Here is a 111055-nt window from a genome sequence, read left to right as displayed (position 1 = left end):
CTGAGCCGTGTGTTGCGCGTGTGCCCGTACGGTATACGGGTTCGCGGCGGCGGGAGTGCCGCCGGTAGGCTCTGTTCCAGCCGGGCCCCCGCCGGGGGCCGCCCGCTGATCCGCCGCTGGTATTCGTGCTGGTCGACATTTAAGGACGAACGTGCTCATTGCCGGGTTCCCCGCCGGGGCCTGGGGGACCAATTGCTATCTGGTCGCCCCCGCCGCAGGCGAGGAGTGCGTGATCATCGACCCGGGCCACCAGGCCGCCCAGGGCGTCGAGGACGCGCTCAAGAAGCATCGGCTCAAGCCCGTCGCCGTCGTCCTCACCCACGGGCACATCGACCACGTCGCCTCGGTCGTCCCGGTGTGCGGGGCCCACGACGTCCCCGCCTGGATCCACCCCGCCGACCGCTACATGATGAGCGACCCGGAGAAGGCCCTCGGCCGCTCCATCGGGCAGCAGCTCATGGGCGAGCTGACCGTGGGCGAGCCGGACGACGTCAAGGAGCTGTCCGACGGCTCCCGGCTGGACCTCGCCGGGATGCAGTTCACCGTCGCGCACGCGCCCGGCCATACCAAGGGGTCGGTGACCTTCCGGCTGCCCGAGTCCTCCGACGTCCCGTCGGTGTTCTTCTCGGGTGACCTGCTGTTCGCCGGCTCCATCGGACGCACCGACCTGCCCGGCGGTGACCACGCCGAGATGCTCCAGTCGCTGGCCCGAGTGTGCCTGCCCCTGGACGATTCGACGGTGGTGCTGTCCGGCCACGGCCCCCAGACCAGCATCGGCCGAGAGCGCGCCGCCAACCCGTACCTGCGGGAAGTGGCCCAGGCGCAGCACGGCCTCGGAGGCGGCGCTACCGCCGCTCCGCGACGAGGAATGTGACGATCTTTTCCGTGAGCACCTTCAAGGCCCCCAAGGGCACCTACGACCTGACCCCGCCCGACTCCGCGGTCTACCTCGCCGTGCGCGAGGCCATCGCCGCGCCGCTCAAGCGCTCCGGGTACGGCTACATCGAGACCCCGGGCTTCGAGCAGGTCGAACTGTTCTCCCGCGGCGTCGGCGAGTCCACCGACATCGTGACCAAGGAGATGTACACCCTCACCACGCGCGGCGGCGACGAGCTCGCGCTGCGCCCCGAGGGCACCGCCTCCGTGCTGCGCGCGGCGCTGGAGGCCAACCTGCACAAGGCCGGCAACCTCCCGGTCAAGCTCTGGTACTCCGGCTCGTACTACCGCTACGAGCGCCCGCAGGCCGGCCGCTACCGCCACTTCTCGCAGGTCGGCGCGGAGGCCATCGGCGCGGAGGACCCGGCGCTGGACGCCGAGCTGATCATCCTGGCCGTCGACGCCTACACGTCGCTCGGCCTGAAGAACTTCCGGCTGCTGCTGAACTCGCTCGGCGACAAGGAGTGCCGCCCCGCCTACCGCGACGCGCTCCAGGAGTTCCTGCGCGGCCTCGACCTCGACGACGACACCCGCCGCCGGATCGAGATCAACCCGCTGCGGGTCCTGGACGACAAGCGCGAGGCCGTCCAGAAGCAGCTGGTCGGCGCCCCCATGCTCCGCGACCACCTGTGCGAGGCCTGCAAGGCCTACCACGAGGAGGTCCGTGCGCTGCTGACCGCGGCGGGCGTCGCGTTCGAGGACGACGAGAAGCTGGTGCGCGGCCTGGACTACTACACCCGCACCACCTTCGAGTTCGTCCACGGCGGCCTGGGCTCGCAGTCCGCAGTCGGCGGCGGCGGCCGCTACGACGGCCTGTCCGAGATGATCGGCGGCCCGGCGCTGCCGTCCGTCGGCTGGGCGCTCGGCGTCGACCGCACCGTCCTGGCACTGAAGGCCGAGGGCGTCGAGCTCGATCTGCCGGCCGTCACCCAGGTCTTCGCGGTGCCCCTGGGCGAGGAGGCCCGCCGGGTGCTGTTCGGGGTCGTCACCGAGCTGCGGCGGGCCGGGGTCGCGACCGACTTCGCGTTCGGCGGCAAGGGCCTGAAGAACGCCATGAAATCGGCCAACCGTTCCGGTGCCCGCTTCGCGCTCGTCGCCGGCGAGCGCGACCTGGCCGAGGGAGTGGTGCAGCTCAAGGACCTGGAGAGCGGCGAGCAGACCGCGGTCGCCCTCGATGCCGTCGTGGGTGAACTCCTGGCCAGGCAGGGCTGATCGCCGGAGCCCTGGTGCAGAATGGGCGGCATCGACCGACTGATGGGATCAACGGCGCTATGACCACTTCGGCACTTGACCGTTCGGACACCGACGGCTCGGAGCGGGACGGGCCCGGATCGGGCGCGGTGGGCGGCAGCCGGGCCTTCGCCCTGCTGCTGGTGATCACCGGTGCCATGGGTGTGCTCGCGTCCTGGGTCATCACGCTCGACAAGTTCGAGCTGCTCAAGGACCCGGACTTCGTGCCGGGCTGCAGCCTGAACCCGATCGTCTCCTGCGGCAACATCATGAAGAGCGAGCAGGCCGAGGTCTTCGGGTTCCCCAACCCGATGCTGGGCCTGGTCTGCTACGGCGCGATCATCGCGATCGGCCTGGCCCTGCTCTCCGGGGCCCGCCTGCCGCGCTGGTACTGGCTGGGCATGCAGGCCGGCACGCTCTTCGGCGTCGGCTTCGTGACGTGGCTGCAGTACCAGTCGCTGTACGTCATCGGCTCGCTGTGCCTGTGGTGCTGCCTGGCCTGGGTCGCCACCATCGTCATGTTCTGCTACGTGACCGTGCAGAACCTCCGCAGCGGCTTCATCCCCGCGCCGGAGGGCCTGCGGCGCGGGCTGCTGGAGTTCCACTGGGTGCCGCCGGTGCTGTGGATCGGCGTCATCGGGATGCTGATCCTCACCAAGTGGTGGTGGTTCTGGACCGGCGGCACCCCGTGACCGCCCCCTCCCGCTGATCTGATCAACGCCGCCGGACGCCCTCGTCCGGCGGCGTTGTCAGTGCCGTGGCATAGGGTTTCGCACGTGGAACCCGACCTGTTCACCGCAGCCGCAGAGGACCGCCAGGAGAAAGACCCGGCGAGCAGTCCGCTGGCCGTCCGGATGCGCCCGCGCACGCTCGACGAAGTCGTCGGCCAGGGCCATCTCCTCAAGCAGGGCTCCCCGCTGCGCCGGCTGGTGGGCGAGGCGAGCGGCGGCCCCGCCGGGCCGTCCTCGGTGATCCTCTGGGGCCCGCCCGGCATCGGCAAGACGACGCTCGCCTACGTCGTCAGCCAGGCCACCAACAAGCGCTTCGTGGAGCTGTCCGCGATCACCGCCGGGGTGAAGGAGGTGCGCGCCGTCATCGACGGCGCCCGCCGCGCCTCCGGCGGCTACGGCAAGGACACCGTCCTCTTCCTCGACGAGATCCACCGCTTCAGCAAGGCCCAGCAGGACTCCCTGCTGCCCGCCGTGGAGAACCGCTGGGTCACCCTCATCGCGGCCACGACGGAGAACCCCTACTTCTCGATCATCTCCCCGCTGCTCTCCCGCTCCCTGCTGCTGACGCTCCAGGCCCTCACCGACGACGACCTGCGCGGCCTGCTGCGCCGGGCGCTCACCGACGAGCGGGGCCTCGGCGGCGCGGTGACCCTGCCCGAGGACGCCGAGGCGCACCTGCTGCGCATCGCCGGCGGTGACGCGCGCCGGGCGCTGACGGCCCTGGAGGCGGGGGCGGGTTCGGCCATCGCCAAGGGCGAGGGTGAGATCACCCTGGAGACGCTGGAGGGGGCCGTCGACCGGGCGGCGGTGAAATACGACCGCGACGGCGACCAGCACTACGACGTCGCCAGCGCGCTCATCAAGTCGATCCGCGGGTCGGACGTCGACGCCACGCTGCACTACCTGGCCCGGATGATCGAGGCGGGCGAGGACCCGCGGTTCATCGCGCGCCGGCTGATGATCTCGGCGAGCGAGGACATCGGCCTCGCCGACCCCACGGCCCTGCAGACGGCGGTCGCCGGTGCCCAGGCGGTGGCGCTGATCGGCTTCCCCGAGGCCCGGATCGTGCTGGGCCAGGTGGCCGTGGCGCTCGCCCTCGCCCCGAAGTCCAACGCCGCGTACCTCGCGATCGACGCGGCCCTCGCGGACGTCCGGGCGGGCCTCGCCGGTCCCGTGCCCCCGCACCTGCGCGACGGCCACTACAAGGGCGCCGAGAAGCTCGGTCACGCGCAGGGCTACCTCTACCCCCACGACCTGCCCGGCGGGATCGCCGCCCAGCAGTACGCCCCGGACGCGATCCACGGCAAGCGGTACTACGAGCCCACGCGCTACGGCGCGGAGGCCCGGTACGCGGATGTGGTGGAGCGGGTGCGGGCCCGCCTGCGCGGCGAGCAGCCTCCCTCGGGGGAGTGACTTCCGGGCGGGTCCGGGGCGACGCCGGGGGAGCGGCAGCCGTTCAGCCCAGCGCCGCCTCGAAGAGGGTGTGCATGGCCTTGCGCAGCCCCGCGATGTCCCGCACGGGCTCGGGGAATTCGAAGCGGGCGTCGAAGGACCGGTCGGCGGCCGAACCGGCGCCGTGGCCCGGGGTGAAGCGCACCCGCAGGCCGAAGCGGTCCAGGGCCAGCGGCACGGCCCGGTCGCTCTCGCAGCGCAGCTCCCGCTCGCCGAGCAGGGCGGACAGCGCGCGCACCTGCTCGCCGTGCGCGGAGTGCAGGTGCTGCAGCAGCTCCGCCTCGTGCTCGACGAGCGGGTCGGGCCGGGCGTGCGCGAAGTCGTCGGCCTCGACGTTCTCGGCGCCCCACAGGTCGTCGACGCTGGTGTCGCCGACCTCCAGGCGCAGCATCATCCGGCCGGGCTCGGTCACCCCGGGGACGCAGGTCAGCCAGCCGGAGAGCCAGGCGCGGCCGCGGATGCGGTTGGGCACGGAGACCGGGGCGACGTCGGTGATCTCCAGTACGGCGGACAGCTCGTCGTCCTGGGCGTGTGTGGCGGCCCGCACGGCCGGGGAATCGGCGGGGAAGACGAGGAACACCTCGCCGTCGGGGCCCACGCTGCGGGCCTCCGGCATCAGCTGCTCGGGGCGGGCGGCGTCCAGGCCGGGAATGAGCAGTACCGACGAGCATGTACTCTGTACGAGAGTTCGTGTGCGTTCGGCTGCTGACGGCATCCGCGCGATTTCTGGCCCGCTGGGACGCGGCAGACCATGAGCTGATCGGACCTCCGTCGAGTCGATGCCGTGCTGAGCATCGACATTCTCGTCTGTGTTGTCTGTGACGCGCGTGGTTTTCCCAGGGCGAGACATGCGATCTCCTTGAGTAAGGTGAGCCTAACCTAACCTACAACGGAGGTCTGGAGAACGTGCCTAACCAGTCGCGTCCCAAGGTCAAGAAGTCCCGTGCGCTCGGTATCGCGCTGACCCCGAAGGCTGTCAAGTACTTCGAGGCCCGCCCCTACCCGCCGGGTGAGCACGGCCGCGGCCGCAAGCAGAACTCGGACTACAAGGTCCGTCTGCTCGAGAAGCAGCGTCTGCGCGCCCAGTACGACATCAGCGAGCGCCAGATGGCCCGCGCCTACGACCGCGCCAAGAAGGCCGAAGGCAAGACGGGCGAGGCCCTGGTCGTCGAGCTCGAGCGCCGCCTCGACGCGCTGGTCCTGCGTTCGGGCATCGCCCGCACCATCTACCAGGCCCGCCAGATGGTCGTCCACGGCCACATCGAGGTCAACGGCGGCAAGGTCGACAAGCCGTCCTTCCGCGTCCGTCCCGACGACGTCGTGATGGTCCGCGAGCGCAGCCGCACCAAGCCGCTGTTCGAGGTCGCCCGCGCCGGTGGCTTCGCCGCCGACGGTGAGACCCCGCGCTACCTCCAGGTCAACCTGGCGGCTCTGGCGTTCCGTCTGGACCGGGACCCGAACCGCAAGGAGATCCCGGTGATCTGCGACGAGCAGCTCGTCGTCGAGTACTACGCCCGCTGATCCAGCGGTACCGCAGCTCTCTTTCGAGCGCTTCGCTCAGCCCGTCGTCTCCCCGGCCCCCGCGGCCCGGGAGCCGGCGGGCTCGTGCGTTCTCGGGGCGCGCGGGGGCCCGCCCCGGGCGCCCGGCACCCCGGCCCGCGGAGCCGCGGGGCCGCGCAGCGCCCGCGCCGTCGCCGCGTCCAGATCCAGCCGGGCCCCCTCGCGCACGCACTCCTCGTACCGCGGCCCGCCCAGGCGCTCGCGCAGCCGCCGCTCGCACAGCGCGTGCGGCGCGTTGAAGTACCGCGAACCGAACAGCGGCTGCCCCACCGAGCGCCACAGCCGGCCGGCCGCCCCCTGCAGCACCGCGGCCTCCACCGCGTTCGCGTCCCCCTCCGGGCCGGCGCCCGCGCCCAGGGTCCGGACGCCGCTCCCCGGCCCGTCCTCCTCGCACGTGACCAGCGCCAGCAGCTCGATCGCCAGGACGGCGCCCACCAGGTCCCGGAAGGCGTGGTCGGCGGCCAGGCAGTCCTCCAGCAGCGCCCGGGCCCCCGCGGTGTCCCCGCCGGTCCAGGCCGCGAACGCCAGCACGTACTGCGCGTAGGCCAGCGTCCAGCGCTCGCCGTGCTCCTCACAGACCTCCCGGACCTCCTCGCACCGGGCCACCGCCCCCGCCAGATCGCCCTGGAACGCCACCGCCATGGCCAGCTCCACCTCGGCCATCAGCACATTGCCGTTCAGCTCGCCCACCCGGCGGTAGCGGGCCAGCGCCCCGCGCAGCAGCCGCTCGGCGCGCGGCATGTCGTCCGAGACCAGGGCCAGGCAGCCGGTGCGGTGCTCGGCGTAGGCCAGGGCCCGGTCGTTGCCCGTGCGCTCCGCGAGCTCCCGGCACTCGCCCAGGGCCTGCCCCGCGCCCGCCCGGTCGCCCTGGAGGACCGCCACGTACCCCAGGACCCACAGGCTCTTCAGCCGCGTCTCCTCGTTGACGTCGCCGGCCTCCCGGGCCCGCTCCAGCCAGTACCGGCCCTCCGCGAGCCGGCCGCACCCCACCCAGCAGAACCACAGCGTCCCCGCCAGGTACTGGCCGATGTGCGCCTCCCCGGCCGCCTCCAGGCTGTACTCCATGGCGAACCGCAGATTCGGCAGCTCCGCGTCGATCCGGGCCGCGACCTCCGACTGGCGGGGGCTGAACCAGTCCAGCTCGCACCAGGTGGCCAGCCCCATGTACCAGTCGCGGTGCCGGCGCCGCATCCGCTCGGTGTCGGCGAGCGCGTCCAGCCAGCCCGCCCCGTACATCCGCACGGTGTCCAGCAGCCGGTAGCGCGGCCCCAGCGGGGTGTCCTCGCGCACCACCACCGACTGCGCCACCAGCTCCGTCAGGACGTCGAGGAGGTCCTCGGCGGGCAGCTCCGGGCCCGAGCAGACGTATTCCGCCGCCTCCAGGTCGAAGAGCCCCGCGAAGACCGTCAGCCGCGCCCACAGCAGCCGCTCGGCCGGGGTGCACAGCTCATGGCTCCAGCCGATGGCCGTGCGCAGCGTCCGGTGGCGGGGCAGGGCGTCCCGCGACCGCCCCGCCAGCAGCCGGAACCGGTCGTCCAGCCGCTCCAGCACCTGGGTCACCGACAGGGTGCCCAGCCGCCCGGCCGCCAGCTCCAGGGCCAGCGGGATGCCGTCGAGCCTGCGGCACAGCTCCGCCGTGGCCCCCGCCTCCGCGCCGTTGTCCCGGAACCGGGGCCGCACCAGGGCGGCGCGGTCCTCGAAGAGGGCGGCCGCCTCGGGCCCGGGCAGCGGCGGCAGGGCGAAGACCTGCTCGCCCGCGATCTCCAGCGGCCGCCGCGCCGCCACCAGCACCCGCAGCCCCGGCGCCCGCCGCAGCAGGTCGCGCACGAGCAGGGCGCAGTCCTCGACGAGGTGCTCACAGCCGTCCAGGACGAGCAGCAGGTGCCGCTCCGCGAGCTGTTCGAGCAGGCACTCGCGCGGCGGCCGGACCGTGTGGTCGGTCAGCCGCAGCGCCTCGGCCACCACGTGGTCGAGCAGGGCCGGATCCGTGACCGCCCCGAGCTCGGCCAGCCACGCCCCGTCGCAGAAGCGATCCTGCACAGCGGCGGCGAGCTCGGTGACCGCCCGGGTCTTGCCGACCCCGCCGACGCCCGTGACGGTCACCAGCCGGGAGTGCTCCAGATGGTCCGCCAGCGCCCGCAGCTCCGCCGCGCGGCCGAAGAACCGGCTGAGAGCGGCGGGCAGATTGCCCGGCGGCGCGGACCGGTGACGGTCCGGTACGGCGGTGCCGTGCGGCGGGGGACCGGGGAGCGGTGAGCCGGAGAGCGGTGACATGGCACACAGAGCGTACTGATGAGAATGCGCAGCGTAAACTCCGGCTGTCCCCGGCAACAATGCGGTACGGGCCCCGAGGCCCGGCGCGATAAGGTCGTACCGGGCGCCCCCTGGGCGTCCGCAGACGTTCTTTTCGGCAAGCTTCCGACAGACCTCCGACAGGCTTTCGGGTGAGAAGCGGGCCAGCGACGACGACCAGCAGGGAGCGGTGCAGCGTGTCCGGTGGAGAGGTGGCCGGGATCCTCGTGGCCGTCTTCTGGGCGATCCTCGTGTCCTTCATCGCCCTGGTGCTGGTGCGGCTCGCGCAGACGCTCAAGGCCGCCACCAAGCTGGTGGCCGACGTCAGCGAACAGGCCGTGCCGCTCCTCGCGGACGCCTCCGCGACCGTGCGCTCCGCCAACACCCAGCTCGCCCGCGTGGACTCCATCGCCGCGGACGTCCAGGAGGTCACGGCCAACGCCTCCGCGCTCTCCTCGACGGTCTCCTCCGCGTTCGGCGGCCCGCTGGTCAAGGTCGCCGCGTTCGGCTACGGCGTGCGGCGCGCGATCGGCCGCAAGGCGGCGCCCGCGCCCGAGCGCCCCGTCTTCGCCGGCCGGACCGTCGACACGACACTGCCGTCCGCCCGGCGTGGCTACCGCCGCACCCGTGGGAAGGGTTGACCCCAGAAATGTTCCGCCGCACCTTTTGGTTCACCACCGGTGTCGCAGCCGGTGTCTGGGCCACCACCAAGGTCAACCGCAAGCTCGCCAAGCTCACCCCGGAGAGCCTGGCCCTGCAGGCCGCGGACCGCGCGGTCATCGCCGGCCGCAAGGTGAAGCTCTTCGCCCTGGACGTACGCGAGGGCATGGCGCACCGTGAAGAGGCGCTCAAGGACGCGCTCGGCCTCAGCGCCGCGCCGGACCCCGAGCACCGCGAACTTCCCGAGCAGCGCCGCCTGGCCGCGCTCGAACCGAACCACCCCTACCACTCGTTCACCCGGAAAGAGGACCACTGATGGAGTCGGCTGAAATCCGCCGCCGCTGGCTGCGCTTCTTCGAGGAGCGCGGGCACACCGTCGTGCCGTCGGCGTCGCTCATCGCGGACGACCCGACGCTGCTCCTGGTCCCCGCCGGCATGGTCCCCTTCAAGCCGTACTTCCTCGGCGAGGTCAAGCCGCCCTTCCCGCGCGCCACCAGCGTGCAGAAGTGCGTCCGCACCCCGGACATCGAAGAGGTCGGCAAGACCACCCGCCACGGCACGTTCTTCCAGATGTGCGGCAACTTCTCCTTCGGCGACTACTTCAAGGAAGGCGCCATCAAGTACGCCTGGGAGCTGCTCACCAGCTCCGTGGCGGACGGCGGCTACGGCCTGGAGCCCGAGAAGCTCTGGATCACCGTCTACCTGGAGGACGACGAGGCCGAGCGCATCTGGCGCGACGTCGTCGGCGTGCCCGCCGAGCGGATCCAGCGCCTGGGCAAGAAGGACAACTACTGGTCCATGGGCGTCCCCGGCCCGTGCGGCCCCTGCTCCGAGATCAACTACGACCGCGGCCCCGAGTTCGGCGCCGAGGGCGGCCCCGCCGTCAACGACGAGCGGTACGTGGAGATCTGGAACCTGGTCTTCATGCAGTACGAGCGCGGCGCCGGCGAGGACAAGGAGAACTTCCCGATCCTCGGCGACCTGCCCAGCCAGAACATCGACACCGGCCTCGGCCTCGAGCGCCTCGCGATGATCCTGCAGGGCGTGCAGAACATGTACGAGACCGACACGCTGCGCGTCGTCATGGACAAGGCCACCGAGCTGACCGGCGTCCGCTACGGCGCCGCCCACGGCACCGACGTGTCGCTGCGCGTGGTCGCCGACCACATGCGCACCTCCGTCATGCTCATCGGCGACGGCGTCACCCCCGGCAACGAGGGCCGCGGCTACGTCCTGCGCCGCATCATGCGCCGCGCCGTGCGCAACATGCGCCTCCTCGGCGCCACCGGCCCGGTCGTCGCCGAGCTCGTCGACGTCGTCCTGAAGACGATGGGCGAGCAGTACCCCGAGCTGCTCACCGACCGCAAGCGCATCGAGACCGTCGCGCTCGCCGAGGAGGCCGCCTTCCTCAAGGCCCTCAAGGGCGGCACGAACATCCTCGACTCCGCCGTCACCGAGACCAAGGCCGCCGGCGGCTCGGTCCTCGGCGGCGACAAGGCGTTCCTGCTCCACGACACCTGGGGCTTCCCGATCGACCTCACCCTGGAGATGGCCGCCGAGCAGGGCCTGTCCGTGGACGAGGACGGCTTCCGCCGCCTGATGAAGGAGCAGCGGGACCGCGCCAAGGCCGACGCCAAGGCCAAGAAGACCGGCCACGCCGACCTGTCCGCCTACCGCGAGCTGGCCGACACCGCGGGCGAGACCGACTTCACCGGCTACACCCGCACCGAGAACGAGGCCACGGTCGTCGGCCTGCTCGTCGACGGCGTGCCCTCGCCCGCCGCCACCGAGGGCGACGAGGTCGAGGTCGTCCTCGACCGCACCCCCTTCTACGCCGAGGGCGGCGGCCAGCTCGCCGACCAGGGCCGGATCAAGCTCGACACCGGCGCCGTCATCGAGATCCGCGACGTGCAGAAGCCCGTCCCGGGCGTCAGCGTCCACAAGGGCGTCGTCCAGGTCGGCGAGGTGACCGTCGGCGCCGCCGTGCAGGCCACCATCGACGTCACGCGCCGCCGTGCCATCGCCCGTGCCCACAGCGCCACCCACCTCACCCACCAGGCGCTGCGCGACGCGCTGGGCCCGACGGCCGCCCAGGCCGGCTCGGAGAACTCGCCCGGCCGCTTCCGCTTCGACTTCGGCTCCCCGGCCGCCGTGCCCGGCACCGTCCTCACCGACGTCGAGCAGCGGATCAACGAGGTCCTCTCCCGGGAGCTCGACGTCCAGGCCGAGGTCATGAGCATCGACGAGGCCAAGAAGCAGGGCGCCATCGCCGAGTTCGGCGAGAAGTACGGCGAGCGCGTGCGCGTCGTGACCATCGGTGACTTCTCCAAGGAGCTGTGCGGCGGTACGCACGTCGCCAACACCGCCCAGCTGGGCCTGGTGAAGCTGCTCGGCGAGTCCTCGATCGGCTCCGGCGTGCGCCGTGTCGAGGCCCTCGTCGGCGCCGACGCCTACAACTTCCTGGCCAAGGAGCACACGGTCGTCGCCCAGCTCACCGAGCTGGTCAAGGGCCGCCCGGAGGAGCTCCCGGAGAAGATCTCCGGCATGCTCGCCAAGCTCCGGGACGCCGAGAAGGAGATCGAGCGCTACCGCGCCGAGAAGGTGCTCCAGGCCGCCGCGGGCCTCGCCGAGAGCGCCAAGGACGTCCACGGGGTGGCCCTGGCCATCGGCCGGGTGCCGGACGGCACCGGCGCCGACGACCTGCGCAAGCTCGTCCTCGACGTGCGGAGCCGGATCCAGGGCGGCCGCCCGGCCGTCGTGGCGCTGTTCACCGTCGTGAACAACCGTCCGCTGACTGTGATCGCCACCAACGAGGCCGCCCGCGAGCGTGGTCTCAAGGCCGGTGACCTGGTCCGCACCGCCGCCAAGACCCTCGGTGGCGGTGGCGGCGGCAAGCCGGACGTCGCCCAGGGCGGTGGCCAGAACGCGGACGCCCTCGACGAGGCCGTCGCCGCCGTCGAGCGCCTCGTCGCCGAAGCGGCCTGACGCCGTGCGACGCGGCAGGCGCATCGCCGTCGACGTCGGGGACGCCCGCATCGGGGTCGCCTCGTGCGACCCCGACGGGATCCTCGCCACCCCGGTGGAGACCGTGCCGGGGCGGGACATCCCGCAGGCCCACAAGCGGCTCGTGGCGATCGTCGCGGAGTACGAACCCATCGAGGTCGTCGTCGGCCTGCCCCGCTCCCTCAAGGGGGGAGAGGGGCCGGCCGCGGCCAAGGTGCGCACGTTCGCCAGGGAGATGGCCCGCCGGATGGCGCCCGTGCCGGTCCGGCTGGTCGACGAGCGGATGACGACGGTCACGGCCGCCCAGGGTCTGCGCGCCTCGGGCGTCAGCTCCAAGAAGGGCCGCTCGGTGGTGGATCAGGCCGCCGCGGTGGTCATTTTGCAGAACGCCCTGGAGATGGAGAAGGTCTCCGGCCGCCCCCCCGGCGAGCCCGTCGACGTGGTCATCTAATCGCAGTACGGTAACGTTCCGCGCTGACATGGCAGCCGTTCCCCGCCCCCCGGCCAGAACCGGAGGGCGGGGAGCCGCGCTCCCACCGAGCGCCCATCGGCTGCCGCTGTGCGGCTCTAGGGGATCGATGACTGAGTACGGCCGGGGACCCGGCTCCCAACCGTGGCATCCCGATGACCCCCTGTACGGGGACCAGGGGTACACCGGACACCAGCACCCGCAGCAGCCGCAACACCAGCAGCAGCCGCACCAGGATCAGCAGTACGGCCAGCAGGGGCAGTACGGCTGGGACTCCTCGCAGGGCACGGGAGACCCGTACGCCGGCACGCCGGGGGAGCAGTACGGGCAGCAGCCCGCCGACCCCTACTCCGGCGCCCGGCCGGACTACTACGGCACGCCGGACGCCTACCCGCCGCCGCAGCCGCCGCACCTGCGTCAACAGCAGGAGCAGCAGCAGGCGCACCAGGGCCAGCAGCAGCACGGCCAGCAGCAGCACGGGCAACAGCAGCAGCCGCCTCAGCAGGAGGAATGGCGCTCGGAGCCCACCGAGGAGAAGCTCTCCCTCTTCGACGACCGCCCCGAGCCCGCCGCGACCGACGCGGACGGCGCGGACGGCGGCGCCGACGAGGACGCCCCGCGCGAGGAGCGCTCGCGCAGCCGGCGCGGCGGCGCCAAGCCCAACAAGAAGAACAAGCGCCGCAGCGGCACGGCCTGCCTCGTCGTGGCCGTGGTGCTGCTCGGTGTCGTGGGCGGCGGCGGGTACCTCGCCTACGACTACTGGCAGACCCACTTCGGCGCGGCGCCCGACTACTCGGGCGAGGGGACGGGCGAGGTCCAGGTCGAGATCCCCAAGGGCTCCAGCCTCACCGGGATGGGCAAGGTCCTGGAGCAGGCCGGCGTGGTCAAGAGCGTCGGCGCCTTCACCGAGGCGGCCGGGAAGGCCCCCAAGGGCGCGGCGATCCAGGCGGGCACTTACACCCTGCGCAAGGAGATGTCGGGTTCGGCGGCCGTCGCGATGATGACCAACGCCGGGAACTTCCTCACCATCGGCGAAGGACGCCGGGCCGTGCAGATCTACGCCGCGATCGACCAGAAGCTCGGCCTCCAGCAGGGCACGACCGAGGGCGTCGCCAAGAGCCGGGTCAAGGAACTCGGCCTGCCCGCCTGGGCCAACAGCGACCCGAAGATCAAGAACCCGCTTGAAGGCTTCCTCTACCCGTCGCAGTACAGCGCGGCCAAGGGCACCAAGCCGGAGGCCATCCTCAAGCAGATGGTCGCGCGGGCCAACGAGAACTACGCCAAGGTGGATCTGGAGGGCAAGGCCAAGGAACTGGGCCTGAAGTCCCCGCTCCAGCTCATCACCGTGGCGAGCATGGTCAACGCGGAAGGCATGACGCACGACGACTTCCGCAAGATGGCGCGGGTGATATACAACCGCCTCAAGCCGACCAACACCGAGACGAACGGCAAGCTGGAGTTCGACTCGACGTACAACTACCTGAAGAACCAGAGCAAGCTGGATCTCAGCCCCAAGCAGCTCCGGTCCTTCGACGACCCGTACAACACGTACTTCTACAAGGGTCTGACGCCCGGCCCCATCGGCAACCCCGGCGCCGAGGCGCTGAAGGCCGCGATGGACCCCGAGCCGGGTGACTGGTACTACTTCGTCTCCATCGACGGCAAGACCAGGTTCACCAAGAACCTGCAGGAGCACCAGAAGCTCGTGCAGGAGTTCAACGACAGCCAGAAGGCGAAGAAGCAGGGATGAGTGACCCGAGGGAGCACCGCCACCGCGCGGCGGTGCTCGGTTCGCCGATCGCCCACTCGCTCTCCCCGGTCCTGCACCGCGCCGCCTACGCGGAGCTGGGCCTGGGGGAGTGGGCGTACGACCGCTTCGAGGTCGACGAGGCCGCGCTGCCCGGCTTCCTCGACGGGCTCGACGGCACCTGGGCGGGGCTCTCCCTGACCATGCCGCTCAAGCGGGCCGTCATCCCGCTGCTGGACGCGGTCAGTGACACCGCGGCCTCCGTCGAGGCCGTCAACACCGTCGTCCTCACCGACGACGGCCGCCGGTTCGGCGACAACACCGACATCCCCGGCATCGCGGCGGCCCTGCGCGAGCGCGGCGTCGAGCGGGTCGGCTCCGCCGCCGTGCTCGGCGCCGGCGCCACCGCCTCCTCCGCCCTGGCCGCCCTCGCCGGGATCTGCGCCGGTGAGGTCACCGTCTACGTGCGCAGCGCGGCGCGCGCCGCGGAGATGCGCGCGTGGGGGGAGCGCCTCGGCGTCGCCGTGACGACCGCCGACTTCTCCCGGGCGGCCGAGGCCCTCACCGCGCCGCTCGTCGTCGCCACGACCCCGGCGGGTGCCACCGACGGCCTCGCGGAGGCCGTCCCGAGCCGCCCCGGCACCCTCTTCGACGTGCTGTACGAGCCGTGGCCGACGCCGCTGGCCGCCGCCTGGTCGGCCCGCGGGGGCGCGGTGCTCGGCGGCCTGGACCTGCTGGTCCACCAGGCGGTGCTCCAGGTCGAGCGGATGACCGGCGCCCCCACGGCCCCGCTCGCCGCGATGCGGGCCGCGGGCGAGGCGGCGCTGGCTGCCCGGGCCGGGCACTGACCTGACCCGGTCCGTCCACAACCCGGACCTGCGGCCGGGAAAGCCCCCGGGCCATGGGAGGATCTGAGGTGGCGGGCCAGGGCCGCGCCGACCCGGCCGCGCGCCGGGAGGTTCCCCCGGGCCGCGCCGCCGCATGATCTTGAGGGCGCGAGCAGAGGAGTCCCGTTGAGCAGGTTGCGCTGGCTGACGGCCGGAGAGTCGCATGGTCCGGCACTGGTGGCCACGCTGGAGGGTCTCCCCGCCGGCGTGCCGATCACCACCGACATGGTGGCGGACCACCTGGCCCGGCGGCGCCTCGGCTACGGGCGCGGCGCCCGGATGAAGTTCGAGCGCGACGAGGTCACCTTCATCGGCGGCGTCCGCCACGGCCTGACGATGGGCTCCCCGGTCGCCGTCATGGTGGGCAACACCGAGTGGCCCAAGTGGGAGAAGGTCATGTCGGCCGACCCGGTCGACCCGGCCGAGCTCGCCGCGCTGGCCCGCAACGCCCCGCTGACCCGCCCCCGCCCCGGCCACGCCGACCTCGCGGGCATGCAGAAGTACGGTTTCGACGAGGCCCGGCCGGTCCTGGAGCGCGCCTCCGCGCGTGAGACCGCCGCCCGCGTCGCCCTCGGCGCCGTCGCCCGCTCCTACCTCAAGGAGACGGCCGGCATCGAGATCGTCTCCCACGTGGTGGAGCTCGCCGCGGCCAAGGCCCCCTACGGCGTGTACCCGAAGCCCTCCGACGTCGAGAAGCTCGACGCCGACCCGGTGCGCTGCCTGGACGGGGCGGCGAGCGAGGCGATGGTCGCCGAGATCGACCAGGCCCACAAGGACGGTGACACCCTCGGCGGCGTCGTCGAGGTCCTCGCCTACGGCGTGCCCGTCGGCCTCGGCTCGCACGTGCACTGGGACCGCCGGCTCGACGCCCGGCTCGCCGCCGCGCTGATGGGCATCCAGGCCATCAAGGGCGTCGAGGTCGGCGACGGCTTCGACCTGGCCCGGGTGCCCGGCTCGAAGGCCCACGACGAGATCGTCGCCACCGACGAGGGGCTGCGCCGCGCCTCCGGCCGCTCCGGCGGCACCGAGGGCGGTCTGACCACCGGCGAGCTGCTGCGCGTCCGGGCGGCGATGAAGCCGATCGCGACCGTGCCGCGCGCCCTGGCCACCGTCGACGTGGTCACCGGCGAGGCGACGCAGGCGCACCACCAGCGCTCCGACGTGTGCGCCGTGCCGGCCGCGGGCATCGTGGCCGAGGCCATGGTCGCCCTGGTGCTGGCCGACGCCGTCGCGGAGAAGTTCGGCGGCGACAGCGTGACCGAGACCCGCCGCAACGTCCGCGGCTACCTCGACAACCTGGCCATCAAGTGACCTCGCCCCTCGTCGTCCTGGTCGGCCCCCCCGGGGCCGGCAAGTCCACCATCGGCGCCCTGCTCGCCCAGCGGCTGGGCACCGGTTACCGCGACACCGACGCCGACATCGAGCGGACCGCCGGCAAGCCCATCCCGGAGATCTTCATCGACGAGGGCGAGCCGCACTTCCGCGCACTGGAGCGGCAGGCCGTGCGCGCCGCCGTCGGAGAGCACCCCGGGGTGCTCTCCCTCGGCGGCGGCGCCGTCATGGACGACGGCACCCGCGCCCTGCTCAAGGGGCTGCCGGTCGTCTTCCTCGACGTCGAACTGGCCGACGCCGTGCGCCGGGTGGGTCTGGACGCCCCCCGGCCGCTGCTCGCGGTCAACCCGCGGCAGCGCTGGCGCGAGCTGATGGAGGCGCGCCGCCCCCTGTACACCGAGGTGGCCCGCGCCACCGTCAGCACGGGCGGCCGGACCCCGGCCGAGGTCGCCGACGCCGTCCTTAAGGCACTGGCGCCGCCCCCCGCCCGCACCCCCGACACCCCGCAGTGAGGAACGCATGACCGACGCCCCCACCCGCATCCAGGTCGCCGGCAGCGCGGGCACCGAGCCGTACGAGGTCCTGATCGGGCGCCAGCTGCTGGACGAGCTGCCCGGCCTCATCGGCACCCGGGCCCGGCGCGTGGCCGTGCTGCACCCCGAGGCGCTCGCCGAGACCGGGGAGGTGCTGCGCGCGGACCTGGCCGCACAGGGCTACGAGGCCATCGCGATCCAGCTCCCCAACGCCGAGGAGGCCAAGACCGTCGAGGTCGCCGCCTACTGCTGGAAGGCGCTCGGACAGACCAGCTTCACCCGCACCGACGTCATCGTCGGCGTCGGCGGCGGTGCCACCACCGACGTGGCCGGCTTCGTCGCCGCGACGTGGCTGCGCGGGGTGCGCTGGATCGCTGTGCCCACCACCGTGCTGGGCATGGTCGACGCCGCGGTCGGCGGCAAGACCGGCATCAACACCGCCGAGGGCAAGAACCTCGTCGGCGCCTTCCACCCCCCGGCCGGTGTCCTGTGCGACCTGGCGGCCCTGGAGTCGCTGCCCGTCTACGACTACGTCAGCGGCCTCGCCGAGGTCATCAAGGCGGGCTTCATCTCCGACCCGGCCATCCTCGACCTCATCGAGGCGGACCCGGAGGCGGCCCGCTCGCCGCGGGGACCGCACACCGCGGAGCTGATCGAGCGCGCGATCCGGGTCAAGGCCGACGTCGTCTCCTCCGACCTCAAGGAGGCGGGGCTGCGCGAGATCCTCAACTACGGGCACACCCTCGCCCACGCCATCGAGAAGAACGAGCGCTACAACTGGCGCCACGGCGCGGCCGTCTCCGTCGGCATGGTCTTCGCCGCCGAGCTCGGCCGGATCGCCGGCCGCCTGGACGACGCGACCGCCGACCGCCACCGCGCGATCCTCGAATCCGTGGGCCTGCCCGTCACCTACCGCGGCGATCAGTGGCCCAAGCTGGTGGAGAACATGAAGGTCGACAAGAAGTCCCGCGGCGACCGGCTGCGCTTCATCGTCCTCGACGGGCTCGCCAAGCCCACCGTGCTGGAGAGCCCGGACCCCGCGATGCTGCTCGCCGCCCACGCGGAGATCGCTTCGTGAGCGGGCGCCGGGTGCTCGTCCTCAACGGGCCGAACCTCGGCCGCCTGGGCTCCCGCGAGCCCGACGTCTACGGCGCGACCTCCTACGCCGGCCTGGTGGCGGAGTGCACCCGGCTCGGTACGGAGCTCGGCCTCGCCGTCGAGGTCCGCGAGACCAACGACGAGGGCGAGCTGGTCCGCTGGCTGCACGAGGCCGCCGACGGCTCGGTCCCCGTGGTCATCAACCCCGGGGCCTTCACCCACTATTCGTACGCGATGCGCGACGCGGCCGCCCAGCGCACCGCGCCGCTGATCGAGGTGCACATCTCCAACCCGTACGCGCGGGAGGTGTTCCGCCACACGTCCGTGATCGCGGCGGTGGCCAGCGGGACGGTGGCCGGATTCGGCATCGGCTCGTACCGGCTGGCGCTGCGCGCCCTGGCGGAGGAACTGGCGGGCTGACGCGGGCGTTGGCCTTGCGTCGGGTACTCTCCCGTCTGGCCCGCCCGGGTGGCGGGCCGGTGGTCTTTCCCCCACCCCGCCCCTTCCCGTGACCGGGGGCAAGCCCCCGGACCCCCTGACCGTGCTGCGCGCGGTGTCCTCAAGCGCCGGACAGGCTGAAATCAGCCTGCCCGGCGCCGGGGCCCGGGGCGGAGCCCCCGGTCACGGGAAGGGGCGGGGTGGGGGAGACCTCTTCACCACGCGCCAGCCGCCCGTACGAGACGGAGTGCCACCGGATGCAGTACCCCGTGGGGCCGCCGCTGCCACCCACACCGCCCCCGGCGCCGCCCCTGCCCCCGCAGGGTCCCATGGCCACCGGGCACTTCCCGCTGCCCACGGACGCGGCCGCTTCCGCGCACGCCGCCGTCGCGCTGCTCCTCATCGGCCCGGCCGGGGCCGGGAAGACGACGGTGGCCCGGCACTGGGCGGACACCCGCCGGGTGCCCACGGCCCACATCAGCCTGGACGACGTGCGCGAATGGGTGCGGTCCGGCTTCGCCGACCCGCAGTCCGGGTGGAACGACCACTCCGAGGCGCAGTACCGCCTCGCCCGCCGCACCTGCGGCTTCGCCGCGCGCAACTTCCTCGCCAACGGCATCTCCTGCATCCTCGACGACGCCGTCTTCCCCGACCGGCCCGTCGTCGGCCTCGGCGGGTGGAAGCGCCACGTGGGCCCCGGGCTGCTCCCCGTCGTCCTCCTGCCCGGCCTGGAGGTCGTCCTGGAGCGCAACGCCGAGCGCACCGGCAACCGCCGCCTCGGCGACGAGGAAGTCGCCCGCATCCACGGCCGGATGGCCGGCTGGTACGGCTCCGGGCTGCCGATCATCGACAACTCCCAGCAGGACGTCGCCACCACCGCCCGCCTCCTGGACGACGTCGTCGCCCGTGCCCTCGCCGGCCCGCCCGGCCGGTAGGGCGTGTCTTAACGGATCAGCCCGGACCGGGCCGCGGCGCCCGGTGCCGGGGCACCTCCTGGGGGCACCCTCAGCGGTAGCCGGGGGAGGATCGCGAGGCGGAGCGTCTCCCGCGTACGGGCGTACTCGGGTGCTGCGACGACGCGGCGAGGTGCCGTGCCGGGCGGCCTCGCGGCCCAGGGCTGATCCGTAAGACCGGGCTGACCGTAAGACCCGGGCTGATCCGTAAGACACGCCCTCGCCGCCCCGCCCCCGGCCGGCTGCCCGGTCGGACGCGCTGGAACGGCCCGCCGCGGCCCCGCGCCGTACGCTCGGAAGCATGTCCGAGGTGTACGCGGCACGGCGCACGCGGCTGCGCGAGCGGTGCGAGGCCGCCGGGAGCGAGGCCGCCCTGGTGTCCGGTGGGGCCAATGTCCGGTACCTGGCCGGCGGGGCGCCGGCCGGGGCCGCTCTGCTCCTGGGCCCCGCCCAGGAGGACCTGCTGCTGTGCCCCGGCGACCCGTTCACCGGCACCCCCGGGGACCGGCCGGCCGAGGGGCTGCGGGTGCTCGTGCTGCCCGCCCCGGACGCCGACCCGGCCGTCGCGGGCGCCGAGCGGGCCGCCGAGGCCGGGGCGGGCTCGCTCGCCGTGGAGGAGCACCATCTGACCGTCGCCCGCCACCGGGCCCTGGGCTCGGTGGCGCCCAGGCTGCGCCTGGACGATCTGGGGACGGCCGTGGAGCAGCAGCGGGTGGTCAAGGACGACGAGGAGATCTCCTCGCTGCGGATCGCCGCGGAGATCGCCGACCAGGCCCTGGGCGAGCTCCTGGAGTCGATCCTCGTGGGCCGCACCGAGCGCCACCTCGCGCTGGAGCTGGAGCGCCGCCTGGTCGACCACGGCGCGGGCGGCGCGGCCTTCCCGACCTCCGTCGGCACGGGGCCGAACTCGGGTCTGGCCGGCCACGTGCCGTCCGACCGCCGGGTGGAGGAGGGCGATTTCCTCAGTGTCTGCCTGGGCGCCGACTACCGCGGCTACCGCAGCGAGGTGGCCCGCACCTTCGTCATCGGGACCACTCCGGCGGACTGGCAGATCGAGCTGTACGAGCAGGTCTTCGCAGCCCAGCGGGCCGGCCGGGAGGCCCTCGCACCGGGCACCGCGTACCGCGACGTGGACCGCGCGGCACGGGTCGTCCTGGAGGCCGCGGGCCACGGTGAACGCCTCGGACCGCGCATCGGACACGGCGTGGGACTCGAAAACGACGAGGACCCTCGGCTGACGCCTTCGGCAATGGGTAAACTGGACGCTTGCGTGCCGGTCACCGTAGATCCGGGGGTTCATCTCCCGGGGCGGGGCGGCGTCCGGATCGATGACACGCTCGTCGTCCGCCCCGAGGCGGACGGCGGACCCGAGCTACTCACCATCACGACCAAGGAGCTGCTCGCGCTCTAGCGCGAGCCTTCTGGTTCCACCAGCTTCAGCCCAGGAGATTCCGCAACCGTGGCTTCCACGAACGACCTCAAGAACGGCATGGTGCTCAAGCTCGACGGGGGCCAGCTCTGGTCCGTCGTCGAGTTCCAGCACGTCAAGCCCGGCAAGGGCCCCGCATTCGTCCGCACCAAGCTCAAGAACGTGCTGTCGGGCAAGGTCGTCGACAAGACCTTCAACGCCGGCGTCAAGGTCGAGACGGCCAACGTCGACAAGCGCGGTATGCAGTTCTCGTACATGGACGGCGAGTACTACGTGTTCATGGACATGGACACGTACGACCAGCTGCACGTCGACCGCAAGACCGTCGGTGACGCCGCCAACTTCCTGCTCGAGGGCTTCGAGGCCGTCGTCGCGAAGCACGGCGACGAGGTCCTCTACGTCGAGCTGCCGGCCGCGGTCGAGCTCGTCATCGAGCACACCGAGCCGGGTGTCCAGGGGGACCGCTCCACCGGTGGCTCCAAGCCCGCCAAGCTGGAGACCGGCTACGAGATCCAGGTCCCGCTCTTCATCACCACCGGTGAGAAGATCAAGGTCGACACGCGTACCGGTGATTACCTCGGTCGGGTGAACAGCTAACCGTGGCCGCCCGCAGCAAGGCCCGTAAGCGCGCCTTCCAGATCCTCTTCGAGGCCGATCAGCGCGGTACCACCGTGCAGACCGTCCTCGCCGACTGGATCCGGCACTCGCGCTCCGACGACCGGCAGCCGCCGGTCAACGAGTACACGATGCAGCTGGTCGAGGGATACGCGGAGCACGTGACGCGCATCGACGACCTGATCGCCGACTACGCGGTCGACTGGGACCTGGACCGCATGCCGGTCGCCGACCGGAACATCGTGCGCCTCGGCGCCTACGAGCTGATCTGGGAGGACGAAACCCCGGACGCCGTGGCGATCGACGAGGCGGTGCAGCTGGCCAAGGAGTTTTCCACCGACGACTCCCCGGCCTTCGTCAACGGCCTGCTCGGCCGCTTCAAGGAGCTCAAGCCGAGCCTGCGCCGCGACGAGCGCTGAAGAACGACAACCGCCGGGGGCGGGGAAAACCGAAAGGTTTTCCCCGCCCCCGGCGGTTGTGTTTCTTCTGGGACCCTTCTGGGACCCGGCGCTTAAGCGTCTTCGTGCTGCACGGCACGGCGGGCGTCGGCATCGAGAACGCCCCAGCTGATCAGCTGCTCGGTGAGCACCGAAGGCGACTGGTCATAGATCACCGCAAGGGTCCGCAGGTCGTCCTGGCGGATCGAGAGGACCTTGCCGTTGTAGTCGCCACGCTGGCTCTGAATGGTCGCCGCATAACGCTGGAGCGGACCCGCCTTCTCGGCCGGCACATGGGCCAGGCGCTCAAGGTCGAGGACCAGCTTCGGCGGCGGCTCAGCGGCCCCGCCCGGAGTGGTACCCGGCAGCAGCTCCTGCACCGGCACCCCGTAGAAATCGGCCAGCTCGGCCAGGCGCTGCACGGTCACGGCACGGTCGCCGCGTTCGTACGAGCCCACTACGACGGCCTTCCAGCGGCCCTGCGACTTCTCCTCTACGCCATGGAGGGAGAGGCCCTGCTGGGTGCGGATGGCGCGGAGCTTGGCCCCGAGCTGTTTGGCGTATTCGCTGGACATAAAGCTCCCCGGACACGTATAGACGAGCGGCTCCGCCGCGCGGCTGGTAACTCACTGTGAGGTTACGCAGCGTAATCTGACTTCGTCAAGCCGAATGGTCCACAGGGGCCTCCGGCAGGGGGCGGTGCGAAGGCCCGCGCCGGATGCTGGTACCGTCAATGACGTAAATCCGACGTCCTTTAAGATCCGTCCCGTGAGGCGGAGAAGGAGGTCCGTTTCGTATGGACGCAATGAGTGACGTGAACCCTTCGGGTTCCGCCCGTCCCGTGCTCGAAGCACCGGACATCGCCCGGGTCCTGACCCGTATCGCCCACGAGATCGTCGAACGCGCCAAGGGCGCCGACGACGTGGTGCTCCTCGGCATTCCGACCCGAGGCGTCTTCCTCGCCCGGCGGCTGGCCGCCAAGCTCGAGGAGATCACCGGCAACGCCGTACCGGTCGGCTCCCTCGACATCACCATGTACCGCGACGACCTGCGGCTGCGCCCGGCCCGGGCGCTGGCCCGCACCGAGATCCCCGGCGAGGGGGTCGACGGCCGTCTGGTGATCCTCGTCGACGACGTGCTCTTCTCCGGCCGGACGATCCGCGCCGCCCTCGACGCGCTCGGCGACATCGGCCGCCCGCGCGCCGTGCAGCTCGCGGTCCTCGTCGACCGGGGCCACCGCGAGCTCCCCATCCGCGCCGACTACGTCGGCAAGAACCTCCCCACGTCGCTGCGGGAGACGGTCAAGGTCCAGCTCACCGAGGAGGACGGCCGCGACAGCGTGCTCCTCGGCACGCGCGAGACCGCCCCGGCAGGCAAGTAGCGGCTTCCCCCGGACCCGGTGACCCCGGGCCCGCGCAGCCGTGCGCCCGGCCGCAGCCGAAAGTGCCGCGGCCCGCTTGTACCCCCGCATACCTCCTCGAACACGGAGTACCGGATGAAGCGCCACCTCATCTCGGCCGCCGACCTCTCGCGCGACGACGCCGTCCTGATCCTCGACACCGCCGAGGAGATGGCCCGGGTCGCCGACCGGCCGATCAAAAAACTTCCCACCCTGCGCGGCCGTACCGTCGTGAACCTCTTCTTCGAGGACTCCACGCGGACCCGCATCTCCTTCGAAGCGGCCGCCAAGCGGCTCTCCGCGGACGTCATCAACTTCTCCGCCAAGGGCTCCTCGGTCTCCAAGGGCGAGTCCCTCAAGGACACCGCCCTCACCCTGGAGGCGATGGGCGCCGACGCCGTCGTCATCCGCCACCACGCCTCCGGCGCCCCCTACCGGCTCGCCAACTCCGGCTGGATCGACGGAGCCGTCGTCAACGCCGGCGACGGCACCCACGAGCACCCCACCCAGGCCCTGCTGGACGCCTTCACCATGCGCCGCCGCCTGGTGGGCCGTGACGCCGGGCTGGGCGCCGACCTGGCCGGCCGCCGGATCACGGTCGTCGGCGACATCCTGCACAGCCGCGTGGCCCGCTCCAACGTCCACCTGCTGCACACCCTCGGCGCCCAGGTCACCCTGGTCGCCCCGCCCACCCTGGTGCCCATCGGCGTCGAGCGGTGGCCCTGCGAGGTCTCCTACGACCTGGACGCGGTCCTGCCCAAGTCCGACGCCGTGATGATGCTGCGCGTCCAGCGCGAGCGCATGAACGCCGCCTTCTTCCCCACCGAGCGCGAGTACGCCCGCCGGTACGGGCTGAACGCCGACCGGATGGCCCGGATGCCGGAACACGCCGTCGTCATGCACCCCGGCCCGATGAACCGGGGTATGGAGATCACCGCCGAGGTCGCCGACTCCGACCGCTGCACCGCGGTCGAGCAGGTCGCCAACGGCGTCAGCATCCGGATGGCCGTCCTGTACCTGCTGCTCGGCGGCGCCGAACCCGCCGTGTCCCCCGCCGCCCGCACCGAGGAGAACAACTGACCATGAGCAAGATCCTGATCCGCGGTGCGAAGGTCCTCGGCGGCGAGCCGCAGGACGTCCTGATCGACGGCGAGACCATCGAGGCGGTCGGCACCGGGCTCGACGCCGGTGGCGCCACCGTCATCGAGGCCGAGGGCAAGATCCTCCTGCCGGGCCTGGTGGACCTCCACACCCACCTGCGCGAGCCCGGCCGCGAGGACTCCGAGACGGTCCTGACCGGCACCCGCGCGGCGGCGAGCGGCGGCTACACGGCCGTCTTCGCCATGGCCAACACCTTCCCCGTCGCCGACACCGCCGGCGTCGTCGAGCAGGTCTGGCGCCTGGGCAAGGAGTCCGGCTACTGCGACGTGCAGCCCATCGGCGCCGTCACCGTCGGCCTGGAGGGCAAGCAGCTCGCCGAGCTCGGCGCCATGCACGAGTCGGCCGCCGGGGTGCGGGTCTTCTCCGACGACGGCAAGTGCGTCGACGACGCGGTGATCATGCGCCGCGCGCTGGAGTACGTGAAGGCGTTCGGCGGCGTCGTCGCCCAGCACGCCCAGGAGCCCCGGCTGACCGAGGGCGCCCAGATGAACGAGGGCGTCGTCTCCGCCGAGCTCGGCCTCGGCGGCTGGCCGGCCGTCGCCGAGGAGTCGATCATCGCCCGCGACGTGCTCCTCGCCGAGCACGTCGGCTCCCGGGTGCACATCTGCCACCTCTCCACCGCCGGCTCCGTCGAAATCGTCCGCTGGGCCAAGTCCCGCGGCATCGACGTGACCGCCGAGGTCACCCCGCACCACCTGCTCCTCACCGACGAGCTGGTGCGCTCCTACAACCCCGTCTACAAGGTCAACCCGCCGCTGCGCACGGAGGCCGACGTCATGGCCCTGCGCGAGGCCCTCGCCGACGGCACCATCGACATCGTCGCCACCGACCACGCCCCGCACCCGCACGAGGACAAGGACTGCGAGTGGGGCGCCGCGGCCATGGGCATGGTGGGGCTGGAGACCGCCCTGTCGGTCGTCCAGGCCACCATGGTCGAGACCGGCCTCCTGGACTGGGCGGGCGTCGCGGACCGCATGTCGCTGCGCCCGGCCGCCATCGGCCGCCTCGCCGGCCACGGCCGCCCCGTCGCCGCGGGGGAGCCCGCCAACCTCACCCTCCTCGATTCCGCTTACCGTGGAGTCGTGGACCCCGCGGGCTTCGCCTCCCGCAGCCGCAACACCCCCTACGAGGGCCGTGAGCTGCCGGGACGCGTCACCCACACCTTCCTGCGGGGCCGGGCGACGGTCGTGGACGGGAAACTCGCGTGACATCTGCACTGATCAATCTGGCGGCCGAGCAGAAGTCGGCGGACGTCACCGACTGGGCGGCCCGCATCGGCTGGGTCGTGGGGCTGCTGCTCTTCATCGCGCTCGTCTACTGGCTGATGCGCGAGGGCTGGAAGTGGCGCGGCACGCTCCAGGGCGACCTGCCCGAGCTGCCCGCCGTCCCCGCCGCCGCGGGCGAGGCGAAGCTGACGATGGCCGGGCGCTACCACGGCTCCACCACCGCCGGGCAGTGGCTCGACCGCATCGTCGCCCGCGGCCTGGGCACCCGCAGCCGCGCCGAGCTCACCCTGACGGACCAGGGCCTCGCCGTCCTGCGCCCCGGGGCCGAGGACTTCTTCATCCCCGCCGGGCAGCTGCGCGGCGCCCGGCTCGACAAGGGCATCGCCGGCAAGGTCCTCGCCGAGGGCGGCCTGCTGGTGATCACCTGGGAGCACGGCGGCAAGCAGCTCGACTCCGGCTTCCGCTCCGACCGGGCCGCCGAGCACACCGACTGGGTCGAAGCCCTGAACCACCAGCACCACCTGCACACCGAAACGGAAGGCGCACGATGACGACCTCCACCCAGGGGAATGCCTCGCAGAGGGAAAAGGCGCTTCCCGCCGTACTCGTCCTGGAGGACGGCCGGACCTTCCGCGGCCGCGCCTACGGGGCCGTGGGGGTGACCTTCGGCGAGGCGGTCTTCAACACCGGCATGTCCGGCTACCAGGAGACGCTGACCGACCCCTCGTACCACCGCCAGGTGGTCGTCATGACCGCTCCGCACGTCGGCAACACCGGCGTCAACGACGAGGACCCCGAGTCCGGCCGCATCTGGGTCGCCGGCTACGTGGTGCGCGACCCCGCCCGCCTCCCGTCCAACTGGCGCTCGCGCCGCTCCCTGGACGAGGAGCTCGTCGCTCAGGGCGTCGTGGGCATCAGCGGCATCGACACCCGCGCCCTGACCCGCCACCTGCGCGAGCGCGGCGCCATGCGCGTCGGAATCTTCTCCGGCAACAGCCTGCCCGACGAGGGCACGATGCTCGCCGAGGTCCGCCAGGCCCCCGAGATGACGGGCGCCGACCTGGCCGCCGAGGTCGCCACCAAGGAGACCTACGTCGTCCCCGCGATCGGCGCGAAGAAGTTCACCGTCGCCGCGGTGGACCTCGGCATCAAGGGCATGACCCCGCACCGGATGGCCGAGCGCGGCATCGAGGTGCACGTGCTGCCCGCCACCGCGACCGTCGAGGACATCTACGCCGTCAACCCCGACGGCGTGTTCTTCTCCAACGGCCCGGGCGACCCGGCCACCGCCGATCACCCCGTCTCGGTGATGCGCGGCGTCCTGGAGCGCAAGACCCCGCTCTTCGGCATCTGCTTCGGCAACCAGATCCTCGGCCGCGCCCTGGGCTTCGGCACCTACAAGCTGAAGTACGGCCACCGCGGCATCAACCAGCCCGTGCAGGACCGCACGACCGGCAAGGTCGAGGTCACCGCGCACAATCACGGTTTCGCCGTCGACGCCCCGCTCGACCGCGCCACCGACACGCCCTACGGCCGCGCGGAGGTCTCCCACGTCTGTCTCAATGACAACGTGGTCGAGGGCCTCCACCTGCTCGACCAGCCGGCGTTCAGCGTCCAGTACCACCCCGAAGCAGCAGCGGGCCCGCATGACGCCGCGTACCTCTTCGATCGCTTCGTCTCCCTGATGGAGGGCCAGCGTGCCTAAGCGCACCGACATCCAGTCCGTTCTGGTCATCGGCTCCGGCCCGATCGTCATCGGCCAGGCCGCCGAGTTCGACTACTCCGGCACCCAGGCATGCCGGGTCCTGAAGGCCGAGGGCCTGCGGGTCATCCTGGTCAACTCCAACCCGGCCACGATCATGACCGACCCGGAGATCGCCGACGCCACCTACGTCGAGCCGATCACCCCGGAGTTCGTCGAGAAGATCATCGCCAAGGAGCGCCCCGACGCGCTCCTGCCCACCCTCGGCGGCCAGACCGCGCTCAACACCGCGATCTCCATGCACGCGAACGGCGTCCTGGAGAAGTACGACGTCGAACTGATCGGCGCCAACGTCGAGGCCATCAACAAGGGCGAGGACCGCGACCTCTTCAAGGGCGTCGTCGAGGCCGTCAACGCCAAGATCGGCTACGGCGAGTCCGCCCGCTCGGTGATCTGCCACACGATGGACGAGGTCCTCGCGGGCGTCGACACCCTCGGCGGCTACCCCGTCGTCGTCCGCCCCTCCTTCACCATGGGCGGCGCCGGCTCCGGCTTCGCCCACGACGAGGCCGAGCTGCGCCGCATCGCCGGCCAGGGCCTGACGCTCTCCCCGACCACCGAGGTGCTCCTGGAGGAGTCCATCCTCGGCTGGAAGGAGTACGAGCTGGAGCTGATGCGCGACAAGAACGACAACGTCGTGGTCGTCTGCTCCATCGAGAACTTCGACCCCATGGGCGTCCACACCGGTGACTCCATCACCGTCGCCCCGGCGATGACGCTCACCGACCGCGAGTACCAGCGGCTGCGCGACATCGGCATCGCGATCATCCGCGAGGTCGGCGTCGACACCGGCGGCTGCAACATCCAGTTCGCGATCAACCCCGAAGACGGCCGGGTCATCGTCATCGAGATGAACCCCCGCGTCTCCCGGTCCTCGGCGCTCGCCTCCAAGGCCACCGGCTTCCCCATCGCGAAGATCGCCGCCCGGCTCGCCGTCGGCTACACCCTCGACGAGATCCCGAACGACATCACCGAGAAGACCCCGGCGTCCTTCGAGCCCACGCTCGACTACGTCGTCGTCAAGGTGCCCCGCTTCGCGTTCGAGAAGTTCCCGGCCGCCGACGCCACGCTGACCACCACCATGAAGTCGGTCGGCGAGGCCATGGCCATCGGCCGGAACTTCACCGAGGCGCTCCAGAAGGCGCTGCGCTCGCTGGAGAAGAAGGGCTCGCAGTTCGACTTCGTCACCGCGCCCGGCGACAAGGCGGAGCTGCTGGCCAAGGCGGGCGTGCCGACCGACGGCCGGATCAACACCGTGATGGACGCCATCCGGGCCGGCGCCACCCAGGGCGAGGTCTTCCGGGCCACCCGCATCGACCCCTGGTTCGTCGACCAGCTCTTCCTGATCCACGAGATCGCGGAGGAACTGCGCGACGCGCCCAAGCTGGAGCCGGAGATCCTCGCCGAGGCCAAGCGCCACGGCTTCTCCGACGCCCAGATCGCCGCGATCCGCGGCCTGCGCGAGGACGTCGTCCGCGAGGTCCGCCACGCGCTCGGCGTCCGCCCGGTCTACAAGACGGTCGACACCTGCGCCGCCGAGTTCGCCGCGAAGACCCCGTACTTCTACTCCTCCTACGACGAGGAGACCGAGGTCGCGCCGCGCGAGAAGCCCGCCGTGATCATCCTCGGCTCGGGCCCGAACCGCATCGGCCAGGGCATCGAGTTCGACTACTCCTGCGTCCACGCCTCCTTCGCGCTCAGCGACGCGGGCTACGAGACCGTGATGGTCAACTGCAACCCCGAGACCGTCTCCACCGACTACGACACCTCCGACCGGCTCTACTTCGAGCCGCTCACCCTGGAGGACGTCCTGGAGATCGTCCACGCCGAGACCCTCGCCGGTCCCGTCGCGGGCGTCATCGTCCAGCTCGGCGGCCAGACCCCCCTCGGCCTGGCCCAGGCCCTGAAGGACAACGGCGTGCCGATCGTCGGCACCTCGCCCGAGGCCATCGACCTCGCCGAGGAGCGCGGCGCCTTCGGCCGGGTGCTGACCGAGGCCGGCCTGCCCGCGCCGAAGTACGGCACCGCCTTCTCCTTCGAGGAGGCCAAGGGCATCGCCGCCGAGATCGGCTACCCCGTCATGGTCCGCCCGTCCTACGTGCTCGGCGGCCGCGGCATGGAGATCGTCTACGACGAGCCCTCCCTCGGCGGGTACCTGGAGCGGCACGCCGGCCTGATCTCCGAGCACCCGGTCCTCATCGACCGCTTCCTCGACGACGCCATCGAGATCGACGTCGACGCCCTCTACGACGGCCACGAGCTCTACCTCGGCGGCGTCATGGAGCACATCGAGGAAGCCGGCATCCACTCCGGCGACTCGGCCTGCGCGCTGCCCCCGATCACCCTCGGCGGCCACGACATCAAGCGGCTGCGCACCTCCACCGAGGCCATCGCCAAGGGCGTCGGCGTCCGCGGCCTGATCAACATCCAGTTCGCCATGGCCGGGGACATCCTCTACGTCCTGGAGGCCAACCCGCGCGCCTCCCGCACGGTCCCCTTCACCTCCAAGGCGACCGCGGTGCCGCTCGCCAAGGCGGCCGCCCGCATCTCGCTGGGCGCCACCGTGGCCCAGCTGCGCGCCGAGGGCATGCTGCCCAAGGAGGGCGACGGCGGCACCCTGCCGCTGGACGCGCCGATCTCCGTCAAGGAGGCCGTGATGCCCTGGAGCCGCTTCCGCGACGCCTCCGGCCGCGGCGTGGACACCGTCCTCGGCCCGGAGATGCGCTCCACCGGCGAGGTCATGGGCATCGACACGGTCTTCGGCACGGCGTACGCCAAGTCGCAGGCCGGCGCGTACGGCGCGCTGCCCACCAGCGGCCGCGCCTTCGTCTCCGTCGCCAACCGCGACAAGCGCTCGATGATCTTCCCGGCCCGGGAGCTCGTCGCCCACGGCTTCGAGCTGATGGCCACCTCCGGCACCGCCGAGGTCCTCAAGCGCAACGGCATCAACGCCACCGTGGTGCGCAAGCAGAGCGAGGGCGAGGGCCCGAACGGCGAGAAGACGATCGTCCAGCTCATCCACGACGGCCAGGTCGACCTGATCGTCAACACTCCCTACGGCACCGGCGGACGCCTCGACGGCTACGAGATCCGCACCGCCGCGGTCGCCCGCGCGGTGCCGTGCCTGACCACGGTCCAGGCCCTCGCGGCCGCCGTCCAGGGCATCGAGGCGCTCACCCGCGGCGATGTCGGCGTCCGTTCCCTCCAGGAACACGCCCGGCACCTGACCGCCGCCCGCGAGGCGTAGGGCACCCGGAGGGGGACACCGGAAGGTGTCCCCCTCTTCTTGAGCCCCCGCCACCCCTCCGTCGCCAAGAAGGCCAGAAATGTACCGTCTCTTCTTCGACCTGATCTTCAAGCGGATGGACCCCGAGAAGGCCCACCACCTCGCCTTCGCCTGGATCCGCGCCGCCGCCCGCGTGCCCGTCCTGCGGACCTTCGCCGCCGCCGTCCTCGCGCCCCGCCACCAGGCGCTGCGCACCGAGGCCCTCGGCCTGCGCATGCACGGCCCCTTCGGCCTCGCCGCCGGCTTCGACAAGAACGCCGCCGCGATCGACGGCATGGCGATGCTCGGCTTCGACCACGTCGAGATCGGCACCGTCACCGCCCAGCCGCAGCCCGGCAACCCCAAGAAGCGCCTCTTCCGCCTCGTGGCCGACCGCGCGCTCATCAACCGCATGGGCTTCAACAACGACGGCTCCGCGGCCGTCGCCGCCCGCCTGGCGGCCCGCAACCCCGTCTTCAAGGCGACCGTCGGCGTCAACATCGGCAAGACCAAGGTCGTGCCCGAGGAGGAGGCCGTCGCCGACTACGTCACCTCCACCGAGCGGCTCGCCGCCCACGCCGACTACCTCGTCGTCAACGTCTCGTCCCCCAACACGCCCGGGCTGCGCAACCTCCAGGCCGTCGACCACCTCCGCCCGCTGCTGACCGCGGTCCGCGAGGCCGCCGACCGCACCGTCACCTCGCGCCGGGTCCCGCTGCTGGTGAAGATCGCCCCCGACCTCGCCGACGAGGACGTGGACGCCGTCGCCGACCTCGCGCTCGAACTGGGCCTGGACGGCATCATCGCCACCAACACCACCATCGCCCGCGACGGCCTCGGCCTGAAGACCCCGCAGCGCACCGTCGAGGCCATCGGCGCCGGCGGATTGTCCGGCGCCCCCCTCAAGGCCCGCTCACTGGAGGTTCTGAGCCGCCTGTACGCCCGTGTGGGCGACCGGATCACCCTCGTGGGGGTCGGGGGCATCGAGACCGCCGACGACGCCTGGGAGCGGATCCTGGCGGGTGCCACCCTCGTGCAGGGCTACAGCGCCTTCGTCTACGAGGGCCCGTTCTGGTGCCGGAAGATCCACCGGGGCCTGGCCGAGAAGCTCGCGGCCAGCCCCTACGCCACCCTCGCCGAGGCCGTGGGCGCTGCCGCGCGGGAGACGACGGCGTGACCTCGCCGCCCGGGTTGCGGGCAATCGTTCCGCACGGCGGAACAGGTGGGCGCAACCCGACCACCGGCCCGCAGCCGACCCGCGCGCCCCGCCCTGCCCCGAACCTCGGAGGAACCCCGTGACCGAGATCACCACCCTCGACCCCTTCGGCGCCCGGCTGCGCCGTGCCATGGACGAGCGCGGCCCCCTGTGCGTCGGCATCGACCCGCACGCCTCGCTGCTCGCCGACTGGGGCCTGACCGACGACATCGCCGGCCTGGAGCGGTTCACCCGCACCGTCGTCGAGGCCCTGGCCGACCGCGTCGCCGTCCTCAAGCCGCAGTCCGCCTTCTTCGAGCGCTTCGGCTCGCGCGGCATCGCCGTGCTGGAGCGGGCCGTCGCCGAGTCCCGCGAGGCCGGCGCGCTGGTCCTCATGGACGCCAAGCGCGGCGACATCGGCTCGACCATGGCCGCGTACGCCGCCACCTACCTGGACCCGGCCTCGCCGCTGTTCTCCGACGCCGTCACCGTCAGCCCCTACCTGGGCTACGGCTCGCTGCGCCCGGCGCTGGACCTGGCCCGGGAGAGCGGCACCGGCGTCTTCGTCCTCGCGCTCACCTCCAACCCCGAGGGCGCCGAGGTGCAGCACGCGGTGCGCACCGGAGGAGCGAGTGTCGCGGCGACGATGCTGGACCACCTCCGGGCGGAGAACGCGGGCGCCGCGCCCATGGGCTCCTACGGCGCCGTCGTCGGGGCCACGCTGGGCGACACGCTCGCCGCGGCCGGGGCGGATCTCGCCATCAACGGCCCGCTGCTCGCCCCGGGCATCGGGGCGCAGGGCGCCACCGCCGCCGACCTGCCGAAGGTCTTCGGCGCGGCCGTCCGCGACGTGGTGCCGAACGTCAGCCGCGGGGTGCTGCGGCACGGGCCGGACGCGGCCGCGCTGCGGGAGGCCGCCCGGCGGTTCGCGGGGGAGGTGCGGGACGCCGTGGACGCCGCGCCCGCCGGCGGCTCCGCGGCGGTCTAGCGGCCGACTGGCCACGCCACCGTCGCGTTAACGCCAAAATTGTCGGTCGTTATGTCCGGAAAAGTGCTGGTCGAGCGAGTCTGACCAGGACTTTTCGTCTGTTCTCGCTGACTGGAGCGGGATCGGCCGCTAGTCTCCCCACGAGAGTGAACGTGCGAGCGCGTTGCTCGTTGCTCCGCAGGTGTGGGCCGACTAGGTTCCACACCGGTCCGTTATCCGACAGTTCGATATCCGAGGTGACGTAGGCGTGGCTCTTCCGCCCCTTACCCCTGAACAGCGCGCAGCCGCGCTCGAAAAGGCCGCCGCGGCTCGCCGGGAGCGCGCCGAGGTCAAGAATCGGCTCAAGCACTCCGGCGCCTCGCTGCACGATGTGATCAAGCAGGGCCAGGAGAATGAAGTCATCGGCAAGATGAAGGTGAGCGCACTCCTGGAAAGTCTTCCCGGTGTGGGCAAGGTCCGCGCCAAGCAGATCATGGAGCGGCTCGGCATCTCCGAGAGCCGCCGGGTGCGGGGGCTCGGCTCCAATCAGATCGCATCGCTGGAGCGAGAGTTCGGCGGCAAGGCCGCCTGACGTTCCCAGGCACTCCCGGGAACCGGGATAATCGCTGCATGAGTACTGCAGTCTCCCGGGGGACGTCCCCCGTTCCCCCGGCCGGACAACCGCGGCTGACCGTGCTCTCCGGCCCCTCCGGGGTCGGCAAGAGCACGGTCGTCGCCCATATGCGCAAGGCCCACCCCGAGGTCTGGCTCTCGGTCTCGGCCACCACCCGCAAGCCGCGCCCCGGCGAGCGGGACGGTGTCCATTACTTCTTCGTGGACGACGAGGAGTTCGACAAGCTCGTCGCCAACGGCGAGCTGCTCGAGTGGGCCGAGTTCGCCGGCAATCGTTACGGCACCCCGCGCCAGGCGGTCCTCGACCGCCTGGCGGCGGGTGAGCCGGTGCTGCTGGAGATCGATCTCCAGGGCGCCCGGCAGGTCCGCACCTCGATGCCGGAGGCCCTGCTGGTCTTCCTCGCGCCGCCGAGCTGGGAGGAGCTGGTCCGCCGGCTCACCGGCCGGGGCACGGAGTCGCCCGAGGTCATCGAGCGCCGGCTGGCCGCCGCGAAGGTGGAACTGGCCGCGGAGTCCGAGTTCGACGTCACCCTGGTCAACACCTCCGTCGAGGACGTGGCGCGCGAGCTGCTAGCCTTGCTCCGTTGAACCGGGGGCAGCCCCCATGCCCCAAAGTTCTTGATCTTCACCCCTTTCGGAAGGCAGACAGTGTCCTCTTCCATCACCGCGCCCGAGGGCATCATCAACCCGCCGATTGATGAGCTGCTCGAGGCAACCGACTCGAAGTACAGCCTGGTCATCTACGCCGCCAAGCGCGCGCGTCAGATCAACGCTTACTACTCGCAGCTCGGCGAGGGCCTGCTGGAGTACGTCGGCCCGCTGGTGGACACCCACGTCCACGAGAAGCCGCTCTCCATCGCGCTCCGCGAGATCAACGCGGGTCTGCTGACCTCCGAGGCCATCGAGGCCCCGGCCCAGTAAGCTCCAGGATTTCGCATCCACAGGCCCGGCAGCGCAGCTGCCGGGCCTGTGGTGTGTCATAGGGCATACGCACGCCCGGTGGACGGCGTGCGCACCACAGCGCGGGGAGAAGCGAAGCGATGGACAAGCCCAAGGTCGTCCTCGGGGTCAGCGGCGGGATCGCCGCCTACAAGGCGTGCGAGCTGCTGCGCCGCCTCACCGAGTCCGGTCACGACGTGCGGGTCGTGCCGACCGCCGCGTCGCTGCACTTCGTGGGCGAGGCCACCTGGTCGGCGCTGTCCGGGCACCCCGCCGCCACCCAGGTGTGGAACTCCGTGCACGAGGTGCCGCACGTGCGGATCGGTCAGGAGGCCGAGCTCGTCGTCGTCGCCCCGGCCACCGCCGACATGCTGGCCAAGGCCGCGCACGGCCTCGCCGACGACCTGCTGACCAACACGCTCCTGACCGCCCGCTGCCCGGTGGTCTTCGCGCCCGCCATGCACACCGAGATGTGGGAGAACGCGGCCACCCAGGAGAACGTGGCGACCCTGCGCCGCCGCGGCGCCGTCGTCATCGAGCCCGCCGTCGGCCGCCTCACCGGCGTCGACACCGGCAAAGGCCGGCTCCCGGACCCCGGGGAGATCTTCGAGGTCTGCCGCCGGGTGCTGGCCCGCGGCCCCCAGGCACCGGCCGCCGACCTGGCCGGCCGCCACGTGGTCATCAGCGCGGGCGGCACCCGCGAGCCGCTGGACCCGGTGCGCTTCCTCGGCAACCGCTCCTCGGGCAAGCAGGGGTACGCCCTGGCCCGTACCGCCGTCGCGCGCGGTGCCCGGGTGACGCTCGTCGCGGCCAACAGCGAGCTGCCCGACCCCGCCGGGGCCGACGTGGTGCGGGTCGGCACGGCGCTGCAACTGCGGGAGGCCGTCCTGAAGGCCGCCGCGGACGCCGATGTGGTCGTGATGGCCGCCGCCGTGGCCGATTTCCGGCCCGCCCGCTACGCCGAGGGCAAAATCAAGAAGCGGGACGGCGAGGGACCCGAGCCCGTCGAGCTCGTCCGGAATCCGGACGTCCTCGCCGAGCTGTCGGCCGCCCGGGCGCGCCCCGGACAGGTGGTCGTCGGCTTCGCCGCCGAGACCGACGACGTGCTGGCCAACGGGCGCGCCAAACTCGCCCGCAAGGGCTGTGACCTGCTGGTAGTCAATGAAGTGGGCGAGCGCAAGACCTTCGGCGCCGAGCAGAGCGAGGCCGTCGTGCTGGCTCCCGACGGCTCCGAGACCCCGGTCGCGTTCGGGCCGAAGGAGGTCCTCTCGGACACCGTCTGGGACCTCGTCGCCGACCGCCTGCGGTGACGTTCCGGGTGCGCCGGAGTGCAGGGTGTTGCAGGTCACGCGCCTACTGATGCGCCACGGGATGCCCCAAGCGCCGGATCGCCGGATAAACTGAACCCGGATCCGCGTCGAGCGCAGCTCTCGGCCGGGTCCATCAATGATCAGCCAGCAGCCGCTGCAACCCCAGGGAGCGATGTGTCCCGCCGCCTGTTCACCTCGGAATCTGTGACCGAGGGTCACCCCGACAAGATCGCTGACCAGATCAGCGACACCATTCTCGACGCGCTTCTGAAGGAAGATCCGACCTCCCGGGTCGCCGTCGAGACCCTGATCACCACCGGCCTGGTGCACGTGGCCGGCGAGGTGACGACCAAGGCGTACGCGCCGATCGCCACTCTGGTGCGCAACAAGATCCTTGAGATCGGTTACGACTCGTCCAAGAAGGGCTTCGACGGCGCCTCCTGCGGCGTGTCGGTGTCCATCGGCGCGCAGTCCCCCGACATCGCGCAGGGCGTCGACACCGCCTACGAGCAGCGCGTCGAGGGCGACGAGGACGAGCTCGACAAGCAGGGCGCCGGCGACCAGGGCCTGATGTTCGGCTACGCCTGCGACGAGACGCCCGAGCTGATGCCGCTGCCGATCCACCTGGCGCACCGGCTCTCGCGCCGCCTGTCGGAGGTCCGCAAGAACGGGACCATCCCCTACCTGCGCCCCGACGGCAAGACCCAGGTCACCATCGAGTACGACGGCAACAAGGCCGTGCGCCTGGACACCGTGGTCGTCTCCTCCCAGCACGCGTCCGACATCGACCTGGACTCGCTGCTGGCACCCGACATCCGCGAGTTCGTCGTCGAGCACGTGCTCAAGCAGCTCGTCGAGGACGGCATCAAGCTCGACACCGAGGGCTACCGCCTGCTGGTGAACCCGACCGGCCGCTTCGAGATCGGCGGCCCGATGGGCGACGCCGGCCTCACCGGCCGCAAGATCATCATCGACACCTACGGCGGCATGGCCCGCCACGGCGGCGGTGCCTTCTCGGGCAAGGACCCGTCCAAGGTCGACCGCTCGGCCGCCTACGCGATGCGCTGGGTCGCGAAGAACGTGGTCGCCGCCGGTCTCGCCACGCGCTGCGAGGTCCAGGTCGCGTACGCGATCGGCAAGGCCGAGCCGGTGGGCCTCTTCGTGGAGACCTTCGGCACCGCCACGGTCGACGTCGAGAAGATCGAGCACGCCATCGGCGAGGTCTTCGACCTCCGCCCGGCCGCGATCATCCGCGACCTCGACCTGCTCCGCCCGATCTACGCCCAGACCGCGGCGTACGGTCACTTCGGCCGCGAGCTGCCCGACTTCACGTGGGAGCGCACGGACCGCGTCGAGGCCCTGAAGAAGGCTGCGGGGCTCTAGCCTTACCGCTTCGCGCACGGCCCCGAACCGCAGAAACGGTTCGGGGCCGTTTCGCTGCGCTCGGGCAGGGCGGTGACGCTGTGCCGTTCCGCCGGGGCCTTGCCGGCGGGCTGTGGGGCGTGCACCACCGCTGCGCGGCGGTGTCCTCAAACGCCGGACGGGCTGATTCGGCTGAGCTCAGCCATAATCAGCCCGTCTGGGGGCACCTCCCAGCGTTAGCTGGGGGAGTTTGAGGACGCGCCCGCAGGGCGACCGCCGCCGCAGGCGGCAACCACTGCCCGCCGGGGGTTCGCTGTCAGTGCGGTCTGCTAAGACTTGGTGCTGTGAGCAGCGAGAACGGGCGGCAGGGACCGGGGGAGCCGGCTGTGGGGGAACCGCAGGGCGCCGAGCAGCTTGCGCTCATACGGGAAACGGTGCGGCAGGCCAAGGTGCCGCGCGCCAAGCCGCGCACCTGGCGGGGGGCCGCGCTCGCCGAGGAGTTCCCGGTGGCCCGGGTCCTGGTGGACAAGGGGCTCATCCACCTCGACCAGTTCTTCGACTACGCCGTCCCCGCCGCCATGGACGCCGAGGCCCGGCCCGGTGCCCGGGTGCGCGTCCGCTTCGGGGCCCGCGTCGCCAAGGGGCGCCGGGAAGGCGGGGAGCTGCACAACGGCTTCATCGTCGAGCGGCTCGCCGAGAGCGAGTACCGCGGCCCGCTGGCCCCCATCGCCCAGGTGCTGTCCCCGGAGCCGGTGCTCGGCCCCGGCCTCCTCGCCCTCTGCCGCGCCGTCGCCGACCGGTACGCGGGCACCCTCGCCGACGTCGTCCAGCTCGCCGTGCCCCCGCGCCGGGCCCGGGCCGAGGCCGCCGCCTCGCCGGAGCCGCTGCCGCCGCCCGCCCGGCCGGAGCCCGGCAGCTGGTCCCGCTATCCGACCGGCCCCGCCTACCTCGACGCCGTCGCCCGCGGTGACACCCCGCGCGCGGTGTGGACCGCGCTGCCCGGCCCGCACTGGGCGGAGGAGCTGGCCCGGGCCGCCGCCGCCGCCCTGGCCGCGGGCCGCGGTGCGCTCCTCGTCGTGCCGGACGGCCGCTGCGCCGCCCGCGTCGACGCCGCGCTGACGGAGCTGCTGGGCGCGGGCCGGCACGTGCTGCTCACCGCCGAAACGGGCCCGGAGGAGCGCTACCGGCGCTGGCTCGCGGTCAGCCGGGGGTCCGTGCGGGCCGTGGTCGGCACCCGCGCCGCGATGTTCGCCCCCGTACGGGATCTGGGCCTCGCCGCCATCTGGGACGACGGCGACTCCAGCCACAGCGAGCAGCACGCCCCCCAGCCCCACGCCCGCGAGGTGCTGCTGCTGCGGGCCGCGCACGAGAAGGCGGCGTTCCTGCTCGGCGGGTTCGGCTGCACGGTCGAGGCGGCCCAGCTCGTCGACACCGGCTGGGCCCTGCCGCTCACGGCGGCGCGCGAGCAGGTGCGGGCCGCGGCCCCCCTCATCCGTACCGTCGGCGACGCCGACCAGGCGCGTGACGAGGCCGCCCGGGCCGCCCGGCTGCCCTCGCTCGCCTGGCAGGCCGCCCGGGAGGGGCTCAAGCACGGCCCGGTGCTGGTGCAGGTGCCCCGCCGGGGTTACGTGCCGCGCCTGGCCTGCGAGCGGTGCCGCGAGCCGGCCCGGTGCGGGCACTGCGCCGGGCCGCTGGAGGCCCGTGACGGTGACGGCACCCTGCACTGCGGCTGGTGCGCCCGTGCGGCACGGGACTGGCACTGCGCCGAGTGCGGCGGGTTCCGGCTGCGCGCGCAGATCGTAGGGGCGGGCCGCACGGCGGAGGAGCTGGGCCGCGCCTTCCCGGCCGTCCCCGTACGGACCTCCGGGCGCGACCACATCCTCGACACCGTCCCCGGCCGGCCCGCGCTGATCGTCTCCACACCGGGCGCCGAGCCGGTCGCCGAGGGCGGCTACGCGGCGGCGCTGCTGCTGGACGGCTGGGCGATGCTCGGCCGCCCCGACCTGCGGGCGGGCGAGGAGGCGCTGCGCCGCTGGCTGGGCGCGGCGGCGCTGGTGCGCAGCCAGGAGGCGGGCGGGACGGTGGTCGTCGTCGCCGAGCCGACGCTGCGGCCGGTTCAGGCCCTCGTCCGCTGGGATCCGGCCGGGCACGCGGTGCGGGAGCTGGCCGACCGCGCGGAGCTGGGCTTCCCGCCCGTGTCCCGGATGGCGTCGGTGGCCGGCCCCCCGGAGGCCGTCGCGGATCTGATCGCCACGGCGGAGCTGCCGGCCGGCACCGAGGTGCTGGGCCCCGTGCCGCTGCCGGTCACGGCCCCCGGCCGCCCCCGGCGCCCCGGCGACGCGCCGCCGGGGGAGCGCTGGGAGCGGGCGCTGCTCCGGGTGCGCCCAGGCCAGGGCGGCGAGCTGGCGGCGGCGCTCAAGGCGGCCCGGGCGGCCCGGCTGGCCCGCCGCGACGGCGAGCCGGTGCGGCTGCGGATCGACCCACCGGACATCGGCTGAGCCGGCCGCCCCCGGGTACCGTGCCGCTCCGGCGGCGGTCGTCAGCCGTTGCGCGGGCCCGGGAAGGCCGGCGGCCTCGGCTCCTCGCGGTGGGCGAGCGCGGCGGGCTGGCCGGGTACGGAGCGGGCGGCGGGCACCACCGGGACGGACGGCACCGGCGCCGGCTCGGCGGCGCGCACCGCCTCCGCGCTCTCGGCTGCGGCCTGCCCGTTGGTGCGGCGCGCGCCGTAACGGCGGTGCACGGCCTGCTTGGTGACGCCGAGCGCCGACCCCACCGCGTCCCACGAGAAGCCCAGCGACCGGTCGAAGTCGACCGCGGCCGTCACCAGTGTCTCGACGCTGTCCCGCAGCTCCTGCGCCAGCCGGACGGTCGGCGCGGGGGCCCGCCCGTAGACGACGAAGCCGGCGGACGGGCCGGTGCGCCGCGGGCGGTAGACGTTGCCCAGCTGAGCGGTGAGCGTGCGCAGGGCGTCCACCTGCCTGCGCACCCGCTCGATGTCCCGGACCAGAAGATGCAGGCTGGCCCGTGCCTGGGCGTCGTGGGTTGCGTGGTCGGCCATGAAGAAGCCTCTCGGACCGGCGGGGTAAAAGGACTAAAAAAGGACGAGAGTTGACAAGTAACGGAATCGGGCCGCAGCAGCGGCCCGTTTCGGTCAATCTCTCTTGACCACAACGCGCCACGGCCCGCCGGGTCACGGTATGAGGGCGCACATCCGCTGGAAGGGGGCGCGCGACAGCCCGTACGCCCCCTGGTGGCGCGGCCCTCTAGACTGGTGCGCCGTTCCCCTCGGCGCCCGATGAGAGGTAGTTCGCCACCCATGAGGCTCGTCTTCGCCGGTACCCCCGAGGTCGCCGTCCCCGCCCTCGACGCCCTGATCGCCTCGGACCGGCACGAGGTCGTCGCCGTCGTCACCCGCCCCGACGCCCCCGCCGGGCGCGGCCGCCGACTGGTCGCCAGCCCCGTCGCCGAGCGCGCCGAGGAAGCGGGCATCGAGGTGCTCAAGCCGCAGCGGCCCCGCGACGCGGACTTCCTCGCCCGGCTCACCGAGATCGCCCCCGACTGCTGCCCGGTCGTCGCCTACGGCGCCCTGCTGCCCAAGCCCGCGCTGGACATCCCCGCGCGCGGCTGGGTCAACCTGCACTTCTCGCTGCTGCCCGCCTGGCGCGGCGCCGCCCCCGTGCAGCACGCGATCCTCGCCGGCGACGAGGTCACCGGGGCCTCCACCTTCCTCATCGAGGAGGGCCTGGACTCCGGGCCCGTCTACGGGGTGCTCACCGAGCACGTGCGGCCCACCGACACCAGCGGCGACCTGCTGACCCGCCTCGCCTTCGCGGGCGCCGGGCTGCTCTCCGCCACCATGGACGGCATCGAGGACGGCACCCTCCAGGCCGTGCCGCAGCCCGCCGAGGGCATCTCCCTCGCCCCGAAGATCAGCGTCGAGGACGCCCGGCTGGACTGGTCGGCCCCCGCCCTGCGCGTGGACCGCGTCGTGCGCGGCTGCGCCCCCGCGCCGGGTGCCTGGACGCTCTTCCGCGGCGAGCGGCTGAAGGTGATGGCGGTCGCCCTCGCCCCCGACCGCACGGACCTCGCCCCCGGCGCGATCGGCGCCGCCAAGAACTCCGTCCACCTCGGCACCGGCTCGCACGCCGTCGAGCTGCTGTGGGTCCAGCCGCAGGGCAAGAAGCCGATGAAGGCCGCCGACTGGGCCCGCGGCGTGCGGATCGGTGCCGACGAGCGGCTCGGCGGGGAGTGAGGGCGACAGCGTAGGCTGGACCCCTTCACCACTCAGCTCCGGAGCACCTTTCGTGAACGATCGCGCCCCCCGCCGCCCCGCAAAGCCCTACCGCCGGCCCAAGAAGGACCCGGTGCGGATCCTCGCCTTCGAGGCGCTGCGGGCCGTGGACGAGCGGGACGCGTACGCGAACCTCGTGCTGCCGCCGCTGCTGCGCAAGGCCCGCGAGCAGGAGGGCTTCGAGACCCGCGACGCCGCCCTCGCCACCGAGCTGGTCTACGGGACGCTGCGCCGCCAGGGCACGTACGACGCGATCATCGCCTCCTGCATCGACCGGCCGCTGCGCGAGGTGGACCCGCCGGTGCTGGACGTCCTGAGCCTGGGCGCCCACCAATTGCTCGGCACCCGCATCCCGCCGCACGCCGCGGTCTCGGCCAGCGTCGAGCTCGCCCGCGTGGTGCTGGGGGACGGCCGGGCCAAGTTCGTCAACGCCGTCCTGCGGAAGATCACGGCGCACGACCTCGAAAGCTGGCTGGAAAAGGTCGCCCCGCCCTACGAGGAGGACCCCGAGCAGCACCTCGCCGTCGTGCACTCCCACCCGCGCTGGATCGTCTCCGCGCTGTGGGACGCCCTCGGCGGCGGCCGGGCCGGCATCGAGGACCTGCTGGACGCCGACAACGAACGCCCCGAGGTCACCCTGGTGGCCCGCCCCGGCCGGGCCACCACCGAGGAACTGCTGGCGGCCGTCGGCGAGGACTCCGCGCTGCCCGGCCGCTGGTCGCCGCACGCCGTGCGGCTCGCCGAGGGCGGTGAGCCGGGCGCCCTGGACGCCGTCCGCGAGGGCCGGGCGGGCGTGCAGGACGAGGGCAGCCAGCTCGTGGCCCTCGCCCTGGCCAACGCGCCCCTGGACGGTCCGGACAGCCGCTGGCTCGACGGCTGCGCGGGCCCCGGCGGCAAGGCCGCCCTGCTCGGCGCGCTCGCCGCGCAGCGGGGGGCGGCGCTGCTGGCCTCCGAGAAGCAGCCGCACCGGGCCCGCCTCGTCGAGCGGGCCCTGGCCGGCAACCCCGGCCCGTACCAGGTCATCGCCGCCGACGGCACCCGCCCGCCGTGGCGGGAGGGCGTCTTCGACCGGGTCCTGGTCGACGTGCCCTGCACCGGCCTCGGCGCCCTGCGCCGCCGCCCCGAAGCCCGCTGGCGCCGCCGGCCCGAGGACCTGGCCGGCTTCGCGTCGCTCCAGCGCGACCTGCTGCGGGAGGCGCTGCGCGCCGTCCGCGTCGGCGGCGTCGTCGGTTACGCGACGTGCTCGCCGCACCCCGCCGAGACCGGGGCGGTCGTGAAGGACGTCCTCAAGCGGGAGGGCGTCCGCGCCGAGTGGATCGACGCCCGCCCCCTCATGCAGGGCGTCCCGGCACTGGGCGAGGGCCCCGACGTCCAGCTGTGGCCGCACCTGCACGGTACGGACGCGATGTATCTGGCGCTGCTGCGGCGGGTCTAGGGCCGGCCCGGTGGGGACTGCGGCCGCGGCCCGTCGTTGCCGCCTGCGGCGGCAAGCGCCTTGCGGGCGCGTCCTCAAACTCCCCCAGCAGTAGCCGGGGGAGTTTGAGGACACCGCCGCGCAGCGGCCGGCGGGGCCATGGGGGCGCAACCTCGTACCCGGCGTACCCCCGCAGCGGCCCCGGCGCCGGCCGGAGGGCACCCGTGTCACCCCCGCGGCAGCGGCATGGCAGTCTTGAGGCATGGCCGTGCAGATCAACCCCAGCATCCTCTCCGCCGACTTCGCCCGCCTCGCCGCCGAGGCGGAGGCGGTCAAGGGCGCCGACTGGCTCCATGTCGACGTCATGGACAACCATTTCGTCCCCAACCTCACGCTCGGCGTGCCGATCGTGGAGGCGCTCGGCCGGGCCACGGACACCCCGCTGGACTGCCACCTGATGATCGAGGACCCGGACCGCTGGGCGCCGCAGTACGTGGAGGCCGGGGCGGGTTCCGTCACCTTCCACGCGGAGGCCGCGGCCGCGCCCGTGAAGCTGGCGCGGGAGATCCGGGCCAAGGGGGCGCGGGCGTCCATGGCGCTCAAGCCGGCGACGCCGATCGAGCCGTACGAGGACCTGCTGCCCGAGCTGGACATGCTGCTGATCATGACGGTCGAGCCCGGCTTCGGCGGCCAGGCGTTCCTCGACATCATGCTGCCGAAGATCCGCCGCACCCGTGAGCTGATCTCCCGGCACGGCCTGGAGATGTGGCTGCAGGTCGACGGCGGGGTCTCCGCGGAGACCATCGAGCGCTGCGCCGAGGCGGGCGCGGACGTCTTCGTGGCCGGATCCGCCGTTTACGGTACGGATGACCCGGCGGCGGCCGTACGGTCCCTGCGCGCGCAGGCGGAGAGCGCCACGGCCGGGGCGCCCTGGGCCTGCGCCCACTGAACCGGCCCCCGTCCTCGCCCGAATTGCTGAGGGCGGCGGGCAGGGCCTGATCAAGGACCGCCGCATCTGACAGGATGACGGTCGAGTCCACAGCTGGAACACAGAAGTGAGGAGACCGCGGTGTCGACGGGCCGTTCAGCCACGCCGATGGGGCCCGCCGAGCTGGTGCAGGCGGCGGCCATGGCCCGCCGCTTCTATCTCGAGGGCAAGTCGAAGATCCAGATCGCCGAGGAGTTCGGCGTGAGCCGCTTCAAGGTCGCCCGGGTGCTGGAGACGGCGCTCGAGCGCGATCTGGTCCGGATCGAGATCCGGGTGCCCGCCGAGCTGGACGCGGAGCGCTCCGACGCCCTGCGCGCCCGCTACGGCCTGCGGCACGCGGTCGTCGTGGAGTCCCCGGCCGACGCCGCCGACGACGCGCCCGACCCCGAGAACCTCGGCGAGGTGGCCGCGGACCTGCTCGGCGAGCTGGTGAACGAGGGCGACGTGCTCGGCCTCGCCTGGGGCCGCTCCACGATCCACATGGCCGCGGCCCTGCACCGGCTGCCGCCCTGCACGGTCGTCCAGCTCACCGGCGTCTACGACGCGGGCACCGCCGAGCGCGGCTCGGTGGAGGCCGTGCGCCGCGCGGCGCAGGTGTCGGGCGGCGAGGCGCACCCGATCTACGCGCCGATGCTGCTGCCCGACTCCGCGACCGCCGCCGCGCTGCGCGGCCAGACGGGCATCGCCCGGGCCTTCGAGTACTTCGACAAGGTCACCGTCGCGGCCGTCTCCATCGGTTCCTGGGCGCCGGGCATCTCCACCGTCTACGACATGCTCTCCGAGGAGGAGCGCGCCCACTACGCCTCCCTGGGCGCGGCCGCCGAGATGTCCGCGCACCTCTTCGACGCCGACGGCCGCCGCATCGGCCGCGATCTGGGGGAGCGCTGCATCACGGTCGAGGCGGACCGGCTGCGTCGCATACCCGAGGTCGTCGCCATCGCCGGCGGGCTGCGCAAGGCGGCGGCGATCGGCGCGGTGCTGCGCTCCGGGCTGGTCACCAGCCTGGTGACGGACACCGCCGCTGCGGACTACCTGCTGCTGGAGACCGGCCCGGGCCCGCGGCCCGCGCTGGACCGGACCGACCCCGACGGCGCGTAGCACGCCTCTCCTTCCTCCACGACCCGTTCAGGCCGCCGAGAGCGGCCTGGGCGGGCCGTCGTGTTTCCGCCGTGCCCGCGCGGGCCGCCCGCACCAGCTGAGAGCTAAGCAATTCCTTGGCCCTTCCTGTCAATCTTCTAGGATTGACTAAGAGTTGAGACCGCTGGAACGATCTCCGTGCAGTGGCCACCGGTCCTTCCGGACAGGTGCCGGCCGGCCGCCAGGCCGTCCTCCTCATCTTCTGGAGCCGTTCATGTCCGCAGTACTCCCCACGCCCTCCGACGCCGAGCCGACCGCGCTGTACGGCGGGCGGAAGAAGGGCCGGGTCACCGTCCGCGACATCGCCGAGGCCAAGCGCCGCGGTGAGAAGTGGCCCATGCTCACCGCGTACGACTGCATGACCGCGAGCATCTTCGACCGGGCGGGGATCCCCGTCCTGCTCGTCGGGGACTCGGCGGGGATGGTGGTCTTCGGGCACGAGTCGACCCTCCCGGTGACCGTCGACGAGCTGATCCCCCTGACCTCGGCGGTGGTGCGCGCCACGGAGCACGCGATGATCGTCGCCGACCTCACCTTCGGCTCGTACCAGACCGGGGTCGCCGAGGCCCTCACCAGCGCCGCCCGGTTCCTGAAGGAGAGCGGCGCCCACGCGATCAAGCTGGAGGGCGGGCGCCGGGTGGAGGCCCAGGCCAGGGCGCTGGTCGAGGCCGGCATACCCGTGATGGGCCACCTCGGGCTGACCCCGCAGTCCGTGAACACCTTCGGCGGCTACCGGGTCCAGGGCCGCGGTGAGGCCGGGGAGGAGCTGATGGCCGACGCCAAGGCGCTGGAGGCGGCCGGCGCGTTCTCCGTCGTCCTCGAATGCGTGCCGGCCGAGCTGGCGCAGCGGATCACCGACGCGCTGTCCATCCCGACCATCGGCATCGGCGCCGGCGGCGGCTGCGACGCCCAGGTCCTCGTCTGGCAGGACATGGCCGGACTGACCGAACGGCCGGCCAAGTTCGTCAAGAAGTACGCGGACCTGGCGACCGTGCTCACCGACGCCACTCGGGCCTTCGCCGACGACGTCGTCTCCGGGGCCTTCCCCGCACCGGAGCACTCCTACCGCTGACCGGGCCCGTACGCGGCCGGGTGACGTCCCGCTCCCGGATGTCGCCCGGCCGTTGCCGTCCTGTCAGCCGCCCGTCCAGAGGTCCTCCGGGTCAGGTCGGTGACGGTGTGCTTGCCGAGCGCGCTGATCAGCAGGCGCATCTCCAGGGCCAGGCGGTCGGCGAGGTTGGCCGGGCCTTCCTCCGGGTCCTCGTCGGCCGCCGCGAGGGCGGCCCGGCCCAGGCTGGGCGCCTTGGGCCGTCGCGCTTCGGCGACTGCGGTGCCTGGTGTTTCACCGAGATGGCGTTGCCAAGCCGATTTCATAGGCGGTGATGACGAGTTGGACCCGGTCGCGGGCTTCGAGTTTGGTGAGTAGCCGTGCTACGTGTGCCTTTGCCGTGGCCACGCTGATGTGGAGATGGGCGGCGATCTCGCTGTTGGACATGCCGCGTCCGATGAGGGCCAGTACCTCGCGTTCCCGCTCGGTGATGTTCCCGACCGGTCGTGGACGCGGGGCCGGTTCGGGGCGGGCAGCGAACTCTGCGATCAGGCGGCGCGTGACGCTCGGGGCGATCAGGGCGTCTCCGGCGGCGACCACGCGGATCGCCCCGAGGATGTCGTCCAGTGCCATGTCCTTGACGAGGAACCCGCTCGCACCCGCTCGGAGCGCGCCGTAGACGTACTCGTCGTCGTCGAACGTGGTGAGGATGAGGACGCGCGTCGCTCCCGCGGCTGCCGTGATCAGCCCGGTGGCCTCGATGCCGTCCATGCCCGGCATGCGGATGTCCATCACCGCCACGTCGGGCTTGGTGTCCCGGACCAACTGGACCGCTTCGGCGCCGGTTCCGGCCTCTCCCACGACGTCGATGTCAGGGGCGTCGGCCATCAAGACGCGCAGACCGCTGCGGACCAATGGCTGGTCGTCGACGAGCACGACGCGGACCGTCATGAGATGTGCACTCCTTCGGAGAGGGGGAGCCGGGCTGCCACGCGAAAGCCGCCCTCGGGGCGCGGGCCGGCGGTGAACTGGCCGCGTAGCAGGCTGACGCGTTCCCGCATCCCGGTGATGCCGTATCCGGTGCCGGAGGTGAGGCCGCCGCGGCCGTCGTCGGCGACCTCGATGGTCAGTTCGCCGTCTTGGTTGCCGATGGTGACGCGGCAGTCGGGGGTGTCCGCGTGGCGTACGACGTTGGTGAGTGCTTCCTGGACGATCCGGAAGGCGGCCAGGTCGATGTCGGGGGGCAGGGGCCGTCGTTCTCCGAGCCACCGCACGTCGGCATGGACGCCCGCGTCCTTCGTCGACGCGGTCAGCCGGTCCAGGTCGGCCAGCCCCGGGGCAGGCTCGCGCGGCGCGGCCTCCGCCCCAGGGCCCGGTTCGGTGCGGCGCAGTGCGCCCAGGGTGCGCCGCAGCCCGGCGAGGGTTTCCCTGCTGGTGTCTTCGATGGTGGCCAGCGCGTTGCGCGCCTCGTCCGGCTGTGTGTCGATGACCCGGCGGCCCACGCCTGCCTGGATGGCGATGACGCCGATGCTGTGCGCGATCATGTCGTGCAGCTCACGGGCGATCCGGAGCCGTTCTGCGGCGACGGCCCGGGCGGCGGTCTGCGAGCGCAGCGCCGCGGCGTGCTCGCGGCGTTCGCGCACCGAATGGCCGGTCATCCAGGCGGCGGCGAGCGCCAGTACGAGGACCACGACCGTGCGGGCGAAGCCGTCCGTCCCGGTCCCGAGGCGTGCGGCGAAGGCGATCTGTACGCCGAGCGTCGGGACGGCAGCGGTGACCGCGATGCGGCGAGGCCGGGTGGCCACGATGTATCCGGCGGCGAGGTCGTTCGCCAGAACCAGCAGATACACGACCTGCCAGAACGGGGTTGTCGTCGCCGTGACGTACGTACCCAGGAGCATCAGTGCCAGGGCCGGCAGTGGGCGGCGGTGCAGCAGTCCGAGAGGCAGGACCGTGACCGCGGCCGCCGACACGAAGGGCAAGCCGGGGGAGTCGAAAGGCGTGCCGCGTGCTGCGAAGAACAGTGCGAACGGGTAGGCGATCGCCCCGCACCAGGCCAGGGCCGCCCGCGCGGCCGGCCGCAGGTGCCAGGACAGCAGGGGACGCGGCTTGGCGGACATGGGGCGATCGTAATCGCCTGACCAGCGGCGGAACATTGGCCCGTGGGCGTACGCCCACGGGATACAAGCTCGCCCGCGAGTGCAGCCGACGGACCGATGCCAAACGGGTGCTCTCCCCGGCACCGTTGGCCGGGTGATCGAAGTCAACGAACTGACCAAGCGATACGGCAAGACCATTGCCGTCGACGGCCTGACCTTCACCGTGCGCCCCGGGCACGTCACCGGGTTCCTCGGGCCCAACGGTGCCGGCAAAAGCACCACGCTGCGCATGCTCCTCGGCCTGACCGAACCCACCAGCGGCACCGCCACCATCGACGGTCACCTGTTCCGGAACCATCCGCGCGGCCTGCGCCATGCAGGCGCCCTGCTCGACGCCCATGACGTCCACGGCGGTCGCAGCGCAGTGGCGTATCTGTCCGCTCTGGCCCGCAGCAACGGTATCCCGCGGCGCCGGGTGGACGAGGTCCTTGAGGAGGTGGGACTGGCCCCTGCGGCCCGGCGCCGCATCGGCGGGTTCTCCCTGGGCATGAAGCAGCGGCTCGGCATCGCCACGGCTCTGCTCGGCGACCCTCCGGTGCTGCTGTTCGACGAGCCGGTCAACGGCCTGGACCCGGAGGGCGTGCGGTGGGTACGCGGCCTGTTCAGGCGGCTGGCCGCCGAGGGGCGCACCGTGTTCGTCTCCAGCCATCTGATGAGCGAGATGCAGAACACCGCCGAGCACCTGATCGTCATCGGCCGGGGCGAGCTGATCGCCGACGAGAGCGTGACGGAGTTCGCGGCCCGCGGCACCCGCCGGAGCGTGACCGTGCGGACACCCGACCTCACCGCGCTGGCAGTTGCGCTCGAAGCCGAGGGCGCTTCGGTACAGCCGGACGGCTCGGGCGCCGAGAAGTGGCTCACCGTGACCGGCCTGAGCGCGGCTCGCATCGGGGAACTCGCCTCCCACCACCGCATCGTGCTTCTTGAACTGGCCACCCGTGCCTCCTCACTGGAGGAGGCGTTCATGGAACTCACCGCGGACAGCGTCGAATACCTCGCAGGAGAATCCCGATGACCTCGACCACCACACAGCACACGGGAGTCTCGGCCGCCGTGCGCGCCGCCGAGCCCGGCGCCCGCTTCCGGGACCTCCTCGCCGCCGAGTGGATCAAACTCTGGTCGCTGCGGTCCCTTTCCTGGGCGTTCGGGGCCGGCGCGCTGGTCATCATCGCCATCAACGTCAGCGCGGCCGTCGCGGACTACACCAACTGGCCGACCTACGACGAAGGGATCCGGGCTCTCTTCGTTCCGATCTGGGCCATGCGGGACGCCTTCACCATCGGCGCCTGCATGGTCCTGATACTCGCCACCGGCAGCATCGGCGCCCTCACGGTCGTCGGCGAGTACAGCAGCGGACAGATCCGCACGACTTTCGCGGCAGTACCGGCCCGCCGATCGGTCGTAGCGGCCAAGATGGCCGTCGTCACGGGGGTCATGCTCGTCTACGGCACGGTCGTCGCGGGGACCTCGTTCGGCGTGACACAGGCCATCCTGTCCGGCCGGGGCATCGGCCTGCCCCTCGACTACCCCGGCGTGCTCCGCGCCGTCACGGCGTCCGCTCTGCTCGCTCCGCTGTGCGCACTGATCGGGATGGGCCTCGGCGCCCTCATCCGGCACACCGCAGCCACCCTCGTGACGTTCACCGGCATTCTCCTGCTGCTGCCGTTCCTCCTCAACGACCGCCACCGCTGGTCGTCCGCCGTCCTTCACGCGCTGCCCCGCAGTGCGTGGGAACGGCTGGTGCAGGTGGGCGACCCCTTCGGATCGGCCCCCTACCCGGCGACCATCAGCGGGTCGTGGATCGCGTACGCGGCTTGGCCCCTCGCCGCAGCAGTCGTCGCTGTGGTCGCCGTCCGCCGGCACGATCTGTGAGCCCGCAGGGCACCGGCGGCGTCCGTACCGTCCGCCCGAGTTCCTCAAGCGCGCGGTAAGCGGGGTGCTCGGGCCCGCCGCGGGTGAGGCGCCGCAGGACCTGCTCAGCCTTGGCCGTGCCCAGGCGAAGGGAGCTGCTCCGAGGAGCGGCCGACCACCGCCGAGCGGCGCGCGACGTCCCAAAAGTCCGTTTGGTAGAAGACACAGGCCCGGGCCGCGCCGGCTGGCCGAAATCACAGAATGTGATGCCCATTGGCCAGTACGCGGCAGCATCATGGATGATGGGTCCAGGAACCTCAGCCCGATCCGGCGCTGGTTCGGTGCTGACTCCCCACCCGCTTTGTACTCAAAACCGCAGGTGAGAGAGCCAGTATGCGATTCCTTAACGATCAGAAGCCGCCGTACGACCTGACGTACGACGACGTGTTCATGGTGCCGAGCCGCTCCGCGGTCGGCTCCCGGCAGGGCGTCGACCTGTCCGCACCCGACGGGACCGGCACCACCATCCCCCTCGTGGTCGCCAACATGACCGCGATCGCCGGCCGCCGCATGGCGGAGACGGTCGCCCGCCGCGGCGGCCTGGTGGTCATCCCGCAGGACATCCCCCTCGATGTCGTCACCGAGGTCATCTCCTGGGTCAAGAGCCGCCACCTGGTGCTCGACACCCCGATCGTCCTCGCCCCCACCCAGACCGTCGCCGACGCGCTGTCGCTGCTGCACAAGCGCGCGCACGGCGCGGGCGTCGTCGTCGACGACGGCCACCGCCCGATCGGCGTCGTCACCGAGTCCGACCTGACCGGTGTGGACCGCTTCACCCAGCTGTCCGAGGTCATGTCCAAGGAGCTGCTGCTCCTCGACGCCGACATCGACCCGCGCGAGGCGTTCAACCGCCTCGACGCCGGCCACCGCAAGGTCGCCCCCGCCGTCGACGCGGAGGGCAAGCTCGTCGGCATCCTCACCCGCAAGGCCGCGCTGCGCGCCACGCTCTACACCCCCGCCACCGACGCGGACGGCAAGCTGCGCATCGCCGCCGCCGTCGGCATCAACGGCGACGTGGCCGGCAAGGCCAAGGCCCTGCTGGCGGCCGGCGCCGACACGATCGTTGTGGACACCGCGCACGGCCACCAGGAGTCGATGATCAGCGCGGTCAAGGCCGTGCGGGCCCTCGACCCGCAGGTCCCGATCGTCGCGGGCAACATCGTCGCCGCCGAGGGCGTGCGCGACCTCATCGAGGCCGGCGCGGACATCATCAAGGTCGGTGTGGGCCCCGGCGCCATGTGCACCACCCGGATGATGACCGGCGTGGGCCGCCCGCAGTTCTCCGCGGTGCTGGAGTGCGCCGCCGAGGCGAAGAAGTTCGGCAAGCACGTGTGGGCCGACGGCGGCGTCCGCCACCCGCGCGACGTGGCCATGGCGCTCGCCGCCGGCGCGTCCAACGTCATGGTCGGCTCCTGGTTCGCGGGCACCTACGAGTCCCCGGGCGACCTCCAGCAGTCGGCCGACGGCCGGCTGTACAAGGAGAGCTTCGGCATGGCCTCCGCGCGCGCCGTGCGCAACCGCACCTCCGAGGAGTCGGCCTACGACCGGGCCCGCAAGGCCCTGTTCGAGGAGGGCATCTCCACCTCCCGCATGTTCCTCGACCCGGCCCGCCCGGGCGTCGAGGACCTGATCGACTCGATCATCGCGGGCGTCCGCTCCTCCTGCACCTACGCGGGCGCGGGCTCCCTGGAGGAGTTCGCCGAGCGCGCCGTCGTCGGGGTGCAGAGCGCCGCCGGCTACGCCGAGGGCAAGCCGCTGCACGCCAGCTGGCAGTAGATCTCCCGCAGGACCCCGCACGGCGGGGCGCGGCCTTTCGGGCCGCGCCCCGCCGTGTTGCGTTTCCAGCACTTTTCGGCCACTGCGCACCCCTCCCGGAGGGGCTCCGAGCTGTCCCGTTCCGACCCTCCGGACGCCGACATGTACCGATTCATGATGTGACGTGCAACGATCGCCCGTTCCGGACCCCCACGCGCAATGATCGGACGGGCATACGCAAGAATGGTGCATTACGAGCGCAGGTACCCACCTCGTAGGGTCTGCGCTGTACGTGGAGTGGCGGATACCGCTTGCTCGCGGTCCCCCTCATGCAACGGGTTCGCTCTGCCCTGCCGGCGCACCCCTCGGGCGGCCGTCGGGCCTGCCGGGGCCCCTCCGCCCTCGACAGGCAGCGACGAATGGAGCCCCCAGTGTTGGACCAGGGCACAGCGCCCCCCACCGCAGGCGACGAGAAGCCCTCGTCCCCGCGGCCGGCCGCCGCCTTCGCGGCCGGTCTGATGCGGCGCAAGCCGGTCGAACGCCTGGTGGCCGAGGGCGGCCAGGGCGAGGGCGGCTCGCTGCGCCGCTCGCTCGGCATGTGGCAGCTCACGATGATCAGCATCGGCGCCACCCTCGGCACCGGCATCTTCGTCGTGCTCGGCGAGGCCGTGCCCAAGGCCGGGCCGGCCGTCGTCGTCTCGTTCGTCATCGCCGGCCTCACGGCCCTCTTCTCGGCCCTGTCCTACGCGGAGCTGGCCGGCAGCATCCCGGTCTCCGGCTCCTCGTACTCCTACGCCTACGCGACCCTCGGCGAGATCGTCGCCTGGGTCTGCGGCTGGTGCCTGATCCTGGAGTACGGCGTCTCCGTCGCGGCCGTCGCCGTCGGCTGGGGCGAGTACCTCAACGAACTGCTCGACGGCACGATCGGCGTGACCATCCCCGCCGCGCTGGCCAACCCGCCCGGCGAGGACGGCGGCTACTTCAACCTGCCCGCGCTGCTCGTCGTCCTGCTCTGCATGGCCTTCCTGCTCGGCGGGGCCAAGGAGAGCGCCCGCGCCAACACCATCATGGTGGGCGTGAAGATCGCGGCCCTGCTGCTCTTCTGCGCCGTCGCCTTCCTGGGCGTCCGCGCCGGCAACTACGCGCCGTTCATGCCGCTCGGCCTCGGCGGCGTCAGCGCCGCGGGCGCCAGCCTCTTCTTCTCCTACATCGGCTTCGACGCCGCCTCCACGGCCGGCGAGGAGGCCAAGGACCCGAAGAAGGACCTGCCCAAGGCGATCATGCTCTCGCTGCTCATCGTCACCGCCCTCTACGTGCTCGTCGCGGCCGTCGCCGTCGGCGCCATGCCGTGGGGCGACTTCGAGGGCTCCGAGGCCGCGCTCGCCGGGATCATGAAGGACGTCACCGGCCAGAGCTTCTGGGCCGTGCTCCTCGCCGCCGGTGCCGTCATCGCCATCGCCAGCGTCGTCCTGACCGTGCTCTACGGCCAGACCCGCATCCTCTTCGCGATGTCGCGCGACGGGCTCGTGCCCAAGACCTTCTCCAAGGTCCACGCCAAGACCGGGGTGCCCCGCGCCAACACCGTGATCGTCTCCGTCTTCTGCGGCCTGCTCGCCGCGGCCGTGCCGCTCGGCGAGCTCGCCAACGCCACCAGCATCGGCACGCTCTTCGCGTTCGCCCTGGTCAACGTGGCCGTCATCGTGCTCTTCTTCACCCGCCCCGACATGAAGCGCAGCTTCCGGGCCCCGCTGGCCGGGGTGCGGGTGCCCTTCGGCTCGCACAGGCTGCCGCTCGCCCCGGTCTTCCCGGCCATCGGCTTCGGACTGTGCGTGTACATGATGTTCAGCCTGCCCGGCACCACCTGGCAGTACTTCGGAGGCTGGATGGCCGTGGGTCTTGTGATCTACTTCATGTACGGGAAGAGCCGCTCGCGGCTCGCCCGGGAAGCACAGGTACCTCTAGAGAAGTGATCCACCCGCAGTGCGACAGATGAACGATCTCGACCAACGCATCGTCCATGCCCTGGCCGAGGACGCCCGCCGCTCCTACGCCGACATCGGCACCGAGGTCGGCCTGTCCGCACCCGCCGTCAAGCGGCGGGTGGACAGGCTGCGGGCCGAGGGCGCCATCACCGGGTTCACCGTCCGCGTGGACCCGGCGGCGCTCGGCTGGGAGACCGAGGGCTTCATCGAGATCTACTGCCGCCGCAACACCTCGCCCGAGGCGATCCACCGCGGCCTGTCGCGCTACCCCGAGGTGGCGTCCGCCTCCACCGTCACCGGTGAGGCGGACGCCATCGTCCAGGTCTTCGCCTCCGACATGCGCCACTTCGAGCGCGTGCTGGAGCGCATCGCGGGAGAGCCGTTCGTCGAGCGCACCAAGTCGGTGCTGGTGCTCTCCCCGCTGCTGCGCCGCTTCAGCTCCGGCGCCCCCTCCTGAGCGGACCGCCACCGGCCGCTTCCCCGGGCCAGGCCTGCGGCCGATACTTGCGCCATGCGCGAAGAACCAGGTGGGGGCCGTGGAACCCGCGGTGAGGAAACCCCGCCCCGGCTCGACCTGAACCTGCTCACGGCCCTCGACGCGCTGCTCGCCGAGCAGTCCGTCACCGCGGCCGCCGACCGGCTGGGCCTCTCCGGCCCGGCCATGAGCCGCACCCTGGGCCGGATACGCCGCGCGCTCGGCGACCCCGTCCTCGTCCGCGCCGGACGGCACATGGTCCCCACCCCCCGGGCCCTGGCCATGCGCCCCCGGGTGCGCGCGCTCCTCGACGACGCCCGCTCCCTCTTCACGGCCGAGGAGCCTGCCGACCCCGCCGCCCTGGAGCGCTCCTTCACCCTCAGCGCCCACGACAGCCAGGTCCTGGCCTTCGCCGCCCCGCTCATCGACCGGGCCGCCCGCGAGGCCCCCAAGGTCACCCTGCGCTTCCTCGCCGAGGGCCCGGCCGGGCTGGCACCCCTGCGCGACGGCGGCATCGACCTGGAGATCGGCGTCATCGACCGCGACGAACCGGAGATCCGCGTCGAGGCGCTCCTGGAGGACCGCATGGTGGGCGTCGCCCGCCCCGGGCACCCGCTCCTCGACGGGCGGCCCGTCACCCCGCGCCGCTACGCCGCCGCGGGCCACCTCGCCGTCTCCCGGCGCGGCCGCCTCACCGGCCCCGTCGACGCCGCCCTCGCCGCGCACGGCCTGCGCCGGCGCGTGGTCGCCGCCGTCCCCACCTTCGCCTCCGCCCTTCACATCCTGAACGGCACCGACGCCGTCGGCCTGCTCCCCGAGCGGCTCGGCGGACCGGCCGCGGCGGCGCTCGGCCTGCGGACCTTCGAGGTGCCGCTGGACCTGCCGCCGCTGGAGATCCGCATGGCCTGGCACCCGCGCCACGAGGCGGACAGCGGCCACGGGTGGCTGCGCGCGCTGGTCCGCACGACGGTCACGGCCATCGGCCCGGGGCCCAGGCAACGTCCGTAACGCCGCGTCGCACCCGTGCGGTCCGGCCGCGCCCCGAAGGGGGGGCGGGGAACCGCGCGACCAGCCACAGCGCACCCTTGGATGACATGCCCGACTGCCGGCAGAGCGGCTAGTGCCGCAACTGCCACGGCACCACCGTGAAGTCGCCCTTCTCCAAGATCTCGATCGGCGCGGAGCTCACGCACTTGGGCAGGTCCTTGGTGGCGCTCGGGTCGTTGGTGGCCAGCCAGCTGTAGCCCACGCGGTCGCCGTGCCGGCCCCGGTCGTCGACGGTGAAGCCCACCCGGACGCCCTGGAACTTCGGCTCGTCGGTGCGGGTGATGACGCCCGTGACCATCGCGACCTTGCCGCCGGTGGCCAGGCAGTCGATCCGGCCCTCGGCGAAGGCGCTGCCGCCGCTCGCGAAGGCATGGCTGAAGCGGAACGTGCCGCGCGCCTCCTCCAGGACGCCGTGGGCGTCGAACGTGAAGTGGACCTTGTCCCCGGAGGAGCGGTACATCTTCGCGGAACCGGTCACACTCGGCTCCTGCGGCGCCGGGGAACCGCCCCCCGAACCATCGGCGAGAGCGGTCCCGGCGGCCGACACCACCAGCAGCGCACCCCCGACAGCGGCGGCACGGACGCGGGAGCGGATACGCGGGGCGCGGTGAGCAAACATGGCGACGGGCCTTTCGACGGCTGAAGCGGAATCCTCCGGCCGGTCTCCTCCGGCCTGGAACCAGCCTCCCGCCCCGGCCCCTCCTCCCACGTCCCGCCGCCGGACGATCACGCTCCACCGCACGGCCCGGCACCGGCGGGCCGTGCTCGGCCCCCGGGAGGAGGCCGCCTCCACCGTCCGGCGGAGGCACCCTCCCGCACGGGACCACGGCACCCCGCGCAACGAATCGCGGCGAACGGCCCGAAAGGCGCAACACATCACCTACCTGCGCGCAACGGAGGCGCCTTGTCGGGCGGAGTTACCGCCCCGTACCGTCAAGGCGACCTAAACGAACGCCCGCCCGACCAGGTGAAGAGAGGCCGCATGACGCCGCTGCGCATCGCGCTGTACCAGGGCCCCTCCGGCGTTCCCTCCGCCCCGTCCGCGAGCCTCGACGCCCTGGCCGCCGCCGCGCGCCGGGCCGCCGCCGCCGGCGCCCGGCTGCTGCTCACCAACGAGCTCTTCCTCACCGGCTACGCCCTCGGCGACGCCGTCCGCGACCTCGCCGAGCCCGCCGACGGGCCCGGCGCCCGCGCCGTCGCGCGCATCGCCGCCGAGCACGGCCTCGCCATCGGCTACGGCTACCCCGAGCGCGCCGCCGACGACAGCGACACGATCTTCAACTCCCTCCAGCTCGTCGGGCCGGACGGCACACGCCTCGCGAACTACCGCAAGACCCACCTCTTCGGTGCGTTCGAGACCACCTACTTCACGCCCGGCACCGACCCCCTCGTCCAGGCCGACCTCGACGGCGTCCGCCTGGGCCTGCTGATCTGCTACGACGTGGAGTTCCCCGAGCCCGTCCGGGCGCACGCCCTCGCCGGCACCGAGGTGCTGCTCGTGCCGACCGCCCTGATGCGCCCCTACGAGATCGTCCCGCAGACGATCGTCCCGGCCCGCGCGTGGGAGAGCCAGCTCTACATCGCCTACGCCAACCGCTGCGGCACCGAGGGGGACTTCTCCTTCGCCGGACTCAGCTGCCTCGCCGCCCCCGACGGGACCGTGCGGGCCCGCGCCGGCGCCGGTGAGGACCTGATCGTCGCCGACGCCGACCCGGCGCTGCTGAAGGCGTCCCGCGCCGAGAACACCTACCTGAGCGACCGCCGCCCCGCGCTGTACACCTCGCTCATCTGACATCCCCACCGCCCGGGCCCCGGCCCCCACCGCCCGAGCCCGCCCCCCATCCCGCAGGAGAGTTCAGCCGATGACGTCCATGGTGCCCAACGCCGCCCACGACGAGCAGTCGGAGCCGGCCCTGCCGCCGATCACCATGTTCGGCCCGGACTTCCCCTTCCCGTACGACGACTTCCTCGCCCACCCGGCGGGCCTCGGCCAGATACCGGCGACCGAGCACGGCACCGAGGTCGCGGTCATCGGCGGCGGCCTGTCCGGCATCATCACCGCCTACGAGCTGATGAAGATGGGCCTCAAGCCCGTCGTCTACGAGGCGGACCAGATCGGCGGGCGGCTGCGGACGGTCGGCTTCGAGGGCTGTGACGCCGAGGGCGACAGCGGGCCGCTGACCGCGGAGATGGGCGCCATGCGCTTCCCGCCGTCCTCCACGGCCTTCCAGCACTACATCGACCTCGTCGGGCTGGAGACCAAGCCGTTCCCCAACCCGCTCGCGCCGGAGACCCCCTCCACGGTCGTCGACCTCAAGGGCGAGTCCCACTACGCCGTCACCGTCGACGACCTCCCGCAGGTCTACCGCGACGTGATGAACGCGTGGAACGCCTGTCTGGAGGAGGGCGCGGACTTCTCCGACATGAACCAGGCCATGCGCGAACGCGACGTGCCGCGCATCCGGGAGATCTGGGCGAAGCTCGTCGAGAAGCTCGACAACCAGACCTTCTACGGCTTCCTCTGCGAGTCCGAGGCCTTCAAGTCCTTCAAGCACCGCGAGATCTTCGGCCAGGTCGGGTTCGGCACCGGCGGCTGGGACACCGACTTCCCCAACTCCATCCTGGAGATCCTGCGCGTCGTCTACACCGAGGCCGACGACCACCACCGCGGCATCGTCGGCGGCTCGCAGCAGCTGCCGCTGCGCCTGTGGGAGCGCGAGCCCGAGAAGATCGTCCACTGGGCGCCGGGCACCTCGCTCTCCTCCCTGCACAACGGCGAGCCCCGCCCCGCCGTGACCCGGATGCACCGCACGGCCGGCAACCGCATCACGGTCACCGACGCGACCGGTGACATCAGCACCTACCGGGCCGCCGTCTTCACCGCGCAGTCCTGGATGCTGCTGTCGAAGATCGAGTGCGACGACTCGCTCTTCCCCATCGACCACTGGACGGCGATGGAGCGCACCCACTACATGGAGTCGTCCAAGCTGTTCGTGCCCGTCGACCGGCCGTTCTGGCTCGACAAGGACGAGGAGACGGGCCGGGACGTCATGTCGATGACGCTCACCGACCGGATGACCCGCGGCACCTACCTCCTGGACGACGGCCCCGACAAGCCGGCCGTCATCTGCCTCTCGTACACCTGGTGCGACGACAGCCTCAAGTGGCTGCCGCTGTCGGCGAACGAGCGCATGGAGGTCATGCTCAAGTCGCTCGGCGAGATCTACCCCAAGGTCGACATCCGCCGCCACATCATCGGCAACCCGGTCACCGTCTCGTGGGAGAACGAGCCCTACTTCATGGGCGCGTTCAAGGCCAACCTGCCGGGCCACTACCGCTACCAGCGGCGCCTGTTCACCCACTTCATGCAGGACCGGCTCCCCGAGGACAAGCGCGGCCTGTTCCTCGCGGGCGACGACATCTCCTGGACGGCCGGCTGGGCCGAGGGCGCCGTGCAGACCGCGATCAACGCGGTGTGGGGTGTGATGCACCAGTTCGGCGGCGCCACGGACGGCACGAACCCGGGCCCGGGCGACGTGTACGACGAGATCGCCCCGGTGGAACTCCCGGAGGACTGAGCCGCATCAAGGGGCTTGGCCCTCAAGCGCCGGACGGGCTTTTCAGCCCGTCCGGCGTTTGAGGACGCGCCCGCAGGGCGCTCGCCGCCGCAGGCGGCAACGTGGCAACGACCGTCCGCAGCCGAAGAGCAGCCGTAAAGCCCCCACCCCGGGCCGGCGCCTAGCGCAACGGCGTGAGCAGACAGCGCCCCACCAGCCCCACCCCCGCGTCCATCCGCTCGGTGAGGTCCTCCGCCACATCGGGCAGGCCGCGGACCGCCCACAGCGCCCGGAACGACGCCCACGCCGCGCTCCGCGCCGCCTCCAGGCTCCAGGCCCCCACCAGGTGGGTGAGCGGATCGGCGATGTCCAAGGCGTCCGGGCCCGGCATCAGATCCTCACGGATCCGCTCCTCCAGGGCCGCCAGCAGATTCCCGATGCGGTCGAAGTCGCCTTCCAGCGCACGCGGTTCGGCCTCCAGCACCCGGCAGGTCTCGGCGAGGGCCAGCGCGAGGTCGTGCCCGATGTGGGCGTTGATGCCCGCCAGCGCGAACTGCAGCGGCCGGACGGCCGGGTGCCCCCGCAGCTGGAACAGCGGCCGCCAGCACGCCGGCGCCCGGCAGCCGGCCGCCGCCCGGTCCACGGCCGTCAGATACCGCCGGGCGAAGCGGACGTCCAGCTCCGCGGCCACCCGGTGGTCCGCGAAGACACCGGCCGCCACCTGCCGTGCGATCTCCTCGGTGACCCTCAGATACACCCGGTTGAAGACGGCCACCCCGTCCCGCGGCGGCAGCGCCGCCTCCAGCCCCCGCATCCGCTGCAGCACACCCTCGATGCCGGCCGGCACGCCCGGCCGCACCCCTGTCGTCGTCATACACGCAGGGTGACAGCGGTGTACGCAGCGTAGACGCGGATGAGGCGTGGATGACCGGAACGGATGAGCCGCGGGGACTCCTGCCCCCGCGCGCCGACGGCTACTTGGGCTCGGCCGGCGAGTCGTAGCCGCTCGTGCCCGAGTCCAGCAGGGGCTCCTGCTGCTTGAGGTGGGCGGGGGCCAGGGCGCGGAGCACGTGGTAGCCGGAGAGGACCACGATCGTGCCGAGCGCGATGCCGCTGAGCTCGAAGTTGTCGCTGATCTTCAGGCTGACGCCGCCGATGCCGATGATGACGCCCGCGGCGACCGGCACCAGGTTCAGCGGGTTCCGCAGGTCCACCTTGTTGTGGACCCAGATCTGCGCGCCGAGCAGGCCGATCATTCCGTACAGGATGACGGTGATGCCGCCCAGCACCGCGCCCGGCACGGCCGCGACGACGGCGCCGAACTTGGGGCAGACGCCGAAGAGCAGGGCGAAGCCCGCCGCGGCCCAGTAGGCGGCGGTGGAGTACACGCGGGTGGCCGCCATGACCCCGATGTTCTCGGAGTAGGTGGTGTTGGCCGGGCCGCCGACCGCCGTGGAGAGCACCGTCGCCGCGCCGTCCGCGGCGATCGCGGTGCCGAGCTGGTCGTCCAGGGGGTCGCCGGTCATCTCGCCGACGGCCTTGACGTGTCCCGCGTTCTCCGCGATCAGCGCGATGACCACGGGCAGCGCCACCAGGATCGCCGACCAGCTGAAGCTCGGCGCGTGGAAGGAGGGCAGGCCCACCCAGTCGGCCCGGGAGACGGCGGAGAGGTCCAGGCGCCAGTGGTCGACGGCCTCCGTCCCGCCGTGCACGGAGTGGATCTTTCCGAAGATCCGGTCGAAGACCCAGGAGATCCCGTAGCCGAAGAGCAGCCCGAGGAAGATCGCCACCCGGGACCAGAAGCCGCGCAGACACACCACCGCGAGCCCGGTGAAGAGCATGGTGAGCAGGGCCGTCCACTGGTCCTGCGGCCAGTACGTACGGGCCGTCACCGGGGCGAGGTTGAAGCCGATCAGCATGACCACGGCACCGGTGACCACCGGCGGCATCGCCGCGTGGATGATCCGGGCGCCGAACTTGCGCACCGCGAGACCGCTCAGGAACAGCGCCGCGCCGACCACGAGGATCGCGCCGGTGATCGCGGCGCTGCCGCCGCCCTGGGCCCGGATGATCGCGGCGACCCCGACGAAGGAGAGGCTGCAGCCGAGGTAGCTGGGCACCCGGCCGCGGGTCGCCAGCAGGAACATGATCGTGGCGACGCCAGACATCATGATCGCGAGATTCGGGTCAAGACCCATCAAAACGGGCGCGACGAACGATGCGCCGAACATCGCGACCACGTGCTGGGCGCCGAGGCCCGCGGTGCGGGGCCACGAGAGCCGCTCGTCCGGTCGGACGACGGCCCCGGGGGCGGGGGTGCGCCCGTCGCCGTGCAGAGTCCAGCGCACGCCGAGGCCCATGACTGCTCCAGATGTTCGTGGTGGGGGAGATCCGGACCATGCTAAGCCGCGCCGCGCCGTGCTCCTCGCCGCCTCGAGCGGGTCGCGGCGCCCGGGCGGCTGCTGCAACCGGAGCAATTGATGACTCGTACGACGGTATGACAACCGCCGTGCGGTGATCCCCGGTGCGGGCGCGGTATGCGTCCTCGTGTCCGATTCCTGCCAACCAGGAGACACACATGCGTAAGTTCGTCGGCCGTACCGCGGCCGCCGCCGTCCTCGCCGCGGCCACCATCGTCCCGCTCGCCGGTGTGGCCTCGGCCACCCCGTCCACGCCCGCCGTCCAGTCGTGGCACCACGACCGGGACCGCGACCACGACGGTGACCGGGACCGCGACCACGGCCGTGACCACGGCCGGTGCGGTCACCACCATGACCGCGACGGCTGGGGCGGCCGTCACCACGACGACTGCGGCCGCCACCACGACGGCCGCTGGGGCTGGGGCGACCGTGACGGCCGCTGGGGTGACCGTGACGGTCGCTGGGGCGACCGCGACTGCGACCACAAGGGCCGCCACGGCCACTACGGCTATGGCCACCACGGCTACGGCCACCACGGCCACGGCTACGGCTTCGGCGGGTTCGGCGGCGGCCTCGGCGGTCTGCTCGGCATCCTGTAACACCCGGTATCCCACCGGTCGGCCGGGCCGTACGGAGGACCCTCACGGGCCCGCCGTGCGGCCCGTCCCGCTGTTCGTCCCACCGCCGTTCGCCACGCCGTCGTTCACTCCGCGCCGCCGTTCACTCCGCCGCCGAGGGATCCCGCGCGGGCCGCCCGGCGCCGGCCGCCGTCCGCGCCGCGGGCCGCAGCACGCCGGCCCCGGCCACCAGGCCCGCCGCGAGGACCGTCACCAGACCGAAGGCCACCGCGAGCGAACTGGCGTGCGCGATCTGCCCGATCGCGGCCGGGGCGACGAGCCCCGAGGTGTACGTGATCGTCGCGACCCCGGCGATGGCCTGACTGGGCGCCGGACCGCTGCGCCCGGCCGCCGCGAAAGCCAGCGGGACGACGACGGCGATGCCGAGGCCGAGGAGCGCGAAGCCGGCGATGGCGACCGCGGGACCCGGCGCGAGGACCACCGCCAGCCCGCCGGCGGTCGCCACGACCCCGCTCGCCCGCACGGTCCGCACGGGGCCGAACCGCCGCACCGCGCCGTCACCGGCGAATCGGGCCGCCGCCATCGTGCACGAGAAGGCGGTGGTGCAGGCCGCCGCCAGGCCGGCGTCGGTGCCGACGGCGTCGCGGAGGTAGACCGCGGACCAGTCCAGCCCGGCCCCCTCGGCGAAGACCGCGCAGAAGCCCACCGCCCCGATGGCGAGCGCGGAGCGCGGCGGCAGCGAGAAGCGCGGCGGCGGGTGCTCCTCGGCTGGGGTGCGCAGGTCGAGGACCCAGTGGCAGACCACCGCGCCGAGGACGGTGAGCAGCAGGGCCATGAGGCCGAGGTGGACGCGGGCGTCGAGACCGGCGTGCGCGGCGACCGTGCCGACGGCCGCGCCGGCCAGCGTCCCCACGCTCCACATCCCGTGCAGCCCCGACATGATCGAGCGGCCCAGCCGCTCCTCGGTCTCCACCCCGAGCGCGTTCATGGCGACGTCGGCCGTGCCGGCCGTCGCCCCGTACACCGCGAGCGCGGCGCACAGGGTGAGCAGCCCGGGGGAGAGGGCGGGGAGCGCGAGGGAGGCGCACCACAGGGCGAGCAGCCCGCGCAGCGCGGCCCGGGAACCGAAGCGGTGGCTGATCCGGCCCGCCAGGGGCATCGCGCACGCGGCGCCGATCGCGGGGAAGGCGAGCGCGATGCCGAGCTCCCCGGAGCCGAGGCCCAAGTGGTCCTGGATCCAGGGGATCCGGGTGGCGAAGGCGCCGGTGACGGCGCCGTGCACGGCGAAGACGACGGCTACCGCGACCCGTGCCCGGCGCAGCCCGCGGGCCGGGGCTCCCGTGCTCCTGTTCCTGGTGCTCATGGCCGTGCATCCTTCCGGACGGGGTCCGTGCGGGTCGACCCCGCGCCGGACCCCGCGTGCGGTGGGTCAGCAGGCGCCCAGGTCCTGCCACACCCCCCAGGGGCCGGTGGAGCCGGGCTCCTCGCCCTGCGACCACCACTTGGCCTTCCAGGAGCGGGACTTCCAGGAGACGGTGGCGCCGCTGTTGTACACGGCCGCCTTGTCCCACGAGGGCGCGGTGCAGGCGCCGCCGGTGGGGGTTCCGGTGGGCGTTCCGGTCGGGGTGCCCGTCGGCGTTCCGGTCGGGGTCGGGGTCGGGGTGGCACCGCCCGGGTCGACGACCGTCGTGCCGCGGGCCAGGTCACCGGCGAGGGCGTACGTCCTGCCGCCGAAGCTGACGCTCCAGTTCGAGGGGGTGGAGGTGGGCAGGTAGTAGACGAAGTCGATGTCCGCCGAGGCGCCGGGGGCGAGGGACTGGGAGGCCGGCAGCTTCACCGACACCCGGTGGTAGTCGCCCTTGAGCCCGCCGACGTTGCCCGGCCCGGTGTGGTCGCTGCGGATGACCTTCAGGCCCCAGCCGGACTGGTCCTTGGCGTTGCCCGGTGCGGAGCTCGCGTAGTCGAACTGGAACTCCGCCCCGCCGGGGATCGTCGCCTTCGTCCGGTTGACGATGTGGATCTTGGGGTTGATGGGGTAGTTGGAGTCGCCCAGGGGGAATTGGGTGAAGCTCACGTCCAGGTCGATCGCCTGGCTCGGCAGCTCGGTCGTCGCCCGCTTCGCGCCGTAGCCCGGGGCCGCCGCGAACGCGTCGTGCAGGGTGCTGGTGAGGGTGTCGCCCGGCTCGTACTGGCCCTTGCCCGCGTTCCAGCCGTAGTCGCCGGCCAGCTCCCAGATCATGGTGCCGCCCAGGCCCTTGTCGACGACGTACTGCGCCTTGGCCTTCACCGACTGCTCGTCCTCCGTGGAGAGGAAGACCTTCTTCTCGGCGTTCCACAGCCAGGGGGCGGTGAGCGTCTTGTCGTAGGAGCGGGCGTACGTCCCGGTGAGCTTGGTGCCCGCGGGGAAGCCGAACTTGCCGGCGTAGTCCCCGACGACGCCCTTCTCCAGGTTCTTCGCGTGCCACATCGGGTTGGAGCCGGCCGGCGACTCCTTGCCGTTGTCGTCCTTGTCGTGCCACAGGTTGTCGATGCCGACGGCGCCGTCACCGCAGCTGGTCAGGCCCGATCCGGCGGGACAGGAGGTGGCCTTCGCCGTGCCCCACAGGCCGTCGGTGCCGCCGGTGACGTTCTTCCAGCCGCGGGTGTAATACGGCAGGCCGAGGTTGATCCGGCCGGCGGGCAGGGCGCCGCGGAAGTAGTGGTAGGCCCAGTCGCCGTTGAGATAGCCGGTGCCGCCGTACTGGGCGGTGGTGTAGACGCCCCACTTGGCGAGCTCGGCGTCCTTGCCGTCGTCGTACAGCGCGGCGTTGGGGCCGACGAACTCGTTCCAGGCGCCGTGCAGGTCGTACGACATCACATTGACGTAGTCCAGGTACTTCGTGGTCTGGTACGTCTCCATGCCGCGCAGGAGATACGCGGACGAGGGTGCCGCGACGGAGAGGAGGTAGTGCTTCCCGTCGGCCGCGCCCGCCCGGTCGAGCTTCTCGCGCAGCGTCTTCATCAGCGCCGCGTAGCCCTTGTTGAGCCCGCCGCGGCGGGCGTTGGCGAGCACCCAGTCTTTGGGGTGACCGGCGTCCTTCATGGACGTCGGGTACTCGTAGTCGATGTCGACGCCGTTGAAGCCGTATTTCTTGATGAAGGCGACGGCCGAGTCGGCGAAGGTGTCGATGCCGGTCTGGTTGACCGAGCCGTCGGGATTGGTCGCCGCCCGGTAGAAGCCGCCGTCCTCGACGCGCTTGCCGTTCTCGTCGATGTAGCCGCCGGTCTCGGCCCAGCCGCCCACCGAGATGAGCGTCTTGACATTCGGGTGCTGCTTTTTGAACTTGCCCAGCAGGTTGAAGTGCCCCTGGTAGGGCAGGGCCGGGTCCATCTCGGCGCCCTTGACGCCCGGCCAGGTCATCCCGGTCGCCGGGTTGGCGGGGCCGTCGGCGCCGACGGAGATCTTGCTGTCGGGGCCGAGGTGCGCGAAGGCGTAGTTGAGGTGGGTGACCTTGTCCCAGGGGATGTCGGAGGCGAGGTACGCGGGGGTGCCGTCCTTGCCCGTGCGCCAGCCGGTGAAGTAGCCGATGACCCGGCGCTGGTGGCCGGCGCCCATCTTCTCGCGGCCGGCGGAGTCGTACACCGAACAGTAGGGGACGTCGACGCCCGGCGTGGCGTAGAGCCCGTCGGGCCGGCAGGCGGACTGCTCCTCGGCGTGCGAGGCGGTCGCGGAGAGGGTGCCGAGGACGAGCCCCGCCAGCGCGGTGCCGACGGCGGCGAGGGTGATCCCCCGGCGCTGGGGAACGCTTCCGCTTCCGGTACTGGACGGGCTTCCGTTTCTGGATCTGGGTCCGGGTTTGCGTCCGCTTCCGGATCTGCTTCTGGCCAACACGATCGGTTCCTCCAGGTGGGGGGTCCATCGAGCGGGTGGGGGATGTGCGGCGCGCGGCCCAGGGATCGCGCGGGCCCTGGGCCGTATTCCTCGGAGGTGTGGCAGAGGTTAAGAGGACTAGACCAGTGCGTCAATAGGTATGGACCAAGTCGGGCGCAAGGCGTTCCGGAGCTGTTTCCGCCGCTTCCCGCCGCTCCCCGCCCGGCGCCTACTGCGCCACATCACCGTGGACACCGCGCGCCCCGGCGGCGTACGCTCGGACTCGCCGGAGCTGCAGTGTTCAACGAATCCGCAGGTCAGGCATCACGTAGCATGAACTGAGATCCATTTACGCAGCGCACTCCGGGGTCGGTGAAAGTCCGAACCGGCGGTTACAGTCCGCGACCCGTCCGCAGCCAGCGGCCGGTTGACCAGGTGAAATTCCTGGACCGACGGTTAAAGTCCGGATGGGAGGCAGTGCGCGGCGGGCATGCAGCGGCACACCGTCACAGGTGGCCGTCCCTCGTGGGCGGGCCCTCTGTACCGGCCCATCCGGCCACCGGTGTCTCACCGCGGCGTTCCCGCTCTTCGTCGTCTCCGTACGACAGCCCCGGAGTCCGTGCCCGAAGAGGCAGGAGGACCCGGTGGCCACCCGAGAGGGCCCCGTCGAAGCGGACGCCATGCGGCGCGCCATCGCGCTCGCCGCCCGCGCGCTCGGCTCCACCAGCCCCAACCCCGTCGTCGGCTGTGTCGTCCTCGACGCCGCGGGCCGGACGGCCGGCGAGGGCCGGCACCGCCGTGCGGGCGGCCCGCACGCCGAGATCGACGCCCTCCGCGCGGCGGCCGACGCCGGGCACGACGTCCGCGGCGGCACCGCCGTCGTCACCCTCGAACCCTGTAACCACACCGGCCGCACCGGCCCCTGTGCCCAGGCGCTCATCGACGCCGGCATCGCCCGGGTCGTCTACGCCGTCGCCGACCCGAACCCCACCGCCACCGGCGGCGCGGCCACCCTGGCCGCCGCCGGCGTCGACGTCGAGGGCGGCCTCCTCGCGGCCGAGGCCGCCGCCGGCAACGCCGCCTGGCTCACCTCGGTGCTGCGGCGCCGCCCCTTCGTCCTGTGGAAGTACGCCGCCACCCTCGACGGCCGCAGCGCCGCCGCCGACGGCACCAGCCGCTGGATCAGCTCCGCCGAGTCCCGCGCCGACGTGCACCGCCTGCGCGCCGAGGCCGACGCCGTCGTCGTCGGCTCCGGCACCCTGCGCTCCGACGACCCGCACCTGGCCGTCCGCGGCCCTGTGCTCCAGCGCGGCGACGTCACCCAGCCGCTGCGCGTCGTCGTCGACACCCACGCCACCGTCACCCCCGGCGCCCGCGTCCTCGACGCCGCCGCCCCGACCCTGATCGTCGTCGGGGAGGACGCCGACACCCGGCACCTGCCCGGCGCCGACATCGCCCGCCTGCCCGCGGACAAGCCCGGCGGCGGCATCGGCGTCCACGCCCTGCTCGCCGAGCTCCACGGACGCGGGGTCCGCTCCGTGCTGCTGGAGGGCGGGGCCGCCCTCGCCGGGTCCTTCGTCGCGGCCGGCGCCGTCGACCGGGTCGTCGCCTACCTCGCCCCCGCCCTGCTGGGCGCCGGGCCGAGCGCCCTGGGCGACTCCGGCATCGGCACCATCGCCCGGGCCCTGCGCCTGGACGTCACCGACGTCGCCCGCCTCGGCCCCGACCTGCGGATCACCGCGACCCCCCTCGCTTCCGCCTCCACCGCCCCTGAGGAGAACTGAACGTGTTCACCGGAATCGTCGAAGAGCTGGGCCACGTCGTCTCGGTCGAGACCCGCGGGGACTCCTCCCTCTTCCGCCTCCGCGGCCCCGTCGTCACCGAGGGCGCCAAGCACGGTGACTCCATCGCCGTCAACGGCGTCTGCCTCACCGTCGTCGAGACCGCCGACGGCGAGTTCACCGCCGACGTGATGGCCGAATCCCTGAAGCGCTCCAGCCTCGGCGCCCTCGCCCCCGGCTCCCGCGTCAACCTCGAACGCCCCATGGCGCTCGGCGGGCGCCTCGGCGGCCACCTCGTCCAGGGCCACGTCGACGGCACCGGCACCGTCCTGGCGCGCGTCCCCGGCGAGCACTGGGAGATCGTGAAGATCGCCCTTCCGGCCGGGCTGCGCCGCTACGTCGTGGACAAGGGCTCCATCACCGTCGACGGCATCAGCCTCACCGTCGTCGAGGCCGGCGCGGACTTCTTCACCGTCAGCCTCATCCCCACCACGCTGGAGCTGACCACCCTCGGCGTCAAGCAGCCCGGCGACCCGGTCAACCTCGAGGTGGACGTGCTCGCCAAGTACGTCGAGCGGCTGCTCGCCGACGGCGCGGTCCACGGCACCGCCGGAGGGCCGGCCGCATGAGCGCCCTGCACTGGCTCAACAGCGAGGCGTTCGCCGTCCTCGGCCAGCACGTCATCTGGTCCGACATGATCGGCAACACCGTGGGCCTCGCCGCCCTCGCCCTCGGCTGGCGGCGCTCCATATGGACCTGGCCGGCCCAGTTCCTCTCCGGCGTCATCCTCGTCGCCGCCTACGCCTCCGCGCACCTCAGCGGCGGTGTGGGCAAGCAGCTCCTCGTCATCACCGTCGCGGTGTGGGGCTGGCGGCAGTGGCACCAGGGCCGGCAGCGCGCCCAGGACGGCTCGATCGCCGTCCGCTTCGCCACCTGGCGCGAGCGGATCACCCTGCTGGTGGGCACCGCCGTCGGCACCCTCGCCGTCGGCGCCCTGTTCACCGCCGTGCCCGAGCTGTCCTGGAACCCCTGGCCGGACGCGTACATCTTCGTCGGCACCCTCGCCGCGATGGTCGCCCAGGCCCGGGGGCTCATCGAGTTCTGGTTCGCCTGGCTCCTCGTGGACGTCGTCGGCGTCCCCCTCGCCTTCTCCAGCGGCCTGTCGTTCTCCGGCCTCGTCTACGTCATCTATCTCGCCCTCGTCCTGTGGGGCATGCGCGACTGGTGGCTGCGCTCGCGCCGAGGGCGCGTCGAGCAGCCCGCACTGGAAGGAATAGCGGCATGACCGTCCCGCAGAGCTGGCACGACACCGAGGACCTGGCCCTGGACCCCGTCGAGCGCGCCGTCGCCGACATCGCGGCCGGCCGGCCCGTCGTCGTCGTGGACGACGAGAACCGCGAGAACGAGGGCGACCTCGTCGTCGCGGCCGAGAAGGTCACCGCCGAGATCGTGGCGTTCATGATGAGCGAGTGCCGCGGCCTGATCTGCGTACCGCTGGAGGAGCCCGACATCGCCCGGCTCGACCTGCCGCAGATGGTCGAGGACAACACCGAGTCGATGCGCACCGCCTTCACCGTCTCCGTCGACGCGGGCCCCGCGCACGGCACCGGCACCGGCATCTCCGCCGCGGACCGCGCCACCACCATCCGCCTCCTCGCCGACGCCCGCGCCGTCCCCGGCGACTTCGTCCGCCCCGGGCACGTCTTCCCGCTGCGCGCCCGGGCCGGCGGCGTGCTCGTGCGCAACGGCCACACCGAGGCCGGCGTGGATCTGGCCCGGCTCGCCGGGCTCCGCCCCGCCGCCGCGATCGTGGAGATCGCCGGCGAGGACGGCGCCATGCTGCGGCTGCCCGAGCTGATCCCCTTCGCCCGCAAGCACGGCCTGACGATCATCTCCATCGAGGACCTGATCGCCTACCGCCGGGCCGCCGAGCCCACCGTCCGGCGCGAGGCCGAGACCCGGCTGCCCACCGCCTTCGGCGACTTCCGCGCCCACGGCTACCGCTCCACCGTCGACGGCGTCGAGCACATCGCCCTGGTCGCCGGTGACCTCGGCGACGGCCGCGATGTCCTGGTCCGCGTCCACTCCGAGTGCCTGACCGGCGACGTCTTCGGCTCGCTGCGCTGCGACTGCGGCCCCCAGCTGCAGGCGTCCCTGGCCCGGATCGCCGAGGAGGGCCGGGGCGTCGTCCTCTACCTCCGCGGCCACGAGGGGCGCGGCATCGGCCTGCTGCCCAAGCTGCGCGCCTACGAGCTCCAGGAGGACGGCCGCGACACCCTCGACGCCAACCTCGAACTCGGCCTCCCCGCCGACGGCCGCGACTACGCGGCCGGCGCGCAGATCCTCGCCGACCTCGGGGTGCGCTCGCTGCGCCTGATGACCAACAACCCCGACAAGACCGCGGCCCTCGTCCGGCACGGCCTGGAGGTCACCGGCCGCGAGCCCATGCCCGTCCAGGCGGGGGAGCACAACCTCCGGTACCTGCGCACCAAGCGGGACCGGATGGGACACGATCTGCCGTGGCTCGACACCGGCCCCGTGTCCGCCTGCAACAACCAGTAGTCACCTCCTGTCATCGCACCACCCCACCACCCCGAGGAGAACCGTGAGCGGCAAGGGCGCCCCCGAGCTGAGTGTCAAGAACTGCCGAGACCTGCGTGTGGCCGTGATCGCCGCGCAGTGGCACGAGAAGGTGATGGACGGCCTCGTCGACGGCGCCCTGCGCGCCCTGCACGACCTCGGCATCGACGAGCCGACCGTGCTGCGCGTACCGGGCAGCTTCGAGCTCCCCGTCGTCGCCAAGGCCATGGCCGGCCGGGGCTACGACGCGGTCGTCGCCCTCGGCGTCGTCATCCGCGGCGGCACGCCCCACTTCGACTACGTGTGCCAGGGCGTCACCCAGGGCCTCACCCAGGTCTCCGTCGACACCGGCGTCCCCGTCGGCTTCGGCGTCCTGACCTGTGACACCGAGGAGCAGGCCCTGGACCGGGCCGGCATCGAGGGCTCGCGGGAGGACAAGGGCCACGAGGCGGTCACCGCGGCCGTCGCCACCGCCGCGATCCTCCGTTCGGTGTCCGAGCCCTGGCACTGAAGCCGGGAGCGGACCCCGTAGGGTAGGACCACCATGTCCAAGAAGACGTTCGAGGAGCTGTTCACCGAGCTCCAGCAGAAGGCCGCCTCCGGCGACCCCGCCACCTCCCGCACCGCCGAGCTGGTCGACAAGGGCGTCCATGCCATCGGCAAGAAGGTCGTAGAGGAGGCCGCCGAGGTCTGGATGGCCGCCGAGTACGAGGGCGCCGAGGCGACCGCCGAGGAGATCTCCCAGCTCCTCTACCACGTACAGGTGATGATGGTCGCCCGGGGGATCTCCCTCGACGACGTATACGCTCACCTCTGATCAGCACCCCCGCATTTCGACCTGTTCCCCCTGTTTCCCCCGCATCCCCGCACGAAGGAAAACGACCTCATGCTGCGCATCGCCGTTCCCAACAAGGGTTCTCTCTCCGAGCCTGCGTCGGCGATGCTCCATGAGGCCGGCTACCGCCAGCGCAAGGACCGCAGGGAACTGGTCCTCGTCGACGCCGCGAACGATGTCGAGTTCTTCTTCCTGCGTCCCCGTGACATCGCCGTCTACGTGGGCTCGGGCAAGCTCGACATCGGCATCACCGGCCGCGACCTGCTCCTCGACTCCGGCTCCCGGGCCGAGGAGATCATGCAGCTCGGCTTCGCCGGGTCGACGTTCCGCTACGCCACCCGCCCGGGCACGGCCACGGACGTCAGCGAGTTCGGCGGCATGACCGTCGCCACGTCCTTCTCCGGCCTGGTCACCAAGCACCTCGCGGACCACGGCGTCGACGCCTCCGTCGTCCACCTCGACGGCGCCGTCGAGACCGCCATCCAGCTCGGCGTCGCCGAGATCATCGCGGACGTCGTCGAGACCGGCACCACCCTGCGCAACGCCGGCCTGGAGATCATCGGTCAGCCGATCCTGGAGTCGGAGGCGGTCGTCATCCGCCGCGCCGGCGCCCCGGCCGACGACCCCAAGGTGCAGCAGTTCCTCCGCCGCATGCAGGGCGTCCTCGTCGCCCGGCGCTACGTGATGATGGACTACGACATCCGCGTCGAGCACGTCGAGCGCGCCGTCGCCCTCACCCCCGGCCTGGAGTCGCCCACCGTCTCCCCGCTGCACCACGAGGGCTGGGTCGCCGTCCGCTCGATGGTCCCGGCCAAGGACGCCCAGCGGATCATGGACGAGCTCTACGAGCTGGGCGCGCGGGCCATCCTGACCACCGGCATCCACGCCTGCCGCCTCTGACCGCCTTCCCGCCTCTCACCGAGACCCGTTCCCCCCTCACGACGGCCGAAAGAGCGCAAGACGTGCCCACCTCCGTGCCCGCCCCGGGACAGCTGCCGCAGCTGCCGGTCACCTTCCGCCCGACCCGCACCCGGATCGTGCTGCTGAGCCTGGGCGCGGCGCTGCTCGCCGTGCTCACGGTGATGGCGCTGACGCTCGGCACGCTGAACAACGGGGACCGGGCCACCTTCATCGGGACGGGGCTGCTCTTCTTCGGCGTCCTCGCCACCCTGAGCCGCCCCAAGGTCGTCGCCGCCGAGGACGGCGTCACCGTCGTCAATCTGGCGACGAGCCGGCGCCTGGCGTGGGCGCAGATCGTCCGCGTCAACCTCCGCGCCGGTGACGCCTGGGTCCACCTGGACCTCGCCGACGGCACCAGCCTGCCCGCCATGGGCATCCAGCCGGGCATCGCCAAGGAGAAGGCCGTCGCCGACGCCCGGGCGCTCCGCGCCCTCGTCGAAGCGCACGGCACGGGCACCTCCACCACCTGAGCGCTCCGCCGGAAGCCGGGGTGCGTCACCTGCGGGTGCGCTGTGGCCGGCCGTGCGGTTCGGCCGCACCCCTTCGGGGCGCGGCCGAACCGCACCGGACTTCGTCAAGCGCGCTGAGGGCGGGCGTGATCCGGGGCCGCCCCCGGATCACGATCTTTGGCCAAGACCTGGGGTGGCCACGGCCCCCCAGCCCGTCTCCTTGATTACTCTGGTGCCACGGGCACACCCTGCCCCGCCCCGCAGCGCGACACCCGCCGCCCTCACGCGGCCCCGCGGGGCACCTGCGACCCGAGGAGTGACTCCCTCCGGCAATGGACGGACCGTCCTGTAGTACCTGCGCCGCCGCCCGAGACTCGAAGGCGGCGGCATGAGTGTCACCGTCTCCCTGCTGCTGCTCGCGGCAGCCCTGCTCCTGATCCTGGCGAACGGCTTCTTCGTCGCCGCCGAGTTCGGTCTCGTGACCGTCGAGAAGCCGGACGCCGAACAGGCCGCGGCCGCCGGCGACCGCCGCGCCCGGACCGTCGTCGCGTCCCTGCGCGAACTCTCCTTCCAGCTCTCGGGCACCCAACTGGGCATCACCATCACCTCCCTGGTGGTCGGCATGCTCGCCGAACCCGCCCTCGGGCACCTGCTCACCGGGCCGCTCACCGCCGCCGGGCTGCCGGCCGGCGCCGCGCCCGGCACCGCCGTCGTCACGGGGATGCTGACCGCCTCCGCCGTGCAGATGGTCATCGGCGAGCTGGTCCCCAAGAACTGGGCGGTCTCCAGGCCGCTGCAGGTCGCGCGCTTCGTCGCCGGCCCCCAGCACGCCTTCGCCCACCTCTTCCGCCCCGTCATCACCCTGCTCAACACCGTCGCCAACCGGCTGGTCCGGGCCCTGGGCGTCGAGCCCGCCGAGGAGCTGGCGTCCGCCCGCACCCCCGGCGAACTCGTCTCCCTCGCCCGGCACTCGGCCCGCGCCGGCGCCCTGGAGCAGGACACCGCCGATCTGTTCGTCCGCACGCTCTCCCTGGGCGACCTGACCGCGCAGCACGTGATGACCCCCCGGGTGAAGGTCAGCGCCCTGCAGTCCTCCGCGACCGCCGAGGACGTCCTGAACCTCACCCGCGCCACCGGCCTGTCCCGTTTCCCCGTCTACCACGAGCGCCTGGACGAGATCACCGGCATGGTCCACCTCAAGAACGCCCTCGCGGTCCCCGGCCCGGACCGGCTGCGCACCCCCGTCGGGCGGATCGCCGTCGCCCCCCTGCTCGTCCCCGGCTCCCTGCCCGTGGCGCCGCTGCTGGAGCGGCTGCGCAGCGAGCAGCCGATAGCCGTCGTCGTCGACGAGTACGGCGGCACCGCCGGGGTGGTGACCCTGGAGGACATCGTCGAGGAACTCGTCGGCGAGGTCCGCGACGAGCACGACGCCGAGACCGAGCGGCCCGCGCTCGCGACCGTCGCCTGCGAGGACGGCCGCCCGGCCTGGGACGCCGACGGCGGCTGCCGCGTTGACGCCCTGCGCCGCATCGGCCTGGAGGCGCCCGACGGCCCCTACGAGACCGTCGCCGGCCTCGTGGCGGACCTGCTCGGCCGCATCCCCGCCCCCGGCGACACCGCCGAACTGCCCGGCTGGCGGCTGTCCGTGCGGCAGGTGGGGCACCACCGCGCGGAGCGCGTGCGCCTCACCCGCACGGCGGGCCGGCCCCCGGCCCCGGGCACCTGCCCGGGCGACCTCGTGGGCAGCCCGGCGGGCCGGGGGGTGCGGCGATGAGCGCCCTGCAACTCCTCTTCGCCCTGCTGCTGGTGCTCGCCAACGGCTTCTTCGTCGGCGCCGAGTTCGCACTCGTCTCCGTGCGGCGCAGCCAGATCGAGCCCCGGGCCGCCGAGGGCTCGGCCCGCGCCCGCACGGTCCTGACCGGCCTGGAGAGCCTCCCGCAGATGATGGCGGCGGCGCAGTTCGGCATCACCCTCTGCTCCCTGACGCTCGGCGCGGTCGCCGAGCCGACCGTGGCCCACCTGCTGGAGCCCCTCTTCCACACCGCGGGCCTGCCCGAGGGCCTGATCCACCCCCTGGGCTATGTGCTGGCCCTGGCCCTCGTGGTCTTCCTGCACCTGGTCATCGGCGAGATGGTGCCGAAGAACCTCGCCATGTCCGCCCCCGACCGGGCGGCCCTGTGGCTCGGCCCGGGGCTCGTCGCCTTCGCCCGGCTGTGCCGCCCGGTCACCGCGCTCCTGGGCGCCTGCGCCCACGGGGTGCTGCGGCTGTTCCGCGTCGAGCCCAAGGACGAGGTGGAGGCCGTCTTCACCAGCGAGCAGCTCAACCGGCTGGTGGAGGACTCCGCCCAGGCCGGCCTCCTGGAGGCGGCCGAGCAGGAGCGCCTGGAGGACGCGCTGGGCCTGGGCAGCCGCCCGGTCACGGACGTCCTCCTCGACCCGGCGGCGCTGGTGACCGTCGCCCCCTCCGTCACCCCCCGGCAGATCGAGGAGCTCACCGTCCGCACCGGCTACTCCCGCTTCCCGGTGACCGGCCCCGGCGGCGCCTTCATGGGCTACCTCCACGTCAAGGACGTCCTGGACCTGGAGGACCGGGAGCGGGCCGTGCCGCAGCACGTCTGGCGGCGCGTGGAGACCCTGCGGGCCGAACTGCCCCTGGACGACGCCCTGACCGTGATGCGGCGGGCCGCCGCGCACCTGGCCGCCGTCGCCGACGGCTCGGGGCGGGTCCTGGGCCTGGTGGCCCTGGAGGACGTCCTGGAGAAGCTCGTCGGCGAGGTCCGGGACCCGGCGCACCGGCTGCCCGCCGTGCAGCTGGGCGACCCGCGGCTGCCGCGCGAGGAGGCCATGGTGGGCTGACCCGGGCCGGCCCGGGTCAGCCGGGCCGGCCCGGCCTCACACCGGGTCTTGCGGGTCCCGCGAACCGGGCCGGGGGGAGTTCCAGCCCGGCCCGGACAGGACCTCGCCGTACGCCTGCATCAGGTCCGGCAGGCGCAGCGTGGCGAGGTCGTCCCGGGTGGGCGTGCCCGGGTACCCCGAGAGCCGCAGATCGCGGTACGCGCAGCTCTTCTCGTACAGCGTGCGCAGGAAGCGGCCGTTGCCCAGCTCGTCGATCCAGCCCTGGTCGACGACGTGCCCGCTGATGCTGCGCAGCTCCTCCAGCGCCTCCTCGTCCCACTGGTCGCCGTTCTCGGCGGCCAGGACCTCGCCGATGCTGGTGAGCTCGCGGGGGCGGTAGCTGGGGAAGTCGACGCGGGTGGTGAAGCGGGAGCCGAGGCCGGGGTTGGCGGCGAGCAGCCGGTCCATGCCCTCGGGGTAGCCGGCGAGGATGACGACCAGCCGGTCGCGGTTGTCCTCCGCGCGCTTGAGGAGCACCTGCAGGGCCTCGTCGCCGTAGGCGTCGCCCTTGCTGTAGCCGGAGTTGGAGAGGCTGTACGCCTCGTCGACGAAGAGGACTCCGCCGAGCGCGGAGTCGATCAGCTCGTTGGCCTTGACCGCCGTCTGGCCCAGGAACTCGCCGACGAGGTCGGCGCGCTGGGCCTCCACCAGGTGGTCGCCGCCGAGCAGCCCCAGGGCGTAGAAGACCCGGCCGAGGATCCGGGCGACGGTCGTCTTGCCGGTGCCTGAGGGGCCGGAGAAGACGAAGTGCCGCTTGGGCGGCTGGACGGGCAGGCCCTGACCGGCCCGCAGCCGGGCCATGTGCAGCTGCGCCGACAGCGCCCGCACCTGGCGTTTGACCGGGTCCAGGCCCACCATCCGCTCCAGCTCGGAGAGCGCCTTCGCCAGCAGCACGGGGTCGGAGGGGCCGGGCGCCGACTGCCCCGTGGGCTGCGCCGGGACCCGGACCTTGCGGCGAACGCCGTCGGGCCCCTCGGGCCCGGCCTGCGGCGAGGCGGTGGGCTGCGGGTCGGTGCCGGTGAGCACTCCCCGGCCGTCGAGGGCGTCGGAGGCGCCCGGCAGGTCCGCGTCCGGCCCCGGGTCGGCGCCCGGCCCGGTGTCCTGGCCGGGGCCGCCCAGGGTCATCGGGGCCAGCCCCAGGTGGTCGTCCAGGCCGTCCCCGTCGGCGATGGCGGTGAGCCGGGCCGAGGTGTCCATGAACGACGGGTCCACCCGGTGCACGGCGCGGTAGAGGGGGAGGGCGGCGGCGCTGCGCCCGGTGCCCTCGTGGGCGCGGGCGAGCCAGTACCGCAGCTCCTTGCGCTGCGGCTGCTCGCTGCGGCAGCGCATCAGGGCGGCGGCCAGCAGGGGCTCGGCCTGGCCGTACATCTCCAGGCGCACCCGGGCCATGCCGCCGAACAGGCCGGCCTCGATGCCGAGCAGCGGGTCGTCCAGCAGGGGCTCGGTGTGGCGGACGAGCAGCTCCCAGTCCTTGACGAGGTAGGCGCGGCAGGCGTGCAGGAAACGGGCCTGCGGGTCGGTCTCGACGGGCGGGCAGCCGGCCAGTGCCCGGTCCAGCTCGGGCACGTGGCGGCCGTCGAGCCAGTGCGAGGCGTGGGCCAGCAGCAGATCGCGGCCGCTCTCCAGCACCGGCTGGACCCACCAGCCCAGCCAGTACCAGGAGTTCAGGGTGCGCCGGTGGCGGGCGCGCTGCTCGCCGAAGCGGTCGCGGTGGCGGTACATGCGCAGCAGCGCGGTGGTGGTGTCGGCGCGCAGCGCGTGCAGGCCGAGCCAGGCGTCGGCCATCGCCGGGTCGACGCGGACCGCGCTGCGGAACTCCTCCTCGGCCTGTGCGTACGCGCCCATGGTGTAGGCGTCGACGGCGCGCAGCCAGGCGAGATCGGCCGGGGCGGCTGGGCCCTGCATGCCGAAATCCATCACGTCCCCCACAAACCGTGCCCCCGTAGCGTGCTGCCGGGCGAGTGCCTGGTACGCCTTTCCGAACCGCTGTGCTGTGGACGGGAGTTGACCAGTGTGCCGACGCACCCGCCGATAGGTGCGCCGCTCGCATCGTACCTGCGCGAATGGTGTCGGCCGAAGGGTGCCGCACCGCCGATCACGGCGGAAAAACGATCCTGGGGCGGCCGGAAAGCGGCGGGGAGGATGGTCACCCTGGGTGAGGATTGTCTCGGAACAAAGCGTCCGAAAGGGGCGTCGGCGGGTGGTACGAAGCCCCCGATCACGGGGGAACAACCGGGGGCTTCGCGTCCGAAGGCGGCCGGCTCCAGCCGCACAATGAGAACGTAAGTCCTGTACGCCCCCTCGGTCAAGCCGAGTTGGCGCAGTCGGCGGGGATCCGACGGCGGCGACGGCCGGTCGTACGGCAGTTGCTCACTGAGGGTGACAATGGGGGGAGTTCAGGCGGTCCCGCGGGGCCCCGGAAGCACCTCGTACCCCTCATCGCGCTGAAGAATCAGCAGTTCGGCGTACGGGCGCGTGGGGTCGGCCGTGAAATGTTCGCGCTCCGCTCGCTTCCAGCCTTCCCAGAATTCGGTCAGCCCGGGGCCGTCGCGGAGTTGACCCCTTTCCCAGGAGTGCTCATCTGTCAACTCCATCCACAGCAGACACGCCAGATGGGGGCGCAGCGCCCGGCGTCCCGCCCCGACCCCTTCCACGAGGACGACGGGGGCGGCCGCCAGCTCGCGCTCCTCGTCCGCGAACCGCCGCGCCACCCAGTCGTACGCGCGGTACCGCGCGGTCCGCCCGCGCGCGAGGGGCGCCAGGACCTGCTCGCGCAGCCGCCCGGTCCACGCGAACAGCTCCTCGTGCGTGGCGAGGTCGTCCAGGTGGAGCACCGGCGCCCCGCCCAGCGCCGCCGCCAGCCGCCCGCTGAAGGTGGTCTTCCCCGAGCCCGCGTACCCGTCGACGGCCACCAGCCGCACCGGGCCGAGCGAGGGGGGCGCCACGCGCAGCCGTTCGACCAGGTCGGTCAGGTCGTGCGGAGCCGGGTGGTGCGGAGCGGCCGGGCCGGGCGGTGGGGTGTGCGGGGCTGCGGGGGAGGGAGAGCCGTGGGGGGATTCGGTCATCTGATCACCCTATGGCGGGGTACGGGACGGGCCCGTATTGGGGACGTGCCGTACGGGGAATCACTGGCTCGCGCCCCCCACCCGCGCCACCACCGCACCCGCACAGATCTCCATCCGCACAGATCACCACCGCACAGACCGCCATCCGCAGACGACTGGGGACCTCACCATGTCCAGCAGACCCACGCCCCGCCGCACCGTGCTCACCGCCGCCCTCGGAACGATGGCGGCCACCGCTGTCGCCGCCGGCTCTTCCCTGTCCTTCGCCGCCCCCTCCGGGACGTCCCCGGGCGCGGGCGCGGCCTCGTCCGGCCCGGAGGCCACCGTCGACCACCGCGCCTGGACCACCGCCGACGACTGGCTGCGCGGCACCGCCCACGGCACCGCCCCCCGCTCCCGCGGGCGCACCGGCCTGGTCATCGACCACACCGTGGGCACCCTCGACCACACCGATCCGCACACCGGCACCAAGGCCACCTGGGAGTACGCCACCTGGACCGCCCCCCTCCACACGCCGTCCGCCCCGGCGAGCGAGATCATCGCCTCCTGGAACGCCCGCACCCCCGCCGGCACCTGGATCCAGGCCGAGGTGCGCGCGACGTACACCGACCGCCGGTCGACCCCCTGGTACGTGCTGGGCCACTGGACCTCCGGCGACGCCGCGGGCGACATCCGCCGCACCTCCGTCGACGGCCAGGGCGACGGCCGCAGCAGCGTGTCCACCGACACCCTCGCCGTCGACGCCCCGGCGAGCGGCCTGCGCTTCGCCTCCTACGAGCTGCGGCTCACCCTCTGCCGCAGGCCGGGCACCCGCCTCACCCCCACCGTGTGGCGGCTCGGCGCCATGGGCTCCGACATCCCCGACCGCTTCACCGTGCCCGCGTCGGTACCGGGCGAGGCGGCGGGGCGCGAGCTGAAGGTGCCGCGCTACTCGCAGGAGATCCACAAGGGGCAGTACCCCGAGTACGACAACGGCGGCGAGGCATGGTGCAGTCCGACCTCCTCGCAGATGGTCGTCGAGTACTGGGGCCGCCGGCCCACCGCCGCCGATCTCGCCTGGGTGAACCCCGCGTACGCCGACCCCCAGGTGTGCCACGCCGCCCGGCACACCTTCGACTACCAGTACAAGGGCTGCGGCAACTGGCCGTTCAACGCCGCCTACGCCGCCACGTACCCCGGCATGCAGGGCGTCGTGACCCGGCTGCGCTCCCTCGGTGACGCCGAGAAGCTGATCCGGGCCGGAATTCCGGTGATCACCTCGCAGTCCTTCCTCGCCTCCGAGCTCGACGGCGCGGGGTACGGGACCGCCGGTCACCTGATGTGCGTGGTGGGCTTCACCCGCCAGGGTGATGTCGTGGCCAACGACCCGGCGAGCGCGTCGAACGCGGAGGTCCGGCGGGTCTACCGCCGCCGGCAGTTCGAGAACATCTGGCTCAGGACCAAGCGCTATAACGCCGAGGGCCAGGTCAGGGGCGGTTCGGGGGGCGTGTGTTACCTCTACTTCCCGGTCGACCTTTCCCCAGGTCAGCGGCTTGCCTTGGCAAGCGTAGGCGTTCGCTGAGGTGCCACAGAGACCTCGACGGGGATGTCGTCGAGGTCTCCCGGCGCCAGTCCTATGGGGCCCGAGGGAGAATCTGGGGAGATCTTTTTGGGATTGCCCTCAAACCAGAGGTCCATGGCGGCCCTGCCCCGACCATCAGCTTCGGGCATCATGTGTGCATAGATCCGCAGCGTGATCGATGGGTTGGCGTGCCCCAGCCAGTTGGAGACTGACACGATGGATTCTCGGGCATCCAGTTGCACTGAGGCGAACGTGTGCCGAAGGCTGTGGAAGCCGTGCTCACGGCTGCTCTCAAACTGGAGGACCTTTCTTCCTCCGGGACGGGTTCGGTGTGGCCGGACTACCACCGCCCCGTCGTTGATCACACCTGCAGCTGCCAGGGCCGGCTTCCAGCTTCGGAGGTTCCACGAGTCCCGCCTGATCACGTGCCCCCGTGTGCTGGTGACAACGAGTCTGTGAGTCTGCGGAGCGCGCTCCTTGGCCTGCCGTTCGGTCTCCGGTATCGCCGGGTCGCCCCAAGGGAGTGTCGAGTCCCGAGGCGGAAATGCTCCCAAATGGGCCTTGAGCTGCCGGGCAAGGTAGCCGGGCAAGGGTACGCTGCGCGTCTTGCCGCCCTTGGGCAGAGCGAAGATGAGTGCGCCGCCGACCTTCTTCACCTGCCGCCGCACGCGCAGGAAGCCCGCCTGGAAGTCGATGTCGTCGACGGAAAGGCCCAGCACCTCACCCTGTCGCAGTCCGGCGCCCACCCCGAGGTCCACCATGATGCGGAAGCGTTCAGGCAAGGCTGCCTGTACGGCCGCGACTTGCTGACGGCTCCAGGCGCGGGCCTTGCGCTCAGGCACCTTGGGCGGGCTGATGGTCTTCGCTTTGCAGGGATTCCGGGTGATCTTCTCATCATCGACGGCGCATTCAAGGATGTTGGACAAGTATGCCCACACCGCGTTGGCCGTTCCAGGGCCGATCTTGCCTTCAAGCGTCTTCAGCCAGATGCGGAGTGTGGCGACCTTGATCTCCCTGATCGGGAGCTCTCCGAGGTGAGGCAGGACATGTGTCCACACCCGCCCTCTGATCGTCTCCAGGGTGGCCGGATCCGCAGTCAGCGCCGGCCACCAGTCGCTCTCAACGTACTCGCGCAGTAGCACCTTGCCTGCGCGGGGATCGACGAACTCGCCTGCGAGGCTCTGGGCCTGTGCTCGGGCTTTCCACTTGTCGGCGTCCCCCTTCGCGTCGAAGCTGCGTGCCCGCACTCCGGGGATGCCGGTGACCTTGTACCGCTTGCCCTTGCCGTAGAGGGCGGTCTTGCGCTTCTTCCCGGTGGCTGGGTCAGGACGTTTGGTCCACCATCGATCCTCGACGTACCCGGGCATAGTCGAACCCCTTCAGCTCCGGCGAAGCCATGCTGACGATCTCGCCTCTCCATAGCTGGAACCATTGTCCGCCAGCGAGGACTTGGGCGGTGGCGGAGTTGAGCCCTGCGACGCCTTCGGGCAGGAACAGGCCCCGGCAGAGCTCGAATGTGACGCTGCCTCGAACCTCCTTGACGCGGACTGGCTCGTAGTCGGTGAGGTCGTCGCTGTACACGTACCGGACAGTCAGCATCCTGCACCCCCGTGTGCTTGCGCAGGGGTTTGGGGGAGCCCCTGAGGCAGTTGTGTTCGGATGCGGAAACATACCGTCCCGAATCGGCGCCTACAACAGTCTGGCAAGGGGCTGATTTTGCGAAATCATGAACATGCAGGCCAGGGGTGTTTACGTGAAGAGTGGACTAGTCCGCTTCCGTGTTGACCTGGTCGGCCGCCTCGATCATGGCGCGCCATTTCCGCTTCTCGGACTTCTCCATGCCGGCGAGGTGGGCCACGATCACGCGCACGTCATCGTCGTAGCCCGAGAGCTCGGTTGCCCGGTAGTCCAGGTACTGGATAGCCGCTGCGCGCTGTACGACCGACAGGGGCTTGCGGAGTGCTGCGGCAATGGCTCGCAGGCGGGCGGGCGAGGGGGCTTGGGTGACCGAGTTCGTCGCCAGCTTGTGCAGGTAGGGCTTGGATACTCCCTCGCCGGTCTCAGGGTCTACCGCCCGTTCCGCCAGCTTCTGGTACGAGTCGCCGTTTCCGTCATCATTCGCCTCGCGCACGAGCTGGCTCAGGGCGTCCCGGTCCATCTCGTGCACCAGGCTGTCGGGCAGGGCTTCGCGCGGGGTGCCGTCGTGGTTGAGCTCGGGGGCTGACGCCTCCATGCCGCTGTCCTTTCGCGTCTCGTCCACACCGGCCGTCTCTCCAGTGGGTCGTTCTGGTCCTGCTTGCTGCAGGCCAGGCCGTACAACCATTCCCGGTCGCAGACGAATCGTCTACAGGTCAATGCTATCTACCTGGACTTTCCCTGGGAACTTCACATCCAGTCGTTCTGATCTGTAGACGTGGCGTCTCTGATCTGCTTCACTGTTCTCAAGCGAAGACGCTTCGTCTCAATGGAGAGCCATTGCGAGTGCGATACACGCTTCGTGACCGGAACATCCTGCAGTGGGTCATGCAGCACCCCGGTCGAGGCGCCCCTTACACCGTCAGATCCCTCGCCGAGGCCATCGGCCTCACGCACCACTCCCTGGTCGGCCACCTGCTCAGCGGTCGAACTCGGGACTGTGACCTCGAAACCGCCCATGCCATCGCCGGAGCCGTCGGCGTGGCAGTCCTGGTCCTCTTTGCGCCCCCAGCGTCTCCGGAAACGAACGTCGTGGACACGGACCGGAACCTATCCGCCGAAGGAGAACGACCATGACTCCGAAGCCCAAGCCCGCCCCGCCCGGATGCCTCTGGCTCGCCGACGCGGCCGACTACATCGGCTACGAGATCAGCACCCTCCGCAAGTGGCGCTGGAAGAAGATCGGCCCCGCGTCCTTCCGTGCTGGCGGAAAGGTGACCTACCGCATCGCGGTCCTGGACGCCTGGCTTGCCGCACAGGAAGCAGCCGACCCGCACAGCAACCCCTCGCTGGACCCGGCCAACGCGCCGATCGAGATGCATCTCAGCTCTCACGTGCCCGCCCAGCGCGCCGCCTGAGAGCGGTATGCGGGCCCAACCACCGGTTTCTGGCGAGTCACCGGCAGCCGGGCCCTTGATCAACCTCACACCACTCCGAAGAGAAGAGGCCGATCGTGTCTCCATCATCTCCTACCCCGCCCGTACCGAACCTGCCGGGTTCATCGCCGCTGGTCGAGCGGATCGACCCGGACACGGACTACATCCATGTCACCGCAGCGTTCGGCGACCGCTTGACAGTCGTGCAGTTCAAGACTCAGGGCCAGCCCGAGGGCACCCAGGACTCGGTTCCTGCGGTGACGGTCCACGGCTCCGGCTGGATCGAATACCACCTGCCCGCCCGGCAGACGCCTGACGTCGCGGCGCCTGTCACGGAGGCGGACCGGCTTCGTGCCCGTCTCGCCGCGGTCGAGGACCTGATCGCCCGGGCCACGCAACAGGGCGTCGCGACGATCGACCGGGTCCTCGTCGCCCGCGCCGCCGGAGGTGCGTGATGGCCACCGCGACCCCCGCCCCGGCGACGACTGGCCTGCCGGAGTGCGAGCTGCGCCACCTCCTCGACCCCGATGACTCCGCCTACGCGACCGTGCCGGCCGAGCATCCCGAGAACGTGACCTACGACCACGACTGGACGCCGGGAGGCACGCCGTGAGCATCCTCGACGACCTGACCGCAGCGGCCAGTACCCCGGGTCTGCCGGTCGGTGACCAGCAGCAGCTGGCACGAGCCATCGGCGACATTCACGAGATCGACGGCGTGCCGTTCGACCTGAGTTGCCTGCTCGTGGACGCGACCGGCGGCCGGTGGTCGTGGACCGGGCAGCGCGACGATCAGGGTGTGCCGCTCATGCGGTTCGTGCCCCGGCCCGGCGACGGCCAGGACATGACCGCGGCCGAGCGGACACCCCTGCCGCTGAACGACCTGTGGTGGCACCACGGCCCGCTGCTGCGTGAACAGCCGCCACTGCTGGCCCGGGACTACCGGCACGCCCTCCGGACAGCCCCGACGCCGCTCGACGTCTTCGGCGGTGCGGCGTGAAGGGCTACGACGACCTCGACGCCGAGGACTACCTGGCCGGCCTCATCCACGACCGCCAGTACCAGTCGGCCGCGAACTACCTGCACAACCTGGCTGCTCTGCGGGCGGCGGAGATGCCGCGGCACGCCGTGAACTGCCCGTGCCGACACTGCGAACGCCGCCGCCTGGACCACCAGATCCGCATCCGACGCCAGTACGAGGCTGCCCTGCGACTGGAGGCCGCCGCGTGACCGGCTTCGAGATCCGGGCCACAGCCCTTGCCGGGCTCCTGCTCCTCACCGCTGCCGCTCTGTGCGCGGCCGGCCGCCGCATCAGTAAGGGGGACCGATGAACTGGATCACCGTGGGAGCCCTGTTTGTCCTTGCAGCGGCTGTCACCCGCTGGCCGCACGTCCTCGACTGGGCCGACAAGCTCCTCGGCCGCGACCGGGATGGAGACGCGCGATGACCCAGCAGCGTTGCCCGTCCTGCAAGAGGACGTTCGAGGACTGCCGGTGCACCAGTTACCACAACCCGGACTCTTGCCGTCTGTGCGCCGCATTCCGACACCCGGCCCACGCCGGGACCCGGCCGGCTATCCCACAGCAGCGGAAGGCGTCATGAGCACCGCGTCGCAGTGGATCGGATGGGCGATCTTCGGGCTCATCGGAACCACCATCGCCCTCCTCGCAGGGCTCCCGGCCCGCACGGATACCGACCCTGATCACCCTGAGCACAGGAGGCCGGAATGAACCCCTTCTCCGCCGCCCGCTCCCTGGCCCGCCACCGGGGCAAGAGCAGCACCCAGCTCCGACACGAGTGCGACGAGCTGACATGCCAGCTGATCGCCGCCACCACCCAGATCGGTCAGCTCACCCGAGAGCGGAACGTGCTCGAAGCCGAACTGGACCAAGCCGCCATCGACATCTCCGGCGCCCTCCAGGACAAGGCCGACGCCGAAGCCGAACTGGCCCGGATCAAGAGGGCAGACGCCACCCACAGCAACGCCTGACCTGGTTCTGCCCGCCGCCGTAGATGACCACCGGCTCCCGCGGCGGGCCCCAAACCACCCGACCGGCCGCCCGCCCCACCCCTCTCCGGGGCGGGCGGCCTCCCTCAGCACACCCTGAAGGGAATCTCATGGTCACCATTGGCCCCATCGGCGGCTCGCCGCCTCTCAGCTATCCGTCCGGCGCCCAGGTCGTTCTCGCCGCCGACGCACCCGCCGCCGACTGGCATGCAGCCCGACGAACCGGACTCGGGGGCTCCGACATGGCCGCGATCTGCGGCCTCAACCCGTACACCAGCCCCCTGGAGATCTGGTTCGCCAAGGTCGGCCAGCCCGTCCCCCGCCGCGAGGACCCGGTACTCGGCGAGGCCGCCCTCATGGGCCACGCCCTCGAACCCCTCATCGCCACCCGCTTCACCGCTCTGACCGGCCTCCTCGCCGTCGACGGCCCCGGCACCCTGCGCCACCCCGACAAACCGTGGATCGCCAACCTCGACCGCATCACCGAGGAGAACGGCCGGCCCGGTGTCGTCGAGTTGAAGTCCCGCTCCTCCTACGCACTGAAGGACTGGCTCGACGAGCCCCCCGTCGACGTGCAGGTTCAGGTCCAGCACTACCTCGCGGTCACAGGCTGGGATTACGCCTACACCGCCGCCCTGATCGGCGGGCAGCGCACCATCGTCCACCGCCTGGAACGCGACGAGGAACTCATCGCCGACCTCGCGTCGATCGCCGACGAGTTCTGGGGCTGGGTCGAATCCGGGCAACAGCCCCCGGTCGACGGCTCCCATGCCACCGGTCAGCTTCTCGACCGCCTCCACGCCCATCCCGACCGCGAGGTCGTCGTCGCCGACGCTCTCACCGTCGAGTGGCTCCTCGAGCAACGGGCCAAGGCGAAAGAGCAGATCACCGCCGGAGAGATCGCCCTCCTCGAAGCGGAGAACCAGCTCAAGCACATCGCCGGCCAGGCAACCGACGTCCACATCCGCGGCGAACTCGCCTACTCCTGGCGGCCCCAACGCGGACAGATCAGCTGGAAGAAGGCAGCGCTCGCCGCGAACCCCGACCTCGACCCCGAGCCCTACCGCGGCGAGCCCACCCGCGTCCTCCGCATCCACATGGAGAACCAGTGATCGACCACGACCCCGTTCGCGACATCCGAACCGCCGCCGAGAACCTTCGTAACAGTCCGACCCTGAACGACGACGCCCTCTTGTGGTGGCTCATCGAAACCGTCATGCGCCATGTACCCCGCGACGGACGGACCTGCGAGCGCGATGACGACCCGTGGCCCTGCGAAGACATCCTCTCCGCCCAGAAGGTCGCAGAGACAGTCAACATCGAGGCACCGGCGGGAGGGCAACTGTGACCAGCACCGCCCGCAACGCCGTCGCCCGCCGCGCCGACAACGTCGGACAGGTCGAGCAGAGCAGCCAGCCGAACCTGCAGCAGCAGATCGAGCGCATGCGCCCCCAGATCGCCCGCGCCCTGCCAGCCCACCTGGACGCCGACCGGATTGCCCGCATCGCCCTTACGACCTTGCGGCGCACCCCCAAGCTCGGCGAGTGCTCCCCGGAGTCGTTCCTCGGCGCCCTGATGACCTGCTCCCAGCTCGGCGTCGAACCCGGGGGACCGACTGGGGAGGCGTACCTCGTCCCTTTCAAAGGCGAGGTCACGTTCGTCCTCGGCTACCGCGGCATGGCCAAGCTGTTCTGGCAAAGCCCCATGGCCAAGTCGCTCTCCGCCCAGGTCGTCCACGAGGGCGATCATTTCGAGTACGAATACGGGCTCGACCAGCGACTCGTCCACCGGCCCGCTCTCACCGGCCGAGGCAAGCCGATCGCCTACTACGCCGTCGCCACCACCACGACCGGCGGGTCCGCGTTCGTTGTCCTCTCCCCAGAAGACATCGAGAAGCACCGTAAGCACTCCTCGTTCCCCAACGGCGGGCCATGGCGAGACCACTACGAGGCCATGGCCAGGAAAACCTGCGTCCGGGAGCTCTTCAAACTCCTGCCAACCTCCGTCGAGCTCGCTCAGGCCACCGCCCACGACGGGACCGTCCGCACCGACGCCACCCTCGACAGCATCGACGCCCCCGGCCCGTACATCACCGGTGAACTCGAAACCGCCTGTGAGGGCATCGCCCGCGCCACCCAGCAGACCGAAGGCGGTACGTCATGATCCGTCGACTCACGCCGGCTGAGCGTCTCGCCGCGGCCGACAAGAACTTCACTCTCGCTGCCATCGTCGAGCGCTCGACGTGGGACCGGTTCCTCGTCGAGCAGGCTGTCTTTGCCTTCGGCCTCGAGCGCGACGTCTTCAGCTGCAACGACCTCCGCGACCTCCTGCCTGAGCAGGGCCACGGATTCCTCGGCGCGACGATCAACGCCCTCCGCAGCGCCGGGATCATCGAGCACGTCGGGATGGTCCCCTCCACCTCCGGCCCCACGCACGGCCACCGCATCGCCCTGTGGCGCCTGTCCGTTAAGGGTCGGCTCATCGCCCAGAACCGGCGCCCGCAGCCAGGACGGCAGGCTGCGGCATGAGCGCCCGCCACGTGGTGATGTGGTCTGGGGGCATCACCAGCTGGGCAGTCGCGCGACGGGTCGTCGCCAAGCACGGTACGGCCAGCACGGTCCTGCTGTTCGCCGACACCCTCATTGAGGACGACGACCTCCACACCTTCAACGATCAGGCTGCTGCGCAGCTCGGCGTGCCCATCACCCGCGTCGCCGACGGCCGCGACCCCTGGCAGGTCTTTGAGGACAAGCGGTGGCTCGGCAACACCCGCATCGCCCAATGCTCCCTCCTTCTGAAGCTGAAGCCTTGCCGGCACTGGCTGGAGGCAAATACCGACCCAGCCGACACCACCGTCCACGTCGGCATCGACTGGACGGAGCCTGAGCGCCTCCCCGCCATCGTCAAGGGCTGGGCACCATGGACCGTCGACGCCCCCCTGACCCGACCACCGATCTGGCACAAGCAGCAGCTCCGAGCCCAAGCCCGCGCCGCCGGCCTCATCGACCCGCGCCTCTACCGCCTCGGGTTCGCGCACAACAACTGCGGCGGCGCCTGCATCAAAGGCGGCCAGGCCCAGTGGGCCCGACTCCTGGAGGTGTTCCCCGAGCGGTACGCCCGCGCCGAAGCCCAGGAGGCCAAGATGCGCCGGATGCTCGGCAAGGATGTGTCGATCCTCCGTGATCGCCGCGGTGGCGAGACACGCCCGCTCACCCTGGCCGCGCTCCGCCAGCGCATCGAAGAGCAGCCTGACCAACTCGACCTGTTCGACGAAGGTGGCTGCGGCTGTTTCACCCACACGCCGGCAGGTGCCGCATGACCATCAGCCTCTGGACCGTCGCCCTCTTCGCCGGCGGCCTGGTCTTCATCGTCAGCCACGACGCCATCGAACGCCGCCGCCGGAACCGCCGCGTACAAGCGGCCCACCACGCACGCGCCGCCGACCGGACCCTGCCCGTGCTGCCGGAGGAGGCATTCCTCCTCGGCCACGAACCCCTCGACGACGCAGCAATCACCGACCAAACCGCCCTGGGGATCCAGGAGATCACCGCCTACCTTGCAAAGGAGGCAGAACGATGACCGCTGTCCGCTACCGGCCCCTCATCGCGACCACCCGATACGCCATTCCCGCCCACGACCCCGTCTGCCCCGGGGAGGACAACGGCGACGTCGACTGGATCGCCGTGGAACGCACCCTCAACCGCGAGCACCCCCAGGTCAGCCTTAACCGCGACGAACAGCGGGCTGCTGCCCTAGTCCTCACCCGGAGCGGGTGGGGCAAGCGCCGCATCAGCGAATTCCTCAGCCTCTACGAGCGGCTCATCGAGGAATGGCAAGCCGACGCCGGCCTCCTCCTGCCCAACCGCTTGTGCACTGCTGACGGATGCGACCGGGCCCGCTCCGGCCGCGGCCTGTGCACCCGCCACCTGCAGGAACGCCGGGTAACCGAGAAGAAGAAGCAGTGCGACCACCAGGATCAACGCCGCCGCTATTCGGAGAAGGGGAGGAACCGCTGATGTCCCACCAACACGACAATGACGCTCTGACGGTGATGGATTGGTTTTGTGGGGCCGGCGGCTCCTCTCAGGGCGCCCACGCTGTCCCTGGCGTCCGGGTAGAACGGGCGGCGAACCACTGGGCCCGAGCAATCGAGTCGCACGCCGCGAACTTTCCCGAGGTCGACCACTACCGCGGTGACATCCGCGAAGCGCCCGTCGACCGTTGGCCGGTCACGGACATCTTCTGGGCCAGCCCCGAATGCCCCCAGTGGTCCAACGCCCGCGGCAAGAAGCGCGACTTCGATACCAGCCTCCAGCCCGACCTGTTCGGCGAGGCCGCACCGTCGGAAGAGGTCGAAAGGTCCCGGGCCCTCATGGAAGAGGTGCCCCAGTACCTGCGCGGCGTCATCAACCGCGGCGGGCTCGTCAAGGCCGGTGTCGTCGAAAACGTCGTCGACGTCCGCGCCTGGGACCAGTGGGACCGATGGCTCGGCGAAATCCGCAAGCTCGGCTACCACACCCGCACCATCGCCCTGAACAGCATGCACGCCGACCCGCGAGCCGTCCACGCCGCACCGCAGTCCCGCGACCGCCTTTACGTCGCCTACTGGCACCGGTCCCTCGGTCGGAACCCGGACTGGGACAAGTGGCTCCGCCCCCGGGCCTGGTGCGGGCTCTGCCAGCAGTGGGTCCGCGCCATCCAGGTCTTCAAGACACCTGGCCGGGACATGGGCCGCTACCGGCAGCAATACGTCTACCGGTGCCCCCGCACCACCTGCCGCAACCAGATCGTCGAACCGTCCGCCCTGCCCGCCGCCGTCGCCATCGACTGGAGCATCCCCGGCCAGCGCATCGGCGACCGGGCCAAGCCTCTCGCCGACAAGACGATCGCCCGCATCCAGGCCGGGCTGAAGAAATTTGCCAAGCCCATGGTCGTTCCCGCTGGCGGCACCTGGCGCGACACCGGCACCTCCCTCGACCAGCCCATGCCGACCCGCACCACACGGGAGAACGACGGCCTCGCCATCCCGCCCCTCCTTATTCCCGTCGAAGGCCGCGACGGCAAGGAACCCGCCTCGGCTCACCAGCCGCTGCGCACCCAGACCGCCCGCAACGAAACCGGCCTGGCGTGGCTGCCGTTCATTGCCGAACTGAGGGGAGGCGGCAGCATCGCCCGATCCGCCGCCGAGGCCCTGGCCACGGTCACCGCCTCCGGCAATCACCACGGCCTGGTGACTCCGGACATCCCGGCGATGGTCATGCGGAACAACGGGTCGAAGGGCGACGGCGGCGAGCACTGCACCAGCGCCACCGACCCGTTGAGGACCCTGACCACGGCCGGCCATCAGTCGCTCGTTACCTGGGAGCACCTCCTCGTCCCCTACTACGGGACCGGTACCGCACGCACCGTGGCCGAACCAGTGGGAGCCCTGTCCACCCGGGACCGGTACGCGCTCGTCAAGGGCAGCATCGACGTCGAAGACGTGCTGTTCCGCATGCTCGAGCCGCACGAGATCGGCCGCGCGATGAGCTTCGCCGATACCTACGTCGTCCTCGGCTCCAAGCGCGAACGCGTCCGCCAGTACGGCAACGCCGTCACCCCGAATGCGGCCGAGGTCATCCTCTGCGCCCTCGTCGAAGCGATCACCGGCGACGAGCTCAGTCGCCACGACACGCCTGATCTGGAAGCCGCTGCGTGACCGCCTGCGCCTGACAGGCACCCGCACCACCGAACAACCCGTTCTCGGCCGGAAGAGGAACCGATGCCCTGGTTCAAGATCGATGACTCGGCGCACTCCCACCCGAAGTTCATTCGGGCCGGGAATGCGGCCCTCGGTCTGTGGCTGCGGTGCGGCTCCTACTCCGCCCAGCACCTCCTCGAGGGCTTCATCCCCAAGTCCGTCATCAAGCCGTTCGGCGGGACCCCCGCACAGGTGCGCAAGCTCCTGGAGGCCGGGCTCTGGCACGAAGCCGGCCATGACTGCGACCGGTGCCCCCAGCCCGCCGACGGCTACATGATCCACGACTTCTTCGAGGGCGGCCGGAACGTCACCAAGACCCAGCACGAAGCCAACAGGAAGGGGGCCGCCGAGCGGGCTGCGAAGAGCCGCGAGAGCAAGAAGCGTGCTGATTCTGAGCGCGAATCGAACAACATTCAGTATGCAACTTCTTTTCAAATGAAACCAAATCGCGCGCGAAATGAACCCTACTTTCAGGGTTCCACCGCAGGTCAAGAGGGTCTGTCACACCGCACGCCCGCTGACGGTGCTGCGCTTGCCCATGCCGCTGCCATGCCAGTACCCAGTACTTCCTCCGGAAGTACTGCTGCTGCAGGCGAGCCGGCCGGCAGCAGCGGCCTGCCCGATCAACTCGCCGGCCTCAAGCGCGCCATCGGCGCCGCCGGCCTCTCCGGAGTCTCCTGGGACCTCCGCGAATCCGCCTGGGAGTACACCCGCCAAGCCATCGACCGCGTCGGCGTACCCGCCATGGTCGCCTTCGCCGTCAACTCAGCCCGCCTCAAAGGCCTGCCCGCAGGAGCCTCCGCCTGGGTCCAAGGCTGGCGCTCCCTCGAACCAACACCCGAGCCCCAGATCGGCGTGTCCTACCTGCCCGCCGCCGTCGGACTGCCGACCGCCGTGAACCGCCAACAGCAGGAAGTTGACGACTGGGCCAGCCGCGCCATGAGCCGCGCCCGGGCCCGCATGACCGAGGAGAACCCGTGACACCCGACGAAACCGTGGTGCTTGCCCGCTACGTGCGAGCACTGTGCCCGCAACAGAAGTTCGACGAGTACACCCCCGACGCCTGGCACGACGTCCTCGGCGGCTACCCGCTCGCTGCCGCCCGGGCTGCAGCAGCCGCAGTCGCAGGCCGTCAGCCGTTCGTGAGCCCCGCCGAGATCATCGACGAGATCCGTAAGCAGCGAGACGCCCGCGCCGACAGCTTTCAGGGCCCCGGACTCCCCGCCGAGATCCCGGATGCCGACCCCGACGACGTGCCGGCGTACCTCGCCGCCCTGCGAGCCCAGCGGACACGCGCAGCGGACGGATTCGAGCTGAAGCCGCGGAAGGTGGCGACGCTCATCGCCGGTGTCGGCCGCGAGGTACCGCCGGAGATCACTGAGGTGAAGCGGCCGGGCCCGCTCGGCATCGACTGCCCGAACTGCGGCGCGGCGATAGGCCGTCCGTGCCGGACGCCGGGCGGCAGCGAGCGGGCCCCCCATGCGGCCCGTGTCGGCCGCAAGGATGCCGACGCCGAGAAGGCCGAGGCCGAGCGCCGCCGGGCAGCTTCCGCCCGTTTCCTCGCCCGCCAGCAGGCCGAAGGCCGGCTCCTCGGCGACGGCGTCATCGACTTCGAAGGCGGTGCCCCGTGAGCGGCGACTTCGACACCGACGATGTCGCAGCCATGCGCCGCCAGGGCGACCTCCGGGCCTTCCTCCGCGATCAGATCGCCGCCGGCAAGGCCCGCCGCACCCAGGCGCCCGCCCTGACACCGCCCCGCCCCACCGGCCGCCGGCCCGGGGCGTGGCCGCCGGGCACCAGGCCGCCCGGTCCAGCGCCCACCACCGGCACACCGGCCGAGTGGCAGCAAGCCGTCGACGACTACCGCGCCACCATCCGCCGCCGAATGGCCCGAGACGACACCGCCGAGGAGACCCCGTGAACCGGTACAGCGCCCCGATGCCAGATGATCTCCGGCACTTCTTGCGCGCCAAGCACCACCCCGCCCGCTCCGTCGCCTGCCCGCACTGCCGTGCCCACGAGCACCAGCCGTGCACCACCCCGTCAGGGCGCCGCCGCATGTCCGAGCCGCATCCGCAGCGGATCTCTGCCTGGGCCCGCACCACCGCGTGCTGCCCGGCCTGCCAGGTCGAGCCCGGCGTCGAGTGCCACCTCGACGGCTGGCCCCTCCACGACGGGCAGGTCCACCCCCAGCGTGACGACGAAGCCCGGAGGATGACCCTGTGAGCCCCCTGGAGCGGCTCCTGGCCGAGGAGTTGCCGACGGGTACGTTCGGCGCCTCACGGCCGCCCACCCAGGGCCCCTCACGGGACTCTCAGCGACCAACCGGCCCCGACCCGCGAGCCGCAGAGCACCGCGCCGAGCTCGAGGCCGCCCTCAACGGCTGGCAACACGGCCGGCCCCGCCGCCACCTCCGCCCCGTACCCAACTCCCCGGCCCGAAGGAGCGCCGCCTGATGACCGCCATGCGGTGGTCGGAGCCGTGCCTGTGGGACGACGAGCCGCCGCCGGAAGGCTGGTGGCTGGAGGAGCCGGAGCCGCAGGGGCGGGGCGTCGAGGCCGTGGTCGTCGTGGGCGGTGTGCTGTGAAGGCCCCGCACCTGTCGCCCCGCCAGGCCGAGGTGCTGGCCGCCGCCGCTGACGGTGTCCCGCTGTCTGCCGTGGCCCTCCGGCTCGGGATGCCCCGCACCCAGGTCGCTTCCCGGCTGTCGGAGGCGTACCGGGCTCTGGACGTGGCGTGGACATCACGCGATCAACGCCGTGCCGCTGCTGTTCGGGTTGCCCGGCGGCACGGCCTCATCCCCCAACCGCTCACAGGAGCCGCCAAGTAGTCGCCAGGCTCCCGGAGCCTGCCCGGCACCCGTTCGGCTGTCTATCGAAAACTCGACAAGCGATTTGAGGTATCAATGACCCACACCGAACCGCACACCGGCCCATCAGCCGTCACCGGCGCGCCACCCCTCAATGCGATCAAGCACCCGAAGTGCGGGCGGTGGTGGACCGGGCTCGGCCGCGCCCACTGCCCCGCATGCTGCCGGACATTCAGCTGCGACTCGGCGGCGGACAAGCACCGCACCGGCCGCTACGGCAAAGATCGCCGATGCGTCGACCCAGCCACCACTGGCCTTGTAGCCACCGCCAAGCCCTGGGGCGAAATGTGGCAGAACCCCGCACCCGAGTCGGTCGCCGCCGTCACGCCCGCGCAGTGGGCCCGCGGCACCGGCAGCCAGGCAGCCTGACCACCCCCATGCCCGGCCGCGCCTGCGGCCGGGCCCACCCCGAAGGAGATCGATGACCGACACCAGCCTGGCCGCCGATCAGCTCCGCGCCTTGCTGATCCGCTGCGTCACCGACGGCGCCCACCACGCACGCGCCGCGGCCGCCTCACACACCCCCGAGGGCGCCCTCGTCCACGACGGATTCACCGCCGGCTTCCATCACGCCGCGATGTACGCCGCCGACCTCCTCGCCACCGGCAGCATCCAGGCCCGCGGGGGCCACCGCGTCCCCGACAACGACCAGACCGCCGCCGAGCACCTCGCCGACCACCTCCCCGACAACCCTGGCCAGCGGGCACGGCTCATCGGCGGCACCATCCGCAACGCCTGCGCAACCGTCACGGCCGCAAACCGCACCCACCCAGAAGGAAACCGCCCCGAGGGTATGGGCAGCACCCACGTCTACCTGTCGACCGGCTGCCTGCACGGTCAGCACGACTACCGCCAGTCCAACACCGGCAGCAACGGGACGAAGATGCCGGCGTCCTGCAAATTCTGCCGCGCCGCGTGTGTTTGCGACTGCCACCAGGTCGCGGTGGCGCCTGACCGTGAGATCCCCGTCCCCTGACCTGCCCGCACGACCGCAAGGAGCCCCGCCATGCACGACACCGTTGCCCCCGCCTCCTGGCCGTGCGTTCTGTGCGACCGGCCGGCCCGTACCCGTGTTCACGACGACTGCCGCGTCCGGGTCGCCACGAACCTGGACGAACTGCCGGTGCTGTACCGGCGGCTGGAGGAGGTCCTGGTGCCCGGCCGGGCGGGGGGCGACGGCCGCACCGGATCCCGTACCGCGCCCCTGCCGGTCAACTTGTCCGCCCTCGACTTGCGGGCCCGCGGCGGCATCGAAGGCGTGCTGACCAGCTGGGAGCAGGACGCCCGGGACCTGCTGGGCCTTCCCGGCGTCCCATGCCGCGGCGCCGTCGAGCAGCAGGTCGGCGGCGCCGCCGCCTTCCTGCAGGACCAGCTGCTGTGGTTCTGCGACATCCACCCCGCCGTCCGCGAATTCGCCGACGAGATCAGGAACGTGGCCGCCCAGGCCCGATACCTGATCACCGGCGAGACCCCTGAACGCCACGTCCGCCTCGCCTGCCCGTGCGGCGCCACCCTGTCGATCACCCTCGCCACCCCCGGCCGCCAATGCACCCGATGCGGCCAGCAATACAGCTGGCAAGACCTGCGCGACCTGCCCATCGCAGAACGGCACGCAGCATGAACGACGACAGCGGGATTCAGCCCGTCTGCACCCGCCTGCCCCTGGCCATGGGCGACGACGGCCAGCCCTACCTCGCCGCCGACGCCGTCAGCACCCTTTTCCGGGCCATGGCCGAGGTCATCCGCGGCCATCGCAACGAAGACGGCGAGATCGACATCGTCGCCCACATCCTCGAGATGGAAGCCGACGCCCTCGACTGCCGGGCCATTGAACACACCCTGTGACGTGCCGCTGGCTACTCCTCGGCTGGCAGGACCGTCATCCGGCACCACGACCAGCCCGGCATCTCCGGGTCGTCCGCGGTGTCGGCGACGATCTGGCCGTCACCGGTCAGGCTCCCCGACCGGGCCGTGATCCACGCCCGGATGCGAGCCACACCCTCTACCGGGCCCCTGATCTCCACCCAAACCTCACGCGGATCCCCCAAGGTAACCGGACCGGTCTCGTCAGTACGATCATCCACCCCATCCATGCCCCGATCAACGCGGCCAGCAGCTCGCAGATACGGCCTCCGCCGGGTCGACCGGGGCGCACGCAACCCGGCGCATCGCGGAAGGCGCGCCACCCCCACTCCCTAACGTTTGGGGGTGCTCGCCCGAGCACCCCCGGACTTTCCGGGGTGCTCCGGAGTCCCCGGGGTCCATGGTTCGCTACGGTGGAGGCGTCACAGCCCGAGTGGAGGCCAGGATGAGCGACAGCCCGTGGACCATCGAACGTATTTCCGATGCGCTCGGCAACCCCACCCTCGCCCAGCGCTTCCTCAGCGAGATCAACAAGGCCCCCGCCCACGAGATGCTCAGCGTCTTCGCGAAATGGCAGGGCATCGCCGAGCGCACGCTCGCCGCAGTCCAGCGCGGCCGCGAAGCAGCGGCCATCCAGGAAGCCGGCGGCGACATCCCCGGCGAGTGGACCGACGTCACCGACAGGGTCCTCCAAGACGCTGCCCGAATCCGGTCACGCGGCGCCGCCTGACCTGACAGGCTGGCCCGGTGTACGTCCTCAAATGCGACGCAACGAATCAGGCAGTCTGGGACTCCCTGCCCCAGTCGGTCAGCGAACGTCTGACCCTCGCCCTCGCCGCAGCCTGCACCGACCCCCTTGGTGCGACCGAGCCCTACGGGGAAGATGACGGGATCATGCGGACCCTCGTCACCGGCGACCTGCTGCTGGTCATCTACCTGGGCCACCAGACGAAGACGCTGCACATCTACCAGATCGACTACCTGGGCTGAACCCAGGCTCGACGAGTCCCCCGCCTTTAAGCGGGGGACTCGTTCGCTGTCCGGAGGTGTCAGCGCCAGGACTTGGACGCCACCCTTACGGCCGCCACTCCTCGCGGTAGTCCGGGTGATCGGCATACGGCAGGGCAAGGCGCTTGAGTACGGGGATCAGCTTGTCGCCGTACCACCGGACCTCGGCGTCCTCGATCTCCTCCACGATGGCCCGCTTGGCATCGACCTCGGCGAGGACGCGAGCTGGGGCATGGCGGACGATGTGCAGGGCGTTCGGGACCCCGTACCCGTCCGGTACCCGGCGGCAGTCGGCCACCGCCGATCCGTATGGCCGCGCCTCGGTCGCGTTGTCGGCATGCACGCCGGCCACGTGGTCGCGGCGGACCCACGGAGCAGGCTGTGCTGCTCGCGCTACCTGCTCGTCCTCGTCGAGGCGGGCGTGGAGGAACGTCACCAGGTCCACGGTCACTCCGGCAGCCGCACGTACACGGACACGCTCGCGTGCTGTTGGTCACCTGCGATTCCGTAGTCCGTACAGACCCGGTCCACGATCAGCGGGTCCTTGGTGTTGTGGAGGGTCACGGTTTGCCCCACCGCTGGCACCGGGAGGTCCCCCGAGAATCGGGTCAACTCGATCTCCTCGCCGTCATGTTCGTACACGAACGCGAGAGTCTGGCGCGGCTCCACCTTCCACCTCGGCACCTCGAACTCGGCGGCGGCCTTGAGGACCTTGCCGATTTCGCGCGGCAGGTCACCTTGAGTCATGGACGGCTCTCCCTCATGGATGCGCTGGTCGTATCGATCGCCCTTGCCTTCATTGGCGCTCATGAGGCTCCGCCCTGGGCTACCGCTTCTCCGGTCGCCTGGCGCTCGGCTCGGGTGCGGGAGTCGCCATTGATGTCGATGCACATCTGTCGGGCGCGTTCGTGGTTGATGCCGGCCCACGTGCCGAGCTCGCGGAAGGAGTGTCCGTCCAGGCGCGCGGCGGCAATGTCCTGGCGGCGCGCCTGCTCCTCCCGCTCGATGGTCTTGGTTCGTCGGCGTAGCTGCTTCTCCCAGTCGGTCATGTGGTCATGGTCCCATGAGGGGCGTCTATTTTCTAGCCGCGGATTCGTCTATACGGTAGACAGTCGCGCCGATCCCCGCGCACACCACCACCCTGCGCGCCGGTCAGCGGGCCGCCGCGTGCACGTGCGCCTCCAGCAACGATGCGAACACCCCATTCGCCCACCGGGCCCCGCGCTCACCCACCGCTGCCACCCGGTGCCGGCGCGTCGCCCCCTCCAGCGCGGCCAGCGCCCGCGGATCCACCCCCGCCCAACAGTCGAACTGATGCGCCCAGTCCAGGGCGCTCTCCGGGCTGTGCTCACCGCACTCCATCAACCGCAACGCCGTGAACGCCACATCCACCCACGCCGGGCCGGCCGCGGGCAACGCCCAGTCCACCAGCCACCCCCGCCCCGCGCCGACGAGGAGGTTGTGCGGGTTCGTGTCCGTGTGGAGGAGCGTGTCCCCGGCCAGCAGCACCAGGTCCTCCTCGTCCAGATCTGACCACCGGTCCGTCAACGGCGGAACCCCCGCAGGAGCACGCCGGCCCCCAGCAGCCGTCAGGACGTCCGCGACGGCAGGCAGGTCGGGCGACCCCGGGGACAGATCCGCGTGGGCCCCCGGCACGAACTCGAACCCGAGCAGGTCCCAGCCGGCCGCCTCTACCCGCCACAGCAACCGCGGCGACACGCCGACGACGGCCGGGTTCAGGGCTACCTCCCACGACTGAGCCGAGCGCCCGCGCTCATAGCCAGCAGGGACCCCCTTCACGAACACCTGCCCCCCGGCCGTCGACAACACCGCCGCGAAACGGCACGTGATCCCGAACGGCACCCCCACCACAGCGTCCACCGGCCCCGTCCGCGCCTCCACTGCCCCCCGCACGCCCGCCGGCAACTCCCCCCAGTTCACCCGCACATCCGCCACAGCACCCTCCCCAGAACACACAGAACGGGGGCCGCGACCGCGACCCCCGCCAGACCCGACGGCAACCTACCCCGGCTCCTGCGTCGCCCCACACTTCCGGCAACGATTCGCACCACTCCACGTCACCCACTCGTGATCACACTCAGCCACGCTGCTCACCCCCTCCCCACAAGATCGAACCCACCCCAGCCCCCGACGAGCCAGGAAACCTACAAACCCGTCAAGCGAGCAGCTTCCTCGCCCGTGACCTGCCGACGCGCCGCAACGAAGTGAGCCAAGGCCATCACCTGCCCCCACACCCGGCCAAGAGCCTCATCCGTGCGGTCCATGACCCACGCGTAGTCGCCCCAGTCGCCGTGATCGCCGTGAAACGTGAGCTCACGGCCATGGCAGCTCCGCATGATCTCGTCGACGTGCCTGCGGTCGTGCCAAGCGTGACGCTCCGCCGCCCAAGCGCGCCCCGGTGTCCAGAGCCCCGTCTCACGCAGCCATCGGACCTCGGCCCGCTCCCCGGCCGCATCCTTCAGCACAAAGCCCAGCCACGGGCCCTCGGCCGGAACATAGTCGACCACCGCCCGGGCATAGCGCCGGAGATCGCCAGCCGGATCAAGGGTGATGCTGTTGACCTGATAGCCAGCGGCCATGTACAGCACAGCGTGGCCGGCCTCGTGCACAGCAGAACTCAGCACCCGCTCCTCCGGCGTGTACGCCGCCACGCTCCCCGTGTCCCGCCACTCCTCCGGCGGCGGCACACGGGTGTAGCGCACCCATGGCGCCCACTCCGCATTAGCCACATCAACGTCGGGATTCTCGAACCAGCGCGACACGGACACCCCCGTCAGCCCATCTGCCGGCGCAGCACCCGCAGCGTCGCCACGAACGCCTCCGCCTGGGCGATCAGCGCATCCACCTCCGGGGCCTCCAACTCCGCATCCGAAACACCCTGGACGTACAAAGTCGTGTAGCCCGTATCCGTGTTCGTGTCCTCCCGGTACAGCTCCGCCGACACCAACCACTCATCCGGCGCCGCCCCCGGAAACGGATTCGCCAACCGATACTGCGAACCCCAGTGCGACGTCGACGTCGGCCCGAACGTATGAGCCGCCCGATCGCGACGATCCTTACACCACGACGGACACACCGACGGATGCGGCAACGACGGCACAGCCGCGGCGGAGGGCGGCGGGGGAGTAGCGGAAGGCTGGACCGGAACCGTGGCATCGGCCACAGCAGGCAGCGGCAGAACACGAGAGGGCAGTACATTGGACATGGAAAACCCTTCTTGACCGATGGGGATTTCTTGATCAGCGGGTGATGACCGCTGGTTTCTGGCGGCCGGGCGGGTGATGACCGCCCGGCCGCTGTGCTATTTGCTCAGTTCGAGCAGACGCTCACACGCTAGTTCAGGACACCTGACCTGCGGATCGGCGAGGTTGAGATCTGGATGGTCATCGAACTGCGCTTTGACACATAAGAGTTGATAGATCCCGCAGGTCAAGCAAGTTCTAAGAGTCATCTCACCCCCTCCAACCTCGCCGAACTACTCGGAGCGTTGCTTAACTCTTGTCTTGCAGGTATCTTGCGGTGCCCGTTTTGCGCGTTCCAGGCTTGACTTAAAGTCGTCCCCTGTCGAGTGCGCCGTAACGCTGCTGGCAGAGGTGGCCCGGCTCGATGACGATCTGCACCTCCACCGGTTTGCCGTTCTCCCCGCGCACAATCCGGAACGTGCGCATCACCGGCACTTCGTCAGGCAGGTTGAGAGTGATCAGTTCAGCGGTGGTCGGCACGCGGACTGTCAGCTGGTCCGTGCCTTCGACCCCAACAACTGCGGCGTTGCTGCACCGATAAGCAGTGGTCATACGGATCGGCCAGGCGTCCACGCTCGTGATCTGCACCTCGCGCCAGACGCGGTCCGAGGAGGCGACCCCGAGGACTTCCGCGACTTGCTGCGGAGGCGTGGTGTCGCCCGCGCCAACCACAGTCACAACGTGGTGCTGCGGATCGTTGAAGTTGTCGGGGGTCGGCGAGGTGACAAACACGCCCGCTCCCGACTTCCCGATCGCGAGACCCTCGGCCTTGAGGATGACCAGCGCACGCTGCACAGTGACGTTGGAGATCCGATACTGCTCAATGAACTCAGCTGTCGTCGGCAGCTTGCTTCCGAGAGGAATCTCGCCGGACATGATCAACGCTCGCAGATCTGCCGCCACACGCTGAGCTGCCGAGCGCTCATCCCGCTCAACCTGCTGAAGCCGTGGGCGCAGCGGTTCGTGCTCGACAACCGGCAGCAGCGCGAGAAGTGGCGACGGAACGGGGTTGTGGGTGCGGTTGTGCACTGGCTTCTCAGCGAGGATGGCGCTGACCTCGGCGGCGGTGGCCGCCTCCCGGGTGTCGAACCACTCTGTTTCCCGGGTGATCACCGTTGACCACCACGGCTTGCTGGTGGCGTGGTGGGCCATGCGGGCCTTCGGATTGCTTGTGATGCCAACGTAGAGCAGGCGCTCGTCGGCGTCGTAGAGACGGTAGAGCGCGGTGCGCTCGGGCGAATCGGGCATGGTCCCCCTTCGCGATGCCTTCTGCTGGCGTTCCACGTGGAGGTTGCGCGTACAGTGGTGCAACGAGCAGGACAGGTCTGCCTCCTGACCTGCACGAATGATGTCAGTGGCTGTGCGTGCACGTGGAACTACTGGAATAGACGGTCGCGGACTTCCACGTGGAAGTCAAGTGGGTCGTCACGTCCGGCATCGCTGAATGCGCACAAGCTCGTCTGGGAGGTGTCCTTGACAGGCAAGAAGCGCGACGACGGCGCAAGGTACGAAGAGATCGCCGACGAGTTGCGGGCACGGATCGATAGTGGCCAGTACGCGCCAGGCGACAGAGTTCCTGGCGAGAACGAGATCATGACCACCTTCGAGGTCGGCCGTGACACGGCATGGAAGGCTCTCCAGGTCCTCCGGGATCAAGGGCTTACGGAGACTAGGCAGGGCGCCCCGACTCGCGTTCGGAAGTTTGAGCGCATCGTTCGTCCAGCTAACAAGCGCCTGTCGCGCGAAGTCTGGGGCGACGGCAAGTCCATGTGGTCAGTCGACATCGTCGACAAGCGGCCGACCCCACTGGATGTCGAGGTGCAGCGCGTCGAACTCGATGCTCGGATCGCTCGCATGCTGGGCATGGAGGCGGGGCTGCCAGCCGTCCGTCGCAGCCGGCGTTACGCCATAGGCGCCAAGCCGGTGATGCGTGCCGTCTCTCACATCCCCGCCGACCTTGCTGACGGAACCCCTATCGCCGAAGTCGACACAGGGGATGGCGGCATCTATGGCCGGCTCAAGGACATCGGCCACGCCCCCACGCTCTTTCGTGAGGAGGTCAGGTCGCGCATGCCTACGAAGGCTGAGAAGGATTGGCTGGACATCAAGCGCGGCACTCCGGTCATCGAGATCATCCGCTACGCGGCCGAGGAGTCGGGCCGCATCGTCGAGGTCAATGAGATGATTCTGGACTCCTCCAGCTACGTCCTGGAGTACGTCATCCCCTCCTGACCTGCACCTCCTGCGCCCCCGCTCTCCCGGCGGGGGCTTTTTTGCGTCTTGAGGGCGCGCCAGGCGTTGACTTCCACGTGGAAGTAGGCGCACTCTTGGAGCACGCGGACAACTTCCACGTGGAAGTGGGAAGCGGCTATCGACACACGCCCAACGACCTGGGAGCAGCCTTGAGCCACCAATTCCCGGCCGCGGTCAACGTGGCCGACGTCCCGAAGTTCCTGAACGCGATCGAAGTTGCCGAACGCCTCCGCGTCTCCCGCTCCACCGTCTACAACCTCATCGCCTCCGGTCGGCTTGCTGCTCATCGCAACGGAGGCGGCGAGATCCGTCCCCGCGGTGTTCGCATTGCTGAGGCTGCTGTCGAGGCATTCCTCAGCGACTCCCTCATCTCCCCTCCGGGCGACAAGGTGGCCGCGTGATGGTCGCTCCGAAGCCCGTCGTTTCGGCCTTGCGCTCCGATGACGCTCTCCGCCGCGCGATCACGGTCCCAGCGCTCCGTCTCCCGCCGCTTCCTGCGGATCCGGCTGCTCGCCGCCGGGTGATCGTGTCGCGGGGGTGGTGACGGTGTCTTTGGTTCCTGCGCCGTCTTTGGCGTATGCGGAGCAGGTGCGTGCGGATGGTCTGGTCGCCCGGATTGCGGAGATCGCTTCCGATGCGCGTCATCCGTCGCACGAGAGTTTGCCGCTGTATCGGGAGGCTGCTCGGTTGGCGTTTGAGTCGGCTGCCCGGCATGCGGTTCAGCCTCCGGTGCGGGGGTGGTCGCGATGAATCCCGTGGTTGCTGTTCCTCCGGTGGCGGGTGTGCTGTCGGAGCTGCTGGTCGCTTTGGAGGCTCGCCCGGGGGAGTCCCTGTCGGAGCGGGATCTGGTCGTGCTGGTTCGGGCTGCGGTCTCCGGCCAGCGGGTTCTGGAGTGGCAGGAGGCAGCCGGGGACGCGAGGGCGGCCGGCCGGGCTGGGGATCTGGTGGCGTATGAGGCGGGGTCGTCTGAGGCGGTGTGGTCGTCTCGGTCGGATGTGGTGCAGGTGTTCGAGCTGCTGGGTTGGCCGGGCTGGGAGATCACCTGTGCTGAGCTGGCTGCCCGTGTCCGCCGGGTGATGGTCGGGCGGGGGTGGGCGTGATGGCTCCGTCGGATCGCCTACTGGCGGTGGTGGAGGGCTGGTCGAGGACGACGTCGGTGCCGGGTTCTGCGGTGGTGGCTCGTCTGGAGATCGTGACGGAGTCGGGTGCGGCGTTGTTCGTGAAGCTGCACGCCCACCAGGTTGAGCGTCTGGGCCAAATATTCGCTCTCGATGACGCGGTCCAGGCTGCCAACAACGCTTCGGTGAATGGTGGTGGCGGTTGTGGTGACTGCGGAGCCTGAGCCTGAGCACGGCCGCGCTGAGTCCCGTTCTGATGTGTTGGAGCCGCTGCCGCAGCGTGTTCCCGGCGGCTCTCTGTAGCTGCATTCCTTGCCCGCGCTGTTTGCGCCGGCGTCTCTGTTCCATTCCGGTACGACTTTCTGGAAGGACACCGTCATGCCTGAATCCGCTCGTAAGGTTCCGACGCCGCTGGATGTCGCCAGTTCGAGGCGGCGTGTGCAGCTGGTGGCGGAGTTCGCGAATGCTGTGTCTCGTGGTGATGAGTGGGCGGCGAATGCTGCGTTCGCTGGCGCCATTGCTTATGACCTGGAGCACCCGGGGGCTGGTGCGCGTGCGGCGATCAACGCGGTTCGTGCCGGTGCTGGGCGGGCTGTGTGATGGAAGGGTCCTGGATCGACTTGTCGGGCGCGGCTGAGGCTGCTTCGGCGCATCTGGTGGTCACTCTGTCGCAGCTGATCGTGGCGTTGGAGGGGTCGAGGGATGTGCGGGCGGACAGGGTCGAGCTGGGGGTGACTCTTCCGTCGGGTGTCCGGTCTTTGCCGCCTATGTCTTCGGATACGGCTCGGCAGCTGGAGGCGGGGCTGCGGTTGTGGTTGCGGGGGCTGGCGGATGAGAGCCGGGTGGGGCGTCCGCGGGCCGTCCGGCATCTGCGGGCTGTATCCGCTGCTGCGCCCGGGCTGTCTGCCAAGTAGCTCATTCATCGAAGAGGAGGGTTCGTCATGTTCGAGATTGACGCGGAGCTGTTGTTCGAGGAGGTCGCCGAGTTCCTGGAGGAGCAGGCGCCGCCGCCACCGGTGTTTGTTCGCCCGTCTGTTGCTGTTCCGGTTCCGCCGCCGCTGGGTTGGGTGGGTTATGACGGCCGGCGGGTTTCCGGTGAGGCCGTTGCTCGGCATATTGAGGCGGCTCTGCGGTTGCTGGAGTCGGGTGGCTGGGTGCAGGGGCAGGTGGGCGATGGCCAGGGTCGGCGCTGTATTGCTGGTGCCCTGATTGCGTCTATGGGGTCTGGGCTGGTTGCGAGGTGGCGCGGGTACGGCGATTGCCGGTCGTTTGGTGCGGCCACGAAGTGTCTGCAGATGGTTCTGGCGTCGCGTTCGGGTGGGGGGAATGCGTTTGTGGAGTCGTGGAATGACGTTCTGGGGCGTTCGTTTCCGGAGGTGCGTGCGCTGATGGTCGAGGGTGCGGCGCTGGCTCGGGTTCATGGCTGATCTGTCTGGTCACTGTGCTCTGCATGCCGTGATGGGTGTGGGGTGCGGTGGCCGGACAGGCCGGCTTCAAGACGGAGGGGGTTGTGTCGTGGGACTGGGTGGACGGAAGACCGGGGTGGCGGATGTGGTGGTTACGTCCTTCGGGTTCGGGCATGGGGCGCCGCCGGATGCGCAGGTGGTTCTTGATCTGCGGCTGCATTTTCGTGATCCGCATGTGGATCCTGTTCTTCGGGAGTTGACGGTGGCGGACCGGGCGGTGCGTCGGGCTGTGCTCCGCACGCCGGGTATCCGGCCGCTGCTGCAGGCGACCACCGCGCAGGTGTTGGCGTTTCGGGATGGTCCCTCCGGTGAGGTGGTGACGGTCGCTGTGGGGTGTGTCGGGGGCCGCCATCGCAGTGCCACGGTTGCTCATTTCCTTGCTCGGCGCCTGCATCGCCGGGGGCTCGCCGTTGATCTTGTGCACCGGGATGCCGACCGGCCGGTCATTCGGCGGTGACGGCCCTCGTCTTCGAACTTCGGGAAGGCTGCTGCCAGTTGCCCGATCTGCCGGTCTCGTACCGGCGGTGAGGGGAGCCGGGCAGTCCGGCCCACAACCGAGAGGATCTGACCATGTCTGGAGCTCGCCATTTCCTCCCGCGCGGCAGTGTCTCCGCGGATGACCTGGAGGCTGACATCAAGGCGGACATTGCCGCCGCGCGTGGAGCGCAGCGCGACTTGAAGGCCGCTCACCAGAACGGGGCGGCAGCCCGCATGGGCGAGGCGGTCGACGAGCATCTCGACGAGTTGAACGCGGCGAAAGACGGAACCTGGCGGCCGAATCACGCCTGATGCCTGCCCGATCTGCCCGAACCCGCGTCGGGCAGTGAGGGGAGCCGGACAGGCCGGCTGGAGAAGGGGTTCGTAATGAGCTTTCAAGATGATCTCGCTCAGCAGGCCATCAAGCATCTCGCGGCGGGTGATTACCCGAGGGCGTCGGCCACTCTGATCTACGCGTTCCGCGAGACCGGCCGGCCCGTGCAGGTGCAGCTCGATGAGTTCGTGCGCCTGCTGGGGGCCGCTCTCGGGAGGCGGTTTCCGAAGGAGTACGACCGCTGGCTGGTGGCGCTGCGGGCTGAGCTCGCCCGCTGACGCCGGCCCTGTAATCCGGGGCGCTCCCTGTCCGCCTGGCAGCTGCCGGGAGCGCCCCGTCCCACCCGCACTCATTTGAAGTGACAGGAGGTGTTCGCATCATGCCCACGACTCTGGTGGCCGACACGGCTGCGGAGGAGTTCCTGGCCGAGGCCGGCCCGGTGCTGGTGCGGGAGATCGAGGCGTTTCTGGCGGGTCAGCGGCGGACGGCGCATCCGCTGGTGTCCAAGTCGACTGCGGAGCTGGTGGCCGAGGCCCTCGGGTCGGTGGCTACGCCGGTCTTGGCTCCGGCTCTGACCGTGCCGGGCGGGTTTCTGCGGTTCCTGCCGGACTGGGCGCTGCCCGCCGTGCGTTCGGCGCACGGGGCCGGGCGCCGGGTTGGGGTGGTTGAGCACCTGGAGCTGGCTGCCCTGGTCATTGAGCGGCACGGGTGGGTGCAGGGCCGGCTTCGTGACCGGCGCGGGGGCCGGTGCCTGGTGGGTGCGCAGGCGGTGCTGCTGCGTCTCGGGTACGGCGACGAGTCCACGGCCCGCGCGGCTGCCCGGCAGTTGCAGGCCGTCCTGGCCGCCCGGGGCTTGGACCAGCCGTACCACGAGTGGCAAGACCACCCCGACCGCACGCAGTCCGAGGTGCTGTACCTGCTGCGGCAGGCCGCTGACCGAGCACGCCAGTAGAGGAGACGAAGCATGGGACGTATCACTGATGCTATCGGCAGTGCGATCGGTGGCACCCGGGACCGGGCTGAGGCCCGCCGGTTCGCTGCCCGCGAGGTGCAGGTGGGCGACACCTGGTACTCGGTCGAGACGCACGTGATGCCGTGGGGGGAGGCGCAGTTCCTCCATGAGCACCGGTTCACGAAGAAGGACCGCTGGACGGGGATGCCGATGTGCGGTCACCGCACTGCGGACGCTGTGTGGCTGGCCCATGACCTGCTGAGGCATCGGCCGGCGGGCTACCTGACGGTTGAGGAGTACACGGCTTCCGGGTCGTGGGATCTGCCGGGGGCGCAGGAGCAGGTCGCGGAGCTTACGGCGAAGCAGATCAAGGACGCGTTGCGCAAGCTCGCCACGTCGTCCCGCTGAGCGGGTCGGTTGCGCCTCGCTGCCCGGCTTTGGTCGGGCGGCGGGTCGGAGCCGGGACCGGCTCGAAGACTCGAGAAGGGGACGTCATGACCAGCATTGAGTTCCAGCCCTCAGGGTTCGCGTCGCTGCGTGTGGTCCGGCAGGTGTCGGCCATGGCGCAGGAGGTTGTGGATGCGGTCGAGCTGCGCATGGGTGAGCGGGTTCCGCCGCTGACCGTTGTCGTTGCCGGGCGGTCGGGTATGGCCACGGCCCAGGTGATGGCTGCCGGGTGGCGGCGTGGTGGGCGCCGGGCTGTGGCCGCGTACTGGCTGCACGCCCGGCGTGAGGCCCGCGGCGTGTTCGCCTGTGCCTCCGTGACCCGGTCGGACCGCGTTGTGATCGCCCTGAACGCAGGTGCCCTCAAGCGCGGGGGGCCCGGGGAGGTCCGCTCGACGCTCGTCCACGAGATGGTCCATGCGATCCAGATGGCCCGGCCCGGTCGCCGCCGGGATCTGCAGACTGTTCTGGATCACCAGCTGAAGATCACCCAGATGCCGTCCGCATGGTGCCACGCGATGGATGCGGTCGTTGCGATCGAGGAGGCCGAAGCCTACGCCGTCGAGCAGGCCCTGGACCCGGAGGCGTGGCCGGCGCCGTTCGACCGCGACGCGGCCCTGCGCCGTCTGCACGCCGCCGCCTCCAGCTGGCACGCCGCCGCGGCCGCCGCCTGACCCTCCGACTTGAGGACGTTGCCATGAGTATTTCGTTCGCTATTGGCCTGGCCAGGGCCCGAGTTGCTCTCCTCGTCGCCGGCCTTGCCTGGTTCGTCGGTCTGGACGCCCATCCCGCTGTACGGGGTGTGGTCGGCGCGCTGGTCATTGCTGCTGTGATCTTCGACGGGTTCGTCAGCGACCGGAGCACCGCCCAGGCCGTGATCGATGCCCAGCCACCACCGACCGACTACCAGCCCGCTGCCTGAACAGCCAGAAAGGAGTGGACCAATGACCCATGGATTCCGGACCTGGGACGAGCGTCAAGCGGACGCTCAGCTGATCCGAGCGAAGGCCGAGAAGCTTAAGGCCGAGGCCGCCATCAGCAAGGCGAAGGCCGCGACTGATCAGCTTGCCGAGGAGCTGAGGCAGACCCGGTTGCGCAAGCAGCTCGACGCCGTCAACGACGATGCGGCGGACGTTGCCCGGGAACGGAAGCAAGGCCGGCGGCAGGCAAGCGTCGACAGTGGTGCGCGGTTCAAGCGCCTGGTCACCACGATTATCGTCCTGGGGATGCTGGCGTCCCTGCCCGGGCAGATCAGCTACTTCTTCGGGCTGGGGCGCTGGCTGCTGCTTCCCGTCCCATTCTTCTGCGAACTGCTTGCCTGGGCTGGTGTCGAGGGTACGAAGTGGGCGCACCGCAAAGGTCTCGCGCGGTGGCCGTTCTGGATCCTCACCGGCTCTCTGGCCGGATTCGCCGGCTTCATCAACGCCACGAAGGGCACGGCCGAGTTCGGGCCGGTAGCCGGGTACGTGCTGGCTGCCGCCTCGGTGGTGGGCCCGCTGCTGGCCGAGGTCCAGCAGTACCTGGAATCGAAGACCGCGGCGGACGGTCGGAGCTTTGAGGAGCGGGCCCGGGACCGGGCCGAGAACCGGAAGCGGGCTGCGGCGCGGCGCGAGCAGGAGGGCCGTGACGCCAAGCAGGACACGGAGCGTAAGCGTCTGTTCCCGGACACGTGGGAGCGGTACGAGCACATCCTGGCCATGTGGCCCCGCGACGCGATCACCCGGGAGCAGGCATGGGAGGACGCGACCCGGTCGTTCCTTTTCCCTGAGGTATGGAAGCTCTACGTCAAGCTTCTGACCGCCCGGCCGGGCGCCTGGGCCGATCGGGCGACGCTGTGGGGGGAGGCGTGGCGGAGGTCGGAGCAACTGCCGATGGGTCTCACGTGGGGGACTCTGGCCGGTGAAATCGCCGCGCAGCAGCGGATCGAGAAAGTTCTGGAGGACGCCGACCGCACGCCCGAGCGGCTGGCCGTCGACCTGTTCCTCGCCGACGTGTTCGGCGAGGAAGGGGACGACGGCGGGCCGACCGGCGAGGCGCCTGGAGACTGCCCGAAGGCGGGCCCCGGTGGGGGTGCTAAGCGGGCCGGCGCGGGGGAGCCGAAGGGCTCTAATCCCCTTGGGCGTAAAGGGAAGCAGCCATCTGGCCGAACCGCGCCCAAGACCCCGCTGAAGCCGCTCGATCCGGTGGACCTCGACAAGGTCCGCAAGCTCGCGGACATCCTCGGCAGCGTCGACAAGCTCAGCGCCCGCAACGTTCGTGAAGCCATCGGCGGAGGCGCGCAGGAGTACGCCGTAAGGCTGCGCGACGCCGTGAAGAACGAAACCCCGTAAGCGCCGAAGCGTGTTGAAGGAGGAGGACGCCGTGACGACCGCCGAGCACCCGCCGATGAGTCTTGTGAAGGAACCGTCGCCGTCGATGGTCGAGGGGACTGTCGTCGAGCACCAGGGCGGCGGGCGGGTTGTCGAGGCCCGGCCGCGGCCCGCGTGGACGCAGTCCGCCGAGGCGCTTCGGCAGCATGCCCTCTATGCCCGGGACAACGCTCTCGACTGGGCAGGGCATCACGTTGCCCATTCGCCCTACTACGTGGGGTGGTCGGTGCGCGGCTACCGGCGGCTGGGCCGGCGGTGGTTGGACGCGCACCATGACCACTACCCGCAGATGATCGGGTCGATCCGGCAGGCGCTGCGTGATGCGGCCGGTGATCCGGCGGCGGAGACGAAGCTCAAAGCAATGCTGGAGCAGCGGCGGGAAGAGTACCGGCGGGCCAAGCGGATCCACTGGGCGAAGAGCGGCGGCTGGACCCTGGCCGCTGTCGGAGGCGTTGGAACCGGTGCCGTTTTCGGCGGGCTGTGGGTGCAGATCTTCATGGCTATCGCTTTCATGGCGGTCGGCGCCCGCCATGGCCGGCCGGCGTCGGCGGTCACCGAAGCGCCGCTCCTGGACGGGGGCGGGGTGGCGACGAGCGTGGCTGCTGCGGGGCCGATGCGGGATGCGGTCATGTCAGTTGATCAGCTCGTCGAGGGCAAGGTGCCGTTTCCTGTCGCGGTGGCGAAGACGCCGGAGGAACTGGCTGAGTGTGTGCTGCGGGCGATGCTGGCCGAAGGGGTGCCGGTTGTGGAGGTTGCCGATGTTGTCCGGCATCCGTGGGGGTGGCAGTGCGTGGTGCGGGTCAGTAGCGGAACCCCGGAGGCCATCATCAAGGTTGCTGGCGCCCTTGAGACGCGTTTCGACCTGCCGATGAACGGGGTCCGTCCCCAGCCGATGGTCGAGCGGCGGGCGTGTGCGATCTTGCGGCTGGTCGAAGGTGACCCGTTTGCGTCGGCTCCGGGGCTGCCCTACCGGGCACCGAAGTCGATCTCTATCAAGGACAAGTCGCGTGTCGGGACGTCGATCGGCGGGGAGCCCCTCGACATCGCCCTGGCAGGTGTGATGGGCCTGTTCGTTGCCGCCTCGGGAGGCGGCAAGACCGGCTTGCTGCAGGCTCTCGGCGAGGTGGCGACGGCCTGCGATGACAACATCACCATCGACCTTGATCCGCACGGTGACGGCCTGGAAGACCTGCATGACGCAGTGCGGATCACAGCCCGCACGCATCAGCAGATCGAGGCCGTGCTGCTGTTCCTGCTGATGCTGTCGAAGGCCAGGGCCCGGCTGCGGAAGAAGCTGGGCATGGGCAAGAAGTGGGATATCAGCCCGGAACACCCCGCGTTCACGGCCATTTTCGACGAGTTCCCCAAGGCCTCTGACCTGGCCAAACGCCTGGCCTTCGAGCTGCTTCTCGTGGGCCGCAAGGAAGCGGTCAGCCTGCAGATCGCCTCACAGGGCGGTACCAAGCTGTACCTGGGGGAGAACATCGCCCAGATGATCGCCATGAAGGTCGTCGGCCCCTGCAAGGTCGGCGACACCCGGGCCGTGTTCGGCGACGGTGCTGTCGCCGAGGGCTGGCTGCCTCACCGCTTGTCCCCGGCCACCGACACCGACCCCAAGGACGCCGGTCACATCTATATCCAGGGCGTACCAGGTCGCGCGGACGAACCAATTGAGTACAAGATCCACGAAATGCCGGCCGAGGCGCTGAAGAAGATTGCCTCCGAGCGTCTGGCGGCAGGGCTCGTCGAGCCAGATCAGACCTCGTTGGATGCGATGGCGGGCGTCGACCTGCCCGACATCGACGGACTGCCGGAACTCCTCACCTGGGAACAGCTGCTGAAGCTGTGCGGGGCTACGCCGCCGGCGGGTGCCGCAGCGCCGGACGGGCGGGCAGCCACGGCGCTGGCTGATGCGGTCGACCTGATGACCAAGGCGGGCGTGGACCGCATGCGCACGGAGGTGCTCACGGATGCCCTCGTCGACTACGACGCGGCCTACGCGGATCTGACTCCGGACGCTCTGAAGGCGCTGTTCCGTGAGGCTGGTGCCGGCAGTCCGGTGC

122 protein-coding genes and 1 riboswitch (1 of these 123 cut by a window edge) are annotated in these 111055 nt (G+C 71.5%); of the genes, 97 read left to right on the top strand and 25 right to left on the bottom strand.

Translation table 11 applies throughout. The features are described from left to right. Positions 1-151: 151 nt before the first annotated feature. The 4 genes from ABZ951_RS01185 to ABZ951_RS01170 all read left to right on the top strand — a co-directional run bounded on the left by ABZ951_RS01185 (position 152) and on the right by ABZ951_RS01170 (position 4310). A complete protein-coding gene (locus ABZ951_RS01185; RefSeq protein WP_344090263.1) occupies positions 152-874 on the top strand; it encodes an MBL fold metallo-hydrolase in 723 nt (240 codons plus the stop codon). Positions 875-885: 11 nt separating this feature from the next. Next, positions 886-2148 (top strand): histidine--tRNA ligase, encoded by a 1263-nt coding sequence (gene hisS / locus ABZ951_RS01180; RefSeq protein WP_344090265.1) that lies wholly within the window; start codon positions 886-888, stop codon positions 2146-2148. 59 nt (positions 2149-2207) lie between these two features. Continuing rightward, complete coding sequence (locus ABZ951_RS01175; protein ID WP_344090267.1) at positions 2208-2858, top strand: vitamin K epoxide reductase family protein; 651 nt, start codon at positions 2208-2210, stop codon at positions 2856-2858. Between the two features lie 84 nt (positions 2859-2942). After that, positions 2943-4310: a replication-associated recombination protein A gene (locus ABZ951_RS01170; protein ID WP_344090269.1), complete on the top strand. Its 1368-nt coding sequence runs from the start codon at positions 2943-2945 to the stop codon at positions 4308-4310. Positions 4311-4353: 43 nt separating this feature from the next. Here ABZ951_RS01170 and ABZ951_RS01165 read toward each other — a convergent pair whose 3' ends face one another. After that, complete coding sequence (locus ABZ951_RS01165) at positions 4354-5064, bottom strand: DUF2470 domain-containing protein (protein WP_344090271.1); 711 nt, start codon at positions 5062-5064, stop codon at positions 4354-4356. Positions 5065-5255: 191 nt separating this feature from the next. Here ABZ951_RS01165 and rpsD point away from each other — a divergent pair, with 191 nt between their 5' ends. Then, positions 5256-5870, top strand: coding sequence for a 30S ribosomal protein S4 (gene rpsD, locus ABZ951_RS01160; RefSeq protein WP_344090274.1), 615 nt, complete (start codon positions 5256-5258; stop codon positions 5868-5870). A gap of 36 nt (positions 5871-5906) precedes the next feature. Here rpsD and ABZ951_RS01155 read toward each other — a convergent pair whose 3' ends face one another. Continuing rightward, positions 5907-8183, bottom strand: coding sequence for an AAA family ATPase (locus ABZ951_RS01155; protein ID WP_344090277.1), 2277 nt, complete (start codon positions 8181-8183; stop codon positions 5907-5909). 215 nt (positions 8184-8398) lie between these two features. On the opposite strand from ABZ951_RS01155, the gene ABZ951_RS01150 reads away from it, so the two are divergent. The 14 genes from ABZ951_RS01150 to nusB all read left to right on the top strand — a co-directional run bounded on the left by ABZ951_RS01150 (position 8399) and on the right by nusB (position 21784). Continuing rightward, the gene (locus tag ABZ951_RS01150) at positions 8399-8842 is read left to right on the top strand and encodes a DUF948 domain-containing protein (protein WP_344090279.1); all 444 of its coding nucleotides are present in this window, start codon (positions 8399-8401) and stop codon (positions 8840-8842) included. Between the two features lie 8 nt (positions 8843-8850). Next, positions 8851-9177, top strand: coding sequence for a DUF6167 family protein (locus ABZ951_RS01145; RefSeq protein ID WP_344090281.1), 327 nt, complete (start codon positions 8851-8853; stop codon positions 9175-9177). Beyond that, a complete protein-coding gene (gene alaS / locus ABZ951_RS01140) occupies positions 9177-11846 on the top strand; it encodes an alanine--tRNA ligase (RefSeq protein WP_344090283.1) in 2670 nt (889 codons plus the stop codon). Before ABZ951_RS01145 ends, alaS begins: the two co-directional genes overlap by 1 nt. Positions 11847-11850: 4 nt before the next feature. Beyond that, positions 11851-12315, top strand: a complete 465-nt coding sequence (gene ruvX, locus ABZ951_RS01135; RefSeq protein ID WP_344090285.1) for a Holliday junction resolvase RuvX — start codon at positions 11851-11853, stop codon at positions 12313-12315. Between the two features lie 127 nt (positions 12316-12442). Beyond that, positions 12443-14083 (top strand): endolytic transglycosylase MltG, encoded by a 1641-nt coding sequence (mltG, locus tag ABZ951_RS01130; protein ID WP_344090287.1) that lies wholly within the window; start codon positions 12443-12445, stop codon positions 14081-14083. Then, entirely contained in the window at positions 14080-14928 is an 849-nt protein-coding gene (locus tag ABZ951_RS01125; RefSeq protein ID WP_361278370.1) for a shikimate dehydrogenase, read from the top strand. Before mltG ends, ABZ951_RS01125 begins: the two co-directional genes overlap by 4 nt. Before the next feature lie 165 nt (positions 14929-15093). After that, the gene (aroC, locus tag ABZ951_RS01120) at positions 15094-16278 is read left to right on the top strand and encodes a chorismate synthase (protein ID WP_344090291.1); all 1185 of its coding nucleotides are present in this window, start codon (positions 15094-15096) and stop codon (positions 16276-16278) included. Next, entirely contained in the window at positions 16275-16811 is a 537-nt protein-coding gene (locus ABZ951_RS01115; protein ID WP_344090294.1) for a shikimate kinase, read from the top strand. Before aroC ends, ABZ951_RS01115 begins: the two co-directional genes overlap by 4 nt. A gap of 7 nt (positions 16812-16818) precedes the next feature. Beyond that, the gene (gene aroB / locus ABZ951_RS01110; protein WP_344090297.1) at positions 16819-17910 is read left to right on the top strand and encodes a 3-dehydroquinate synthase; all 1092 of its coding nucleotides are present in this window, start codon (positions 16819-16821) and stop codon (positions 17908-17910) included. After that, positions 17907-18350 carry a type II 3-dehydroquinate dehydratase gene (gene aroQ / locus ABZ951_RS01105; RefSeq protein ID WP_344090299.1) on the top strand — a complete coding sequence of 148 codons (444 nt, stop codon included), beginning with the start codon at positions 17907-17909 and terminating at the stop codon, positions 18348-18350. The genes aroB and aroQ overlap by 4 nt, the downstream gene beginning before the upstream one ends. Positions 18351-18625: 275 nt before the next feature. Next, positions 18626-19303 (top strand): AAA family ATPase, encoded by a 678-nt coding sequence (locus tag ABZ951_RS01100; RefSeq protein WP_344090301.1) that lies wholly within the window; start codon positions 18626-18628, stop codon positions 19301-19303. A gap of 319 nt (positions 19304-19622) precedes the next feature. Then, positions 19623-20732, top strand: coding sequence for a M24 family metallopeptidase (locus tag ABZ951_RS01095; protein WP_344090303.1), 1110 nt, complete (start codon positions 19623-19625; stop codon positions 20730-20732). Positions 20733-20780: 48 nt separating this feature from the next. Then, positions 20781-21347, top strand: a complete 567-nt coding sequence (gene efp, locus ABZ951_RS01090) for an elongation factor P (protein WP_344090305.1) — start codon at positions 20781-20783, stop codon at positions 21345-21347. Positions 21348-21349: 2 nt separating this feature from the next. Next, positions 21350-21784 carry a transcription antitermination factor NusB gene (nusB, locus tag ABZ951_RS01085; protein ID WP_344090307.1) on the top strand — a complete coding sequence of 145 codons (435 nt, stop codon included), beginning with the start codon at positions 21350-21352 and terminating at the stop codon, positions 21782-21784. Positions 21785-21876: 92 nt separating this feature from the next. Here nusB and bldD read toward each other — a convergent pair whose 3' ends face one another. Further along, positions 21877-22377: a transcriptional regulator BldD gene (gene bldD, locus ABZ951_RS01080; RefSeq protein WP_004948690.1), complete on the bottom strand. Its 501-nt coding sequence runs from the start codon at positions 22375-22377 to the stop codon at positions 21877-21879. 230 nt (positions 22378-22607) lie between these two features. On the opposite strand from bldD, the gene pyrR reads away from it, so the two are divergent. The 14 genes from pyrR (at position 22608) to ABZ951_RS01010 (ending at position 39519) form a co-directional block, all read left to right on the top strand. Then, complete coding sequence (gene pyrR, locus ABZ951_RS01075; RefSeq protein ID WP_344090339.1) at positions 22608-23183, top strand: bifunctional pyr operon transcriptional regulator/uracil phosphoribosyltransferase PyrR; 576 nt, start codon at positions 22608-22610, stop codon at positions 23181-23183. A gap of 114 nt (positions 23184-23297) precedes the next feature. Then, positions 23298-24281 carry an aspartate carbamoyltransferase catalytic subunit gene (locus ABZ951_RS01070; RefSeq protein WP_344090309.1) on the top strand — a complete coding sequence of 328 codons (984 nt, stop codon included), beginning with the start codon at positions 23298-23300 and terminating at the stop codon, positions 24279-24281. 2 nt (positions 24282-24283) lie between these two features. Further along, positions 24284-25570 (top strand): dihydroorotase, encoded by a 1287-nt coding sequence (locus ABZ951_RS01065; RefSeq protein WP_344090311.1) that lies wholly within the window; start codon positions 24284-24286, stop codon positions 25568-25570. Next, on the top strand, positions 25567-26139 hold the full coding sequence (locus tag ABZ951_RS01060; protein ID WP_344090314.1) for a hypothetical protein: 573 nt from the start codon (positions 25567-25569) through the stop codon (positions 26137-26139). The genes ABZ951_RS01065 and ABZ951_RS01060 overlap by 4 nt, the downstream gene beginning before the upstream one ends. Continuing rightward, positions 26136-27293 carry a glutamine-hydrolyzing carbamoyl-phosphate synthase small subunit gene (gene carA / locus ABZ951_RS01055; RefSeq protein WP_344090316.1) on the top strand — a complete coding sequence of 386 codons (1158 nt, stop codon included), beginning with the start codon at positions 26136-26138 and terminating at the stop codon, positions 27291-27293. Before ABZ951_RS01060 ends, carA begins: the two co-directional genes overlap by 4 nt. Further along, positions 27286-30597, top strand: coding sequence for a carbamoyl-phosphate synthase large subunit (carB, locus tag ABZ951_RS01050; RefSeq protein ID WP_344090318.1), 3312 nt, complete (start codon positions 27286-27288; stop codon positions 30595-30597). Before carA ends, carB begins: the two co-directional genes overlap by 8 nt. 79 nt (positions 30598-30676) lie before the next feature. Beyond that, positions 30677-31792 (top strand): quinone-dependent dihydroorotate dehydrogenase, encoded by a 1116-nt coding sequence (locus ABZ951_RS01045; protein WP_344090320.1) that lies wholly within the window; start codon positions 30677-30679, stop codon positions 31790-31792. Positions 31793-31919: 127 nt separating this feature from the next. Beyond that, complete coding sequence (gene pyrF, locus ABZ951_RS01040) at positions 31920-32798, top strand: orotidine-5'-phosphate decarboxylase (RefSeq protein ID WP_344090342.1); 879 nt, start codon at positions 31920-31922, stop codon at positions 32796-32798. Positions 32799-33045: 247 nt separating this feature from the next. Next, on the top strand, positions 33046-33369 hold the full coding sequence (locus ABZ951_RS01035; RefSeq protein ID WP_116210718.1) for an integration host factor: 324 nt from the start codon (positions 33046-33048) through the stop codon (positions 33367-33369). 38 nt (positions 33370-33407) lie between these two features. Continuing rightward, on the top strand, positions 33408-33998 hold the full coding sequence (gmk, locus tag ABZ951_RS01030; protein ID WP_344090324.1) for a guanylate kinase: 591 nt from the start codon (positions 33408-33410) through the stop codon (positions 33996-33998). Positions 33999-34058: 60 nt separating this feature from the next. Continuing rightward, entirely contained in the window at positions 34059-34331 is a 273-nt protein-coding gene (rpoZ, locus tag ABZ951_RS01025) for a DNA-directed RNA polymerase subunit omega (RefSeq protein ID WP_004948662.1), read from the top strand. A 119-nt stretch (positions 34332-34450) separates the two neighbouring features. Further along, a complete protein-coding gene (coaBC, locus tag ABZ951_RS01020; protein ID WP_344090326.1) occupies positions 34451-35659 on the top strand; it encodes a bifunctional phosphopantothenoylcysteine decarboxylase/phosphopantothenate--cysteine ligase CoaBC in 1209 nt (402 codons plus the stop codon). A 174-nt stretch (positions 35660-35833) separates the two neighbouring features. After that, a complete protein-coding gene (metK, locus tag ABZ951_RS01015; protein WP_344090328.1) occupies positions 35834-37042 on the top strand; it encodes a methionine adenosyltransferase in 1209 nt (402 codons plus the stop codon). Positions 37043-37365: 323 nt separating this feature from the next. Continuing rightward, positions 37366-39519: a primosomal protein N' gene (locus tag ABZ951_RS01010; protein WP_361278353.1), complete on the top strand. Its 2154-nt coding sequence runs from the start codon at positions 37366-37368 to the stop codon at positions 39517-39519. Between the two features lie 41 nt (positions 39520-39560). Here the strand turns inward: ABZ951_RS01010 and ABZ951_RS01005 are convergent, their stop codons facing one another. Then, complete coding sequence (locus ABZ951_RS01005) at positions 39561-40079, bottom strand: hypothetical protein (protein WP_361278350.1); 519 nt, start codon at positions 40077-40079, stop codon at positions 39561-39563. A gap of 258 nt (positions 40080-40337) precedes the next feature. Between ABZ951_RS01005 and fmt the strand changes: the two genes are divergently transcribed. The 5 genes from fmt (at position 40338) to panB (ending at position 45923) form a co-directional block, all read left to right on the top strand. Then, positions 40338-41273 (top strand): methionyl-tRNA formyltransferase, encoded by a 936-nt coding sequence (gene fmt, locus ABZ951_RS01000; RefSeq protein WP_344087681.1) that lies wholly within the window; start codon positions 40338-40340, stop codon positions 41271-41273. 52 nt (positions 41274-41325) lie between these two features. After that, a complete protein-coding gene (locus ABZ951_RS00995) occupies positions 41326-42747 on the top strand; it encodes a transcription antitermination factor NusB (RefSeq protein ID WP_344087684.1) in 1422 nt (473 codons plus the stop codon). Between the two features lie 241 nt (positions 42748-42988). After that, positions 42989-43675, top strand: coding sequence for a ribulose-phosphate 3-epimerase (gene rpe / locus ABZ951_RS00990; protein ID WP_344087687.1), 687 nt, complete (start codon positions 42989-42991; stop codon positions 43673-43675). 147 nt (positions 43676-43822) lie between these two features. Then, entirely contained in the window at positions 43823-44812 is a 990-nt protein-coding gene (locus ABZ951_RS00985) for a sugar-binding domain-containing protein (protein WP_344088054.1), read from the top strand. A 253-nt stretch (positions 44813-45065) separates the two neighbouring features. Beyond that, on the top strand, positions 45066-45923 hold the full coding sequence (gene panB, locus ABZ951_RS00980; RefSeq protein WP_344087690.1) for a 3-methyl-2-oxobutanoate hydroxymethyltransferase: 858 nt from the start codon (positions 45066-45068) through the stop codon (positions 45921-45923). A 270-nt stretch (positions 45924-46193) separates the two neighbouring features. Here panB and ABZ951_RS00975 read toward each other — a convergent pair whose 3' ends face one another. Together ABZ951_RS00975 and ABZ951_RS00970 are read right to left on the bottom strand one after the other, a co-directional pair. After that, the gene (locus tag ABZ951_RS00975; protein WP_344087696.1) at positions 46194-46850 is read right to left on the bottom strand and encodes a response regulator transcription factor; all 657 of its coding nucleotides are present in this window, start codon (positions 46848-46850) and stop codon (positions 46194-46196) included. Further along, positions 46847-48019, bottom strand: a complete 1173-nt coding sequence (locus ABZ951_RS00970) for a sensor histidine kinase (protein WP_344087699.1) — start codon at positions 48017-48019, stop codon at positions 46847-46849. The genes ABZ951_RS00975 and ABZ951_RS00970 overlap by 4 nt, the downstream gene beginning before the upstream one ends. A 133-nt stretch (positions 48020-48152) precedes the next feature. Between ABZ951_RS00970 and ABZ951_RS00965 the strand changes: the two genes are divergently transcribed. Next, a complete protein-coding gene (locus ABZ951_RS00965; protein WP_344087702.1) occupies positions 48153-49073 on the top strand; it encodes an ATP-binding cassette domain-containing protein in 921 nt (306 codons plus the stop codon). Then, complete coding sequence (locus ABZ951_RS00960) at positions 49070-49930, top strand: ABC transporter permease (RefSeq protein ID WP_344087705.1); 861 nt, start codon at positions 49070-49072, stop codon at positions 49928-49930. The genes ABZ951_RS00965 and ABZ951_RS00960 overlap by 4 nt, the downstream gene beginning before the upstream one ends. On the opposite strand, the gene ABZ951_RS00955 is transcribed toward ABZ951_RS00960, so the two are convergent. After that, positions 49845-50183: a Tn3 family transposase gene (locus tag ABZ951_RS00955; protein WP_361278342.1), complete on the bottom strand. Its 339-nt coding sequence runs from the start codon at positions 50181-50183 to the stop codon at positions 49845-49847. The genes ABZ951_RS00960 and ABZ951_RS00955 overlap by 86 nt on opposite strands. A 119-nt stretch (positions 50184-50302) precedes the next feature. On the opposite strand from ABZ951_RS00955, the gene ABZ951_RS00950 reads away from it, so the two are divergent. The 4 genes from ABZ951_RS00950 (at position 50303) to ABZ951_RS00935 (ending at position 55189) form a co-directional block, all read left to right on the top strand. Next, on the top strand, positions 50303-51745 hold the full coding sequence (locus ABZ951_RS00950) for a GuaB1 family IMP dehydrogenase-related protein (RefSeq protein ID WP_344087708.1): 1443 nt from the start codon (positions 50303-50305) through the stop codon (positions 51743-51745). A gap of 410 nt (positions 51746-52155) precedes the next feature. Further along, the gene (locus tag ABZ951_RS00945; RefSeq protein WP_344087711.1) at positions 52156-53694 is read left to right on the top strand and encodes an amino acid permease; all 1539 of its coding nucleotides are present in this window, start codon (positions 52156-52158) and stop codon (positions 53692-53694) included. 19 nt (positions 53695-53713) lie between these two features. Further along, entirely contained in the window at positions 53714-54163 is a 450-nt protein-coding gene (locus ABZ951_RS00940) for an Lrp/AsnC family transcriptional regulator (protein WP_344087714.1), read from the top strand. 54 nt (positions 54164-54217) lie between these two features. After that, entirely contained in the window at positions 54218-55189 is a 972-nt protein-coding gene (locus ABZ951_RS00935) for a LysR family transcriptional regulator (protein WP_344087717.1), read from the top strand. Positions 55190-55298: 109 nt separating this feature from the next. Here ABZ951_RS00935 and ABZ951_RS00930 read toward each other — a convergent pair whose 3' ends face one another. Beyond that, on the bottom strand, positions 55299-55706 hold the full coding sequence (locus ABZ951_RS00930; RefSeq protein ID WP_344087720.1) for a hypothetical protein: 408 nt from the start codon (positions 55704-55706) through the stop codon (positions 55299-55301). A gap of 504 nt (positions 55707-56210) precedes the next feature. On the opposite strand from ABZ951_RS00930, the gene ABZ951_RS00925 reads away from it, so the two are divergent. Both ABZ951_RS00925 and ABZ951_RS00920 read left to right on the top strand, forming a co-directional pair. Further along, positions 56211-57020: a carbon-nitrogen hydrolase family protein gene (locus tag ABZ951_RS00925; RefSeq protein ID WP_344087723.1), complete on the top strand. Its 810-nt coding sequence runs from the start codon at positions 56211-56213 to the stop codon at positions 57018-57020. Between the two features lie 70 nt (positions 57021-57090). After that, the gene (locus ABZ951_RS00920; RefSeq protein WP_344087726.1) at positions 57091-58806 is read left to right on the top strand and encodes an NAD(P)/FAD-dependent oxidoreductase; all 1716 of its coding nucleotides are present in this window, start codon (positions 57091-57093) and stop codon (positions 58804-58806) included. 160 nt (positions 58807-58966) lie between these two features. On the opposite strand, the gene ABZ951_RS00915 is transcribed toward ABZ951_RS00920, so the two are convergent. Next, complete coding sequence (locus ABZ951_RS00915) at positions 58967-59659, bottom strand: DUF5995 family protein (RefSeq protein WP_344087729.1); 693 nt, start codon at positions 59657-59659, stop codon at positions 58967-58969. A 100-nt stretch (positions 59660-59759) separates the two neighbouring features. Further along, positions 59760-61145, bottom strand: coding sequence for a solute carrier family 23 protein (locus ABZ951_RS00910; RefSeq protein WP_344087732.1), 1386 nt, complete (start codon positions 61143-61145; stop codon positions 59760-59762). A gap of 218 nt (positions 61146-61363) precedes the next feature. Here ABZ951_RS00910 and ABZ951_RS00905 point away from each other — a divergent pair, with 218 nt between their 5' ends. After that, the gene (locus ABZ951_RS00905) at positions 61364-61804 is read left to right on the top strand and encodes a hypothetical protein (RefSeq protein WP_344087735.1); all 441 of its coding nucleotides are present in this window, start codon (positions 61364-61366) and stop codon (positions 61802-61804) included. 121 nt (positions 61805-61925) lie between these two features. On the opposite strand, the gene ABZ951_RS00900 is transcribed toward ABZ951_RS00905, so the two are convergent. Then, positions 61926-63146, bottom strand: a complete 1221-nt coding sequence (locus tag ABZ951_RS00900) for an MFS transporter (RefSeq protein ID WP_344087738.1) — start codon at positions 63144-63146, stop codon at positions 61926-61928. 66 nt (positions 63147-63212) lie between these two features. Continuing rightward, the gene (locus ABZ951_RS00895) at positions 63213-65549 is read right to left on the bottom strand and encodes a glycosyl hydrolase family 18 protein (protein ID WP_344088057.1); all 2337 of its coding nucleotides are present in this window, start codon (positions 65547-65549) and stop codon (positions 63213-63215) included. Between the two features lie 438 nt (positions 65550-65987). Then, positions 65988-66118, top strand: a riboswitch (FMN riboswitch). A gap of 159 nt (positions 66119-66277) precedes the next feature. Between ABZ951_RS00895 and ribD the strand changes: the two genes are divergently transcribed. From ribD to ABZ951_RS00845, 10 genes are all read left to right on the top strand, one after another. Beyond that, entirely contained in the window at positions 66278-67417 is a 1140-nt protein-coding gene (gene ribD, locus ABZ951_RS00890) for a bifunctional diaminohydroxyphosphoribosylaminopyrimidine deaminase/5-amino-6-(5-phosphoribosylamino)uracil reductase RibD (protein ID WP_361278333.1), read from the top strand. 2 nt (positions 67418-67419) lie between these two features. Then, on the top strand, positions 67420-68043 hold the full coding sequence (locus tag ABZ951_RS00885) for a riboflavin synthase (RefSeq protein ID WP_344087744.1): 624 nt from the start codon (positions 67420-67422) through the stop codon (positions 68041-68043). Then, a complete protein-coding gene (locus ABZ951_RS00880; RefSeq protein ID WP_344087747.1) occupies positions 68040-68699 on the top strand; it encodes a nicotinamide mononucleotide transporter family protein in 660 nt (219 codons plus the stop codon). Before ABZ951_RS00885 ends, ABZ951_RS00880 begins: the two co-directional genes overlap by 4 nt. Then, positions 68696-69976, top strand: a complete 1281-nt coding sequence (locus ABZ951_RS00875) for a bifunctional 3,4-dihydroxy-2-butanone-4-phosphate synthase/GTP cyclohydrolase II (protein WP_344087750.1) — start codon at positions 68696-68698, stop codon at positions 69974-69976. The genes ABZ951_RS00880 and ABZ951_RS00875 overlap by 4 nt, the downstream gene beginning before the upstream one ends. A 43-nt stretch (positions 69977-70019) precedes the next feature. Beyond that, a complete protein-coding gene (gene ribH, locus ABZ951_RS00870; protein ID WP_344087753.1) occupies positions 70020-70505 on the top strand; it encodes a 6,7-dimethyl-8-ribityllumazine synthase in 486 nt (161 codons plus the stop codon). 33 nt (positions 70506-70538) lie between these two features. Then, complete coding sequence (locus ABZ951_RS00865; protein ID WP_344087756.1) at positions 70539-70811, top strand: phosphoribosyl-ATP diphosphatase; 273 nt, start codon at positions 70539-70541, stop codon at positions 70809-70811. A gap of 69 nt (positions 70812-70880) precedes the next feature. Beyond that, complete coding sequence (gene hisG / locus ABZ951_RS00860) at positions 70881-71729, top strand: ATP phosphoribosyltransferase (RefSeq protein WP_344087759.1); 849 nt, start codon at positions 70881-70883, stop codon at positions 71727-71729. 62 nt (positions 71730-71791) lie between these two features. After that, the gene (locus ABZ951_RS00855) at positions 71792-72259 is read left to right on the top strand and encodes a PH domain-containing protein (protein WP_344087762.1); all 468 of its coding nucleotides are present in this window, start codon (positions 71792-71794) and stop codon (positions 72257-72259) included. Between the two features lie 367 nt (positions 72260-72626). After that, positions 72627-74012: a hemolysin family protein gene (locus tag ABZ951_RS00850; protein WP_344087766.1), complete on the top strand. Its 1386-nt coding sequence runs from the start codon at positions 72627-72629 to the stop codon at positions 74010-74012. Next, on the top strand, positions 74009-75094 hold the full coding sequence (locus ABZ951_RS00845) for a hemolysin family protein (protein WP_344087769.1): 1086 nt from the start codon (positions 74009-74011) through the stop codon (positions 75092-75094). The genes ABZ951_RS00850 and ABZ951_RS00845 overlap by 4 nt, the downstream gene beginning before the upstream one ends. 36 nt (positions 75095-75130) lie before the next feature. Here the strand turns inward: ABZ951_RS00845 and ABZ951_RS00840 are convergent, their stop codons facing one another. Both ABZ951_RS00840 and ABZ951_RS00835 read right to left on the bottom strand, forming a co-directional pair. Then, a complete protein-coding gene (locus ABZ951_RS00840) occupies positions 75131-77050 on the bottom strand; it encodes an AAA family ATPase (RefSeq protein WP_344087772.1) in 1920 nt (639 codons plus the stop codon). A 479-nt stretch (positions 77051-77529) separates the two neighbouring features. Next, on the bottom strand, positions 77530-78198 hold the full coding sequence (locus tag ABZ951_RS00835) for a hypothetical protein (RefSeq protein WP_344087775.1): 669 nt from the start codon (positions 78196-78198) through the stop codon (positions 77530-77532). Positions 78199-78367: 169 nt separating this feature from the next. Here ABZ951_RS00835 and ABZ951_RS00830 point away from each other — a divergent pair, with 169 nt between their 5' ends. Then, a complete protein-coding gene (locus tag ABZ951_RS00830) occupies positions 78368-79759 on the top strand; it encodes a peptidase C39 family protein (RefSeq protein WP_344087778.1) in 1392 nt (463 codons plus the stop codon). On the opposite strand, the gene ABZ951_RS00825 is transcribed toward ABZ951_RS00830, so the two are convergent. From ABZ951_RS00825 to ABZ951_RS00815, 3 genes are all read right to left on the bottom strand, one after another. Beyond that, complete coding sequence (locus tag ABZ951_RS00825; RefSeq protein WP_344087781.1) at positions 79723-81126, bottom strand: site-specific integrase; 1404 nt, start codon at positions 81124-81126, stop codon at positions 79723-79725. The two genes, ABZ951_RS00830 and ABZ951_RS00825, sit on opposite strands and share 37 nt — an antisense overlap. Then, a complete protein-coding gene (locus ABZ951_RS00820; protein ID WP_344087785.1) occupies positions 81083-81340 on the bottom strand; it encodes a hypothetical protein in 258 nt (85 codons plus the stop codon). Before ABZ951_RS00820 ends, ABZ951_RS00825 begins: the two co-directional genes overlap by 44 nt. A 184-nt stretch (positions 81341-81524) precedes the next feature. Continuing rightward, the gene (locus ABZ951_RS00815) at positions 81525-82019 is read right to left on the bottom strand and encodes a hypothetical protein (RefSeq protein ID WP_344087788.1); all 495 of its coding nucleotides are present in this window, start codon (positions 82017-82019) and stop codon (positions 81525-81527) included. A 508-nt stretch (positions 82020-82527) separates the two neighbouring features. On the opposite strand from ABZ951_RS00815, the gene ABZ951_RS00810 reads away from it, so the two are divergent. The 23 genes from ABZ951_RS00810 to ABZ951_RS00700 all read left to right on the top strand — a co-directional run bounded on the left by ABZ951_RS00810 (position 82528) and on the right by ABZ951_RS00700 (position 95290). After that, entirely contained in the window at positions 82528-82812 is a 285-nt protein-coding gene (locus tag ABZ951_RS00810; RefSeq protein WP_344087791.1) for a helix-turn-helix domain-containing protein, read from the top strand. Between the two features lie 95 nt (positions 82813-82907). Further along, positions 82908-83285: a hypothetical protein gene (locus ABZ951_RS00805; RefSeq protein ID WP_344087794.1), complete on the top strand. Its 378-nt coding sequence runs from the start codon at positions 82908-82910 to the stop codon at positions 83283-83285. After that, the gene (locus ABZ951_RS00800) at positions 83285-83443 is read left to right on the top strand and encodes a hypothetical protein (protein ID WP_344087797.1); all 159 of its coding nucleotides are present in this window, start codon (positions 83285-83287) and stop codon (positions 83441-83443) included. Before ABZ951_RS00805 ends, ABZ951_RS00800 begins: the two co-directional genes overlap by 1 nt. Then, positions 83440-83829, top strand: a complete 390-nt coding sequence (locus ABZ951_RS00795) for a phiSA1p31-related protein (RefSeq protein ID WP_344087800.1) — start codon at positions 83440-83442, stop codon at positions 83827-83829. The genes ABZ951_RS00800 and ABZ951_RS00795 overlap by 4 nt, the downstream gene beginning before the upstream one ends. Next, on the top strand, positions 83826-84059 hold the full coding sequence (locus tag ABZ951_RS00790; protein ID WP_344087803.1) for a hypothetical protein: 234 nt from the start codon (positions 83826-83828) through the stop codon (positions 84057-84059). Before ABZ951_RS00795 ends, ABZ951_RS00790 begins: the two co-directional genes overlap by 4 nt. A gap of 496 nt (positions 84060-84555) precedes the next feature. Then, complete coding sequence (locus ABZ951_RS00785; RefSeq protein WP_344087806.1) at positions 84556-84819, top strand: hypothetical protein; 264 nt, start codon at positions 84556-84558, stop codon at positions 84817-84819. Between the two features lie 128 nt (positions 84820-84947). Then, entirely contained in the window at positions 84948-85949 is a 1002-nt protein-coding gene (locus tag ABZ951_RS00780; RefSeq protein ID WP_344087809.1) for a lambda-exonuclease family protein, read from the top strand. After that, positions 85946-86185, top strand: a complete 240-nt coding sequence (locus tag ABZ951_RS00775) for a hypothetical protein (RefSeq protein WP_344087812.1) — start codon at positions 85946-85948, stop codon at positions 86183-86185. Before ABZ951_RS00780 ends, ABZ951_RS00775 begins: the two co-directional genes overlap by 4 nt. After that, the gene (locus ABZ951_RS00770) at positions 86182-87000 is read left to right on the top strand and encodes a recombinase RecT (protein WP_344087814.1); all 819 of its coding nucleotides are present in this window, start codon (positions 86182-86184) and stop codon (positions 86998-87000) included. The genes ABZ951_RS00775 and ABZ951_RS00770 overlap by 4 nt, the downstream gene beginning before the upstream one ends. Next, complete coding sequence (locus ABZ951_RS00765) at positions 86997-87365, top strand: hypothetical protein (RefSeq protein ID WP_344087817.1); 369 nt, start codon at positions 86997-86999, stop codon at positions 87363-87365. Before ABZ951_RS00770 ends, ABZ951_RS00765 begins: the two co-directional genes overlap by 4 nt. Further along, positions 87362-88156: a hypothetical protein gene (locus ABZ951_RS00760; protein WP_344087820.1), complete on the top strand. Its 795-nt coding sequence runs from the start codon at positions 87362-87364 to the stop codon at positions 88154-88156. Before ABZ951_RS00765 ends, ABZ951_RS00760 begins: the two co-directional genes overlap by 4 nt. Next, positions 88153-88416, top strand: a complete 264-nt coding sequence (locus ABZ951_RS00755; protein ID WP_344087823.1) for a hypothetical protein — start codon at positions 88153-88155, stop codon at positions 88414-88416. The genes ABZ951_RS00760 and ABZ951_RS00755 overlap by 4 nt, the downstream gene beginning before the upstream one ends. After that, entirely contained in the window at positions 88413-88853 is a 441-nt protein-coding gene (locus ABZ951_RS00750; RefSeq protein WP_344087825.1) for a hypothetical protein, read from the top strand. The genes ABZ951_RS00755 and ABZ951_RS00750 overlap by 4 nt, the downstream gene beginning before the upstream one ends. Continuing rightward, positions 88853-90535: a DNA cytosine methyltransferase gene (locus tag ABZ951_RS00745; protein WP_344087828.1), complete on the top strand. Its 1683-nt coding sequence runs from the start codon at positions 88853-88855 to the stop codon at positions 90533-90535. Before ABZ951_RS00750 ends, ABZ951_RS00745 begins: the two co-directional genes overlap by 1 nt. 63 nt (positions 90536-90598) lie before the next feature. Then, complete coding sequence (locus tag ABZ951_RS00740; protein ID WP_344087831.1) at positions 90599-91558, top strand: hypothetical protein; 960 nt, start codon at positions 90599-90601, stop codon at positions 91556-91558. Continuing rightward, a complete protein-coding gene (locus ABZ951_RS00735; protein ID WP_344087834.1) occupies positions 91555-92208 on the top strand; it encodes a hypothetical protein in 654 nt (217 codons plus the stop codon). Before ABZ951_RS00740 ends, ABZ951_RS00735 begins: the two co-directional genes overlap by 4 nt. Continuing rightward, on the top strand, positions 92205-92498 hold the full coding sequence (locus tag ABZ951_RS00730; protein ID WP_344087837.1) for a hypothetical protein: 294 nt from the start codon (positions 92205-92207) through the stop codon (positions 92496-92498). The genes ABZ951_RS00735 and ABZ951_RS00730 overlap by 4 nt, the downstream gene beginning before the upstream one ends. A gap of 17 nt (positions 92499-92515) precedes the next feature. Then, positions 92516-92803, top strand: a complete 288-nt coding sequence (locus ABZ951_RS00725; protein WP_344087840.1) for a hypothetical protein — start codon at positions 92516-92518, stop codon at positions 92801-92803. Between the two features lie 229 nt (positions 92804-93032). Then, positions 93033-93164 carry a hypothetical protein gene (locus ABZ951_RS00720; RefSeq protein ID WP_344087843.1) on the top strand — a complete coding sequence of 44 codons (132 nt, stop codon included), beginning with the start codon at positions 93033-93035 and terminating at the stop codon, positions 93162-93164. 317 nt (positions 93165-93481) lie between these two features. Further along, the gene (locus ABZ951_RS00715) at positions 93482-93814 is read left to right on the top strand and encodes a hypothetical protein (RefSeq protein ID WP_344087846.1); all 333 of its coding nucleotides are present in this window, start codon (positions 93482-93484) and stop codon (positions 93812-93814) included. A gap of 52 nt (positions 93815-93866) precedes the next feature. Next, complete coding sequence (locus ABZ951_RS00710) at positions 93867-94421, top strand: hypothetical protein (RefSeq protein ID WP_344087849.1); 555 nt, start codon at positions 93867-93869, stop codon at positions 94419-94421. 30 nt (positions 94422-94451) lie between these two features. Continuing rightward, entirely contained in the window at positions 94452-95066 is a 615-nt protein-coding gene (locus ABZ951_RS00705) for a hypothetical protein (RefSeq protein ID WP_344087852.1), read from the top strand. After that, on the top strand, positions 95063-95290 hold the full coding sequence (locus ABZ951_RS00700) for a hypothetical protein (protein WP_344087855.1): 228 nt from the start codon (positions 95063-95065) through the stop codon (positions 95288-95290). Before ABZ951_RS00705 ends, ABZ951_RS00700 begins: the two co-directional genes overlap by 4 nt. Before the next feature lie 11 nt (positions 95291-95301). On the opposite strand, the gene ABZ951_RS00695 is transcribed toward ABZ951_RS00700, so the two are convergent. Next, entirely contained in the window at positions 95302-95442 is a 141-nt protein-coding gene (locus tag ABZ951_RS00695) for a hypothetical protein (RefSeq protein ID WP_344087858.1), read from the bottom strand. Positions 95443-95753: 311 nt separating this feature from the next. Here ABZ951_RS00695 and ABZ951_RS00690 point away from each other — a divergent pair, with 311 nt between their 5' ends. Then, positions 95754-96038: a hypothetical protein gene (locus ABZ951_RS00690; protein WP_344087861.1), complete on the top strand. Its 285-nt coding sequence runs from the start codon at positions 95754-95756 to the stop codon at positions 96036-96038. 17 nt (positions 96039-96055) lie between these two features. Then, positions 96056-96298, top strand: a complete 243-nt coding sequence (locus tag ABZ951_RS00685) for a hypothetical protein (RefSeq protein ID WP_344087863.1) — start codon at positions 96056-96058, stop codon at positions 96296-96298. Positions 96299-96383: 85 nt separating this feature from the next. Here ABZ951_RS00685 and ABZ951_RS00680 read toward each other — a convergent pair whose 3' ends face one another. The 7 genes from ABZ951_RS00680 to ABZ951_RS00650 form a co-directional block, all read right to left on the bottom strand. Beyond that, positions 96384-96752: a DUF6221 family protein gene (locus ABZ951_RS00680; protein ID WP_361278306.1), complete on the bottom strand. Its 369-nt coding sequence runs from the start codon at positions 96750-96752 to the stop codon at positions 96384-96386. A gap of 11 nt (positions 96753-96763) precedes the next feature. Then, on the bottom strand, positions 96764-97126 hold the full coding sequence (locus ABZ951_RS00675) for a hypothetical protein (protein WP_344087869.1): 363 nt from the start codon (positions 97124-97126) through the stop codon (positions 96764-96766). Beyond that, entirely contained in the window at positions 97123-97365 is a 243-nt protein-coding gene (locus ABZ951_RS00670; RefSeq protein ID WP_344087872.1) for a hypothetical protein, read from the bottom strand. Before ABZ951_RS00670 ends, ABZ951_RS00675 begins: the two co-directional genes overlap by 4 nt. 103 nt (positions 97366-97468) lie before the next feature. After that, complete coding sequence (locus ABZ951_RS00665; RefSeq protein WP_344087875.1) at positions 97469-98035, bottom strand: hypothetical protein; 567 nt, start codon at positions 98033-98035, stop codon at positions 97469-97471. 446 nt (positions 98036-98481) lie between these two features. Then, positions 98482-99099, bottom strand: a complete 618-nt coding sequence (locus ABZ951_RS00660; RefSeq protein WP_344087878.1) for a hypothetical protein — start codon at positions 99097-99099, stop codon at positions 98482-98484. Positions 99100-99110: 11 nt separating this feature from the next. Beyond that, the gene (locus ABZ951_RS00655; protein WP_344087881.1) at positions 99111-99542 is read right to left on the bottom strand and encodes a hypothetical protein; all 432 of its coding nucleotides are present in this window, start codon (positions 99540-99542) and stop codon (positions 99111-99113) included. Between the two features lie 343 nt (positions 99543-99885). Then, positions 99886-100827 carry a GntR family transcriptional regulator gene (locus ABZ951_RS00650; protein ID WP_344087884.1) on the bottom strand — a complete coding sequence of 314 codons (942 nt, stop codon included), beginning with the start codon at positions 100825-100827 and terminating at the stop codon, positions 99886-99888. 225 nt (positions 100828-101052) lie between these two features. Here ABZ951_RS00650 and ABZ951_RS00645 point away from each other — a divergent pair, with 225 nt between their 5' ends. The 14 genes from ABZ951_RS00645 to ABZ951_RS00580 form a co-directional block, all read left to right on the top strand. Beyond that, complete coding sequence (locus tag ABZ951_RS00645) at positions 101053-101811, top strand: GntR family transcriptional regulator (RefSeq protein WP_344087887.1); 759 nt, start codon at positions 101053-101055, stop codon at positions 101809-101811. Between the two features lie 95 nt (positions 101812-101906). Then, positions 101907-102233 carry a helix-turn-helix domain-containing protein gene (locus ABZ951_RS00640; protein WP_344087890.1) on the top strand — a complete coding sequence of 109 codons (327 nt, stop codon included), beginning with the start codon at positions 101907-101909 and terminating at the stop codon, positions 102231-102233. Between the two features lie 345 nt (positions 102234-102578). Beyond that, positions 102579-102932, top strand: coding sequence for a hypothetical protein (locus tag ABZ951_RS00635; RefSeq protein WP_344087893.1), 354 nt, complete (start codon positions 102579-102581; stop codon positions 102930-102932). Continuing rightward, complete coding sequence (locus ABZ951_RS00630) at positions 102932-103174, top strand: hypothetical protein (RefSeq protein WP_344087896.1); 243 nt, start codon at positions 102932-102934, stop codon at positions 103172-103174. The genes ABZ951_RS00635 and ABZ951_RS00630 overlap by 1 nt, the downstream gene beginning before the upstream one ends. Positions 103175-103891: 717 nt before the next feature. After that, the gene (locus ABZ951_RS00625) at positions 103892-104377 is read left to right on the top strand and encodes a hypothetical protein (protein ID WP_344087899.1); all 486 of its coding nucleotides are present in this window, start codon (positions 103892-103894) and stop codon (positions 104375-104377) included. Continuing rightward, on the top strand, positions 104370-104873 hold the full coding sequence (locus tag ABZ951_RS00620) for an RNase adapter RapZ (protein WP_361278296.1): 504 nt from the start codon (positions 104370-104372) through the stop codon (positions 104871-104873). Before ABZ951_RS00625 ends, ABZ951_RS00620 begins: the two co-directional genes overlap by 8 nt. Before the next feature lie 113 nt (positions 104874-104986). Further along, the gene (locus ABZ951_RS00615) at positions 104987-105205 is read left to right on the top strand and encodes a hypothetical protein (RefSeq protein WP_344087902.1); all 219 of its coding nucleotides are present in this window, start codon (positions 104987-104989) and stop codon (positions 105203-105205) included. Between the two features lie 75 nt (positions 105206-105280). Then, positions 105281-105505 (top strand): hypothetical protein, encoded by a 225-nt coding sequence (locus tag ABZ951_RS00610; protein WP_344087905.1) that lies wholly within the window; start codon positions 105281-105283, stop codon positions 105503-105505. 101 nt (positions 105506-105606) lie between these two features. Continuing rightward, positions 105607-106179, top strand: coding sequence for a hypothetical protein (locus ABZ951_RS00605; RefSeq protein WP_344087908.1), 573 nt, complete (start codon positions 105607-105609; stop codon positions 106177-106179). 12 nt (positions 106180-106191) lie between these two features. Next, complete coding sequence (locus ABZ951_RS00600) at positions 106192-106587, top strand: hypothetical protein (RefSeq protein WP_344087911.1); 396 nt, start codon at positions 106192-106194, stop codon at positions 106585-106587. 86 nt (positions 106588-106673) lie between these two features. Further along, entirely contained in the window at positions 106674-107297 is a 624-nt protein-coding gene (locus tag ABZ951_RS00595) for a hypothetical protein (RefSeq protein WP_344087914.1), read from the top strand. A gap of 23 nt (positions 107298-107320) precedes the next feature. Next, a complete protein-coding gene (locus ABZ951_RS00590) occupies positions 107321-107545 on the top strand; it encodes a hypothetical protein (protein ID WP_344087917.1) in 225 nt (74 codons plus the stop codon). A gap of 22 nt (positions 107546-107567) precedes the next feature. Then, positions 107568-108953, top strand: a complete 1386-nt coding sequence (locus tag ABZ951_RS00585; RefSeq protein WP_344087920.1) for a hypothetical protein — start codon at positions 107568-107570, stop codon at positions 108951-108953. Between the two features lie 31 nt (positions 108954-108984). After that, on the top strand, positions 108985-111055 hold the 5' portion of the coding sequence (locus ABZ951_RS00580; RefSeq protein ID WP_344087923.1) for a hypothetical protein. 83 nt of this gene lie beyond the right edge of the window; only the first 2071 of its 2154 coding nucleotides appear in the window; its start codon is at positions 108985-108987; its stop codon lies beyond the right edge, outside the window.

The sequence above is a fragment of the Streptomyces sp. NPDC046215 genome (genome assembly GCF_040646215.1).
Taxonomy (GTDB): Bacteria; Actinomycetota; Actinomycetes; order Streptomycetales; family Streptomycetaceae; genus Streptomyces; species Streptomyces stramineus.
This window is presented reverse-complemented; position numbering and strand designations above follow the sequence as displayed.

Excerpts from the sequence above, each read along its gene's own strand:
- ABZ951_RS00675 (WP_344087869.1), bottom strand. The coding sequence starts at position 97,126 with ATGAGCGCCAATGAAGGCAAGGGCGATCGATACGACCAGCGCATCCAT.
- rpe (WP_344087687.1), top strand. The coding sequence starts at position 42,989 with ATGGCCGTGCAGATCAACCCCAGCATCCTCTCCGCCGACTTCGCCCGC.
- ABZ951_RS00950 (WP_344087708.1), top strand. The coding sequence starts at position 50,303 with ATGCGATTCCTTAACGATCAGAAGCCGCCGTACGACCTGACGTACGAC.
- ABZ951_RS00655 (WP_344087881.1), bottom strand. The coding sequence starts at position 99,542 with ATGTCCAATGTACTGCCCTCTCGTGTTCTGCCGCTGCCTGCTGTGGCC.
- ABZ951_RS01095 (WP_344090303.1), top strand. The coding sequence starts at position 19,623 with ATGTCCGAGGTGTACGCGGCACGGCGCACGCGGCTGCGCGAGCGGTGC.
- alaS (WP_344090283.1), top strand. The coding sequence starts at position 9,177 with ATGGAGTCGGCTGAAATCCGCCGCCGCTGGCTGCGCTTCTTCGAGGAG.
- ABZ951_RS00745 (WP_344087828.1), top strand. The coding sequence starts at position 88,853 with ATGTCCCACCAACACGACAATGACGCTCTGACGGTGATGGATTGGTTT.
- ABZ951_RS00740 (WP_344087831.1), top strand. The coding sequence starts at position 90,599 with ATGCCCTGGTTCAAGATCGATGACTCGGCGCACTCCCACCCGAAGTTC.
- ABZ951_RS00690 (WP_344087861.1), top strand. The coding sequence starts at position 95,754 with ATGAGCGACAGCCCGTGGACCATCGAACGTATTTCCGATGCGCTCGGC.
- ABZ951_RS00615 (WP_344087902.1), top strand. The coding sequence starts at position 104,987 with ATGTCTGGAGCTCGCCATTTCCTCCCGCGCGGCAGTGTCTCCGCGGAT.
- ABZ951_RS00810 (WP_344087791.1), top strand. The coding sequence starts at position 82,528 with ATGACTCCGAAGCCCAAGCCCGCCCCGCCCGGATGCCTCTGGCTCGCC.
- ABZ951_RS01065 (WP_344090311.1), top strand. The coding sequence starts at position 24,284 with ATGAGCAAGATCCTGATCCGCGGTGCGAAGGTCCTCGGCGGCGAGCCG.
- ABZ951_RS00830 (WP_344087778.1), top strand. The coding sequence starts at position 78,368 with ATGTCCAGCAGACCCACGCCCCGCCGCACCGTGCTCACCGCCGCCCTC.
- ABZ951_RS01100 (WP_344090301.1), top strand. The coding sequence starts at position 18,626 with ATGCAGTACCCCGTGGGGCCGCCGCTGCCACCCACACCGCCCCCGGCG.
- aroB (WP_344090297.1), top strand. The coding sequence starts at position 16,819 with ATGACCGACGCCCCCACCCGCATCCAGGTCGCCGGCAGCGCGGGCACC.
- ABZ951_RS01145 (WP_344090281.1), top strand. The coding sequence starts at position 8,851 with ATGTTCCGCCGCACCTTTTGGTTCACCACCGGTGTCGCAGCCGGTGTC.
- ABZ951_RS00955 (WP_361278342.1), bottom strand. The coding sequence starts at position 50,183 with ATGGGCATCACATTCTGTGATTTCGGCCAGCCGGCGCGGCCCGGGCCT.
- ABZ951_RS00825 (WP_344087781.1), bottom strand. The coding sequence starts at position 81,126 with ATGCCCGGGTACGTCGAGGATCGATGGTGGACCAAACGTCCTGACCCA.
- ABZ951_RS00715 (WP_344087846.1), top strand. The coding sequence starts at position 93,482 with ATGACCCACACCGAACCGCACACCGGCCCATCAGCCGTCACCGGCGCG.
- ABZ951_RS00610 (WP_344087905.1), top strand. The coding sequence starts at position 105,281 with ATGAGCTTTCAAGATGATCTCGCTCAGCAGGCCATCAAGCATCTCGCG.
- ABZ951_RS00620 (WP_361278296.1), top strand. The coding sequence starts at position 104,370 with ATGGCTGATCTGTCTGGTCACTGTGCTCTGCATGCCGTGATGGGTGTG.
- coaBC (WP_344090326.1), top strand. The coding sequence starts at position 34,451 with ATGGACAAGCCCAAGGTCGTCCTCGGGGTCAGCGGCGGGATCGCCGCC.
- ABZ951_RS00935 (WP_344087717.1), top strand. The coding sequence starts at position 54,218 with ATGCGCGAAGAACCAGGTGGGGGCCGTGGAACCCGCGGTGAGGAAACC.
- ABZ951_RS01155 (WP_344090277.1), bottom strand. The coding sequence starts at position 8,183 with ATGTCACCGCTCTCCGGCTCACCGCTCCCCGGTCCCCCGCCGCACGGC.
- bldD (WP_004948690.1), bottom strand. The coding sequence starts at position 22,377 with ATGTCCAGCGAATACGCCAAACAGCTCGGGGCCAAGCTCCGCGCCATC.
- carA (WP_344090316.1), top strand. The coding sequence starts at position 26,136 with ATGACGACCTCCACCCAGGGGAATGCCTCGCAGAGGGAAAAGGCGCTT.
- ABZ951_RS00920 (WP_344087726.1), top strand. The coding sequence starts at position 57,091 with ATGACGTCCATGGTGCCCAACGCCGCCCACGACGAGCAGTCGGAGCCG.
- ABZ951_RS00910 (WP_344087732.1), bottom strand. The coding sequence starts at position 61,145 with ATGGGCCTCGGCGTGCGCTGGACTCTGCACGGCGACGGGCGCACCCCC.
- ABZ951_RS00635 (WP_344087893.1), top strand. The coding sequence starts at position 102,579 with ATGAATCCCGTGGTTGCTGTTCCTCCGGTGGCGGGTGTGCTGTCGGAG.
- ABZ951_RS00940 (WP_344087714.1), top strand. The coding sequence starts at position 53,714 with ATGAACGATCTCGACCAACGCATCGTCCATGCCCTGGCCGAGGACGCC.
- ABZ951_RS00780 (WP_344087809.1), top strand. The coding sequence starts at position 84,948 with ATGGTCACCATTGGCCCCATCGGCGGCTCGCCGCCTCTCAGCTATCCG.
- panB (WP_344087690.1), top strand. The coding sequence starts at position 45,066 with ATGTCCGCAGTACTCCCCACGCCCTCCGACGCCGAGCCGACCGCGCTG.
- ABZ951_RS00840 (WP_344087772.1), bottom strand. The coding sequence starts at position 77,050 with ATGGATTTCGGCATGCAGGGCCCAGCCGCCCCGGCCGATCTCGCCTGG.
- ABZ951_RS00915 (WP_344087729.1), bottom strand. The coding sequence starts at position 59,659 with ATGACGACGACAGGGGTGCGGCCGGGCGTGCCGGCCGGCATCGAGGGT.
- ABZ951_RS00595 (WP_344087914.1), top strand. The coding sequence starts at position 106,674 with ATGACCAGCATTGAGTTCCAGCCCTCAGGGTTCGCGTCGCTGCGTGTG.
- ABZ951_RS01125 (WP_361278370.1), top strand. The coding sequence starts at position 14,080 with ATGAGTGACCCGAGGGAGCACCGCCACCGCGCGGCGGTGCTCGGTTCG.
- ABZ951_RS00905 (WP_344087735.1), top strand. The coding sequence starts at position 61,364 with ATGCGTAAGTTCGTCGGCCGTACCGCGGCCGCCGCCGTCCTCGCCGCG.
- mltG (WP_344090287.1), top strand. The coding sequence starts at position 12,443 with ATGACTGAGTACGGCCGGGGACCCGGCTCCCAACCGTGGCATCCCGAT.
- ABZ951_RS01070 (WP_344090309.1), top strand. The coding sequence starts at position 23,298 with ATGAAGCGCCACCTCATCTCGGCCGCCGACCTCTCGCGCGACGACGCC.
- ABZ951_RS00850 (WP_344087766.1), top strand. The coding sequence starts at position 72,627 with ATGAGTGTCACCGTCTCCCTGCTGCTGCTCGCGGCAGCCCTGCTCCTG.
- ABZ951_RS00875 (WP_344087750.1), top strand. The coding sequence starts at position 68,696 with ATGACCGTCCCGCAGAGCTGGCACGACACCGAGGACCTGGCCCTGGAC.
- ABZ951_RS01045 (WP_344090320.1), top strand. The coding sequence starts at position 30,677 with ATGTACCGTCTCTTCTTCGACCTGATCTTCAAGCGGATGGACCCCGAG.
- ABZ951_RS01175 (WP_344090267.1), top strand. The coding sequence starts at position 2,208 with ATGACCACTTCGGCACTTGACCGTTCGGACACCGACGGCTCGGAGCGG.
- ABZ951_RS00585 (WP_344087920.1), top strand. The coding sequence starts at position 107,568 with ATGACCCATGGATTCCGGACCTGGGACGAGCGTCAAGCGGACGCTCAG.
- ABZ951_RS00975 (WP_344087696.1), bottom strand. The coding sequence starts at position 46,850 with ATGACGGTCCGCGTCGTGCTCGTCGACGACCAGCCATTGGTCCGCAGC.
- ABZ951_RS00750 (WP_344087825.1), top strand. The coding sequence starts at position 88,413 with ATGACCGCTGTCCGCTACCGGCCCCTCATCGCGACCACCCGATACGCC.
- ABZ951_RS00985 (WP_344088054.1), top strand. The coding sequence starts at position 43,823 with ATGGGGCCCGCCGAGCTGGTGCAGGCGGCGGCCATGGCCCGCCGCTTC.
- ABZ951_RS00785 (WP_344087806.1), top strand. The coding sequence starts at position 84,556 with ATGAACCCCTTCTCCGCCGCCCGCTCCCTGGCCCGCCACCGGGGCAAG.
- ABZ951_RS00880 (WP_344087747.1), top strand. The coding sequence starts at position 68,040 with ATGAGCGCCCTGCACTGGCTCAACAGCGAGGCGTTCGCCGTCCTCGGC.
- ABZ951_RS00605 (WP_344087908.1), top strand. The coding sequence starts at position 105,607 with ATGCCCACGACTCTGGTGGCCGACACGGCTGCGGAGGAGTTCCTGGCC.
- ABZ951_RS00835 (WP_344087775.1), bottom strand. The coding sequence starts at position 78,198 with ATGACCGAATCCCCCCACGGCTCTCCCTCCCCCGCAGCCCCGCACACC.
- ABZ951_RS00755 (WP_344087823.1), top strand. The coding sequence starts at position 88,153 with ATGACCATCAGCCTCTGGACCGTCGCCCTCTTCGCCGGCGGCCTGGTC.
- ABZ951_RS00710 (WP_344087849.1), top strand. The coding sequence starts at position 93,867 with ATGACCGACACCAGCCTGGCCGCCGATCAGCTCCGCGCCTTGCTGATC.
- ABZ951_RS00705 (WP_344087852.1), top strand. The coding sequence starts at position 94,452 with ATGCACGACACCGTTGCCCCCGCCTCCTGGCCGTGCGTTCTGTGCGAC.
- ABZ951_RS00960 (WP_344087705.1), top strand. The coding sequence starts at position 49,070 with ATGACCTCGACCACCACACAGCACACGGGAGTCTCGGCCGCCGTGCGC.
- gmk (WP_344090324.1), top strand. The coding sequence starts at position 33,408 with ATGAGTACTGCAGTCTCCCGGGGGACGTCCCCCGTTCCCCCGGCCGGA.
- ABZ951_RS01005 (WP_361278350.1), bottom strand. The coding sequence starts at position 40,079 with ATGGCCGACCACGCAACCCACGACGCCCAGGCACGGGCCAGCCTGCAT.
- ABZ951_RS00700 (WP_344087855.1), top strand. The coding sequence starts at position 95,063 with ATGAACGACGACAGCGGGATTCAGCCCGTCTGCACCCGCCTGCCCCTG.
- hisG (WP_344087759.1), top strand. The coding sequence starts at position 70,881 with ATGCTGCGCATCGCCGTTCCCAACAAGGGTTCTCTCTCCGAGCCTGCG.
- ABZ951_RS00670 (WP_344087872.1), bottom strand. The coding sequence starts at position 97,365 with ATGACCGACTGGGAGAAGCAGCTACGCCGACGAACCAAGACCATCGAG.
- ABZ951_RS00765 (WP_344087817.1), top strand. The coding sequence starts at position 86,997 with ATGATCCGTCGACTCACGCCGGCTGAGCGTCTCGCCGCGGCCGACAAG.
- ABZ951_RS00590 (WP_344087917.1), top strand. The coding sequence starts at position 107,321 with ATGAGTATTTCGTTCGCTATTGGCCTGGCCAGGGCCCGAGTTGCTCTC.
- ABZ951_RS00760 (WP_344087820.1), top strand. The coding sequence starts at position 87,362 with ATGAGCGCCCGCCACGTGGTGATGTGGTCTGGGGGCATCACCAGCTGG.
- ABZ951_RS00800 (WP_344087797.1), top strand. The coding sequence starts at position 83,285 with ATGGCCACCGCGACCCCCGCCCCGGCGACGACTGGCCTGCCGGAGTGC.
- ABZ951_RS00600 (WP_344087911.1), top strand. The coding sequence starts at position 106,192 with ATGGGACGTATCACTGATGCTATCGGCAGTGCGATCGGTGGCACCCGG.
- ABZ951_RS00925 (WP_344087723.1), top strand. The coding sequence starts at position 56,211 with ATGACGCCGCTGCGCATCGCGCTGTACCAGGGCCCCTCCGGCGTTCCC.
- ABZ951_RS00970 (WP_344087699.1), bottom strand. The coding sequence starts at position 48,019 with ATGTCCGCCAAGCCGCGTCCCCTGCTGTCCTGGCACCTGCGGCCGGCC.
- ABZ951_RS00725 (WP_344087840.1), top strand. The coding sequence starts at position 92,516 with ATGCCAGATGATCTCCGGCACTTCTTGCGCGCCAAGCACCACCCCGCC.
- ABZ951_RS00845 (WP_344087769.1), top strand. The coding sequence starts at position 74,009 with ATGAGCGCCCTGCAACTCCTCTTCGCCCTGCTGCTGGTGCTCGCCAAC.
- ABZ951_RS01165 (WP_344090271.1), bottom strand. The coding sequence starts at position 5,064 with ATGCCGTCAGCAGCCGAACGCACACGAACTCTCGTACAGAGTACATGC.
- ABZ951_RS00865 (WP_344087756.1), top strand. The coding sequence starts at position 70,539 with ATGTCCAAGAAGACGTTCGAGGAGCTGTTCACCGAGCTCCAGCAGAAG.
- ABZ951_RS00630 (WP_344087896.1), top strand. The coding sequence starts at position 102,932 with ATGGCTCCGTCGGATCGCCTACTGGCGGTGGTGGAGGGCTGGTCGAGG.
- ABZ951_RS00650 (WP_344087884.1), bottom strand. The coding sequence starts at position 100,827 with ATGCCCGATTCGCCCGAGCGCACCGCGCTCTACCGTCTCTACGACGCC.
- ABZ951_RS00900 (WP_344087738.1), bottom strand. The coding sequence starts at position 63,146 with ATGAGCACCAGGAACAGGAGCACGGGAGCCCCGGCCCGCGGGCTGCGC.
- ABZ951_RS00625 (WP_344087899.1), top strand. The coding sequence starts at position 103,892 with ATGTTCGAGATTGACGCGGAGCTGTTGTTCGAGGAGGTCGCCGAGTTC.
- ABZ951_RS00720 (WP_344087843.1), top strand. The coding sequence starts at position 93,033 with ATGACCGCCATGCGGTGGTCGGAGCCGTGCCTGTGGGACGACGAGCCG.
- fmt (WP_344087681.1), top strand. The coding sequence starts at position 40,338 with ATGAGGCTCGTCTTCGCCGGTACCCCCGAGGTCGCCGTCCCCGCCCTC.
- pyrR (WP_344090339.1), top strand. The coding sequence starts at position 22,608 with ATGAGTGACGTGAACCCTTCGGGTTCCGCCCGTCCCGTGCTCGAAGCA.